General features: G+C 70.3%; 104 protein-coding genes and 4 pseudogenes (2 of these 108 running past the window's edge). 46 read left to right on the top strand and 62 right to left on the bottom strand.

The features are described 5' to 3' along the window. From BMY97_RS02590 to BMY97_RS02580, 3 genes are all read right to left on the bottom strand, one after another. Positions 1-154 carry the beginning of a TetR/AcrR family transcriptional regulator gene (locus BMY97_RS02590; protein WP_245787107.1) on the bottom strand. It extends 515 nt beyond the left edge of the window, so 154 of the gene's 669 nt are visible here — the first part of the coding sequence; the start codon lies at positions 152-154; its stop codon lies beyond the left edge, outside the window. A gap of 77 nt (positions 155-231) precedes the next feature. Further along, positions 232-666 carry a nuclear transport factor 2 family protein gene (locus BMY97_RS02585; protein ID WP_091611827.1) on the bottom strand — a complete coding sequence of 145 codons (435 nt, stop codon included), beginning with the start codon at positions 664-666 and terminating at the stop codon, positions 232-234. Between the two features lie 39 nt (positions 667-705). After that, entirely contained in the window at positions 706-1,821 is a 1,116-nt protein-coding gene (locus BMY97_RS02580; RefSeq protein WP_091611824.1) for an FAD-dependent monooxygenase, read from the bottom strand. A gap of 143 nt (positions 1,822-1,964) precedes the next feature. On the opposite strand from BMY97_RS02580, the gene BMY97_RS02575 reads away from it, so the two are divergent. Both BMY97_RS02575 and BMY97_RS02570 read left to right on the top strand, forming a co-directional pair. Next, positions 1,965-2,906, top strand: a complete 942-nt coding sequence (locus BMY97_RS02575; protein ID WP_091611822.1) for a zinc-binding dehydrogenase — start codon at positions 1,965-1,967, stop codon at positions 2,904-2,906. Further along, positions 2,903-3,343 carry a pyridoxamine 5'-phosphate oxidase family protein gene (locus BMY97_RS02570; RefSeq protein ID WP_091611819.1) on the top strand — a complete coding sequence of 147 codons (441 nt, stop codon included), beginning with the start codon at positions 2,903-2,905 and terminating at the stop codon, positions 3,341-3,343. Before BMY97_RS02575 ends, BMY97_RS02570 begins: the two co-directional genes overlap by 4 nt. A 22-nt stretch (positions 3,344-3,365) precedes the next feature. On the opposite strand, the gene BMY97_RS02565 is transcribed toward BMY97_RS02570, so the two are convergent. Next, positions 3,366-4,934, bottom strand: coding sequence for a PucR family transcriptional regulator (locus BMY97_RS02565; RefSeq protein WP_091612864.1), 1,569 nt, complete (start codon positions 4,932-4,934; stop codon positions 3,366-3,368). 54 nt (positions 4,935-4,988) lie between these two features. Here BMY97_RS02565 and BMY97_RS02560 point away from each other — a divergent pair, with 54 nt between their 5' ends. Beyond that, positions 4,989-5,744 (top strand): class I SAM-dependent methyltransferase, encoded by a 756-nt coding sequence (locus BMY97_RS02560; RefSeq protein WP_091611816.1) that lies wholly within the window; start codon positions 4,989-4,991, stop codon positions 5,742-5,744. 4 nt (positions 5,745-5,748) lie between these two features. On the opposite strand, the gene BMY97_RS02555 is transcribed toward BMY97_RS02560, so the two are convergent. Beyond that, a complete protein-coding gene (locus BMY97_RS02555) occupies positions 5,749-6,474 on the bottom strand; it encodes a helix-turn-helix domain-containing protein (RefSeq protein ID WP_091611813.1) in 726 nt (241 codons plus the stop codon). Between the two features lie 257 nt (positions 6,475-6,731). Between BMY97_RS02555 and BMY97_RS02550 the strand changes: the two genes are divergently transcribed. Continuing rightward, a complete protein-coding gene (locus BMY97_RS02550; RefSeq protein ID WP_091611810.1) occupies positions 6,732-8,039 on the top strand; it encodes a bifunctional o-acetylhomoserine/o-acetylserine sulfhydrylase in 1,308 nt (435 codons plus the stop codon). Continuing rightward, positions 8,036-9,169 carry a homoserine O-acetyltransferase MetX gene (gene metX, locus BMY97_RS02545; RefSeq protein ID WP_091611807.1) on the top strand — a complete coding sequence of 378 codons (1,134 nt, stop codon included), beginning with the start codon at positions 8,036-8,038 and terminating at the stop codon, positions 9,167-9,169. The genes BMY97_RS02550 and metX overlap by 4 nt, the downstream gene beginning before the upstream one ends. Positions 9,170-9,183: 14 nt before the next feature. Here the strand turns inward: metX and BMY97_RS02540 are convergent, their stop codons facing one another. After that, positions 9,184-9,681: a hypothetical protein gene (locus BMY97_RS02540; protein WP_177231138.1), complete on the bottom strand. Its 498-nt coding sequence runs from the start codon at positions 9,679-9,681 to the stop codon at positions 9,184-9,186. 54 nt (positions 9,682-9,735) lie between these two features. Then, a complete protein-coding gene (locus tag BMY97_RS02535; RefSeq protein ID WP_177231137.1) occupies positions 9,736-10,326 on the bottom strand; it encodes an SACE_7040 family transcriptional regulator in 591 nt (196 codons plus the stop codon). A 196-nt stretch (positions 10,327-10,522) separates the two neighbouring features. On the opposite strand from BMY97_RS02535, the gene BMY97_RS02530 reads away from it, so the two are divergent. The 4 genes from BMY97_RS02530 (at position 10,523) to BMY97_RS02515 (ending at position 16,217) form a co-directional block, all read left to right on the top strand. Next, positions 10,523-11,290 carry an SGNH/GDSL hydrolase family protein gene (locus tag BMY97_RS02530; RefSeq protein WP_177231136.1) on the top strand — a complete coding sequence of 256 codons (768 nt, stop codon included), beginning with the start codon at positions 10,523-10,525 and terminating at the stop codon, positions 11,288-11,290. Between the two features lie 171 nt (positions 11,291-11,461). Next, the gene (locus BMY97_RS02525; protein ID WP_091611800.1) at positions 11,462-13,075 is read left to right on the top strand and encodes a carboxyl transferase domain-containing protein; all 1,614 of its coding nucleotides are present in this window, start codon (positions 11,462-11,464) and stop codon (positions 13,073-13,075) included. Positions 13,076-13,080: 5 nt separating this feature from the next. Continuing rightward, positions 13,081-15,066 (top strand): acetyl/propionyl/methylcrotonyl-CoA carboxylase subunit alpha, encoded by a 1,986-nt coding sequence (locus BMY97_RS02520; RefSeq protein WP_091612858.1) that lies wholly within the window; start codon positions 13,081-13,083, stop codon positions 15,064-15,066. Further along, entirely contained in the window at positions 15,063-16,217 is a 1,155-nt protein-coding gene (locus BMY97_RS02515) for an acyl-CoA dehydrogenase family protein (RefSeq protein ID WP_091611798.1), read from the top strand. The genes BMY97_RS02520 and BMY97_RS02515 overlap by 4 nt, the downstream gene beginning before the upstream one ends. A gap of 10 nt (positions 16,218-16,227) precedes the next feature. Here BMY97_RS02515 and BMY97_RS02510 read toward each other — a convergent pair whose 3' ends face one another. Further along, positions 16,228-16,995 carry a phosphotransferase gene (locus BMY97_RS02510; RefSeq protein ID WP_091611795.1) on the bottom strand — a complete coding sequence of 256 codons (768 nt, stop codon included), beginning with the start codon at positions 16,993-16,995 and terminating at the stop codon, positions 16,228-16,230. Then, a complete protein-coding gene (locus tag BMY97_RS02505) occupies positions 16,992-17,504 on the bottom strand; it encodes a phosphoribosyltransferase (RefSeq protein ID WP_091611793.1) in 513 nt (170 codons plus the stop codon). The genes BMY97_RS02510 and BMY97_RS02505 overlap by 4 nt, the downstream gene beginning before the upstream one ends. 84 nt (positions 17,505-17,588) lie before the next feature. Here BMY97_RS02505 and BMY97_RS02500 point away from each other — a divergent pair, with 84 nt between their 5' ends. From BMY97_RS02500 to BMY97_RS02490, 3 genes are all read left to right on the top strand, one after another. Further along, positions 17,589-18,101, top strand: coding sequence for a GNAT family N-acetyltransferase (locus tag BMY97_RS02500; protein WP_091611790.1), 513 nt, complete (start codon positions 17,589-17,591; stop codon positions 18,099-18,101). A gap of 90 nt (positions 18,102-18,191) precedes the next feature. Further along, the gene (locus BMY97_RS02495; RefSeq protein ID WP_091611787.1) at positions 18,192-19,055 is read left to right on the top strand and encodes an SDR family oxidoreductase; all 864 of its coding nucleotides are present in this window, start codon (positions 18,192-18,194) and stop codon (positions 19,053-19,055) included. Between the two features lie 115 nt (positions 19,056-19,170). After that, positions 19,171-20,244 carry an alpha/beta fold hydrolase gene (locus tag BMY97_RS02490; protein WP_091611784.1) on the top strand — a complete coding sequence of 358 codons (1,074 nt, stop codon included), beginning with the start codon at positions 19,171-19,173 and terminating at the stop codon, positions 20,242-20,244. On the opposite strand, the gene BMY97_RS02485 is transcribed toward BMY97_RS02490, so the two are convergent. The 3 genes from BMY97_RS02485 to BMY97_RS02475 form a co-directional block, all read right to left on the bottom strand. Beyond that, on the bottom strand, positions 20,237-21,445 hold the full coding sequence (locus tag BMY97_RS02485) for an acyl-CoA dehydrogenase family protein (protein ID WP_091611782.1): 1,209 nt from the start codon (positions 21,443-21,445) through the stop codon (positions 20,237-20,239). The two genes, BMY97_RS02490 and BMY97_RS02485, sit on opposite strands and share 8 nt — an antisense overlap. 20 nt (positions 21,446-21,465) lie before the next feature. Then, complete coding sequence (locus BMY97_RS02480; protein ID WP_091611779.1) at positions 21,466-22,761, bottom strand: acyl-CoA dehydrogenase family protein; 1,296 nt, start codon at positions 22,759-22,761, stop codon at positions 21,466-21,468. A gap of 99 nt (positions 22,762-22,860) precedes the next feature. Further along, complete coding sequence (locus tag BMY97_RS02475; RefSeq protein ID WP_091611777.1) at positions 22,861-23,730, bottom strand: oxidoreductase; 870 nt, start codon at positions 23,728-23,730, stop codon at positions 22,861-22,863. Positions 23,731-23,830: 100 nt separating this feature from the next. Here BMY97_RS02475 and BMY97_RS02470 point away from each other — a divergent pair, with 100 nt between their 5' ends. Beyond that, entirely contained in the window at positions 23,831-24,667 is an 837-nt protein-coding gene (locus BMY97_RS02470; protein ID WP_091612856.1) for a helix-turn-helix transcriptional regulator, read from the top strand. On the opposite strand, the gene BMY97_RS02465 is transcribed toward BMY97_RS02470, so the two are convergent. Together BMY97_RS02465 and BMY97_RS02460 are read right to left on the bottom strand one after the other, a co-directional pair. Further along, positions 24,642-25,850: a low temperature requirement protein A gene (locus BMY97_RS02465; RefSeq protein WP_091611774.1), complete on the bottom strand. Its 1,209-nt coding sequence runs from the start codon at positions 25,848-25,850 to the stop codon at positions 24,642-24,644. The genes BMY97_RS02470 and BMY97_RS02465 overlap by 26 nt on opposite strands. A 47-nt stretch (positions 25,851-25,897) precedes the next feature. Then, positions 25,898-27,079, bottom strand: a complete 1,182-nt coding sequence (locus BMY97_RS02460; RefSeq protein ID WP_091611772.1) for a TetR/AcrR family transcriptional regulator — start codon at positions 27,077-27,079, stop codon at positions 25,898-25,900. A gap of 174 nt (positions 27,080-27,253) precedes the next feature. Here BMY97_RS02460 and BMY97_RS02455 point away from each other — a divergent pair, with 174 nt between their 5' ends. From BMY97_RS02455 to BMY97_RS49480, 4 genes and pseudogenes are all read left to right on the top strand, one after another. Then, positions 27,254-28,465, top strand: a complete 1,212-nt coding sequence (locus tag BMY97_RS02455) for an acetyl-CoA C-acetyltransferase (RefSeq protein WP_091611770.1) — start codon at positions 27,254-27,256, stop codon at positions 28,463-28,465. Positions 28,466-28,474: 9 nt separating this feature from the next. Next, positions 28,475-30,646, top strand: coding sequence for a 3-hydroxyacyl-CoA dehydrogenase NAD-binding domain-containing protein (locus tag BMY97_RS02450; RefSeq protein WP_091611767.1), 2,172 nt, complete (start codon positions 28,475-28,477; stop codon positions 30,644-30,646). Positions 30,647-30,788: 142 nt separating this feature from the next. After that, positions 30,789-33,614 carry a type 1 periplasmic-binding domain-containing protein gene (locus BMY97_RS02445; protein WP_091611764.1) on the top strand — a complete coding sequence of 942 codons (2,826 nt, stop codon included), beginning with the start codon at positions 30,789-30,791 and terminating at the stop codon, positions 33,612-33,614. A 59-nt stretch (positions 33,615-33,673) separates the two neighbouring features. Further along, positions 33,674-36,006, top strand: a pseudogene (locus BMY97_RS49480) (GH92 family glycosyl hydrolase). Here the strand turns inward: BMY97_RS49480 and BMY97_RS02435 are convergent. The 3 genes from BMY97_RS02435 to BMY97_RS02425 form a co-directional block, all read right to left on the bottom strand. After that, positions 36,003-37,109, bottom strand: a complete 1,107-nt coding sequence (locus tag BMY97_RS02435) for an FAD-dependent oxidoreductase (protein ID WP_245787106.1) — start codon at positions 37,107-37,109, stop codon at positions 36,003-36,005. The pseudogene BMY97_RS49480 and the gene BMY97_RS02435 sit on opposite strands and share 4 nt — an antisense overlap. A 527-nt stretch (positions 37,110-37,636) precedes the next feature. Then, positions 37,637-38,311, bottom strand: a complete 675-nt coding sequence (locus BMY97_RS02430; protein ID WP_091611759.1) for a response regulator — start codon at positions 38,309-38,311, stop codon at positions 37,637-37,639. Continuing rightward, positions 38,308-39,534 (bottom strand): sensor histidine kinase, encoded by a 1,227-nt coding sequence (locus BMY97_RS02425; protein WP_218156655.1) that lies wholly within the window; start codon positions 39,532-39,534, stop codon positions 38,308-38,310. The genes BMY97_RS02430 and BMY97_RS02425 overlap by 4 nt, the downstream gene beginning before the upstream one ends. A 110-nt stretch (positions 39,535-39,644) precedes the next feature. Between BMY97_RS02425 and BMY97_RS02420 the strand changes: the two genes are divergently transcribed. After that, the gene (locus tag BMY97_RS02420; protein WP_143086102.1) at positions 39,645-40,625 is read left to right on the top strand and encodes a hypothetical protein; all 981 of its coding nucleotides are present in this window, start codon (positions 39,645-39,647) and stop codon (positions 40,623-40,625) included. A 36-nt stretch (positions 40,626-40,661) separates the two neighbouring features. On the opposite strand, the gene BMY97_RS48125 is transcribed toward BMY97_RS02420, so the two are convergent. After that, positions 40,662-40,868: a hypothetical protein gene (locus BMY97_RS48125; protein ID WP_245787148.1), complete on the bottom strand. Its 207-nt coding sequence runs from the start codon at positions 40,866-40,868 to the stop codon at positions 40,662-40,664. On the opposite strand from BMY97_RS48125, the pseudogene BMY97_RS02415 reads away from it, so the two are divergent. Continuing rightward, positions 40,804-41,881 (top strand): annotated as a pseudogene (locus tag BMY97_RS02415) (MFS transporter); the annotation flags it as partial. The gene BMY97_RS48125 and the pseudogene BMY97_RS02415 overlap by 65 nt on opposite strands. A 13-nt stretch (positions 41,882-41,894) precedes the next feature. Here the strand turns inward: BMY97_RS02415 and BMY97_RS02410 are convergent. The 4 genes from BMY97_RS02410 to BMY97_RS02395 all read right to left on the bottom strand — a co-directional run bounded on the left by BMY97_RS02410 (position 41,895) and on the right by BMY97_RS02395 (position 47,492). After that, positions 41,895-43,448 carry an acetolactate synthase large subunit gene (locus tag BMY97_RS02410; RefSeq protein ID WP_091611754.1) on the bottom strand — a complete coding sequence of 518 codons (1,554 nt, stop codon included), beginning with the start codon at positions 43,446-43,448 and terminating at the stop codon, positions 41,895-41,897. Between the two features lie 31 nt (positions 43,449-43,479). Then, the gene (locus BMY97_RS02405) at positions 43,480-44,853 is read right to left on the bottom strand and encodes an FAD-binding oxidoreductase (RefSeq protein WP_091611750.1); all 1,374 of its coding nucleotides are present in this window, start codon (positions 44,851-44,853) and stop codon (positions 43,480-43,482) included. Between the two features lie 878 nt (positions 44,854-45,731). Then, positions 45,732-46,232 carry a DUF3830 family protein gene (locus BMY97_RS02400; protein WP_091611747.1) on the bottom strand — a complete coding sequence of 167 codons (501 nt, stop codon included), beginning with the start codon at positions 46,230-46,232 and terminating at the stop codon, positions 45,732-45,734. Positions 46,233-46,235: 3 nt separating this feature from the next. Continuing rightward, positions 46,236-47,492, bottom strand: coding sequence for an aspartate aminotransferase family protein (locus BMY97_RS02395; RefSeq protein WP_091611745.1), 1,257 nt, complete (start codon positions 47,490-47,492; stop codon positions 46,236-46,238). Positions 47,493-47,586: 94 nt separating this feature from the next. Between BMY97_RS02395 and BMY97_RS02390 the strand changes: the two genes are divergently transcribed. The 3 genes from BMY97_RS02390 to BMY97_RS02380 all read left to right on the top strand — a co-directional run bounded on the left by BMY97_RS02390 (position 47,587) and on the right by BMY97_RS02380 (position 50,724). Continuing rightward, positions 47,587-49,050, top strand: a complete 1,464-nt coding sequence (locus BMY97_RS02390; RefSeq protein ID WP_091611742.1) for an NAD-dependent succinate-semialdehyde dehydrogenase — start codon at positions 47,587-47,589, stop codon at positions 49,048-49,050. Further along, positions 49,047-50,105, top strand: coding sequence for a tartrate dehydrogenase (locus BMY97_RS02385; protein WP_091611739.1), 1,059 nt, complete (start codon positions 49,047-49,049; stop codon positions 50,103-50,105). The genes BMY97_RS02390 and BMY97_RS02385 overlap by 4 nt, the downstream gene beginning before the upstream one ends. A gap of 76 nt (positions 50,106-50,181) precedes the next feature. Continuing rightward, positions 50,182-50,724, top strand: coding sequence for a DUF4262 domain-containing protein (locus BMY97_RS02380; protein ID WP_091611737.1), 543 nt, complete (start codon positions 50,182-50,184; stop codon positions 50,722-50,724). Positions 50,725-50,794: 70 nt separating this feature from the next. On the opposite strand, the gene BMY97_RS02375 is transcribed toward BMY97_RS02380, so the two are convergent. Genes BMY97_RS02375 through BMY97_RS02365 form a run of 3 tightly spaced genes read right to left on the bottom strand, consistent with a single transcriptional unit; the run spans position 50,795 to position 53,015 of the window. Continuing rightward, positions 50,795-51,490: a GntR family transcriptional regulator gene (locus tag BMY97_RS02375; RefSeq protein ID WP_091611735.1), complete on the bottom strand. Its 696-nt coding sequence runs from the start codon at positions 51,488-51,490 to the stop codon at positions 50,795-50,797. Positions 51,491-51,493: 3 nt separating this feature from the next. After that, on the bottom strand, positions 51,494-52,228 hold the full coding sequence (locus BMY97_RS02370) for a maleate cis-trans isomerase family protein (RefSeq protein ID WP_091611732.1): 735 nt from the start codon (positions 52,226-52,228) through the stop codon (positions 51,494-51,496). A 46-nt stretch (positions 52,229-52,274) separates the two neighbouring features. Continuing rightward, positions 52,275-53,015: a maleate cis-trans isomerase family protein gene (locus BMY97_RS02365; RefSeq protein WP_091611730.1), complete on the bottom strand. Its 741-nt coding sequence runs from the start codon at positions 53,013-53,015 to the stop codon at positions 52,275-52,277. 162 nt (positions 53,016-53,177) lie between these two features. Here BMY97_RS02365 and BMY97_RS02360 point away from each other — a divergent pair, with 162 nt between their 5' ends. The 3 genes from BMY97_RS02360 to BMY97_RS02350 are packed head-to-tail and all read left to right on the top strand — an operon-like array spanning position 53,178 to position 55,806. Further along, positions 53,178-54,110, top strand: a complete 933-nt coding sequence (locus BMY97_RS02360) for a D-2-hydroxyacid dehydrogenase (RefSeq protein WP_425425214.1) — start codon at positions 53,178-53,180, stop codon at positions 54,108-54,110. Beyond that, positions 54,107-55,489 carry an amidase gene (locus BMY97_RS02355; protein WP_091611726.1) on the top strand — a complete coding sequence of 461 codons (1,383 nt, stop codon included), beginning with the start codon at positions 54,107-54,109 and terminating at the stop codon, positions 55,487-55,489. The genes BMY97_RS02360 and BMY97_RS02355 overlap by 4 nt, the downstream gene beginning before the upstream one ends. Positions 55,490-55,545: 56 nt before the next feature. Next, a complete protein-coding gene (locus BMY97_RS02350; RefSeq protein ID WP_091611723.1) occupies positions 55,546-55,806 on the top strand; it encodes a hypothetical protein in 261 nt (86 codons plus the stop codon). Between the two features lie 288 nt (positions 55,807-56,094). Here BMY97_RS02350 and BMY97_RS46810 read toward each other — a convergent pair whose 3' ends face one another. After that, complete coding sequence (locus BMY97_RS46810; RefSeq protein ID WP_177231134.1) at positions 56,095-56,250, bottom strand: hypothetical protein; 156 nt, start codon at positions 56,248-56,250, stop codon at positions 56,095-56,097. On the opposite strand from BMY97_RS46810, the gene BMY97_RS02345 reads away from it, so the two are divergent. Continuing rightward, positions 56,237-56,707 (top strand): MaoC family dehydratase, encoded by a 471-nt coding sequence (locus BMY97_RS02345; RefSeq protein WP_091611721.1) that lies wholly within the window; start codon positions 56,237-56,239, stop codon positions 56,705-56,707. The two genes, BMY97_RS46810 and BMY97_RS02345, sit on opposite strands and share 14 nt — an antisense overlap. On the opposite strand, the gene BMY97_RS02340 is transcribed toward BMY97_RS02345, so the two are convergent. After that, positions 56,679-57,911: an MFS transporter gene (locus BMY97_RS02340; protein WP_091611718.1), complete on the bottom strand. Its 1,233-nt coding sequence runs from the start codon at positions 57,909-57,911 to the stop codon at positions 56,679-56,681. The genes BMY97_RS02345 and BMY97_RS02340 overlap by 29 nt on opposite strands. Before the next feature lie 121 nt (positions 57,912-58,032). Between BMY97_RS02340 and BMY97_RS02335 the strand changes: the two genes are divergently transcribed. Further along, positions 58,033-59,007: an aldo/keto reductase gene (locus BMY97_RS02335; RefSeq protein WP_091611716.1), complete on the top strand. Its 975-nt coding sequence runs from the start codon at positions 58,033-58,035 to the stop codon at positions 59,005-59,007. Positions 59,008-59,196: 189 nt separating this feature from the next. Here the strand turns inward: BMY97_RS02335 and BMY97_RS02330 are convergent, their stop codons facing one another. Next, entirely contained in the window at positions 59,197-60,567 is a 1,371-nt protein-coding gene (locus BMY97_RS02330) for a WS/DGAT/MGAT family O-acyltransferase (RefSeq protein ID WP_091611713.1), read from the bottom strand. Between the two features lie 1,342 nt (positions 60,568-61,909). Between BMY97_RS02330 and BMY97_RS02320 the strand changes: the two genes are divergently transcribed. From BMY97_RS02320 to BMY97_RS02305, 4 genes are read left to right on the top strand one after another with little or no spacing between them, the layout of a single operon-like run. After that, positions 61,910-63,544, top strand: a complete 1,635-nt coding sequence (locus BMY97_RS02320; protein WP_177231133.1) for a thiamine pyrophosphate-binding protein — start codon at positions 61,910-61,912, stop codon at positions 63,542-63,544. Continuing rightward, positions 63,541-65,586, top strand: coding sequence for a hydantoinase/oxoprolinase family protein (locus BMY97_RS02315; protein WP_091611709.1), 2,046 nt, complete (start codon positions 63,541-63,543; stop codon positions 65,584-65,586). The genes BMY97_RS02320 and BMY97_RS02315 overlap by 4 nt, the downstream gene beginning before the upstream one ends. Beyond that, positions 65,583-67,283 carry a hydantoinase B/oxoprolinase family protein gene (locus tag BMY97_RS02310; RefSeq protein WP_091611706.1) on the top strand — a complete coding sequence of 567 codons (1,701 nt, stop codon included), beginning with the start codon at positions 65,583-65,585 and terminating at the stop codon, positions 67,281-67,283. The genes BMY97_RS02315 and BMY97_RS02310 overlap by 4 nt, the downstream gene beginning before the upstream one ends. A 5-nt stretch (positions 67,284-67,288) precedes the next feature. After that, complete coding sequence (locus BMY97_RS02305) at positions 67,289-68,074, top strand: SDR family NAD(P)-dependent oxidoreductase (RefSeq protein WP_177231132.1); 786 nt, start codon at positions 67,289-67,291, stop codon at positions 68,072-68,074. A 137-nt stretch (positions 68,075-68,211) separates the two neighbouring features. Here the strand turns inward: BMY97_RS02305 and BMY97_RS49315 are convergent, their stop codons facing one another. The 15 genes and pseudogenes from BMY97_RS49315 to BMY97_RS02235 form a co-directional block, all read right to left on the bottom strand. After that, complete coding sequence (locus BMY97_RS49315) at positions 68,212-69,018, bottom strand: NPCBM/NEW2 domain-containing protein (RefSeq protein WP_342743997.1); 807 nt, start codon at positions 69,016-69,018, stop codon at positions 68,212-68,214. Continuing rightward, positions 69,019-69,696, bottom strand: a pseudogene (locus BMY97_RS49015) (alpha-amylase family protein); the annotation flags it as partial. Positions 69,697-69,782: 86 nt separating this feature from the next. Continuing rightward, positions 69,783-71,048: a tyrosine-type recombinase/integrase gene (locus tag BMY97_RS02295; RefSeq protein ID WP_091611700.1), complete on the bottom strand. Its 1,266-nt coding sequence runs from the start codon at positions 71,046-71,048 to the stop codon at positions 69,783-69,785. 34 nt (positions 71,049-71,082) lie between these two features. Next, the gene (locus tag BMY97_RS02290) at positions 71,083-71,298 is read right to left on the bottom strand and encodes a helix-turn-helix domain-containing protein (protein WP_091611697.1); all 216 of its coding nucleotides are present in this window, start codon (positions 71,296-71,298) and stop codon (positions 71,083-71,085) included. A 23-nt stretch (positions 71,299-71,321) separates the two neighbouring features. Continuing rightward, complete coding sequence (locus BMY97_RS02285) at positions 71,322-72,938, bottom strand: replication initiator (RefSeq protein ID WP_091612848.1); 1,617 nt, start codon at positions 72,936-72,938, stop codon at positions 71,322-71,324. Between the two features lie 32 nt (positions 72,939-72,970). Next, positions 72,971-73,357, bottom strand: a complete 387-nt coding sequence (locus tag BMY97_RS02280) for a hypothetical protein (protein WP_091611695.1) — start codon at positions 73,355-73,357, stop codon at positions 72,971-72,973. Continuing rightward, a complete protein-coding gene (locus BMY97_RS02275; RefSeq protein ID WP_091611692.1) occupies positions 73,354-74,937 on the bottom strand; it encodes an FtsK/SpoIIIE domain-containing protein in 1,584 nt (527 codons plus the stop codon). The genes BMY97_RS02280 and BMY97_RS02275 overlap by 4 nt, the downstream gene beginning before the upstream one ends. Positions 74,938-75,315: 378 nt before the next feature. Continuing rightward, positions 75,316-75,594, bottom strand: a complete 279-nt coding sequence (locus BMY97_RS49475) for a helix-turn-helix domain-containing protein (RefSeq protein ID WP_091611690.1) — start codon at positions 75,592-75,594, stop codon at positions 75,316-75,318. Next, positions 75,591-76,448: a transcriptional regulator gene (locus BMY97_RS02265; RefSeq protein ID WP_091611687.1), complete on the bottom strand. Its 858-nt coding sequence runs from the start codon at positions 76,446-76,448 to the stop codon at positions 75,591-75,593. Before BMY97_RS02265 ends, BMY97_RS49475 begins: the two co-directional genes overlap by 4 nt. Next, positions 76,441-77,040, bottom strand: a complete 600-nt coding sequence (locus BMY97_RS02260) for a helix-turn-helix domain-containing protein (RefSeq protein ID WP_091611684.1) — start codon at positions 77,038-77,040, stop codon at positions 76,441-76,443. Before BMY97_RS02260 ends, BMY97_RS02265 begins: the two co-directional genes overlap by 8 nt. After that, positions 77,033-77,284, bottom strand: a complete 252-nt coding sequence (locus BMY97_RS02255) for an AMED_5909 family protein (protein ID WP_245787104.1) — start codon at positions 77,282-77,284, stop codon at positions 77,033-77,035. The genes BMY97_RS02260 and BMY97_RS02255 overlap by 8 nt, the downstream gene beginning before the upstream one ends. 92 nt (positions 77,285-77,376) lie before the next feature. Further along, positions 77,377-77,676: a helix-turn-helix domain-containing protein gene (locus BMY97_RS02250; RefSeq protein ID WP_143086101.1), complete on the bottom strand. Its 300-nt coding sequence runs from the start codon at positions 77,674-77,676 to the stop codon at positions 77,377-77,379. Continuing rightward, positions 77,676-78,074, bottom strand: a complete 399-nt coding sequence (locus tag BMY97_RS02245; protein WP_091611679.1) for a hypothetical protein — start codon at positions 78,072-78,074, stop codon at positions 77,676-77,678. The genes BMY97_RS02250 and BMY97_RS02245 overlap by 1 nt, the downstream gene beginning before the upstream one ends. Then, on the bottom strand, positions 78,074-78,553 hold the full coding sequence (locus BMY97_RS02240) for a hypothetical protein (RefSeq protein WP_091611676.1): 480 nt from the start codon (positions 78,551-78,553) through the stop codon (positions 78,074-78,076). Before BMY97_RS02240 ends, BMY97_RS02245 begins: the two co-directional genes overlap by 1 nt. Positions 78,554-78,594: 41 nt before the next feature. After that, positions 78,595-78,867 carry a hypothetical protein gene (locus tag BMY97_RS02235; RefSeq protein WP_245787103.1) on the bottom strand — a complete coding sequence of 91 codons (273 nt, stop codon included), beginning with the start codon at positions 78,865-78,867 and terminating at the stop codon, positions 78,595-78,597. Positions 78,868-78,924: 57 nt separating this feature from the next. On the opposite strand from BMY97_RS02235, the gene BMY97_RS02230 reads away from it, so the two are divergent. Next, positions 78,925-80,181 carry a helix-turn-helix domain-containing protein gene (locus tag BMY97_RS02230; RefSeq protein WP_177231129.1) on the top strand — a complete coding sequence of 419 codons (1,257 nt, stop codon included), beginning with the start codon at positions 78,925-78,927 and terminating at the stop codon, positions 80,179-80,181. A 96-nt stretch (positions 80,182-80,277) separates the two neighbouring features. Here BMY97_RS02230 and BMY97_RS02225 read toward each other — a convergent pair whose 3' ends face one another. The 6 genes and pseudogenes from BMY97_RS02225 to BMY97_RS02195 all read right to left on the bottom strand — a co-directional run. Beyond that, positions 80,278-81,024: an ESX secretion-associated protein EspG gene (locus BMY97_RS02225; protein WP_091611671.1), complete on the bottom strand. Its 747-nt coding sequence runs from the start codon at positions 81,022-81,024 to the stop codon at positions 80,278-80,280. Positions 81,025-81,055: 31 nt separating this feature from the next. Further along, positions 81,056-82,303, bottom strand: a complete 1,248-nt coding sequence (locus BMY97_RS02220) for a hypothetical protein (protein ID WP_091611669.1) — start codon at positions 82,301-82,303, stop codon at positions 81,056-81,058. Beyond that, positions 82,304-82,903, bottom strand: coding sequence for a DUF3558 domain-containing protein (locus tag BMY97_RS02215; RefSeq protein WP_091611666.1), 600 nt, complete (start codon positions 82,901-82,903; stop codon positions 82,304-82,306). Positions 82,904-82,909: 6 nt separating this feature from the next. After that, the gene (locus BMY97_RS02210) at positions 82,910-83,431 is read right to left on the bottom strand and encodes a PE domain-containing protein (RefSeq protein ID WP_091611663.1); all 522 of its coding nucleotides are present in this window, start codon (positions 83,429-83,431) and stop codon (positions 82,910-82,912) included. A gap of 474 nt (positions 83,432-83,905) precedes the next feature. Then, positions 83,906-84,745, bottom strand: a complete 840-nt coding sequence (locus BMY97_RS48120; RefSeq protein ID WP_245787101.1) for a hypothetical protein — start codon at positions 84,743-84,745, stop codon at positions 83,906-83,908. Positions 84,746-85,467: 722 nt separating this feature from the next. Next, positions 85,468-85,971, bottom strand: a pseudogene (locus BMY97_RS02195) (glycoside hydrolase family 27 protein); the annotation flags it as partial. A 145-nt stretch (positions 85,972-86,116) separates the two neighbouring features. Between BMY97_RS02195 and BMY97_RS02190 the strand changes: the two are divergent. Then, the gene (locus BMY97_RS02190; RefSeq protein WP_091611658.1) at positions 86,117-87,295 is read left to right on the top strand and encodes a CaiB/BaiF CoA transferase family protein; all 1,179 of its coding nucleotides are present in this window, start codon (positions 86,117-86,119) and stop codon (positions 87,293-87,295) included. A gap of 28 nt (positions 87,296-87,323) precedes the next feature. Then, the gene (locus BMY97_RS02185; protein WP_091611654.1) at positions 87,324-88,607 is read left to right on the top strand and encodes an aminotransferase family protein; all 1,284 of its coding nucleotides are present in this window, start codon (positions 87,324-87,326) and stop codon (positions 88,605-88,607) included. A 40-nt stretch (positions 88,608-88,647) separates the two neighbouring features. Here the strand turns inward: BMY97_RS02185 and BMY97_RS02180 are convergent, their stop codons facing one another. From BMY97_RS02180 to BMY97_RS02165, 4 genes are all read right to left on the bottom strand, one after another. Continuing rightward, the gene (locus tag BMY97_RS02180; RefSeq protein WP_091611652.1) at positions 88,648-88,845 is read right to left on the bottom strand and encodes a hypothetical protein; all 198 of its coding nucleotides are present in this window, start codon (positions 88,843-88,845) and stop codon (positions 88,648-88,650) included. Positions 88,846-88,988: 143 nt separating this feature from the next. Next, positions 88,989-89,489: a GNAT family N-acetyltransferase gene (locus BMY97_RS02175; protein ID WP_091611649.1), complete on the bottom strand. Its 501-nt coding sequence runs from the start codon at positions 89,487-89,489 to the stop codon at positions 88,989-88,991. A 4-nt stretch (positions 89,490-89,493) separates the two neighbouring features. Next, positions 89,494-90,951: a PH domain-containing protein gene (locus BMY97_RS02170; protein ID WP_091612838.1), complete on the bottom strand. Its 1,458-nt coding sequence runs from the start codon at positions 90,949-90,951 to the stop codon at positions 89,494-89,496. A gap of 83 nt (positions 90,952-91,034) precedes the next feature. Beyond that, positions 91,035-91,547 (bottom strand): PH domain-containing protein, encoded by a 513-nt coding sequence (locus BMY97_RS02165; RefSeq protein ID WP_091611646.1) that lies wholly within the window; start codon positions 91,545-91,547, stop codon positions 91,035-91,037. Between the two features lie 181 nt (positions 91,548-91,728). On the opposite strand from BMY97_RS02165, the gene BMY97_RS02160 reads away from it, so the two are divergent. Both BMY97_RS02160 and BMY97_RS02155 read left to right on the top strand, forming a co-directional pair. Then, a complete protein-coding gene (locus tag BMY97_RS02160) occupies positions 91,729-92,652 on the top strand; it encodes a proteasome assembly chaperone family protein (RefSeq protein WP_091611643.1) in 924 nt (307 codons plus the stop codon). 7 nt (positions 92,653-92,659) lie between these two features. Further along, a complete protein-coding gene (locus tag BMY97_RS02155; RefSeq protein ID WP_245787100.1) occupies positions 92,660-93,394 on the top strand; it encodes a class I SAM-dependent methyltransferase in 735 nt (244 codons plus the stop codon). Positions 93,395-93,832: 438 nt separating this feature from the next. On the opposite strand, the gene BMY97_RS02150 is transcribed toward BMY97_RS02155, so the two are convergent. Next, positions 93,833-94,255, bottom strand: a complete 423-nt coding sequence (locus BMY97_RS02150) for a MarR family winged helix-turn-helix transcriptional regulator (RefSeq protein WP_091611640.1) — start codon at positions 94,253-94,255, stop codon at positions 93,833-93,835. Between the two features lie 67 nt (positions 94,256-94,322). On the opposite strand from BMY97_RS02150, the gene BMY97_RS02145 reads away from it, so the two are divergent. Both BMY97_RS02145 and BMY97_RS02140 read left to right on the top strand, forming a co-directional pair. Beyond that, complete coding sequence (locus BMY97_RS02145) at positions 94,323-94,730, top strand: PaaI family thioesterase (protein WP_177231128.1); 408 nt, start codon at positions 94,323-94,325, stop codon at positions 94,728-94,730. A 47-nt stretch (positions 94,731-94,777) separates the two neighbouring features. Then, complete coding sequence (locus BMY97_RS02140) at positions 94,778-95,686, top strand: class I SAM-dependent methyltransferase (protein ID WP_091611634.1); 909 nt, start codon at positions 94,778-94,780, stop codon at positions 95,684-95,686. Here the strand turns inward: BMY97_RS02140 and BMY97_RS02135 are convergent. After that, a complete protein-coding gene (locus BMY97_RS02135; protein WP_091611632.1) occupies positions 95,661-96,638 on the bottom strand; it encodes an MCE family protein in 978 nt (325 codons plus the stop codon). The genes BMY97_RS02140 and BMY97_RS02135 overlap by 26 nt on opposite strands. 246 nt (positions 96,639-96,884) lie before the next feature. On the opposite strand from BMY97_RS02135, the gene BMY97_RS47690 reads away from it, so the two are divergent. Both BMY97_RS47690 and BMY97_RS02130 read left to right on the top strand, forming a co-directional pair. After that, the gene (locus tag BMY97_RS47690; protein ID WP_218156654.1) at positions 96,885-97,034 is read left to right on the top strand and encodes a hypothetical protein; all 150 of its coding nucleotides are present in this window, start codon (positions 96,885-96,887) and stop codon (positions 97,032-97,034) included. A 314-nt stretch (positions 97,035-97,348) separates the two neighbouring features. Continuing rightward, positions 97,349-98,320 (top strand): magnesium transporter CorA family protein, encoded by a 972-nt coding sequence (locus tag BMY97_RS02130; protein WP_091611629.1) that lies wholly within the window; start codon positions 97,349-97,351, stop codon positions 98,318-98,320. 27 nt (positions 98,321-98,347) lie between these two features. On the opposite strand, the gene BMY97_RS02125 is transcribed toward BMY97_RS02130, so the two are convergent. The 3 genes from BMY97_RS02125 to BMY97_RS02115 form a co-directional block, all read right to left on the bottom strand. After that, positions 98,348-100,006, bottom strand: coding sequence for an amidohydrolase (locus BMY97_RS02125; protein WP_091612833.1), 1,659 nt, complete (start codon positions 100,004-100,006; stop codon positions 98,348-98,350). Further along, positions 100,003-101,097, bottom strand: coding sequence for a N5-glutamine methyltransferase family protein (locus BMY97_RS02120; RefSeq protein WP_091611626.1), 1,095 nt, complete (start codon positions 101,095-101,097; stop codon positions 100,003-100,005). Before BMY97_RS02120 ends, BMY97_RS02125 begins: the two co-directional genes overlap by 4 nt. A gap of 117 nt (positions 101,098-101,214) precedes the next feature. After that, entirely contained in the window at positions 101,215-101,742 is a 528-nt protein-coding gene (locus BMY97_RS02115) for a DUF7010 family protein (protein ID WP_245787099.1), read from the bottom strand. A 253-nt stretch (positions 101,743-101,995) separates the two neighbouring features. Between BMY97_RS02115 and BMY97_RS02110 the strand changes: the two genes are divergently transcribed. After that, a complete protein-coding gene (locus BMY97_RS02110; RefSeq protein WP_091611621.1) occupies positions 101,996-102,466 on the top strand; it encodes a hypothetical protein in 471 nt (156 codons plus the stop codon). A 14-nt stretch (positions 102,467-102,480) separates the two neighbouring features. Here BMY97_RS02110 and BMY97_RS02105 read toward each other — a convergent pair whose 3' ends face one another. Both BMY97_RS02105 and BMY97_RS02100 read right to left on the bottom strand, forming a co-directional pair. Beyond that, positions 102,481-102,897 (bottom strand): cupin domain-containing protein, encoded by a 417-nt coding sequence (locus tag BMY97_RS02105; protein WP_091611618.1) that lies wholly within the window; start codon positions 102,895-102,897, stop codon positions 102,481-102,483. Between the two features lie 4 nt (positions 102,898-102,901). Continuing rightward, positions 102,902-103,990 (bottom strand): reverse transcriptase family protein, encoded by a 1,089-nt coding sequence (locus tag BMY97_RS02100; RefSeq protein WP_091611616.1) that lies wholly within the window; start codon positions 103,988-103,990, stop codon positions 102,902-102,904. Positions 103,991-104,251: 261 nt separating this feature from the next. On the opposite strand from BMY97_RS02100, the gene BMY97_RS02095 reads away from it, so the two are divergent. Both BMY97_RS02095 and BMY97_RS02090 read left to right on the top strand, forming a co-directional pair. Beyond that, positions 104,252-104,620 (top strand): GNAT family N-acetyltransferase, encoded by a 369-nt coding sequence (locus BMY97_RS02095; protein ID WP_218156652.1) that lies wholly within the window; start codon positions 104,252-104,254, stop codon positions 104,618-104,620. Positions 104,621-104,729: 109 nt separating this feature from the next. After that, a complete protein-coding gene (locus BMY97_RS02090) occupies positions 104,730-106,124 on the top strand; it encodes a hypothetical protein (protein WP_091611611.1) in 1,395 nt (464 codons plus the stop codon). A 52-nt stretch (positions 106,125-106,176) separates the two neighbouring features. Here BMY97_RS02090 and BMY97_RS02085 read toward each other — a convergent pair whose 3' ends face one another. Next, complete coding sequence (locus BMY97_RS02085; RefSeq protein WP_091612830.1) at positions 106,177-107,562, bottom strand: class I adenylate-forming enzyme family protein; 1,386 nt, start codon at positions 107,560-107,562, stop codon at positions 106,177-106,179. Between the two features lie 67 nt (positions 107,563-107,629). Here BMY97_RS02085 and wzm point away from each other — a divergent pair, with 67 nt between their 5' ends. From wzm to BMY97_RS48115, 3 genes are all read left to right on the top strand, one after another. Then, positions 107,630-108,541: a galactan export ABC transporter permease subunit Wzm/RfbD gene (gene wzm / locus BMY97_RS02080; RefSeq protein ID WP_091611608.1), complete on the top strand. Its 912-nt coding sequence runs from the start codon at positions 107,630-107,632 to the stop codon at positions 108,539-108,541. A gap of 139 nt (positions 108,542-108,680) precedes the next feature. Further along, a complete protein-coding gene (locus BMY97_RS02075) occupies positions 108,681-109,778 on the top strand; it encodes a glycoside hydrolase family 3 N-terminal domain-containing protein (protein WP_091611605.1) in 1,098 nt (365 codons plus the stop codon). A 41-nt stretch (positions 109,779-109,819) separates the two neighbouring features. Then, a complete protein-coding gene (locus BMY97_RS48115; protein WP_245787098.1) occupies positions 109,820-112,258 on the top strand; it encodes a S9 family peptidase in 2,439 nt (812 codons plus the stop codon). Between the two features lie 720 nt (positions 112,259-112,978). Here BMY97_RS48115 and BMY97_RS02065 read toward each other — a convergent pair. After that, a protein-coding gene (locus tag BMY97_RS02065) for a MarR family winged helix-turn-helix transcriptional regulator (RefSeq protein WP_091611603.1) crosses the window boundary here: on the bottom strand, positions 112,979-113,224 show its end. Its footprint extends 267 nt past the window's final position; only the last 246 of its 513 coding nucleotides appear in the window; the start codon falls outside the window, past its right edge; the stop codon is at positions 112,979-112,981.

Raw genomic sequence — 113,224 nt, 5'->3', positions numbered from 1 at the left:
CCCCGGCGAGCTCGGCGACCTGGTCGTAGCGCAGGCCGCCGATCCCGTCGCGGGCGATCAGCTGGGCGGCGGCCTCGAGAATCCGGCGCCGCACCCGGGCGGTGCGCCCGCCCGGGCGGCGGACCGGTTCTGGCGCTGGTCCGTCGTCGGTCACGGTGGGCAGCCTACCGCCGCGCGCCTCGATGGCTTCCCCGGTGGCGGGCTCCTTCCCGGTTGTCATCTCGAGCGGGGTTACCTGGTCAGCGCGTCGGCCAGCTCCGGGGTCCGGCCCAGCATCCGCGCCATCGCGATCGCGTCGATGTAGTCCTCGTAGCTCACGATCCGGCCGTCCCGCACCCGGACCACGGCCAGCGCCCGGAACCGGTACGGCGCTCGGGTCGCGTGTGACCAGCCGTGGTGGCTGAACTCGGCCAGCACCACCTCCGGGTCGTCGGTCCGGTGCACCACCACCGCCACCTCGGCCAGGTCGAGCAGCCCCTTGCTCGGCTCGCCGGCCGCGTAGAACTCCCGGATCGCGTCGCGCCCGCGCAGTTCGGCGGGGGTGCCGGGCGGGGCGAAGGGGTACCGGAGCACCCCGTCGGGGGCGAACAGGCTGGAGAACTCGGGCCCGTCGCCGGCGATCATCCGGCGGACCTCTTCGATCATTTCGCTGGGCGTACGTTGCATGATCAACTCCTTGGCAGGAAAGGGAACCAGACGTTTTTCCTACACCGGCCGGGCCGCGCGCAGCCGGGCGTTGCGCGCCTCGATGGCCTCCCAGGTGGCGGGAACCATGAGGTCGGCGCCGCTGCGCGCGAACTCCTGGGCGGCCGCCGCGCGCGGGCGCTGGCGCTGTTCGTAGGCGCTGAAGGCCGCCGCGAGGTCGTCGCCGTGGCGACCGAGCTCCTCGGTGAGCGTCCACGCTCCGAGCAGGGCCAGCGAGACGCCGCGCCCGGCCATCGGGGTCGCGCAGTGCGCGGCGTCCCCGATCAGCACGACCCGTCCCCGATGCCAGCTCGGCATGAGGATCTGGGCGATCGCGTCGAAGTAGAGGCCGGGGTCGTCCTGGGCGGTCTTGAGCAGCTCGGGGACCTTCCAGTCCTCGATCCCGGCGAAGGCTTCGGCCAGGATGCGCTTCTGCGCGCCCAGGTCGTGGTAGTCGTAGTCGATCGGGTCGGACCGGAACTCGAAGATGCCCAGCGCCCGGTCTCGGTAGCGGGCCACGCCGGCGAAGCGCCCCGGCAGGTTGAGGACTTCGGTCACGCGGGTGGCGCCGGGAGCCGTCTGACCGGGTGCGTCTCCGATCGCGACGTACACGCCGAGGTGCTCCGTGAACTCCTGCTCCGGGCCGAAGACCATCCGGCGCACCGCCGAGTGCACTCCGTCGGCGCCGACGACGAGGTCGTAGGCGGCGTTACGGCCCGAGGCGAAGGTGACCGCGACCCGGTCCCCGTCGTCGGCCAGCGTCGCGATGGACTCCTCGAAGCGCAGGCCGGCCTGCTCGGGCAGGGCGTGGCGCAGGATGTTCACGAGGTCCTCGCGAGGCAGCTCGATGTCCTCGGCGGACTCGCTGATCTCCTGCCCCGCCAACGGGGCGACGGCCGCTCCGGACCGGTCGACGAACATCGTCTGCTCGGTCATCGTGATCCGGTGTTCGCGCACCGCGTCCAGGATGCCCATGCTGCGCGCGGTCTCGAGCGCTTCGCCGCGCACGTCGATGGGCGAGCCGTTGACGCGCAGGTGGTTCGCCCGCTCCACGATCTCCACCGTGTGCCCGGCCCGCGCGAGGTTGATGCCCGCGCACAGGCCGGCCGTCCCGGCCCCGCTGATCAGGATCTTCATGATGTCTCCCCTTGAGTCCCTGTCTCGTCACTTCGACTATAGCAACAATATGTTGCTTTAGCACCGCGCACAAAATCCTTGACCTCGAGCGCGGTCGAGGTTGTTGGCTGGGGCACGGCGGATGTCGGTGAGGAAGGGCGTTCATGCGTGCGGTCTGGCTAGGCGAGTTCGGCGGTCCCGGGGTGCTGGTCGCGGGGGAGGCGCCGGACCCGGTCGCGGGGCCGGGGCAGGTGCTGGTGGAGGTGGCCTTCTCGAACGTGACGTTCGTGGAGACCCAGTTCCGGGCGTCGGGCTCCGGCCCGTTCACCCCGGAGCTGCCGATGATCCCCGGCAACGGCGTCGGCGGCGTGATCAGCCGCGTGGGCGAAGGCGTCGGGCTCGGCCTGGTCGGCAAGCGCGTGGTGACGTCGACCGGCGGGGCGGGCGGTTACGCGCAGCGGGTGGCCGTGGACGCGTCGCTGGTGTTCCCGGTGCCGGACGCGCTCAGCCTGGACGTCGCGGTGGCGCTGCTCGCCGACGGCCGGACGGCGACCGGTCTGGTGCACGCGGCGTCGGTCGCGCCGGGTGAGCGGGTGCTGGTCGAGGCGGCGGCCGGCGGGGTCGGCAGCCTGCTGGTGCAGCTGGCGAAGGCCGCGGGTGCCGAGGTGGTCGCCGCGGCCGGCGGGGCGGAGAAGGTCGCGCGCGCCCGCGAGCTGGGCGCGGACCTCGCGGTCGACTACACCGAACCCGGCTGGCCGGAGAAGGCCGGCGAGGTCGATGTGGTCTTCGACGGCGTCGGCGGCGAGATCGGCACCACGGCGTTCTCCCTGCTACGCCCGGGCGGCCGCATGGCGAGGTACGGCCTGGCGAGCGGCACCTGGGCGGAAGTGTCCGAAGAGGACGCTCGCGCCCGCGGCGTCACGCTGGTCGGTTCGATCGGCGACGCGGCCGCCCTGCGCGGCTTCACGGAGTCCGCCCTCGCCGCGGCCGCCGCCGGCCGCCTCGCCCCGGTGATCGGCCAGCGCTTCCCGCTCGCCGACGCCGCCGAGGCCCACGCGGCGATCGAGGCCCGCGCGACGTTCGGCAAGACCCTGCTCGTCGCATGACGGGTTTCGACAGTCCCGTCGACAGCCCTTTTGATGTCGACGAGTTCCTGGCCCAGCCCCTCACCGCGAGGGTCGCGACGGCCGGGCCGACGGTGCGCCCCACCTGGTACCTGTGGGAGGACAACGCGTTCTGGATCCTCAGCGGCGCGTGGTCGCGGCTGCCCGGCCGGATCCTCGCCACCCCGCGCATCGCGCTGACGGTGGACGTCTGCGACGTGACCACCGGGCTCGTCCGCCAGGTCGGCGCGAGCGGCGACGCGGAGATCCGGCCGTTCGACGTCCCGCGCGGCCGCCGCAAGCTGGCGCGGTACCTCGGCCCGGACGAGCGGCGCTGGGACCCGCGCTTCCGCGGCTACCTGCACGAGGACGACCGCACCGTCTGGGTACGGCTGGCGCCGGCGTCGCTGCGGGGCCACGACCTCAGTTACCGGGTCTGAAAGCGTTGCGGTGGAACGGAAATCAGCTCCATCGCAACGCGACCAGCTGGGTGGTCAGTGCCAGCCGGACGTCGGGGTCGTCCAGGTCGAGGGGGACCAGTGCCAGCAGGCGTTTCATCCGGTAGCGCAAGGTGTTCGGGTGGATCCGCAGCTCCTGGGCCGCCGCGCGGGGGTCGCCGGGGTGGCGGAGCCAGGCGTACAGGGTGTCGACGTAGCCGGCGCTGTTGGTCTCGTCGTGGGCGCGCAGCCGGCCGAGCGGGCCCAGCTCCGCGACTTTCGCCGCGGCCGCGCCGGTCGCGCCGCGGTGCAGGACCAGCGCCGTCCATTGCTGGTCGTACGCGACGACGCGGCCGTCCACGATTCCCGCGCGCAGCAGGCCGAGTGCTTCGTCGGCCTGGGCCCGTGACGTCGGCAGCGCGGTGACGTCGCCCGGTGCTCCCGCGGCCGCCCGGGGGACGCCGCCGCGCCGTGACGCGGTCTGGCTCGCGATCGCGTCGCGCAGCTCGGCCCAGCCGCCGGGGCCGGGGACGTCCGGGACGACCGCGTACAGCAGCCCGCCCAGCTCCGTCGCCACCGGACGGCGGCCGACGCCCTGCGAAATCCGTTCCAGCAGCGCCAGTCGCAGGCCTTCGGCGTCGCGCCCGTCGCCGCCGGTCACCTCGATGACGACGACGCGGTGCGGTTCGTCGGAGAGGTCCAGCTCGCCGATCGCGCGTCGGGGCCCGGCTCGTCCTTCGAGGACGGCGCGCAGCAGCTCGGCCGAAGCGCGTCGCTGCGTGTCCGTGTGCGCGCGCCGCCGAAGCAGGTGAAGGGCGACAACGGGCGCGGCGTCGGCGAAGGCGGCCGCGCGCTCCTCCGAGACCGGCCCGGCGACCACCGCCCACATCGAACCCAGCAGCTCACCGCCCATCCGGATGGGCACGATCAGCCGCGGCAGCGTGCCGTCGCGCTGGGCCGGCACGAAAATCGTCTGGCGCCCACGGGAAAGCTCACGGAAGACGCCGCGGGAACGGAACCGCGCGAGCACGTCGTCGGGGATCCGGCGACCCATGATCGTGGCGACGCGCGCGGGGTCGGTGAGGTCCTGGCGCGCGGAGTAGGCGAGCACGCGCGAGTTGGTGTCCTCGATGGTCACCGGGGCGTCCACCACGGACGCCACGGCGTCGGCCAGCCGGAACAGGTCGCCGGACCCGGGATCGCCGCCCTCCTCCGGCGATTCCGACTCGTCGCCGAGCGCGTCGAGCACCGTGCGCAGCAGCCAGACGAGCTGGGCCCACGACGTCGCCGCGTGTACCTGGACCAGCGCGATCCCCGCGGTCTTGGCCGCCCGTTTCACCGTGGGCTTCGTCGCCAGCGGCGGCTTCAGCAGCACCGCCGCCGCGCCCTGGCTCGCGCTCAGCCGCACCAGCTCCGCCGCGTCGGCCGCCTCCGCCGTCGCCACGCCCAGCACGAGGTCGCCCGCCGCGACTCCGGCGGGCGTGCCCGGCTCGGCGATCACCACATCGCCGACCGCCGGACCGTCCTCGGGCAGCTGTAACGCGTGCAGCAGCGTCGGCCCCACTCGGTCGACAACGCTGCGTACGGAGACCACGAGGTACATCTTCGCCGAGCCGTCACCGGCGCGCGAAACGGTAGCCTTCAGGCCATGCGCGAACGGCTGCGGGCGACCTTCGGCGAGGACGCCGAGCGGTACGACCGGGCGCGTCCCGGTTATCCGGCGGCGGTGTTCGAGGACTTCGCCGCGGGCACGCGAGTGCTGGAGATCGGCTGCGGGACGGGTCAGGCGACGGTCCCGCTGGCCGGGCGCGGGTGCGCGGTCACCGCGGTGGAGCTGAGCGCGGACCTGGCCGCCGTCGCGTCCGGGAAGCTGGCGGATTTCCCTTCCGCGACAGTCGAAATCGGCGCTTTCGAGGACTGGCCGCTGCCACCCGGGCCGTTCGACGTCGTGCTCGCCGCGACGGCCTTCCACTGGCTCGACCCGGCGACCCGCATGGTGAAGGCCGCCGAAGCCCTGCGTGTCGGCGGCACGCTCGCCCTGATCACGACCCACCACGTGGCGGGCGGCAGCGAGCGTTTCTTCGCCGACGTCCAGCGCTGCTACGAGCGCTTCGACCCGGCCACCCCGCCCGGCCTGCGCCTGTCCGCGGCTGCGGACGTGCCCACCACCTTCGACGAGTCCGATCGCTTCGGCCCGCCGCGCTTCCGCCGCTGGGAATGGGAGCTGGACTACTCGACCGCGGAGTACCTCGACCTGCTGCTGACCTACTCCGGCCACCGCGCCCTGCCGCCGGAGCGCCGCGAGGGCCTGCTCGCCGCCATCTCCCGCCTGATCGACGAGGAGCACGGCGGCCGGATCACCAAGCGTTATCTGACCGAACTGGCGACGGCCGTGCGCCGCTGAGGGGTCAGCCGGGTCCGACGGGCGGTTCGATCAGGTTTCCGACCCGGGCGAGGACTTCGACCTGGGCCGGGTTGTAGAGGTCCACGAGCGCGTCATGGACCGCTCGGGCGGCGGTGCGCGCGTCGCCCTTCATCTGCTGCACCTCCGGGTTCCTGGTGTACAGCTCGCGGACGTACGGGGCCATCCGCCGCGCCAGGTCGATCCGGGCCCGCTCGTCGGCGTCGGCCGGCAGCCGGTCGAACTCGACCAGCGTGGGATCCGCCTCGGAGCGCTCCAGCATTTCCCGGTACGCGGTGATCGCCGAGGGGCTGAGCACCCGGCCCATCACGACCAGGAACGAGCGGTCGGCGTCGGACAGCCTCGGGTCCGACGCCGCCGGCGCGAGGTCGGGCGGCAGGTCGGTCGGTGCGGCCTCCCGCAGGATCAGGGCGAGCTCGGCGCGTACCCGCTTCAGCCGTTCGATGGTCGCGGCGAGGTCGGCGTCCAGCGTCCGGAACGCCTCCCCGGGATGCTCGTCCGCGGTCCCCATCCCGGCGATCTGCGCCAGCGAGAACCCGAGGTCGGTCAGCCGCTTGATCCGCAGCAGGCGCACCAGGTGCGCGACGCCGTAACGCTTGTAGCCGTTGGCCCGCCGTTCGGGCTCGGCCAGCAGCCCGACCTCGTGGTAGTGCCGCACCGTCCGCAGGCTCGTGCCGGCCAGCTCGGCGAGCCGGCGGGTGCTCCAGGCCACGGCCGTCCCCTTTCGGAAATCGGTTTCCCGCCTCCAGTACAAACTGTGCCGTTACGTCCGGGTCAACCGGATACCCGGACTGTGGTGACCCAGATCACAGTTCGGAGGAGCCGGCCCCGGTCAGTCCACAATGGAGTGACCGGCGCTGGCGTACGGTGGGACGGGTACTCCCACCCCGTGGGAGCCCTTGGGTGCTCCGTTCGGGGGAACTAGCTTCGACCGCGGAGCCGATCCCATTGAGCCGCAAGGAGAAGTCGATGCCGGAAGACACCTCGGCCTGGTCCTTCGAGACCAAGCAGATCCACGCGGGCGCGGCGCCGGATCCCACGACCGGGGCCCGCGCGACGCCGATCTACCAGACGACGTCGTACGTCTTCCGCGACAGCCAGCACGGCGCCGACCTGTTCAGCCTGGCCGAGCCGGGCAACATCTACACCCGCATCATGAACCCGACGCAGGACGTGCTGGAGCAGCGCCTCGCCGCGCTCGAAGGCGGGGTCGCGGCGCTCGCGTTCGCCTCCGGTTCCGCCGCCACGACCGCGGCGATCCTCAACCTGGCCGGCGCCGGTGACCACTTCGTCTCCAGCCCTTCGCTCTACGGCGGCACCTACAACCTGTTCCACTACACGCTGCCGAAGCTCGGCATCGAGGTCACGTTCGTCGACGACCAGGACGACCTCGAGCAGTGGCGCGCCGCGGTCCGGCCCAACACCAAGCTGTTCTTCGCCGAGACGCTGGCGAACCCGGGCAGCAACGTGCTGGACGTCCGCGCGGTCGCTGACGTCGCGCACGAGGCCGGGGTGCCGCTGGTCGTGGACAACACCGTGCCCACGCCGTACCTGCTGCGCCCGATCGAGCACGGCGCGGACGTCGTCGTGCACTCCGCGACCAAGTACCTGGGCGGCCACGGCACCACCGTCGCCGGGGTGCTGGTCGACGGCGGCACGTTCGACTTCGGCCAGGACCCGGCGAGGTTCCCGGGTTTCAACGAGGCGGACCCGAGCTACCACGGCCTCAAGTACTGGGAGGCGCTCGGCCCTGGTGCGTACGCGGCGAAGGCGCGAGTGCAGATCCTGCGCGACACCGGCGCGGCCATCTCGCCGTTGAACAGTTTCCTTATCCTGCAAGGCATCGAGACGCTTTCGCTGCGGCTGGAGCGGCACGTGTCCAACGCGCAGGCGCTGGCCGAGTGGCTGGAGCAGCGCGACGAGGTCGAGAAGGTCTACTACGCCGGCCTGCCGTCGAGCCCGTTCTACTCCGCCGCGCAGAAGTACCTGCCGCGTGGCGCGGGCGCGGTGCTGTCGTTCGACCTTCGCGGCGGTGTCGAGGCGGGCCGCAAGTTCGTCGACGGCACGGAGCTGCACAGCCAGCTGGTGAACATCGGCGACGTGCGCAGCCTGATCGTGCACCCGGCGTCCACCACGCACAGCCAGCTGAGCCCCGAGGAGCAGCTGACCAGCGGCGTCACGCCGGGCCTGGTGCGGCTGGCCGTGGGACTGGAAGGCCTCGAAGACCTGAAGGCGGACCTCGAGGCGGGCTTCCGGGCCGCCAAGGCGGCGCAGTGACGGATTCCGGCGCCGGTCTCCCGCCGGTCACCGGAGCATGGCGGCCGGGTGACCCACCCGGCCGGCGAAAGTGGTTCACCGGCCCCGGCGCGCTCGCGCTGGAGGCCGGTGGCTCGCTGCCGTCGTACACCCTCGCGTACGAGACGTGGGGGACGCTGAACTCCGACGGCTCCAACGCCGTCCTCGTCGAGCACGCCCTCACCGGCGACAGCCACGCGGCCGGCCCCGCCGAGCCGGGCCACCCCAGCGCGGGCTGGTGGGACGGGCTGATCGGGCCCGGCAAGGCCTTCGACACCGATGAACTGTTCGTGGTGGTCCCGAATGTGCTCGGTGGCTGCCAGGGCTCGACCGGCCCGGCTTCCGACGCTGAAGACGGGCGGCCGTACGGCAGCCGGTTCCCCGCCGTGACGGCGCGGGACCAGGTGCGCACCGAAGAAGCGCTCGCGGACGCGCTCGGCGTCTACCGCTGGGCGGCCGTCGCGGGCGGTTCGATGGGCGGGATGCGGGCGCTCGAATGGGCCGTTTCCGCGCCCGATCGGGTGGATTCGGTGCTGGTGCTGGCGTCCACGGCGCGGGCGTCGGCCGAGCAGATCGCCTGGGCCGCGCCGCAGCTGCACGCCATCCGCTCGGATTCGGGCTGGCACGGCGGGGACTACTACGGCCGTCCCGACGGCGAAGGCCCGCACCGCGGTCTCGGCGTCGCCCGGCGGATCGCGCACGTGACCTACCGCAGTGAGCCCGAGCTGGCCCAGCGCTTCGGCCGCCGCCATCAGGACGACGAAGACCCGTTGCGCGGCGGTCGGTTCGCCGTCGAGTCCTATTTGGACCACCACGCGGAGAAGCTGGCCGCGCGCTTCGACGCGGGTTCGTACGTGGTGCTCACGGAATCGATGAACACCCACGACATCGGCCGGGACCGCGGCGGGGTCGCGGCGGCGCTGGCGCAGGTCACCGCCCGGACCGTGGTCGCCGGCGTCGACAGCGACCGGCTCTACCCGCTGTACCAGTCCGCGGAGATCGCCGGCGCGGTCGGCGGCGAGTCCGCGGTGGTTTCGTCGCCGTACGGCCACGATTCGTTCCTGATCGAGAGCGGCCAGATCGGCGCGCTGGTGAAGTCGCTGCTGGGCTGACTCCGCCGGGGGCCTCAGCCGTCGACGGCGTCCGAGATCCAGTCCGCGACCGGCAGGTCCCGCTCCAGGCACTCGACCGAGAGCCGGATCGTCCAGCGCAGGGCCTGCAGGACCAGGCTGTCGACCTCGTTCGGCGCGGCGTTGGCGAGCGCGATCTCGACCTGTTCCTGCGCGGCGGCGGTGTTGCCGTGGACCTCGGCGAGCAGCGTGCGGACCGCGGTGCGCACCGGCGGGTCGGCCTGGTCGATGGAAACCTCTTCGCCGTCCTCGTCGAAGACCTGGACCTTCACCGGCGCCGTGCCGCCGTCACCCAGCGTGGACACCATCGTGCTGCACTCGCCGAACAGCAGCAGCATCAGCGCTTTCGTCTCGTCGGAGCGCTCCTTCGGCTCCTCGGAAGACGGCGTGACCTCGTCGAGCGCTTCGGCGTCTTCGCCGAGGCTGATGGCGACGAGCGCGCGTTGCGCCTTCTCGACGAGCCGCTGCTCGTCCTCGCTCCGGTCCGGGGTCACGTGCCTATCAAACACCAGCACCGGCATCCGTGGGGATACCCCGAATCCGGCCGATCAGCCGGCCGCCGAAAGTGCGCCCAGCGCGAGCCGGCAGAGCAGGTCGGCGAGCTCGCCGTCACCGAGATGGCGGTTGTACGGCGTCGAATTGATCAAGCCGAAAACCGCGTGCGCCGCTGACCGCGCCTCTCGCTCCTCGAGCCCCGGGACGGCGTCACGGATCGCCCGCACCCAGACCTCGACGTACTGGCGTTGCAGCGCCCGCACCTGTTTCCGGTCACTGTCGGTGAGATTTGCCAGGTTCCGCTCCTGGACCGTGATCAGCGCCGGGTGATCGAGCGCGAAGTCCACGTGGAACCGCACGAGCGCGGCCAGCAGCTCCCCGGCGGAGCCCCCGATCGCCGCGCGCTGGGTGCCGCCGTCGAGCAGGTAGTGGCTGATCGAGTTCAGCATCTCGCCGAGGATGGCGTCCTTGCTGCGGAAGTGGCGGTACAGCGCGGGGCCCGAGATGCCCACCGCGGCGCCGATGTCGTCGATGCCGACGCCGTGGAAGCCGTGGTGGGCGAACAGCTCGGCGGCGGCGGCCATGATCTGTTCACGCCTGTTCGCCTTCTCGCCAGTCACGAGTGGGGTGGGGTTCGCCGGCATCCGGCCATAGTAGGACCGCCGGTTAGCGAGCGCTAACCTCCGGTCCGACTTCCGGCCTGGGCCAAGTGGCGGCAAGGGCAATCTTAAGGGTGTCCAGTGGGGAAGCCACCTGGTATTGCTTTACGTCGTTGAGCCGTCACGACAGGAGTGACCCATGGCTGTTCCCGCCCGTTCCATCACTCGAAACCTCCAACGGATGTGCGCGGCCCTGGGGGTCGCTCTGCTCGTTTGCCTCGGCTTCACCGGCACCGCCGGCGCGGCCACCAGTTACGTGGCCCTCGGCGACTCCTACTCCTCGGGAGTCGGCGCCGGGGACTACGGCAGTTCCGGTGCCTGCAAGCGCAGCGCCAACGCGTACGGCCAGCTGTACGCCAACGCCCACAGCGGCACCACGTTCACCTTCCTCGCCTGCTCCGGTGCGAAGACGGGTGACGTGCTGACCCAGATCGGGTCGATGCCGTCCAGCGCCGGTCTGGTCACGGTGACCGTCGGCGGCAACGACGCCGGCTTCACCGACGTGATCACCACCTGCACCCTCAACAGCGACCAGACCTGCGTCGACCGGGTGAACACCGCGAAGGCCTACGTCCAGAACACCCTCCCGGGCCTGCTGGACAAGGTGTACGCGGCGGTCAAGGCGAAGGCGCCCAGCTCCAAGCTCGTGGTGCTGTCCTACCCGCGCTTCTACACGGTGCCGGGTTCCTGCAGCGTCGGCCTGAGCGACACCAAGCGGTCCGCGATCAACTCCGGCGCGGACACCATCGCCGGCGTGATCTCCGCTCGGGCCTCGGCGGCCGGTGCCCAGTTCGTGGACGTCCGGTCGGCGTTCGACGGGCACAACATCTGCTCCTCGGCCAGCGACTACCTGCACAGCCTCACCTTCCCGGTGGACGAGTCGTACCACCCGACGGCGGCCGGCCAGCGCGGCGGCTACTACACCCCGCTGACCTCCGCGATCGGCTGATCTCGGCGGGTAATTCCCAGGCCCGTGGGCGGTGGTGCCAACCGGCACCGCCGCCCACGGGCCTATTGCCGCCCGGGCCCGGATCACAGGGGGCCCCGCTGGACACCCCGGTTAGCGGTCGCTAACATCGACGGCGAAGTTAACGACCGCTAACCTCGCGACGGGGAGTCCATGGACACGCCGGTACTGAGCAGCTCCGCCGACCCGCACAGCGATCCGTTCGCCCGCAGCGTCACCTCGCACGCCGAGCTGGTGGAGGACCTGCGCAAGCGGCTCGCCACCGCCCGCCTCGGCGGGCCCGAGAAGTCGCGCGCGCGGCACGTCGAGCGGGGGAAGCTCCTGCCGCGCGACCGCGTGGACACGCTGCTCGACCCGGGTTCGCCGTTCCTCGAGCTTTCACCGCTGGCCGCGAACGGGCTGTACGACGACGAGGCCCCGTCCGCCGGCGTGATCACCGGCATCGGGCGGGTGTCCGGCCGCGAGTGCGTGATCGTGGCCAACGACGCCACCGTCAAGGGCGGCACCTACTACCCGCTGACGGTCAAGAAGCACCTGCGCGCCCAGGAAGTGGCGCTGCACAACAACCTGCCCTGCATCTACCTGGTCGACTCGGGCGGCGCGTTCCTGCCGCGCCAGGACGACGTGTTCCCCGACCGTGAGCACTTCGGCCGCATCTTCTACAACCAGGCCACCATGTCCGCGCGGGGCATCCCGCAGATCGCCGCCGTGCTCGGCTCGTGCACCGCGGGCGGCGCGTACGTGCCCGCCATGAGCGACGAAGCGGTGATCGTGCGCAACCAGGGCACGATCTTCCTCGGCGGCCCGCCGCTGGTGAAGGCCGCGACCGGCGAGGTCGTCACGGCCGAGGAGCTGGGCGGCGGCGACGTGCACTCGCGCCAGTCCGGCGTCACCGACCACCTGGCGGACGACGACGCGCACGCGCTGCGCATCGTCCGCTCCATCGTCTCCACTCTCGGCCCGCGCACGCCGCGGCCGTGGGACGTGCTGCCGACCGAGGAGCCGGCCGTCGACCCGCGCGAGCTGTACGGCGTGGTGCCGACCGACCCGCGCACGCCGTACGACGTCCGCGAGGTGATCGCCCGCATCACCGACGGCAGCCGGTTCGCTGAGTTCAAGAAGGAGTACGGCTCGACGCTGGTCACCGGCTTCGCGCACATCCACGGTCACCCGGTCGGCATCATCGCGAACAACGGCGTGCTGTTCGCCGAGTCGGCGATGAAGGGCGCGCACTTCATCGAGCTGTGCGACCGCCGTTCGATCCCGTTGGTGTTCCTGCAGAACATCACCGGCTTCATGGTCGGCAAGGCGTACGAGGCGGGCGGCATCGCCAAGCACGGCGCCAAGATGGTCACCGCCGTCGCCTGCGCGCGGGTGCCGAAGTTCACCGTGATCATCGGCGGCTCGTTCGGCGCCGGGAACTACTCGATGTGCGGCCGGGCGTACTCGCCGCGGTTCCTGTGGATGTGGCCCAACGCGCGGATCTCCGTGATGGGCGGGGAACAGGCGGCCTCGGTGCTCTCCACGGTCCGCCGTGACTCGATCGAGGCCCGCGGCGGCGAGTGGTCCACTGAGGACGAGGAGACCTTCAAGGACCCGATTCGCGAGCAGTACGAGGCACAGGGCAGCCCGTACTACTCGACCGCGAGGCTGTGGGACGACGGGGTGATCGACCCGGCGGACACCCGCACGGTGCTCGGGCTCGCGCTGTCGGCCGCGGCCAACGCGCCCCTGCCCGAGGTCAACTACGGCGTCTTCCGGATGTGATGAGCGTGTTCAGCACTGTTTTGGTCGCCAACCGCGGGGAGATCGCGGTCCGGGTCATCCGGTCGCTGCGTGCGCTCGGCGTCCGTTCGGTCGCGGTGTACAGCGACGCGGACGCCGACGCGAAGCACGTGCGTGAGGCGGACACCGCGGTCCGCATCGGCCCGGCCGAAGCGGCGAAAAGCTATTTGTCGATTCCGGCCATCGTGCGGGCGGCGCTGGACACCGGGGCGCAGGCCGTGCACCCGGGGTACGGCTTCCTGGCCGAGAACGCCGGGTTCGCCCGGGCCTGCGAGGAGGCCGGCCTGGTCTTCATCGGGCCGCCGCCGAGCGCGATCGACGCGATGGGCGACAAGATCCACGCCAAGGCGACGGTGTCCGCGGCCGGCGTCCCGGTCGTGCCGGGAGCGTCCGATTTGGACATTCCCGAGGGCGGCTTCGCCGAAGCGGCCGCGAAAGTCGGGTACCCGCTGCTGCTCAAGCCCTCTGCAGGCGGCGGCGGCAAGGGCATGCGGCTGGTGCACGAGGAGTCCGAACTGGACGCTGCGATCGAGTCCGCGCGGCGCGAGGCCAAGGGCTCGTTCGGCGACGACACGCTGTTGATGGAGCGTTTCGTCACCACCCCGCGGCACATCGAGATCCAGGTGCTGGCCGACGCGCACGGGACCGTGCTGCACCTCGGCGAGCGCGAGTGCAGCTTGCAGCGTCGGCACCAGAAGATCATCGAGGAGGCGCCTTCGGTGCTGCTCGACGAGGCTCAGCGCGCGAAGATGGGTTCGGCTGCCGCCGAGGCCGCGCGGTCCGTGGGCTACGTCGGCGCGGGCACCGTCGAGTTCATCCTGTCGGCGCACGATCCGGACGAGTTCTTCTTCATGGAGATGAACACCCGGCTGCAGGTCGAGCACCCGGTCACGGAGATGGTGACCGGACTCGACCTCGTCTCGTGGCAGGTCCGGATCGCCGCGGGCGAGCCGCTGACGCTGCGTCAGGAAGACGTTCACCTCGAAGGTCACGCCATCGAAGCCCGGGTGTACGCCGAGGATCCGGCGCGCGGGTTCATCCCGACCGGCGGCACGGTGCTGGCCGTCCACGAGCCCTCGGGTGAGGGCGTGCGCGTCGACTCGTGGATGACCGAAGGCGCCGTGATCGGCTCGAACTACGACCCGATGCTGGCCAAGGTCATCGCGTACGGCCCGGACCGCGCGTCGGCGCTGCGCAAGCTGGACCTCGCGCTGGCCGACACCGCGTTGCTGGGCGTGGGCACGAATGTGGCGTTCCTGCGCGGTCTGCTGGCCGACGAGGACGTCCGCGCGGGCCGGCTCGACACGGAGCTCGTGGACCGGCGGCTGGACGAGCTGGTCTCCGCCGACGTGCCGGCTGAATTCTTCGTGGCCGCGGCGATGGACCGGCTGCTGTCGCTGCAGCCTTCCGGGTCCACTGTGGACCCTTGGGACGTGCCGACTGGCTGGCGCCTCGGTGCCACCGGCGGCGTGACGTTCCGGCTGCGCTGTGGCGCGACGCAGGCGGTCGTCCGCGTCGAAGGCACTCCGGCCGACGCCACGGTGAAGGTGGACGACTCCGAGCCGGTGCGGGTCTCGGCCCGCCGCGACGGCGATCTGCTGGAAGTCCGCCAGACGCAGGGATTCCTGCGCTACCGTCACGCCTCAGGTCCGGAAAGGACAGTCTGGCTGGCCGGTGCGGGCCGCAGCTTCGCGTTCGCGGATCAGGAAGTGCGGCTTTCGGCGCGCGGGGAAGCCGCGGGCGCCGGGCCGGTCACCAGTCCGATGCCGGGCACCGTGCTCGTGGTGAAGGTCGCCGCCGGCGAGGAGGTCAGCGCGGGCACGCCGTTGCTGATCGTCGAGGCGATGAAGATGGAGCACACCGTGACCGCGCCGATCGACGGTGTGGTGAGTGAGCTTTCCGTCCGCGCGGGCCAGCAGGTCGCGCTGGACGAGACGCTGGCTGTGATCAGCCCGACCGAGGAGAAGCAGTGATCGACTTCCGCCTGGACGAAGAGTACGAATCACTCCGCAAGACGGTCGAGGACTTCGCCCACGCGGAGGTCGCGCCGGTGATCGGCCCGATGTACGAGAAGGAGGAGTTCCCGTACGAGATCGTGGCCAAGATGGGCGAGATGGGCCTGTTCGGCCTGCCCTTCGCCGAGGAGTTCGGCGGCATGGGCGGTGACTACTTCGCGCTCTGCCTGGCGCTGGAGGAGCTGGCCAGGGTCGACTCGTCGGTGGCCATCACGCTCGAGGCGGGCGTTTCGCTCGGGGCGATGCCGATCTACCGCTTCGGCACGCAGGAGCAGAAGGAAACCTGGCTGCCCGCGTTGTGCACGGGCGAGGCACTGGGCGGCTTCGGCCTGACCGAACCGGGCGGCGGCTCGGACGCCGGCGCTACGCGCACGCGCGCCAAGCTCGACGGCGAAGACTGGCTGATCAACGGCAGCAAGGCGTTCATCACCAACTCCGGCACCGACATCACCCGGCTGGTCACCGTCACGGCCGTCACCGACGTGATGGAGAACGGGCGCAAGGAGATCTCCGCGATCATCGTCCCGGCCGGCACCCCGGGCTTCGCGGTGGCGCGCAGGTACTCGAAGGTCGGCTGGAACTGCTCGGACACCCACGAACTGTCCTTTTCGGACGTCCGGGTCCCGGCCTCGAACCTGGTCGGCACGCGGGGTCGCGGGTACGCCCAGTTCCTGTCCATTTTGGACGAAGGCCGCGTCGCGATCGCCGCGGTGAGCGTGGGCCTGGCCCAGGGCTGCGTCGACGAGTGCCTGAAGTACGCCAAGGACCGCGTCGCGTTCGGCCACCGCATCGGCGAATACCAGGCGATCCAGTTCAAGATCGCGGACATGGAGGTCCGCGCCCACACCGCGCGCCTGGCGTACTACCAGGCGGCGTCGAAGATGCTGCGCGGCGAGCCGTTCAAGAAGGAAGCCTCGATCGCAAAACTCGTCGCCTCCAACGCAGCCATGGACAACGCCCGCGACGCCACCCAGATCTTCGGCGGCTACGGCTTCATGAACGAGTTCCCGGTCGGCCGCTTCTACCGTGACGCCAAGATCCTGGAGATCGGCGAGGGCACCAGTGAGGTGCAGCGGATGCTGATCGCGCGGCACCTCGGGGTGGCTTGAGCGCGGCTGATCAAGCCAGCAGCGCCGTCCGCCAGCCCTCGGCGCGCGCGTCGAGATATTCGGAGGCGGCCAGCCAGACGCGGCCGTGGCCCTCGTGCCACAGCCGCGTCCACGGCTGATTTCCTTGTGCGGCTTGGGTCTTGAGATGGGTGTACATCGATCGGGCCCGCGGTCCCATGAGCTGGGCGAGGTTTTCGCGCTGTGCTTGGTCGAGGCCGTACGCTTCGGCGAACAACCGCAGGCGGCGGGTCGCCTCGGCCTGCGGGGTCCCCGGTCGCAGTGGCGCGAAAGCGGGCACGGCGTAGGCCAGGTCCCAGATCCGGGTCCCGGGCGCGGCGGTGTCCCAGTCGATGAACACCCACTCCGCTCCGGCAACGAGGTTCCACGGCGCGAGGTCGTGGTGGGCGATGATCTCGGCCCCGTCACCCGGGATCACGACCTGCCACCGCGCGTCCGGCGGCGGCCGGAACCCCGCGACGGCGTCGTGGAACTCCCGGATCAGCCGGGCCACGCGGGTGAGCGCGGCGTCGGGCTCCATCGTTTCGTCGTGGTCCGGATGGACGACGGGTCCTTCGGCGTAGCTGAGTACCTCGCGGCCTCGACCGTCCAGCCCGAGTGGCCGTGGGGCCCCGCGAAAACCGGTGCCATGGAGATGTTCCAGCAGCGCGTGCACCGCGGGTGTCCACGGGCCGGCCGGTCGCCGCACCGTGTCGCCGACCCGCACGACCCCGGTGTTCATGTTGCCGCCGGGGAGCGGGACCTCCTCGAGTCCGGTCATGGCCCGGTCCCCAGCTCGTCCGCGGTGACGAGGCCCCGCACACCCGGGTCGCCGAGTTGGTCGACGATCACGCTGCCGCCCAGCCAGGTCGCGCCGCACTCTTCGACCATGGTCCGCACCGTGGTGGCCTGGCTGCCGGTCTCGATCCAGTCGTCGACGAACAGGACTCGATCGTCCGGGCGGAGAGCGGCGCGCTGCAAACGGAGGCGGTGCCGCTGCCCACGGTAGTCAGGGGTGGTCGAGCGGCTGATCTTCGAGCCGGGGAACAGGCCGCCTTTCCGCACGGCGACGAACCCGGCGCCGAGTTCCACCGCCACCGCGCCGCCCAGCAGGAAGCCGCGGGACTCGACTCCGCAGACCGCGGTGACACCCTCGGCGCGGTACGGGTCGGCGAGTGCCTTGACCACCGCCGCCAGCGTGGGCGGGTCGCGGAAGAGCGACCACACGTCAGCGTGGCCGTCGATCCAACGGAGCCGTTCGCGGACCAGATCGGCGGCGTGGTCGGTCATACCGCCCACCCAACCAGCGCCCGGGCCGCGCGGGCATCCGGTTTTCCGGCACATGGGTCCACACCGTGCGGTAGAACGTCTTCCATGGGGTACTACATCGTCCGATCGGGTGCGGACGCCGACGCGGACACCTTGCTCGGGTTCTTCGACGAGGCCGTCGAGTGGCTGGTGGCGCGGGGCAGCTCCGGGCAGTGGGGCGCCGAGCCGTGGTCCGCGCAGCCGAAGCGGATCGAGCAGGCGCGCGTCCTGGCCGCGGACCCCGGCCTGCGCATCGCCGAGGTCGACGGGGTGGCCGCGGGCGCGTTGATCGTGGCCGAGGAATGCCCGGAGCACGTGCCGAAGGCCGGTGAGCGCGAGCTGTACATCCGGCTGCTCATCACCTCGCGGCGGTTCGGCGGCCACGGCGTCGGCGCGCGGCTGATCGAGTATGCGCTGGACGAGGCGAAGCGGCGCGGCATCGAGCTGGTCCGCGTCGACTGCTGGGCCGGCGGCGACGGCGACCTCCAGCGCTACTACGAGGGGCAGGGCTTCAAACCGACCGTCCGGTTCGACGTCAACGGCTGGCTCGGGCAGGTGCTCGAACAGCGGCTGAACTGAGCCACGGCTGGCGTTATCGTCGAAGTGCGTGCACCATATTGACACGACGCCAATAGTGTTCCGTCTCCGAAGACGCAGGAGGAGCCCGCCATGGCCAGGCCGCCCCGCTCGCTCACCGGGAAAGTCATCGTGATCACGGGGGGTGCGCAGGGCATCGGCGCCAGTACCGCGTCGGCGCTGAGCCGGCTCGGCGCGCGCGTCGCGATCGGCGACCTCGACCAGGCCCGCGCGGAGAAGACGGCGGCCGAGCTGGACGCGGAAGCGCTCGCCCTGCCGCTCGACGTCACCGACACCGCGGCGTTCACCGGATTCCTCGACGAGGTCGAGCGCCGGCTGGGGCCGATCGACGTGCTGATCAACAACGCCGGCATCATGCCCCTCTCGCCGCTGGCCGAGGAGGACGACGCGACCACGCGGCGGACGTTGGAGATCAACCTGCACGCGGTGCTGCACGGCACGCGCGAGGCCGTGAAACGGATGCGGCCGCGGGGGACCGGGCACATCGTGAACGTCGCGTCACTGGCCGGAAAGTCCGGTTTTCCCGGCGCGGCCACGTATTGCGCGACCAAGCACGCCGTGGTCGGGCTGTCCGAGGCGGTGCACCTGGAGCTGCGCGGGACCGGGGTGCTGGTGTCCTGCGTGATGCCCGCGGTGGTGCGCACGGAGCTGGCCGCCGGGCTGGGCGAGGCGCGCTTCATCAAGTCCGTGGGGCCCGAGGACGTGGCGGCGGCGATCGCGCAGGCGCTGCGGTATCCGCGGTTCGACGTCTTCGTGCCGAAGTCGTTGGACCTCACGGGCCGCTTCACCCGGCTCTTTCCGCGGGCGTTCGGCGAGTGGTTCGTCCGCACCCTCGGGGGCGACCAGCTGCTGGCCTCGGCGGCCCACTCACCGGAACGCGCCGAGTACGAGGAGCGGGCCGCGCACAGCGCACCGGCGGCGGATTCGGGCCGGTGACCGGCGGCACTGTCCGAAATGGACGTGCTTGCCGGGTGCTTGCAACTGTGGCGGTTGAAGCCGCCCCGCCCGGCACGGCAAGATTGGCCTGGAGACGAGCTCCAGGAGGCACGATATGGCTTCACCATCGGCACGGCTGGCCGCCGCGGCTTCGAACGTCGTGGGCAAGGTCCTGCGTGGTGGTGTCGCCGACCTCCGCCCGATGCCCAGGGTGCTGATCGACCAGGGCCCCAACCGCTCGGTGTACCGGATGACGCACGGCGCGTCCGAGGTCTCCGGCCCGCCGATCCTGCTGGTGCCGCCGCTGGCCGCGCCCGCGCTGTGCTTCGACCTGCGCCGCGGTTGCAGCCTGATCGAGCACCTGGTGGAGGCCGGGCGGCCGACGTACCTGGTCGACTACGGCTCGGTCGCGTTCGCCGACCGGCGCCTGGGCATCGAGCACTGGATCGACGAGGTGCTGCCGCGCGCGATCCGCAAGGTGAGCGAGAACGCGGGCGGCCAGGGCGTGCACCTGGTTTCGTGGTCGCTGGGCGGGATCTTCTCGATGCTGGTGAACGCCGACCAGCCGGGCCTGCCGATCGAGTCGATCACCGCGATCGCCTCGCCGGTGGACTTCACGGCCATCCCGATCGTCGCGCCGTTCCGCCCGCTGGTGGACCTCACCGGCGGCCACCTGCTCACCCCGGTCTACCGCGCCTTCGGCGGCGCACCGTCCTATTTGGTCACGCGGGTGTTCCGCGCCACCGGCATCAGCAAGGAGATCACCAAGCCGCTGGCGATCCTGAAGAACCTGGACGACCGCGACTATTTGGCGCAGATCGAGGCCGTGGACCACTTCATGGACAACATGTACGCCTACCCCGGGCGCACCTTCGGTCAGCTGTACCACCGCCTGTTCCGCACGAACGACCTAGCCGAGGGCACCGTCGACCTGAACGGCCGCGTGATCAGCCTGTCCGACGTGAAGGCCCCGACCCTCGTCGTCGCGGGCGAAAACGACACGATCGCGCCGCAGGCTTCGGTGGAGCGGGTGGTGCAGCTGCTGGACAACGCGCCCGAGGTCCGGTTCAGGACTGCTCCGGGTGGGCATTTGGGGGTTTTGACGGGGCGGCGGGCGCGGGGGACTACTTGGAAGTATCTGGACGAGTTCTTGGATGACCGGATTTCCGGTACGCCAGAAACTACTTGAGCTGGGCGGACGTCTTCCCCAGCACCCGTCGAGCCACGATGAGCTGCTGGATCTGCTGCGTCCCCTCGAAAATGTCCAAGATCTTCGCATCCCGAGCCCACTTCTCGAGCAAAGACTCTTCCGTATAACCGAAAACCCCAGCCAGCTCGACGCACTTCAAAGTGATCTCCACGACCGACCGCCCCGCCTTGGCCTTCGCCATCGAGGCCTGCAGCGAGTTCGGCTGACGGTTGTCCGCCATCCACGCGGATTCGAGGGTCAGCAGATACGCGGCCTCGTAGTCAGCCTCCAGTTGCAAGAACGCCGCGGCCGCGGCGTGTTGCGTGACCGAAGGGCGGTCGTAGTCGATGGTGACCCCGGCGGAAGACAGGATCGTGCGCGTCTCCTCCAAAGCCGCGCGCGCGACGCCGATTGCCATGGCCGCGACCAAGGGGCGGGTGTTGTCGAAGGTCTGCATGACGCCCGCGAAGCCCTTCGCGGTGTCGATTTCCGGGGTGCCCAAAAGGTTTTCGCGCGGGACTCGGCAGTTTTCGAAGCGCAGGACGGCCGTGTCGGACGCGCGGATTCCGAGTTTGTGCTCCACGCGCACGACCTCGAAGCCCGGGGTGCCCTTCTCCACGACGAAACTCTTGATCGCCGCGCGGCCCTTCGACTTGTCCAAAGTGGCCCAGACGACCACGGCGTCGGCGCGCTGGCCGGACGTCACGAAGATCTTCTCGCCGTTCAGGATGTAGTCTTCGCCGTCCTCGACCGCGGTGGTGGTGATCGCGGCGGAGTCCGAGCCGCAGCCGGGCTCGGTGATCGCCATGGCCGCCCACAGGCCGGAGAAACGCTCCAGCTGCTCGTCCGTCGCCACCGAGCCGATGGCCGCGTTTCCCAAGCCCTGACGCGGCATCGACAGCAGCAGGCCGACGTCGCCCCAGCACATTTCGATCGTGCCGAGGACGACGTTCAGGTTGGCGCCGTTGCGGTTTCCCTTCGCAGTGTCTGCACCGGACCGTCGTACGCCCGCCGCGCCCGCGCCGCCCTCGCCGGAGGAGTTGAGGCCGTCGAGCAGCGCCGCGAACATGTCCAGCTCGGCCGGGTAGGTGTGCTCGGCGCGGTCGTACTTGCGCGAGATCGGCCGGAACACCTCGGCCGCGGCCTGGTACGCCTGGTTGATCAGCGCGCCGGCCTTCTTCGGAACCTCAAGGTTGATCATGAGCTGCCTTTCGAAAAGTCCTAGAGAAGGACGGCGCCTTCCATGACGCCGATCGCCCGCAGGTCGCGGTACCAGCGCTCCACCGGGTGCTCCTTGACGAAGCCGTGCCCGCCGAGCAGCTGCACCCCCGCGTTGCCGATCTGCATGCCCTTGTCCACGGCCAGCTTGCGCGCCAGCGCGGCCTCCCGCGCGTACGGCTTGCCCTGCTCGGCCCGCGCGGCCGCGCGCAACGTCACCAGCCGCAGGCCCTCCAGCTCGATCGCGATGTCCGCCACCGAGAACGCCACGGCCTGGCGATGGCTGATCGGCTCGCCGAACGCCGTGCGCTCGTTCACGTACGGCACCACGTAATCGAGCACGGCCTTCGCGGTCCCGGCAGCGAGCGCCGCCCAGCCCAGCCGCGACAGCCGCACGACCTCGGCGAAAACGTCCGCCTTGCCGCCGCCCAGCAGCGCGCCGGCGGACAGCGCGACCTTTTCCAGGCGCAGCTTCCCGGTCGCGGCGCCGCGCAGGCCCATGGCCGGTTCGGACTCGACCGACACGCCCGCGCTCGAAGACTCGACGATGAACAACGCCGGGCCACGGCCTTCGAGGTCGGCCGACACGATGAACAGCTCGGCCTGCGCGGCGCGCGGCACGAGCGACTTCACGCCGTCGAGCTGATAGCCCTTCGGCGTGCGCTTCGCCTTGGTGGCCGGCTTGAACGGGTCGAACAGCGGCGCGCGCTCCTGTAGCGCCAGCGCGGCCGCGGGCACCTGCTCGCCGGCGAACGCGGGCACGTAGTCGGCCTGCTGCTGCTCGTCGCCCCACGCCACCAGCGCGGTGCTGACCGCCGACGGCGCGAGCACGGCCACGGCCAGGCCCAGGTCGCCGTGCGCGAGGGCCTCGGCGACCAGTGCGTTGGTGACCACCGAACGCTCGGTGCCGACGCCGCCGAGTTCTTCGGGAATTCCGACGAGGCTGATGCCCAGCTCGGCCGCGCGCGTCAGCAGGCCTTCGGGGGCTTCGAGCTTAGCGTCGGCGTCCGCGGCGGCGGGCCGCAGCTGCTCGGCGGCGAACTCGGTCACCGTCTCGACGATGAGCTGTTGGTCTTCGCTCGGGGTCAGGTCGAACAAACCCGCGCCGGACGCGGGGGCGAGTCGCGCGGGCTTGCCCAGCCGCTGCACCGAGGTGAACGACCTCGTGGCCGCCCCCGCCGCCCGGAACCCCGTGCGGGTCCCGGCCTTGACCAGGTTCTGCACGGGTTCGCGGAGCCCCGCCTTGCCGATCACCCTGCTCCCGGCCAACCGGGTGAGCGCGGCCAGGCCGAAGCCCATCGCGTCTCGTTTCCTTGGCGCAGCCATATGGCCTCTCCCTCGCGTTACCTACTCACGAGTAGGTTAACGTGAGCTGCCCGGATGCGCCAGTGCCGTCCCTCACTCGTGCCGGTTGACGCCGGTCAGCCGCGCCGAGACGTCCCACAGCTGCTTCGCGAGGTCGGTGTCGCTGTCGGCCTTTCGCCTGCGTTCGAGCGAAGGCCGTGCGCCGGAACGGCCGGTGGGGCCCACGTACGAGTTGCCCGGCAGGTCTTCGGCTACCGCGTACAGCGTCGGCAGCGCGCCGTACTCGGCTTCACGCTGTGCGATGAACTGGTAGCTGAAGCGCGTGACGGCCTGCAGCGGTCCGCGAAGGTGCTGATCCAGCGAAGTCGCCGCGACACCGGGGTGCGCGGCGAGCGCCCGTACGGAGCTGCCCGCAGCAGCGAGACGGCGTTGCAGCTCCAGCGTGAACAGCAGGTTCGCGAGCTTCGAAGCGCCGTACGCGCGCATCGGCCGGTAGCGGCGGCGCTCCCAGTTCAGATCGTCAAGCCGGACAGTGCCGATCCGCGCGAGCCCGGACGAGACGGTGACCACGCGGTCGGTGATGCTCGGCAGCAGCAGGTTCGTCAGCGCGAACGGGCCGAGGTGGTTGGTGCCGAAGTGGTCCTCGAAGCCGTCGGCCGTTTTCCCGCGTGGCACGGCCATGATCCCGGCGTTGTTGACCAGCACGTCGAGCTTTCCGGTCCACGAGTCGGCGAAAGCGCGCACCGACGCGAGATCGGCGAGGTCGAGCGCGCGCACCTCGGTCTTGCCACGGATGCCCGCGGCGACGCGCTCGCCCTTCGCCACATCGCGTACGGCCAGCACCACGCGGGCGCCCGCCTGCGCCAGTTCGCGCGCGGTGACCGCGCCGAGCCCGCTCGACGCGCCCGTGACCACCATCGTCCGCCCGGTGAGATCGGGGAGTTTCCACTGTCCGGATGTCATGCCCTGAGTGTGACCCCGGGCCGGTGCGGCGGGCAGAGTCCGGGTAACCAGGGATCGGCGATCCCTGGTTACCCGCGGGCCGGCGCCGATAATGGACGGCATGGACCGTCCCGGAATGGCCGACTTCCTGCGCCGACGCCGCGAGGCGCTGCAGCCCGCCGACGTCGGCCTGCCGAAAGGGCCGCGCCGGCGCACCAGCGGCCTGCGCCGCGAGGAGATCGCGACGCTGTCCGGCATGTCGACCGACTACTACACCCGCCTGGAGCAGAAGCGCGGACCGCAGCCGTCGGAGCAGATGCTGGCCGCGATCGCGCGCGGGCTGCGGCTGACGGTCGACGAGCGCGACCACCTGTTCCGCCTGGCCGGCCACGGCACGCCGGCCCGGATGGCGCGGGCGGACCACGTGAGCCCGGCGCTGCTGCGCGTGCTCGACCGGCTCGAGGACACGCCCGCGATGGTGCTGTCCGACCTCGGCGAAACGCTCGCGCAGAACCGGCTCGCGGCCGCACTGCTCGGCGACCACAGCGGGTACACCGGGCTGACCCGCAGCACGGTCTACCGGTGGTTCACCGATCCCGGCGAGCGCGCGATCTATCCCGACAGCTACCACGAAAAGTTCGCTCGTGAAATCGTCTCGGGCCTGCGCGCGACGGCGTCCCGGGCCGGCCGCGACACCCGCGTCGCCGAGCTGGTGCAGCGGCTGTCGAAGGAGAGCAGCGAGTTCGCCGAGCTGTGGGAACGGCACGAGGTGGGCCTGAAACCCGCGCGGCGCAAGGTGATCGTCCACCCGGAGCTGGGCGGCATCGAGCTGGACTGCCAGTTCCTCTACACCGACGACCTCGCCCAGGCGCTGCTCGTCTTCACGGCCACCCCCGGTAGCGAGGACTACGAAAAGCTGGCGCTGCTCGGGGTCATCGGCCAGCTCGCGGGACGCTGACCGGACGGCGCGCCCACGGCGTGCGTTCGAAGGCGATCAGCGCGAGCACGGTGGCGGCCACGATCAGCACCAGCACGGCCGCGGGCACGTGTGCCAGCAGCGGTGTCAGCGCGAGCAGCACCACGGCCAGCACCAGTCGCTGGCGGTTCCAGCTGCCGAGGTTGCGGCGGCGCAGTGAGCTGACCGCCACGAGGTACAGCGCGAGGCCGCCGGTGAGCGCCCAGAGCGGCACGCCGTGCAGCGGCACACCCGGTCCATAGTGGACGGTGTCGGCCAGGTACAGGAACGACTTCTTCAGCCCCAGCGCGACGAGCACCACGCCGGCGATCAGCGGCAGGTGCAGGAAGGTGTAGGAGTCGGTGGCGATCTTCGCGCGTTCGAGCCCGGTCGCGCGCGTGAGCCGGTGCTCCGCCGCGTGGGCGACGACGTCGAAGTACGTCCACCACATCCCGGCCGCCAGCGCGATCCCGCAGATCGCCGACCCCGCGACGAGCCAGGTCATCGGCAGCTCGCCGATGCCGATCCCGATCGCCACGATCGACTCGCCCAGCGCGATGATCACGATCAGCCCGAACCGCTCGGCGAAGTGGGCCGGCGAGTTCAGCCGCCAGCCGGCCGGGCCGGACAGGTAGACGTTGAGGTAGTCGGCGAACAGCGCCACCGCCCAGACCACGAGCTGCCACGGCCCGTGCAGGAACGTCGCCACGGCCAGCAGCGCGATGCTCGGCACCAGGCCGCGCAGCATCCGCAGCAGCACCCGGCGCAGCTCCGGGTCGTGCCGCGCCGCGCCGAGATACGCGACTTCGTGCAGCAGCCGCACCACCGCGTAACAGCCGACGAACAGCAGCGGCGCGTCCAGCCCGCCCGGCGGGCCGGTGAACGCCTCGGGCACGGTGAGCGACACCAGGAACATCACGGCCATCGCGCCGAACATCGCGAGCCGCGCGACTCCCTGGTCCACGTGGATCGTCGTGCCGAGCCACGCGTAGCTGCACCAGCACCACCACAGCACCGCCAGCACCATCAGCCCCTGTGCGACGCCGAGCGGGCTCAGGTGGTCGGCCATCAGCTGGGTCGTCTGCGTGATCGCGTAGACGAACACGAGGTCGAAGAACAGCTCGAGGGTTGAGACGCGGTGGTCCTCGTCCGCGCCGACCAGGTGCAGTCGCTGTCGTGGGGGCACGCGGCATCGTTGCACGGAAAAACGGTGATCGGGAGCGGTTTCCGCGTTCAGGCGAGACCGAGGACGGCGTGCAGCAGCGCGGTCAGCTCGGCCTGCAGGTGGGGCCGCCCGGAGACGCGGCGGGTGCGGCTCAGGTCGTTGGCCACCGTGAGCGCCGCGTGGACGCGGACCCTCGCCTCGCGCGCCGGCAGGCCGGGGTGGACGGCGGTGAGCAGGCTGAGCCATTGGCCCACGTAGTCGCGCTGGACCCGCAGCAGGTCGGCCTTGTCGCGGTCGGGCATGGTGACGCGGTCGGCGGTGAAGGAGACCAGCAGCTCCGGCGTGTGCAGCAGCGTGTGGACGTACGACGCGGCCAGGCGGCGCAGGCCGGTCGCCTCGTCCGGGGCCTGGAGGGCCTGCTCGGCGGCCAGCGCGAGCCGGTCGGCGGCGCGGTGGCCGATGGCGACCATCAGCGCGGCCTTGCTCGGGAAGTGGCGGTAGACGCTCGGGCCGGCGATGCCCGCCGCCGCGCCGATGTCCTCCATGCTGACCGCGTGGAAGCCGCGTTCGGCGAACAGCGCGGTCGCGGCCGCCAGCACCTGCTCACGGCGTGACGGCGTGCCGAGGCTCGCGACGGTTGTGGGCGGGGCCGCGGCCCCCGACGGGAGTGTGGTTTCCACCACAGCCGTCGCCAGCTCCACGAGCAGCGCGATGAAGCGTTTCCTGGCCACGGTGGTGTGGTGCACGGACACACTGCCGAACACCGACAGCGCCGCCCAGCACAGCAGCTCGGCCTCTTCGGCGGGCAGCTCGGGCCGGGTCGTGAGCACCGCTTTCGTCCACGCGTCGAGCACGGCGCCGGAGCGGCGGCGGATCTCCCGGCGCTCCTCTCGCGCCAGGTGCGGGCCCTCCCAGCGCCACAGCGCGGCGATCTCCCGGCGTTCCACGGCCTGCGCCGCCAAGCCCGTGAGCAGGGTCTCGAGCTGCGCGGACGCCGGCACGGAGTCCGTCAGCGCGTCGGCGGTGACCGCCTCCATGTCGTCGATCCCGCTGAGCACGACGTAGGCCAGGATCGCCTGCTTGTCGCTGAAGTGCCGGTACAGCGCGGGCCCGGTGACACCCGCCGCGGCGGCGATGTCGTTGATCCCCACCCCGTGGAAGCCGCGGGCGCGGAACAGCCCGGCGGCGACCGCGGCGAGCTGGGCCTTGCGGTCGCGTGGCCGCGGCGCGCGGGCGGGTTGGGTACTCATGGTGAACCGACCATAGCGCGAACCGGAACACTGGCAACCCATTGACACCATCGGGTTCCGAGGGCATATGTTAATCAGCATTAGCACTACTGACAGGTATGCTGGCGGGTGCCGGTGCACGTCGGCTGATCCAAAGAAGTGTCCATCCAGACGCCCTGCGCGGAGGAGTGTTCAGTGAGTAGCGAGGCCTACATCTACGAGGCGATTCGCACGCCTCGGGGCAAGAACAAGGGCGGTGCGCTGCACGGCACCAAGCCGGTCGACCTGGTGGCCGGCCTGATCGAAGAGCTCAAGGTCCGCCACCCGAACCTCGACCCCGCGGCGATCGACGACATCGTGCTCGGCGTCGTCTCCCCGGTGGGCGAGCAGGGCGCCGACATCGCGCGCACGGCGGCGCTGGTCTCCGGCCTGCCGCAGACGGTCGCGGGCGTCCAGCTCAACCGGTTCTGCGCGTCCGGCCTGGAGGCCACCAACACCGCGGCGCAGAAGGTGCGCTCGGGCTGGGACAACCTGATCATCGCCGGCGGTGTCGAGTCGATGTCGCGGGTGCCGATGGGCTCCGACGGCGGCGCGCTGTTCATGGACCCGGCCACCGCGTACGACCACTACATCGCCCCGCAGGGCATCGGCGCCGACCTGATCGCGACCATGGAGGGCTTCTCCCGCGAGGACGTCGACCGGTTCGCCGTGCGCTCGCAGGGGAAGGCCGAAGCGGCCTGGTCCGGCGGCTACTTCGCGAAGTCCGTGGTGCCGGTCAAGGACATCAACGGCGTCACGATCCTCGACCACGACGAGCACCGCCGCCCGGGCAGCACCGTCGAGGGCCTCGGCAAGCTCAAGCCCGCCTTCACCACGATCGGCGAGATGGGCGGCTTCGACGCCGTCGCGCTGCAGAAGTACCACCAGGTCGAGCGGATCGACCACGTCCACACGGGCGGCAACTCCTCCGGCATCGTCGACGGCGCCGCGCTGGTGCTCGTCGGCAGCGAGGCCGTGGGCAAGACCTTCGGCCTGACGCCGCGGGCGCGCATCGTGGCCACCGCGTCGATCGGCTCCGAGCCGACGATCATGCTGACCGGCCCGACGCCGGCCACCGAGAAGGTGCTCAAGACCGCGGGCCTGACCCCGGACGACATCGACCTGTGGGAGCTGAACGAGGCGTTCGCGTCCGTCGTCCTCAAGTGGCAGAAGGATCTGCACCTGCCGGACGAGAAGGTGAACGTCAACGGCGGCGCGATCGCCATGGGCCACCCGCTCGGCGCCACCGGCGCGATGCTGGTCGGCACGGTGGTCGACGAGCTGGAACGCCGCCAGGCGCGCCGCGCGCTGGTGACCCTGTGCATCGGCGGCGGCATGGGCGTCGCGACCATCATCGAGCGGGTGTGAGGACCACAAATGGCTGAGAGCAAGACCATCCGCTGGGACAAGGATGCCGACGGCATCGTCACGCTGACCCTCGACGACCCGAACCAGTCGGCGAACACGATGAACGCCGACTTCCGCGAGTCGCTCGGCGTGACCGTCGACCGGCTGGAGGCGGAGAAGGACGACATCGCCGGTGTGGTCATCACCTCGGCGAAGAAGACCTTCTTCGCCGGCGGCGACCTGAACGACCTGATCCAGGCGAAGCCGGAGCACGCGGCCGAGTTCACCGCGTCCAGCACGCAGATGAAGAGCCAGATGCGGCGCATCGAGCAGCTGGGCAAGCCGGTGGTCGCGGCCATCAACGGCGCCGCGCTCGGCGGCGGTCTCGAGATCGCGCTCGCCACGCACCACCGCATCGCGGCCGACGCCAAGGGCAGCCAGATCGGCCTGCCCGAGGTCACGCTGGGCCTGCTGCCCGGCGGTGGCGGCGTGGTCCGCACCGTGCGGCTGCTCGGCATCCAGAGCGCGCTGCTGAACGTGCTGCTGCAGGGCCAGCGCCACCGTCCGCGCAAGGCGCTGGAGCTGGGCCTGGTGCACGAGGTCGTGGACACCGTCGAGGAGCTGGTGCCCGCCGCCAAGGCGTGGATCAAGGCGAACCCCGAAGGCGGCGTGCAGCCGTGGGACGTCAAGGGGTACAAGATCCCGGGCGGCACCCCGTCGAACCCGAGCTTCGCGGCGAACCTGCCCGCGTTCCCGGCGAACCTGCGCAAGCAGCTCAAGGGCGCGCCGATGCCGGCGCCGCGGGCGATCCTGGCCGCGGCGATCGAGGGCGCGCAGGTCGACTTCGACACCGCGATCACGGTGGAGACGCGCTACTTCGTGCACCTGGCCACCGGGCAGGTCTCGAAGAACATGACCAAGGCGTTCTTCTTCGACCTGCAGACGATCAACTCGGGCGGCTCGCGTCCGGACGGCTTCGAGAAGTACACCACGCGCAAGGTCGGGGTGCTCGGCGCCGGGATGATGGGCGCCGCGATCGCTTACGTGTCAGCGAAAGCCGGGATCGACGTCGTGCTCAAGGACGTCAGCCAGGAAGCCGCGGACCGCGGCAAGGGCTACGCCGCCAAGATCGAGGAGAAGGCCCTCTCGCGCGGCAAGACCACGCAGGAGAAGTCCGACGCGCTGCTCGCCAAGATCAAGCCGACCGCCGACGCGGCCGACTTCGCGGGCGTCGACTTCGTGATCGAGGCCGTGTTCGAGAGCGTCGAGCTGAAGCACAAGGTGTTCGGCGAGATCGAGGGCATCGTCAACGCCGACGCGGTGCTGGGTTCCAACACCTCCACCCTGCCGATCACCACGCTCGCCGAGGGCGTGCAGCGGCAGGAGGACTTCATCGGGATCCACTTCTTCTCGCCGGTGGACAAGATGCCGCTGGTCGAGATCATCTGCGGGGAGAAGACCTCGCCGGCGACGCTGGCCAAGGCCTTCGACTACACCCTGCAGATCAAGAAGACCCCGATCGTCGTCAACGACAGCCGCGGTTTCTTCACCTCGCGCGTGATCGGCACGTTCATCAACGAGGCCGTGGCCGCGCTGGGCGAGGGCGTCGAGCCGGCCTCGATCGAGCAGGCGGGTTCGCAGGCCGGCTACCCGGCGCCGCCGCTGCAGCTGATGGACGAGCTGACCCTGACGCTGCCGCGCAAGATCCGGCTCGAGTCGAAGACCGCGGTCGAGGCCGCGGGCGGCAAGTGGCAGGGGCACGCCTCCGAGGCCGTCATCGACCGCATGGTCGAGGAGTACGACCGCAAGGGCCGCTCCACCGGCGCTGGCTTCTACGAGTACGACGAGAACGGCAAGCGCACCGGCCTCTGGCCCGGCCTGCGCGACGCGTTCAAGGCCGGCGCCGGCGACGTCCCGTTCGAGGACCTCAAGGAGCGCATGCTCTTCGCCGAAGCCCTCGAAACGGTGAAGTGCTTCGATGAGGGCGTGCTGACCTCCGTCGCCGACGCCAACATCGGCTCGATCTTCGGCATCGGCTTCCCGGCCTGGACCGGCGGGGTCATCCAGTACATCAACCAGTACGACGGTGGCCTGCAGGGTTTCGTCGACCGGTCCCGTGAGCTGGCCGCCCGCTACGGCGACCACTTCACGCCGCCGGAGTCGCTGGTGGCCAAGGCCGCCAAGGGCGAGATCTACGAATAAGCGCTGACGTCGAGGGGCCCTTTCCCGGATTCGGGAGAGGGCCCCTTTTCATCGTGCGGATTCCACGGCAGTGGCCCGCGATCTCTTGGCGGGACGGCAAAATTGCGGGACCCCGCCCCGTCCCGGTATGTGAAACTGGTTCATGGACCAGACCACCGCCACCCAGGAGCACCAGCACGATCCGCTCGCCTTCCGGGGCGGCGAGAAGCTGGTGAAGCTCATCGGCGCGCTGTACCAGCGGCCGCGGATGGGGGATCTGCCCCGGTCGCTGCATCAGGCGAACGTCGAGTGGGAGCCCGGGTACCAGCAGGAACGCGCGGGGCGGCGCGGGCTGCCGATGGTGTGCCTGGTCCGGTCGGACTCCTGCGAGGGGGTGCTGGAGGAGTTCAGCGCCCGGCTGCGCAGCGCCCGGCCCAGCGGCAGCGTCCGGTACGCCTACCTGCCGCTCGACCAGCGCAAGGCGACCGACACCGAGGGCGTCGCGACCGCCGCCAGCGTCGAGGCGGTGCGGGACATCCTGTGGGACGCGCGCAACGAACTGCTCCGCAGCCCGCGTTCCCGTGGCACCGGGCTGCGCTTCGGGCTGTTCACGCTCGTGGTCCAGCTGATGGGCGAGAAGCTGGCCGGGCACGACCCCGAGCCGGAGCGGACGCTGTTGCGGCGGCTGCAGGAGAACGGCCTGATGGTGCGGTTCCGCTCGGCCATCGAGAACGTCGGGCAGGAGCTGGTGCCGCAAAACGACGCGTGGCGGATTCCGTTGCTGCTGCTGCGGTTGCTGACCATGGCGACGTTCCGGCTCGCCGTCACCGGGCGGGTGCCGGGGCTGTCCGGCCGGTACCGCTGGTTCCTGCGCCAGCCGCACCTGGCGCCGGAGATGTCGGGCAGCTTCGTGCGGTTCGCGCTGCGGCTGACCGACGGCGAGTGGCAGCGCGAGTCACCCGAGTTCGTCGGGCGGCTGCTGGTGAACGCGTTCCTGGAAGACCTCCGCCGCGGGTACCGGCTGCGCCCCGCGGGGTTCTGGCGCCGCCGCCGGATGACCTACCCGGTGCTGCTGCTCGACCACGTGAGCACCGTGAACGGCGGCTACCGGCTGCTGAAGCTGATCAACGACGTGCGCAACCAGACCGGCCTGTTCGACCCGCTGCTCGTGGTCGCCACGAGTCACGCGCCGCCGCCGGACGCGGCGCCGAGCGAGCTGCGGCCCAAGCGCCGCGCGTCCGACGCGGGCGGCGCGTACCGGGCCTGGCAGCACGAACTGCTCAAGGACCGGCGTGCCCGGGACGCCGCCGCGTGGTACCTGCCGATCGGCCTCGACCACGTCGGCTCGCACGAGCAGCAACTCGAAGCACGCAAGGAACTGCAATCGCTCGGCGACACGTATGTGCTGCGCCGCCGTGAATCCCGCCCACCGTGGTGGGCGACGCGGTGGATGCGGATCGGCGTGCCGCTGGTGGTCCTCGCCCTCGCCGGGAGCCTGGTCGCGGTGCGGTACGAGGACTTCCGCGCGAGCCACTGCGGCACGAGCAGCGAGTGGCTCACCTGGACCGGCAGCGAGTGCGTCGGCATCTCCGACGGCACGTTCACCCTGTTCGACCCGGCCGACGACACGATCCGCCAGGTCGAGCAGGTGATCACCGACCAGAACCGGCGGGCCGAGCAGCTGCACGAGGAACACGGGGAACGGCCGTTCATCACGCTGGTCGACTTCGAGGCCCTGACCTCGTCCAACGGCACCGCCGAAGGTCTCACCGCCGAGCGCGAGTCGCTGGAGGGCTTCGCCGTCGCGCAGCTGCGCCAGCTCAACGCGACGGCGACGTCCGAGCCGATCGTGCGGATGCTGATCGCGAACGGCGGGACCGGGATGCGCGAGGGCGTGCGCGTCGCCGGGCAGCTGAAACAGATGGCGGAGCAGGACAAGAGCCTGGCCGGCGTGGTCGGGCTGGACATGAGCAGCGAGCCGACCCAGGCGACCATCCGCGCGCTGGGCAACGCCGGCCTCCCGGTGGTCGCGTCCACCCTGAGCGCCGACGGCCTCGCCGACCAGAACCCCATCTACTTCCAGGTGGCGCCCCAGAACCGGCGCGAGGCCGCCGTCGCCGCGGCGTTCGCGAGCCAGCGGCCGGGCCCGCGCACGCTGCGTGTGTACTACTCCGACGACGACTCCGACAGCTACAGCACCAACCTGCGCGACGACATGGTGAAGTCGTTCCAGGACAAGGGGTTCACGGTCGAGGCACGGGCATTCGCACCGGACGGCGGACAGGTCGCGCCGCCTTCGCACCAGCGTTACGGCGACCGTCTGGTGGGCAACGCCGCGGCGGCCGGGCGCGACACCTGTTCGTACGACGGCCTGGTCTTCTTCGCCGGTCGCGGAGTGCCGGACTTCGGCGACTTCGCCGGCGGCGCCGCGCAGTGCGGCAGCACCGCGACGATCATCGGTGACGACGACGTGAGCCGTTACGTCGCCGACCAGGTGGCGCGCGAGCAGAATCGGGCGCTGCCGTACTACTACCTCTCCTTCGCGACCGAGCCGGCGACCGACCCGCAAGGACTGGCGCGGGACTTCTACACGACGCTGAACACCACGCTGTTCCCCTTCGAACGGACCGTGCGCGGCAGCTCTTACGACGGCCACGCCGGGCTGTCCTACGACGCCGCGCTGGTGATGATCACGGCCACGGCGTACCTGCGCGAGACGTCGTCGAACATCCCGGTCACCCCCGGCGCGGTCTGGCGCGAGATCACCGCCATCCACACCTCGCGCGAGAACCCGCAGCAGACCAACAAGTACATCGAGGGCGTCACCGGGACCATCGACTACGGCGGCGACATCAGCCGGAACGTGCCGGAGGACAAGCCCGTCGCGGTCCTGCGCGTCGAGGGCGGTGAGGTGGTCCGGACCTTGCAGGGCTTCTGCGGGCTGTCCGTCGGCCGCACCCCGGACCCGTGGTGCCCGACGGACGGCTGACCTGTTTTCTGTCCACCGGAGTTCGCCGGGAAGTCACCGGACGCGGTTAGGGTCCGCTCATGCGCCGTCGTGTCACGGTGGTCCTCACCGCCGTCCTGCTGACCTCCGCCGTGGCACCGGCCGAGGCTTCGCCCGCTGATCTCGCCGCCTCCGTCGACCCATTGATCGGCTCTGCGGGCGACGGCAACACCTACCCGGGGGCGACGGCGCCGTTCGGCATGCTGGCCTGGAGCCCGACCAGCACCCGCGGCGACCAGACCAGCACCGGCGCGGCCAACGGCTACCAGTACGACACGACCCGGCTGCGCGGTTTCAGCCTGACCCACGTGAACGGCGCGGGCTGCAACCCGGGGGCGGCGGGTGACGTGCCGATCCTGCCGTTCACCGGCGACGTCACCTCTTCACCGAGCGCGGACACCACCGACGCCGTGTACGCGAGCGACTTCGCGCACGCCGACGAGTCCGCGACACCCGGGCGTTACCGGCTGGGCCTGGCGAACGGCGTCACCACCGATTTCGCCGCGACCGACCGCACGACCGCCGGCACGCTGTCCTTCCCCGCGGGCAAGCCCGCGAACCTGCTGTTCCGCACGTCGAACTCGTTGAACGGCAGCGAGGACGCCGAAACCCGGCTCGACCCGGCGCATCGGCAGGTCACCGGATCCGTGCTCACCGGCGCGTTCTGCGGACGCCGCGCGAACGGCGGCGTCAACAACCGCAAGAGCTACTACCGGCTGTACTTCACCGCGCAGTTCGACCGGCCGTTCACCGGCACCGGCACGTGGAAGGACGCGACGCTGCAGCCGGGCGGGCTGGCGCAGACCGGCGGCGAGGGTTACGCGACGGACAAGGACCGGGCCGGCCGCGGCTCGGGCGGGTACGTCGGCTTCGCGCCCGGCAGCCACGTCACCATGCGGCTCGCGATCTCGTACGTCTCGCTTGAGGGCGCGGAGCGGAACCTGCGGGCCGAACAGTCTCCGACGTCCACTGTGGACAGCGTGGCGGCCGCGACCCGGCGCTCGTGGAACGACGAGCTGGGCCGGGTGTCGATCGGCGGCGGCACGCCGGACCAGCGAAAAGTCTTCTACACCGCGCTCTACCACGGCTTGCAGCAGCCGAACCTGGTCAACGACGTCGACGGCCAGTACCTCGGCATGGACCAGGTGCCGCATCGGCTCGCGCCCGGGCAGCGCGCGCAGTACGGCAATTTCTCCGCTGGGACCAGTACCGCGCGCAGGTCCAGCTGCTCGCGCTGCTGGAGCCGCGCGTCGCCGGGGACTTCGCGCAGTCGTTGTTCAACTACGCCAAGCAGAACAACGGCGTCTGGGACCGCTGGGTGCACGTCAACGGCGCCACGCACGTGATGACCGGCGACCCGTCGGCGGCCACCCTCGCCACGTTCTACGCGATGGGCGTGCGGAACTTCGACTACCGCGGCGCCTTCGAGTCGTTGTACCGGCAGGCCACCGTGCCCCGCCCGGAAGGGCTGCAGGACGGCGGCTGTCCCGGCCAGTGCGTCGGGCAGCGGCCGAATTTGGCCCAGTACCTGGGTTCCCACTACGCCGCGAACGACGTCTGCCACTGCTGGGGCGGCGCGGCGGAAACACTCGAGGACTCGGTCGCGGACTACTCGCTTGGCCAGTGGGCGAAGGCGCTGGGACGCACCAAGGAGGCCGCGGAGCTGAGCGCGCGCGGCGAGTACTGGCGCAACGTCTTCAACCCGGCCACCGGTTACACGCAGGCGCGCAATGTCGACGGCAGCTGGGTCACGCCGTTCGACCCGGCCAGCGACCGCGGCTTCGCGCAGGGCAGCGCGGCGGCGTACACCTGGATGGTGCCGCAGGACGTCTCCGGCCTCGCCTCGGCGATGGGCGGCAAGGCCACGGCCGCCGCCCGGCTCGACGGCTTCTTCCACGACACAGGAGGAAACTGGCAGCTGGAAGGCGGCGGCCCGCTCAAGTACGACCCGACCAACGAGCCCGACATCCACGCGCCCTGGCTGTACAACGAGCTGGGGCAGCCGTGGAAGACGCAGGAGACCGTGCGGCAGCTGGCCGAAACCGTGTACACCACCGGCCCGTCCGGGCTGCCCGGCAACGACGACCTCGGCACCATGTCCGCCTGGTACGTCTTCGCGGCGCTCGGCGTCTACCCGCGTACACCCGGTTCCGGTGAGCTGCTGCTGTCCAGCCCGCTGTTCCCGAAGGCGGTCGTGCGCTCCGGCAGCGGCGCGGTGCTGACGATCACCGCTTCCGGTGCGGGGAAGTACATCCAGGACGTACGCCGTGGCGGACATCCGCAGCGGGACTGGAAACTCGACCCGTCCTTCGTCCGCTCCGGGGGCACGCTCGATTTCCGCCTGTCGCCGACGCCGACGGGCTGGGGCGGCTAGCCGAGCATCCACCGGATGAAGCCGAAGAACTCCTTGGCGAACTCGCGCGGCTCCACCGAGGCCTCGGCGACCTCGTCGACCCGGCGGTACGCCTCGGCGTAGCGCGGGAGCCGGCCGGCTTCGTACGCCTTGAGTGCGGCGGGCACGTCGGCGGACTGTCCTAAGTGGTCAGCCAGCACGGCGGCGTCCTCGATGCCCAGCGAGGCGCCCGAAGTGATGTGTGGCGAAAGCGCGTGCGCCGCGTCGCCGGCCAGCGCCACACGGCCCCCGACCCAGCGCGTTTGCCGTGGCACGGCCATCACACGATTGCGGACCACCTTGTCTTCCGGCGTCGCTTCGATCGCTTCGCGCAGCGGGAACGTCCAGTCGCCTTCGTGCAGATGGGGCACGAGCGCAAGGGCTTCCTGCTTCCCGGACGCGGCCGAGGACTGCGCGCCCAGCTGCGCGAGCACCCAGAACGCGAGCCCGCCGCCGCTGCGCACCACCCCGCCGCGGGTGCGCTCGCGCCCGACCACGAACCGTTCGCTGGTGATCTCCGGGATCGCGCTCTCCGGCACGATTCCGCGCCACGCCAGGTGTCCCGGGTATTCCTGCGCGGCGGAACCGGGTGAAAGCTGCTCGCGCACCTTCGAATAGACGCCGTCGGCGCCGACGAGCAGGTCGGCTTCCGTGGTGCTGCCGTCCTCGAACCGCACGGTGACGGCGTCGGCCCGGTCCTCATAACCGACCACGCGGGCGCTTGTGCGCAGGTGGTCCGGACCAATGGCCTCGGCGAGCAGTTCGTTGAGCCGCTGGCGGGTGACCATCAGGTAGTCGACGCCGGCGAGGTCGGCGTAGTGCTCGTCCAGCACCTGCCCGGTGGGGTCCTGGTAGCGGATCGCGCTCGGATGACCGGCGGCGCGGATCCCGGCGCCGACGCCGAGCCGGTCGAAGACCTCCAGCGCGTTGGCCCACAGCCCGAGCGCGGCGCCGATGCCGCGCACCTGCGGCTCCTGCTCGCACACCAGCACATCGAATCCGGCCTGGCGCAGGGCGAGCCCCGTGGTCAGACCCACGACCCCGCCGCCCGCGACCACTGCTCGTCGCTCAGAACTGTTCGGCACCGCGGTGATGCTGCTCCGTTCGGACGAGGACGGCATCGCACGGCCGCTTTTGTTGCCGAATCGTTCCCCGCGCGTCTGAGTCATCCAGTCAACGTCGAGCCCTCCCTCGCCGATGGGTCGTACTGCTCGGGTCGCCTTCAGGCGATACCGTGTTACGCCCGTTCGGCGGTGAACACCATCCCGAAGCTTGATCGTGACAATGGCCACCGGCCGTGTGCTGGCTTCGTGTCGTGATAGGGGAGGTGCGGGTGGTAGTGCGGAGATGCGCGAGCCAGTAGCGACGGCCGCGAAGGACGAATGATCATCTCCCAGGTTCCCCTGGGAAACGCGGCCGAACGATGAGAACTAGCGACCGAGCGTGATCGTTTGGCGCGCACGTCCATGTGGGTGTCGAATGGTGTCGACAGATAACGAGAAAAGTCGCTGGCCTGGGGCTATTCTAATCCATTAACCCGGAGTAGCGCTTTTCGGAACTCGTCTTCGATGTAGATATCGATTCTCGGCGGTCGACTCGAATCGTTTCGGCGTCACCCGCCCGGAGTGACCAGTCCGGCCTCGTAGGCGGTGATGACCAGCTGCGCGCGATCGCGTGCGTCCAGCTTGGACAGCAGGCGTCCGACGTGGGTTTTCACCGTGCCCAGAGCGATGTACAGACTCTCGGCGATCTCGGTGTTGGACAGGCCGCGTGCGATCAAGGTGAGGACTTCTCGTTCGCGTTCGGTGAGGCCCCGCAACGCCGCGGTGGTGGGCCCGGCCGGCGGCCCCTGGCGGGCGAACGTGGCGATGAGGCGGCGCGTGATACGCGGCGCCAGCAGTGCCTCGCCCGCGGCGACCACGCGGATGGCGGTGATCAGCTCGGCCGCGGTCGAGTCCTTGACCAGGAATCCGCCGGCCCCGGCCCGCAGCGCGGCGTAGACGTACTCGTCGAGGTCGAAGGTGGTGAGGATGAGGACGTGCGCCGACGCCGTCTCGGGGTCGGCGCAGATGCGCCGGGTGGCTTCGATCCCGTCCATGTCCGGCATCCGGACGTCCATCAGCACGACGTCCGGCCGGTGGACGCGGGCCAGCCGGACGGCCTCGGCGCCGGTGCCGGCCTCGCCGACCGGCCGGAGCCCGGGCTCGGCCTCGAGCAGAGCGCGGAAGCTCTCCCGGACGAGCGCGTGGTCGTCGGCGAGCAGCACCCGGGTGTCCGGGGCCGTCACGAGGCGGTCTCCGGCTCGGTGCGGGGGATCTCGGCCACGACCCGGAACCCGCCGCGGGCGACCGGGCCGGCAGCCAGCGTGCCGCCGAAGACGGCGATCCGTTCCCGCATCCCGATCAGGCCCTGCCCACCGCCCGGACGGCGGCGCGGGACCGCGCGGGCCGGTCCGTCGTCGGCGACCTCGACGTGGACCGCGCCGGCCAGCCCGCGCACGGCGATCCGGCAGTGCCGGGCCTCGGAGTGCTCGACCACGTTGGTGAGCGCCTCCTGCACGATGCGGAACACGGCCAGGTCGACACTCGGCGGGAGGCCGGCCGTTCCGGTCAGCGTGAGGTCGGCCGCCAGGCCCGGGCCGCAGAGCCGCTCGACCAAGGCGGGCAGGTCCGCGCTGCCGGGCAGCGGGCTCAAGGCGGGACCGTCAGGGTCGTCAGCGGCGGGGCGCAGCACCCCGAGCAGCCGGCGGATCTCGACCATCGCGGCCTGGCTGGTCTGCTCGATGGTGCTCAGCGCGGCCTTCGCGTGTTCGGGGTTCTCATCGGCGAGACGGCCCGCCACCGTGGCCTTGATCGCGATCAGGCTCATGCTGTGGCCGAGGATGTCGTGCAGCTCGCGGGCGATCCGGAGCCGCTCGTCGGCCACCGCCTCCACCGCCGAGTGACGCGCGAACGCGGTTCTGGCCGCGCGTCGCGAGTGCACCACCCGCCCGGCCGCCCAGGCCACGCTGAGCTGGACGGCCACGGTCCCGAGCTCGAACTGCCACCACAGCGGCACTTCGCTGTGCGACGCGCCCATCGGCAGGTGGGCACTGTAGAACCTGGGGATCGTCACAGCGGCAGCTGCGAGGCAGGCGACCAGCGCCGCGACGGCCGTGGTGGTCCGGTCGGTCAGGTTCGCCACTGTGTACGCGGCCACGGCGGCAGGCGCGTAGGCCACCCACAACGCCCCTGTGCCGCCGATGCCGAGGAAGGTCGCCACCGCGGCGACGAGCACGACCCAGGCCAGCACCGGAATGCTCCAACGGCGACGCAGCAGCAGCGGCAGCCCCACGGCTGCTCCTACCGTCCAGGCAACCCACACCGGGCCCGGGTACGCCGGACCGGGCGGGTCGAGCAGGGTGTAGGGCACCAGCAACGTCAAAGCCAGCGCCACCGCGACGTCGAGCACCACCGCGCGATGACGCCGGGGTTCCCGGAGCCGGTTCAGGCCGGCGAGCTGCTGCGCCACACCGGCACGCTACCGCCGGTTTCGCCGCGCCGCGTCCTACTCAGGTCAGACATCGAAGATCGGACTCCGGCCAGACTCGGCCGGGTGTCCCCGCGCGGGACCGTGTGCCGATGACGACATTGCTTGAGCCCGAGACCCCACCGAGGCGCCCCGCGGCCGATCTCCGGGCGATCGCCGTTTTCGCCGTGGCCGTGGTGCTGGGCGGAGTGGGCGGCTTCGCACTCACCGAACTGCTCGGAGTCGGTCAGCTGCGCTGGGGCGAAACCGAGCTTTCGGCCATCGCTTCGACGGTCGGTTCGCTGGTGGTGGGGCTTGTCGCCGGCCGGCTGCTGCTGGGTGCCGGTGCGGCCATGACAGTGCGCGCACCGGGCCCGGTCACCGGCTGGCCGGGATCCCGTTTCGGTGCGGCCTCGCTCATCCTGGCGCCCTCGCTGTTGCTGGCCGGGGAGGTGGTCCGAGCGGGATACGACTTCTTCTTCCCCGCGCAGCTGGCTGCCATGGCCGGCGCGCCGGGAACCATCCTCACCTCGTACGGCCTCTACACCGCCGGCCTGGTGCTGATGATTCCCGCTTTCCTTGCCCTGACCGGATTGATCGGCCGGGAACGGCCCGGGTGGGCCTTCTGGGGAGCGACCATCGCGATCGTGGGCAGCACGGTGCGCATCTTCCAGGACGGCATCAGCTTCCTGGCCCTGCAATTGGTGCCCGCGCAAGGGCTGGAGACCGCGACGAGGGCGGTGGGCGGCACCTACCAGGCCTGGTACGTACTGCAGACCCTCGACGGCAGCGACAACCTCGCGTGGGCGGTGCTCGCGATCGGCGCGTACCGGGCGAGGGTGCTCGGCTGGGTGCCCGCGCTCGGCGTGTCGTTCATGCTGACCCACTACAGCGGAGTGCTGAAGGGCGCCGACTTCAGCACCCTCACCGGTGCGGTGCTCCTCGCCGCCGTGTTCGTCCCGCTCGGCGTCAGCCTGTGGCGGCGCGCCGAACCCGTGTCCCGCAAGGCGTGGTGGGGCGGCGTCGCTTCGGTGGTGCTGCTGGCCGCGCAGTACCTGTTCACCGCACTGAACGGATTCCACAGCTGGGGATGACGCGTCCGGAATGACTGCTCCGTTCGGCTCAGTCCGCTAAGTCGGGTCGATCACGAAGCACGAAGATTGTCGGTGCTGCCCGGTACCGTGCGTTTTGGTAGTCGAAGCGCCGAGCAGCTGCGGAAACGCCGGGATGAGCGGCACGACCAGCGTTTGCATGAACGACGCGACCAGCTCGCACGACGCCACGGCGGACGCGTCGTGGGTCGTCACCGTCACGCTGCTCGCGGCGGCGGTGATCACGCCGGTGAGCGGCCGGCTCGGCGACCTCTACGGCAAGCGGCGGGTGCTGCTGGCGAGCCTCGCCGTGCTGGTGGCCGGCTCGGTGCTCTCGGCGCTGACCAGCTCGCTCGCGCTGATGGTGGCCGGCCGCGGGCTCCAGGGCTGCGCGATGGGCGTGATTCCCTTGGGTATCAGCATCATGCGGGACGAGCTGCCGGCCGCCCGCGTCAGCGGCGCGATCTCCCTGATGAGCGCGACGCTCGGGGTCGGCGGCGCGATCGGCCTGCCGCTGGCGGCGGTGGTCGCGCAGAACACCGACTGGCACGTGCTGTTCTGGGGCTCCGCCGCGCTCGGGCTGGCGTGCGCGCTGCTGATCCTGCGGTACGTGCCGGAGTCGCCGGTGCGCACGCCCGCGCCGTTCGACTACCTGGGCGCGCTCGGCCTCGTGGCCGGGCTGACCTGTCTGCTGCTCCCGATCGTCAAGGGCGCCACGTGGAGCTGGGGCAGCCCGCGCACGCTCGGATTCGCCGCCGCGGCCGGTGCTGTTCACCAACCTGGCGTCGATCATGGTCGGTTTTGCCATTTACGCGATGGCTTTGTCGTTCCCGCAGCTGCTGCAGGCGCCGTCGTCCACCGGCTACGGCCTCGGCCGCACGATGGTCGAGGCCGGTCTGTGCCTGGCGCCGAACGGGCTGGTGATGATGCTGCTGTCCCCGGTCTCGGCGCGGCTGACCAACCGTTACGGCGCGCGAACCACGCTGATGACCGGTGCCGTGGTGATCGCGCTGGGCTACGTTTTCGCGATCCTGCTGATGGACAACGCGCTGGAGATGATGCGCTCGGTCGGCACGTCCACCTCCAGCGCGGTGATGGCCACCATGCTCGCCCAGCTGACCATCACCGCCGGCGGCCTGACTTGGCCGTCCCTCACGGGTTTCCGGGCGACGTTCGCGGTCGCGGCGGTGGGGCTGGGCTTCACTGCCCTCGTCCCACGCGCCCGCGCCGCCACCGCTCGTGAACCCGTTGCGGCCTAAGGACTCGTGCGGCTCAGATCAGCGAAGGCACCGCGGCGTCGATCAGGTGCGGCCCGGGCTCGGCCAGCGCGCGGGCGAACTGCTCGGCCAGCTCGTCCGCCGTGGTCGCCCGGGTGGCCGGGACGCCGAGGCCCTCCGCGATCTTCGCGAAGTCCATGTCCGGACGGCTCAGGTCGAGCAGGTCGTTGGCCTTCGGGCCGTCCGGCGCGGCGCCGACGCGCTGCAGCTCGATCCGCAGGATCGCGTACGCGTGGTTGTTCAGGATCACCGTGGTGACGTTCAGGTTCTCCCGCGCCTGCGTCCACAGCGCCGAAATCGTGTACAGCGCGCTGCCGTCGGACTGGAGGTTCACCACCGGGCGGTCCGGGGCGGCGACCGCGGCGCCCGTCGCCACCGGGATGCCGTAGCCGATCGCGCCGCCGGTCAGGGTGAGCACGTCGTGGCGCGGGGCGCCGGCCGTCGCGGCCGGGATGAGCAGGCCGGACGTGTTGGCCTCGTCCGCGATGATCGCGCGCTCGGGCAGCAGCGCGCCGATCACGTCGGCCCAGTTCTGCGCCGTCAGCGGGCCGCTCGGCAGCGCCGGGCGCGAAGCCTCCTGCAGCACCGGCGCGGTGTCCGGGGCGACGAGGGCGGCGACGTCGTTCAGCGCGCCCGTCGCGTCCTGGCCCACCTCGGCGAGCACGTGCACCTGCGCGCCTTCCGGCACCAGGTCGCTCGGCTTGCTGGGGTAGGCGAAAAACGACACCGGCGGCTTGGTTCCGGCCACGATCACGTGCTTCACGCCGTCGAGCTGGTAGGCCACCTGCTCGGCCAGGTAGCCGAGCCGGTCGATCGAGGGCAGGCCGGCGCCGCGCTCCAGCCGCGCGGGGAACGTCTCCGCGAACGCCTTCACGCCCGTCACCGCCGCGATCCGGCTGGTGGCCAGCAATCCCGGCTCACGGCAGGCGGCGCCGCCGATGAGCAGCGCCACGGACTCGCCGCTGCGCAGCACTTCGGCGATCTTCTTGACCGTCGTCGCGTCGACGGATTGTGGCGCGCGCGGCGGAATCGGCGTACACGTCTCGCCGCCTTCGCCCCACGAAGCGTCCGCGGGCAGGATCAGCGTCGCGATCCGGCCGGGCGCGTCCTGCGCCGCCGCGACCGCCGCCGCCGCGTCCGCGCCGACGTCCTTGGTGTGCTCGGACCGCCGGACCCAGCCCTCCAGCGAGCTCGCGATCGCATCGATGTCCGACTCCAGCGGCGCGTCGTACTTCTTGTGGTACGTCGCATGATCGCCGACGATGTTGACGATCGGCGTGTGTGCGCGCCGCGCGTTGTGCAGGTTCGCCAGCCCGTTGCCCAGGCCCGGCCCGAGGTGCAGCAGCGTCGCGGCCGGCCTGCCCGCCATCCGCGCGTAGCCGTCCGCCGCGCCGGTCACGGCTCCTTCGAACAACCCGAGCACACCGCGCATCTCCGGCACGGAGTCGAGCGCCGCGACGAAGTGCATCTCCGACGTGCCGGGGTTCGAGAAACACACCTCCACCCCGGCGTCGACGAGCGTGCGGATCAGGGACTGGGCGCCGTTCATGGTGCTCGCTTTCTGGTCGGAGACCGGGTGCTCAGCCGAAGAGGACACCGGGGTTGAGGATGCCGGCGGGGTCGAAGCCGGACTTGATCCGGCGCAGCAGCTCGACTTTCGCCGGGTCCTCGAGTTTCAGGTAGTACTTGGCCTTGGTCCGGCCGAGGCCGTGCTCGCCGGAGATGGCGCCGCCCAGCTCCATGGCGTAGGCGAAGACGCCGGTCAGCAGGTTCGTCCGGGCTTCCGGGTCCTTGCAGAAGACCGCGAGGTGGACGTTGCCGTCGCCGGCGTGCCCGCAGCCGATCACGCCGCCGCCGGCCGCGAGCGCGAGTTCCCGGGCCTTGGCCAGGAAAACCGGCATCGCCGACCGTGGCACCACCACGTCGACCACGTCGTCGGCACCCGCCGCCTTGGCTGACCAGAACGCTTTCTCCCGCGCCTCGACCAGCTTGCGCGCCGAGCCGCCTTCGAGGACGTAGACCTCGAGCGCGCCCAGCTCGTCCAGCAGCCCGCCGAGCGTCTCGACGTCCTCGCCCAGCCGTCCGGTGTCGCTGTTTTCCAGCGCCACCAAGAGATAAGCCTGGGAACGCTCGCGGATCGCGTCCGGCACGCCCAGCTCGAGCTTCTCGTTGTAGACCATCGCGGCCATCGTCATGTTGTCGATGTACTCGAGGATGTGCGGCGCCAGCCCGCTCGCCACGATCTTCGGCACCACGGCCATCACCTGGTCGAGGTCGTCGAACGGGGCGAGCACCGTGGCGCCGTGCGGCAGCCGCGGGTGCAGCTTCACGATCACCTCGGTGGCGAGCGCCAGCGTGCCCTCGGAGCCGACGATCAGCTGCGTGAGGTCGTAACCGGTGGACACCTTCGACGTGCGCCCGCCGGTGCGGATGATCTCGCCCGTCGGCAGCACGGCCTGCAGGCCCAGCACATTGTTGCGCGTGACGCCGTACTTCACCGCGCGCATGCCGCCCGCGTTGGTGCCGACGGTGCCGCCGATGGTCGCGCTCAGCTCACCGGGGTAAACGGGATACGTGAGGCCCGCGGCGGCGGCCCGCTCGTCCAGCTCCGCCAGCGTGACGCCGGGCTGTACGACGGCGACGTGGTTCTCGACGTCGATCTCCAGCACCGCGTTCATCCGCTCGAACGAGATGACCAGGCCGTCGGCCAACGGGCGCGCGGCGGCCGACAGACCACTGCCGGACCCGCGCGCGGTGACGGGCACGCTCGCCGTCGAAGCGGCCTTCAGCAGCTCCGCGACTTCTTCGGCCGAAGCGGGCTTCGCGACGTACGCGGGCTTCTGCGGCGGAGAGCTGAGAGCTTCGTCGTGCGCGTAGTCGTCGGAGATGGCCTCGCCCGTGAGCAGGTTCGCCTCCCCGACGATCGCGGCCAGCTGTGCCGTCACGTCGCCCATCGGCAGCCTCTTCCTCACGCGCCTTCGCCTGTGCCCGAAGCGTAGTACGTCGTGTGGTGAGCTGGCCATGAAACCTGTTCACGTTTGCCCGGGGTGACCGCCGGTGAGCGTCACGGCGGCCCGCGGAAACGTGGCTGAAACAATTCCCAGAAATGCACAAAGGCCACCCTTGAATCGGGTGGTGTGGAAATTACGAAATGAAGGCCGAGAGACCGGCCCGCGCCAACAGGCCGGCCTCTCGGTTAATCCTGCTCAGGAGATCAGACAAGCCAGCCGAGCACGTGCGCCAGGTGGGCCAGCACACCCGTGATCAGGTCGTGGCAGTGGTGCGCGTGCTGGGTGAAAAGCTGCATTGAGGGGCTCCTTGTTCGGATTTTCGTGTTCAGTTGTGCCCTCGCGAGGAACGATTGAAGATTTTCACCACGCTGGCCCGTTGTCAAAAAGCCTTTGCCCGTACCGGTGGATGCCGAGAATCTTCCCACCGTAAACGCGTAAGGCTTTCGTGTTCTCCGGCGGGGGTGACTTGACTCGGCTGCGGCCACAGTGCGTAGCGAAACGCCCGATGATCACTCTGGGTAGCAGAAGTCGGCTAGGGCAAGTGGGCGGGGCGCTGACACGAACCGGTGAGAGGCCTGCCACGAATGGTGAGTCCGTCAGGTTCACACGGCCGGGTGATCAGCAAGCTGGACTGACGCGATTTTCCCGTGCTGCCACCGATTTCCTGGTCTCGTCGCATGATCACCGACGGTCATCCGGCCTTCACTGAACAGTGTGGACGGACCACCCTCGACGGGGTCTCGGCCCGAACGAGTGGCCAGGTTCGTGAAGGGCTCCTCACCCGCGAGACGCAGGCAAGGAGCCCTTCACGGCAGAACGAGTCAGTCGACGCGGGCGAACGACAGCGTCTCGCCTTCGACACCGCGCAGCCACAGGTCTTGCGCGGCCGCCGCCATCTCGGCCAGGCCCTCCTCGATGGTGGCGAACACGTTGCCGGGCACCCAGCCGGCGTCGCCGTTGATGAGGAGGTTGTTGCGGCCGTAGAAGATCGCGAGGTCGGTGGCGCCCTGGTCGCTGTGGGCCTCGCTGCCGTCGTCGTAGCCGTACGCGGGATTGCCGATCTCCCACGCTTCGAATCCGAAGTAGACGACGTCGCCGGGGATCGGGGTGATCGTCGGGTTTTCCCGGCCCGGCTTGGGCTCCGCGAAGGGCGGCACGAGGGTGTAGACCTCGTTGCGCGCGTACTTCGCGTGGTAGGCCGAGCCGCTCTGCGGCAGCGCGTCCCACACGGCCTTGCAGGTCCGCGGCGCCTCGGCGTCGAGCAGCCGCGCGCGGCAGGTGACGCCGCGCTTGTCCAGCGTGATGGTGATGTAGCGGGCCATGGCTCAGCTCCCCGTGACCGAAGCGACCACGTCGCCCCAGATGCGCAGGGCGTCGTCGACCTGCTCGGCGGTGACGACCAGCGGCGGCACCATGCGGACCACGTTCGAGTAAGCGCCGCAGCTCAGCAGCAGCAAGCCGCTCTTCGCCGCGGCCTGCTGGGCGGCGGCGGCCGTGGCCGGGTCCGGCTCGCCGCCGGCAGTGGTGAACTCGCTGCCGACCAGCAGGCCGAGGCCGCGCACGTCGCCGATCGCCGGCGTCTTGTCCGCGATCAGCCGCGCGCCCTCCAGCAGTTGGCGGCCGCGCTCGGCGGCGTTCTCGACCAGGCCCTCGTCCTGGATCACCGCCAGCGTTGCGATCGCGGCGGCGCACGAGACCGCGTTGCCGCCGTACGTGCCGCCCTGCGAGCCGGGCAGCGCCTTCTCCATCAGCTCCCGCGAGGCCGCGATGCCGGACAGCGGGAAGCCGCTGGCCAGGCCCTTCGCGATGAGCACGACGTCGGGGGAGACGTCGAAGTGGTCGTGGCCCCAGAACTTCCCGGTGCGGCCGAAACCGGTCTGGACCTCGTCCATCACCAGCAGGATCCCGTGGCGGTCGGCGCGCTCGCGCAGACCGGCGAAGAACTCGGTGTTGCCGGGCACGTAACCGCCCTCGCCGAGCACCGGCTCGATGAAGAACGCGGCCGTCTCGTTCGGCCCGGAGACCGTCTGGAACAGGTAGTCCAGCTCGCGCAGCGCGAACTTCGTCGCGGTCTCCTGATCCCAGCCGTAGTGGTAGGCGTACGGGAACGGGGCCACGTGCACCCCGGCCATCAGCGGCGAGATGCCGGCGCTGAACCGGGTGCCGGAGGTGGTCATCGACGCGGCGGCCACGGTGCGGCCGTGGAAGCCGCCCTGGAACACGATCACGTTGGGCCGCTTGGTGGCCTGACGGGCCAGGCGCAGCGCGGCCTCCACGGCCTCGCTGCCGGAGTTGGCGAAGAACAGCGAATCCAGTCCGGCGGGCAGCACGTCGCCGAGCCGCTCGGTGAGTTCGAGCAGCGGCTTGTGCATCACGGTCGTGTACTGGCCGTGCACGAGCTTGCCGATCTGCTCCCGGGCCGCTTCGACGACGCGCGGGTGACAGTGGCCGGTACTGGTCACGCCGATCCCCGCGGTGAAGTCGAGGTGACGTTTCCCGTCGACGTCGTAGAGGTACACCCCTTCGCCGTGGTCGACCACGACGGGCGTTGCCTGCTTGAGCAGCGGGGAAAGCTGGGCCATGCGGCGGCGCTCCTAAGCTGGGTTCGAACGGTTGTCGATTGTTGACAATATCCATAGCATGGCTTCGGGACAACCACGACAGGGAGTTGGCTGCATGAGCGCGATCAGTGAGGCAGGCGTCGTCGGCGCGGTCGACAAGGAGCTTTTCATCGGCGGCAAGTGGGTGCCCGCGACGGGCGGCCGGACGTTCGACGTCCAGGACCCCTCGACCGGGACCGTGCTGTGCCAGGTCGCGGACGCCACGCCGGAAGACGGCCTCGCCGCGCTGGACGCGGCCGTCGAGGCGCAGGCGGGCTGGGCCGCCGTCGCGCCCCGCGAGCGCGGCGAGATCCTGCGCCGGGCCTACGAAAAGCTGATCGAGCGCCGTGACCAGCTCGCGCTGCTCATGACGCTGGAGATGGGCAAGCCACTCGCCGAAGCCGCGGGTGAGATCACCTACGCCGCGGAGTTCTTCCGCTGGTTCGCCGAGGAGGCCGTGCGCGTCGACGGCGGTTACGCGGTCGCCCCGAACGGCGTCGGCCGCTTCCTGGTCACCCGCCAGCCGGTGGGCCCCGCGCTGCTGATCACGCCGTGGAACTTCCCGATGGCGATGGGCACCCGCAAGATCGGCCCGGCCGTCGCCGCCGGCTCCACGATGGTGATCAAGCCGGCCGCGCAGACACCGCTGTCGATGCTCGCGCTCGCCGCGATCCTGGCCGAGGCGGGGCTGCCCGACGGCGTGCTGAACATCGTCACGACCACCGACGCGGGCGGGGTGATGGAGCCGTTGATCCGCGACGGGCGGGCGCGCAAGCTGTCGTTCACCGGCTCGACCGCGGTCGGCCGCAAGTTGCTGGAGCAGTGCGCGGAGAAGGTGCTGCGCACGTCGATGGAGCTGGGCGGCAACGCCCCGTTCCTGGTGTTCGAGGACGCGGACCTGGACGCCGCCGTCGAGGGCGCGATGCAGGCGAAGATGCGCAACATCGGCGAGGCCTGCACTGCGGCGAACCGGTTCTACGTGCAGCGTGGCGTCGTCGAGGAGTTCTCACGGCGGCTCACCGAACGGATGCAGGCGCTGCCGATGGGCCGCGGCACCGAGGACGGCGTGGTCGTCGGCCCGCTGATCGACGAGGCCGCGGTGAAGAAGGTCACCGAGCTGGTCAAGGACGCCACCGAGCGCGGCGCGCGCGTGCTGACCGGCGGCGCGGCCATCGACGGCCCGGGCCACTTCTACCCGGCGACGGTGCTCACCGACGTGCCGGCCGAAGCGCGGCTGGCGGCCGAGGAGATCTTCGGGCCGGTCGCGCCGATCACCCCGTTCGACACCGAGGACGAGGCGGTCGCGAAGGCCAACAACACCGAGTACGGCCTGGTTTCCTACCTCTACACCAGCGACGTGAAGCGCGCGCTGCGCGTCTCGGAGCGGCTGGAGGCCGGCATGATCGGCCTGAACCAGGGCGTCGTTTCGAACCCGGCGGCGCCGTTCGGCGGCATCAAGCAGTCCGGGCTCGGCCGCGAGGGCGGCACGGTCGGCATCGACGAGTTCCTGGAGACCAAGTACATCGCGGTGAGCCTGTGAACGACTACCGGATCGCCAGCATCCCGGGCGACGGGATCGGCGTCGACGTCACGGTCGAGGCCCGCAAGGTGCTCGACGCGGCGGCCGCGAAACACGGTTTCTCCTTGGCGTGGAACGAATTCGACTGGAGCTGCGAGCGCTACACCAAGGCCGGCGCGATGATGCCGGACGACGGGGTGGACCAGCTGGCGGCCTTCGACGGGATCTTCCTCGGCGCCGTCGGCTTCCCCGGTGTGCCGGACCACGTTTCCCTGTGGGGCCTGCTGATCCCGCTGCGCCGGGCGTTCCAGCAGTACGTGAACCTGCGGCCGGTGCGGCTGCTGCCGGGCACCACCTCGGTGCTCGCGGGGCGCTCCGCCGAGGAACTGGAAATGGTGATCGTCCGGGAGAACTCCGAGGGTGAGTACTCGGCCATCGGCGGGCGGCACAACACCGGCCGCCCCGACGAGTTCGTGCTGCAGGAATCGGTGTTCACGCGGGTGGGTGTGGAGCGGATCATCCGCTACGCGTTCGAGCTGGCGCGCACCCGGTCCGGGCGCGTCACTTCGGCGACGAAGTCCAACGGGCTGATCCACTCGATGCCGTTCTGGGACGAGATCTTCGCCGAGGTCGCCGCCGGATACCCGGACGTGCGCGCCGAACAGTGCCATGTGGACGCACTGGCCGCGCGGATGGTCCAGGCGCCGGAGCGGCTCGACGTGGTCGTCGGGTCCAACCTGTTCGGCGACATCCTGAGCGACCTCGCGGCCGCCGTGACGGGCGGCCTGGGCATGGCACCGTCCGGAAACATCAACCCATCAGGTGAATACCCGTCGATGTTCGAGGCGGTCCACGGGAGTGCCCCGGACATCGCCGGCCAGGGCATCGCCAACCCGGTGGCGCAGATCCTGGCGGGCGCGATGATGCTCGAACACCTGGGCGAAACCGTTGCCGCACAAGCAATCCGCACGGCCGTTGACGAGGTCCTCACGGCCGGCACCGAGCTCACCCCCGACCTCGGCGGCACCGCTACCACAACCCGCCTCGGCACGGCGGTGACCAAAGCCCTCCACTGATTTTCTGTCGGTACCCCGCGCTTCAATTCCCTCGTCCCGGCGGAACCCCACCGGGACGAGGGGGAGGAGAGCTCGGATGTGCTGGTTCTGCGAAAACGGTGTACCGGACGGCGTTCTGGCAGAGGGCGTTCCGCTGGAAAGCCTTGCCCGGGAAAGAGCCCGGCCCGGATCCGGCCGGGCCGCGGCGGAGTACCTGAGCGGAATCCTCGGCCGGGTCGATGAGCTCGGCTGGGTCGTCCAGACCGTGCTCCCGCAGGATTCGCGGCCCGCTTGGGCCTATACCGCCGGTCTGACCGGGCGCGGGCTGCCCGAACTCGTGGTCACCGGCCTGGATCCGGCGCTCTCGGTGATGGTGCTGAACGCCGTTGCCGCGGAGTCGTTGTCGGCCGGTCCACCGGGGCCGGGAGACGTGCTCGCCCTGCGCGGCGGGCCGCCGATGGAGGTCGTGGCGCTGGCAGAGCCTTCGGTGCACCTCTCGCTCGCGATCACCTTGTACGGCCCCGATGTACGGGCTCTCCAGCTCGTCTACGCGGACGAGTCCGGCGCCTTTCCGTGGTCACCGTCCTATCGGGACGGACGCGGGGGCCAGCCGGTGCTGGGGGTGCGCGACAATGGGTGAGCACCTGCTGCCGTGGCCGCGCCGAACCCGGGCCGAAGCGGTCGTCCTGGCGCAGTTCTTGCGGCGGTGGCTAGGGAACCGCCGGCGCCGCGCCCTGCTTCAGGCTCGTGCCGGGCGCCAGGCGCTGCACCGCGTCCTCCATGTGGGCCTCGAGCAGGTGCAGCGCGGTCTCGTCGTCGCCGGCCCGCAGCGCGTCGATGATGCGGGTGTGCTCGTCCACGCGCTCCTCCACCCGCTGGTAGGTGTTCTGCAGCAGGCTCAGGCACATGCGCGTCTCGATGAGCAGGGTGCGGGCCATGCGCACCAGTCGCTTGCTGCCGGAGGCGTTGATCAGCGCCTCGTGGAACCGGAGGTCCGCTGTGGACAGTGCGGCGGGATCGTCGTCGTCCGCGGCGGCGGCCATGTCCGCCACGGTCTGCTCCAGGATGGCCGCCACCGCGTCGCGGTCGCCGCGGAGCGCGCGCAGGAGAGCGGCCCGCTCGACGGCCGAGCGGGCGAGGTAGATGTCGTAGACGTCGCCCGGTTCGAGGTCGATCACGAAGAGCCCGCGGTGGCGTTCGCTGCGCAGCAGACCTTCCGAGACGAGGTGCTGCATCGCCTCCCGCAGCGGGCCGCGCGAAACCTGGAAGCGGGCGGCCAGGTCGGTCTCGCCGAGCTGGGTGCCGGGCGGCAGCGCACCGGTCATGATCGCGTCGCGCAGCTGCCGCGCGATCACCGCGGCCGTCGACTCGCGGCTGACCGGCTCGATGTCGGGCAGGGTGACCATGGCTCAGCCCCTCACCCGGAACAGCCGGCCCATCGAACGAACCAGCCTCGTGGTGCCGGTGAGCCGCAGGCCCTCCCACACGGTCACCTGGTTCGCGGTCAGCACCGGCTTGCCGAGGGCGGCCTCGATGGCGTTGATCTCGGCCAGCGTGCGCATCGCGGTGTCCGGCACCAGCACGGCGTCGGCCTCGGCGTGGTCGTGCTGCACGGCCAGGCGCACCACGGCGTCGGGCGCGAGCCGGCCCACCTCGGCGGCGGTGGTGATGTCCGCGCTCGCCATCGCCACCACCTCGATGCCGCCCGCGGCGAGGAACTCCACGAACAGCTGCGCCACGTCGTCGGGATAGCTGGCGGCCACGGCCACCCGCTTCACCTCCAGCGCCTGCGCGGCGTGCACAAACGCGAAGGAGGTGCTCGAAGCCGGCACCCCGGCCACCCGGGCCAGCCCGTCGGCCTGGCCACGCGCCCCGTCCCAGCCGTAGACGAAGCTGCCGGAAGTGCAGGCCCAGATCACCGCGTCGGGCTCGTGCTTGGCCAGCAGCGCGGCGCCGTCGGCCAGCCGGGCCTCGCTGCCGAGGTCGAGCAGCTCCGGCACGGCGTGCAGATCGGTGCCGTAGATGTGCTCCACCGGCAGCCGGATGTCGCCCTGCTCGCTGTCGGCGCCGCCGAGCAGCTGCTGCGCGAGCAGGTAGTCGTCCTCGGCCGCGTGGTCGGGGTAGATGAAGCCGATGGTGGTCACGAAACCTCCGGGATACGCAGATTGTCGACAATGTTAACCGGCTGCCTCAGGACACCTCGCGCAGCCACCGGCCGGGGCCCACGATGGGCAGGCCCATCCGGCGCAGGCAGGCCCACATGGTCAGCTGGTTCGCGGTCAGCACCGGTTTGCCGAGCGCCGCCTCGAGCGGCTCGATCAGGTCGAACGTCGGCAGATTGGTGCAGCTGACGAAGATCGCCTCGGCGTCGCTGTGGTCGGCGGCCAGTATCCGCTCGGCGATGGTGCGGTAGCTGACCTTCCAGATGCCGCCGCCCAGGCCGAGGTGATCGCTCGACACGGTGTGCACGCCCAGCTCGCCGAGGAAGTCGTGCAGCTTCCCGGTGAGGTCGGCGTCGTACGGCGTCAGCACCGAAACCTTGTGCAGGTCGAGCTGCTGCAGCACCTCGGCGAGCGCGCCGGAGGTGGTCACGGCGTCGGGCGCGCCCGCGTCGCAGATCGCCTTGGTCAGGGAGCGTTCGTAGTCGATGCCGTTCACGAAGCTGCCGGAGCTGCAGAGGTAAGCGACCACCTCCGGCTCCACGTGCAGCACGTCCCGCGTCGCGGCGGCGAGGTGCCGGCTGTCGCTGACGAGCTGCGCCATCTCCATGCTCACCGGCACCGGTTCGTACGGCGTCCGGGCCAGATGAAGGGAGACATCCATGGGTACCCACCGCCAGAGCTCGCGCTCCAGCGCGAGGTCGAAGGGAGCGATGACGCCGATGCCTCGTTGCGCCAACGGGCCTTCAAACGCGAGGAAGTCCAGATCCAAGGTTCAGCCTCCGGAATCGCCGGTGCAGGTGACACGTCCGGTGCTCCGGGGGTCGTTCCTCGGATTGTTGACAATCATACGAGCCACTTTTACGGTGTCAATGTGATTGCCTCGGAAACCCCCGTCCTGGCGGTGCTCTGCGGGGCATCCCCACCACCGGACATGGCCGGTATCGAAGCGGCGGCGGTGGTTCGTTACACGGACGCGCGCGGGCTGGGCGAGGCGTTGGCCGGAGCCGATGCGCTGTTCGTGTACGACTTCCTCTCCACGGCCGTGCCCGGTGCCTGGCCTGCCGCGGACCGGCTGCGCTGGCTGCACATCGCCAGCGCGGGCGTGGACCCGGTGCTGTTCCCGGGCCTGCGGGCGAGCGACGTGGTGCTCACGAACTCGCGGGGCGTGTTCGACGACGCCATCGCGGAGTACGTGCTCGGTGTTGTGCTGTCGTTCGCGAAGGACTTCGCGCGGTCGCTCGACCTGCAGCGGGCGGGGAAGTGGGTGCACCGCGAGACCGAGCGGGTCGCCGGGCGCGAGGTGCTGGTCGTGGGCACCGGCCCCATCGGCCGCTCGATCGCCCGGCTGCTGCGCGCGGCCGGCCTGCGTGTGTCCGGCGCGGGGCGGCGGCCGCGGACCGGCGACCCGGACTTCGGCGAGGTCCACGACACCGCCGAGCTGGCCCGGCACCTGCCCGCCTACGACTACGTGGTGGCCGTCGCGCCGCTCACCGAGCAGACCAAGGGCTTGTTCGACGCGAGCGCGTTCGCGGCGATGAAGCCGGCCGCCCGGTTCGTGAACGTCGGGCGGGGCGAGCTGGTGGTGACGTCCGACCTGATCGATGCGCTGCGGGGCGGCGAGATCGCCGGCGCCGCGCTCGACGTGTTCGACACCGAGCCGCTGCCCGCCGACAGTCCACTCTGGACGATGCCGGACGTGCTGCTCTCGCCGCACATGTCGGGTGACTTCGTCGGCTGGCGGAACACACTGGTGGAGGTCTTCGCGGCGAACTTCCGCCGCTGGGTGGCCGGGGAGCCGCTGCAGAACGTCGTCGACAAACAGCTCGGGTACGTGCCGACCGAAACACAGGGAGCCACCGGATGACCGATCGGGAACTGACCGCGAGTGAGCTCGTCGCCGCGTATGCCACGGGGGAGCTGTCCCCGGTGGAGGCGACGCAGAACGCGTTGTCGGCCATCGAAGAACGTGATGGCGAGATCAACGCGTACTGCCTCGTGGACGCCGATCGCGCGCTGGAGCAGGCGAAGGCCGCGGAGATCCGGTGGCGCGACGGGAACCCGATCGGCTGGCTCGACGGTGTGCCCGCGTCGATCAAGGACATGTTCCTCACCCAGGGCTGGCCGACGCTGCGCGGGTCCACGAGCATCCCGAAGGACCAGCCCTGGGACGTCGACAGCCCGGTGATGGCGCGGATGCGCGAGGCGGGCCTGGTGGTGCTCGGCAAGACGACCACACCGGAGATCGCGTGGAAGGGCGTCACCGACAGCGCGCTGACCGGCATCACCCGCAACCCGGTGGACCCGTCGAAGACGGCGGGCGGTTCCAGCGGCGGCAGCGCGGCGGCCGTCGCGGCCGGCATGGGCGGGCTTTCCGTCGGCACGGACGGTGGCGGCTCGGTCCGGATTCCCGCGTCGTTCTGCGGCATCGTCGGCATGAAACCGACGCACGGCCGCATCCCGCTGTACCCGGCGAGCCCGTTCGGCCCGCTCTCGCACGCCGGCCCGATGGCCCGCAGCGTCGACGACACCGCACTGCTGCTCGACGTCATCGCGACGCCCGACCCCCGCGATCCGGCCGGGCTGGCGCCGCCGACCGGCACCTACCGCGAGGCGGTGCGGCGTGATGTGCGCGGGCTGATCGCCGCGTTCTCGCCGACGCTCGGCTACGTGGACGTCGACCCGGAGGTGGCCGCCATCGTCGCGGCCTCGGTCAAGGCGCTCAGCGACGCCGGTCTGCAGATCGAGGAAACGGATCCGGGCTTCGAAGACCCCAAGTCCGCCTTCGACGTGCTGTGGTCCACCGGTGCCGCGAAGATGCTCGACAGTTTCGGGCCGGGCACCCATGAACGTGTTGACCCCGGCCTGCGCAAGGTATGGGACTTCGGCAAGCAGTTCTCCGCGAGCGACTACCTCGGCGCCACCGCCGAGCGTGCCGCGCTCGGCATCCTGATGGGCGAGTTCCACACGCGTTACGACGTGCTGATCACCCCGACCACCCCGATCCCGGCGTTCGAGGCCGGCCACGAGGTGCCGCCGGGCAGCGGGCTGGGCGGGTGGCCGGAATGGACCCCTTTCACCTACCCGTTCAACATGACCCAGCAGCCGGCGATCAGCGTGCCGGCCGGCCGGACGGCGGCCGGTCTGCCGGTGGGCTTGCAGATCGTCGGCCCACGTCATTCGGACGACCTTGTGCTGGCGGTGGCGAAGCTGCTGGAGGAGGTCCAACCCTGGTCCCGGCACTGACGCACGTCCGGGTGAACTCCGCGGAAGGCGGCCGGAAACTGTGCCAATGTCTCGGCGTGCATTCCACCGGCTGGCGTTATGAACAGGCGATCCCCACCGTAGACATGACAGGTCGGCCCACCGAGGTCATCGTGGGCCTCATCGAGCAAGACGACCGTCTCTCGGCCGCCCTGCGCATCGACGGCGGCCCCACCGCCCTAGTCCCCCTGGAAACCGGCGGCGAGCTCCTCAAGGCCCTCCGCCAAACCCTCGAGAGCTGGTGGAAACTCGACGGCCACCGCGACACCGCCCCAGAACCCCGCACCGGCGGCCACTGACCACCCCACGGGAACTGGCCGCGCCCCCGGACACTGCGCAGGTTCGGGGGCAGCCGCGGCGGGGCGAGTGCGATCAGGGCCTCCACGAGCTGGGCGCCTTCCGGACCGGCGAGCCGATGCAACCGTTGCCGGCCGGATTCGGTGACGCGAACCAGGCCGGTATCGCACAGCCGGCGCAGGTGTGCGCTCGCCGTGGACGGGGAGGTGGCCGCGACCGTCGCCAGGCCGTGGACGGGGCGATGGCCCTGACAGTCGTCAGGCCGCGGGCGGTATGGGCGTGCCCGTCCATCAGCGCAGCAGCATCGCCGTCGGCGCCGGTTCGCTGATCGCCTGCGCGACCGTCGCGATGTCCGGTTCGGCCGTCATCGGGCGAAGATAACCTGCTAACAGTTCGCTGCGGGACGAAGTGTTGTTGTGGCAGGCTGCCGTCATGACGGAGTTCACGACGCCGATCGGCGACCGCTGGTTCGAGGACTACCCGCTCGGCGCGGTGTACGAGTTCGGCGAGGCCGTGGTGACCGAAGAGGAGATCCTCGAGTTCGCCGGGCGGTTCGACCCGCAGAGCTTCCACACCGATCCGGTCGCCGCGAAGAGCGGGCCTTTCGGCGGCCTGATCGCCAGCGGATGGCACACGGCGAGCCTGATGATGCGGATGTTCGCGGACCACTACCTGTCTTCGGTCGCCAGCCTCGGCAGCCCCGGGGCCGACGAGCTGCGCTGGGTGCGGCCCGTCCGGCCGGGGGACAAGCTGTGGATGCGCGCGACCGTCACGGAAACCCGGCTTTCGAAGTCGAAGCCGGACCGTGGCCTGGTCCGCACCAAGATGGAGGTCTTCGACGCCGACGGCGAGCTGAAGTTGAGCACCAGCGCGGTCAACTTCCTGCGAGTGCGCCCGAGCTGACCGGCTCCCGGCGCACCAGGCTGCGGATCTGCCGGCTGCACAGCGCGAGCAGAGTCGACACGACGATCAGCGCGCCGCAGGTCAGCAGCACGGGTTCCCGCCCGAAGGCCTCGACGAGCGGGCCCGCCGCGATCTGGCCGGCGGGCATCGCGATGATCGAGCCCACCATGTCGTAGGAGTACACACGGGCGAGCCGGTCCTCCGGCACGTTCTCCTGCAGCGAGACGTCCCACACCACGCTGAACTGCTCCATCGCCAGCCCCGCCAGCAGCATTGCCACCAGCAGGGGGACGAGCGCGGGCCACAGGCCGAGGGCCGTCACCGGCAACGCTTCCGCCGTCACCAGCACCACGCCGGCGAACAGCGCCCGGCGCGGCTGCCAGTGCGCGGCGATGAGCCCGCCGACGAGGGCGCCGGCCGTCGACATCGCGAGCGCCAGCCCCCAGCCGGAGCGGCCGAACGTCTCGTCCGCCACCACCGGCCCGATCACCACGAGAGTGCCGAGGCCGGCGGCGTTGACGAAGGCGAACTGCACCACGACGATCCACACCCACGAGCGCGAGCGGAACTCGTGCCAGCCGGCGATCAGGTCCGCGATCGGGTGACTGGCCTTGACCCGCTCGCCGCGGGGCAGCCGGATCCCGCGGTAGGCCGCCGCGGCCGCGAAGAACAACAGTGAGTTCACCGCCACCGCCCAGCCGGACCCCGCGGCCGCGACCACCACACCCGCCGCGCCCGCGCCCGCGATGCGGCCGGTGTTGGACAGCAGCCGCAGCAGCGCGTTCGCCTGGCTGAGCAGCGTGCGCGGCACGGTCTGCGACGTGATGGCCGCGGCGGCGGGCAGCGAGATCGCGGACACCGCGCCGTTGAGCAGGCTCAGCCCGACCAGCAGCGGGATCGACGCGAATCCACAAAGGACACTGACCGCGAGCAGGCCCTGCGTGACGCCCGCCGCGATCTCCGTGCCCTGCATGATCACCGACCGGGGCAGCCGGTCCGCGAGCACCCCGCCGAGTAGCAACAGCACCAGGTTCGCGATCGAGCGCGCGCCCACCACCAGGCCGAGGTCCGCCGCTGAACCAGTGAGGTCCAGTACCGCGAATGCGAGCGCGACAGGGGCCACGGAGTTGGCGAAGGTGGCGAGGGTGCGGCCGGTCACCAGAGCGCGGAAACCACGCTGCCGCAAGGGCTCCAGGAGGCTCATCGCATGCTCACCCGGCCGAGTATCCGATCATCGGGACAGGGGCGTCAATCGGGTATCCGATGGCCGGGATTCGCGGCCGGAGGGTGCTGCGACGACCGGGCGTCTGTGTTGTGCTGGAGGCATGCGTACGACGATCTTGGGCCGCAGCGGCCTTGAGGTTTCGAGGATCGCCTTCGGCACCTGGCAGCTCAGCGGGCAGTGGGGCGCCTTCGACGAGGAGACGGCGATCGCCGCCATCCGGCACGCGCGTTCGCTGGGCGTGACCCTCTTCGACACCGCGCAGGCCTACGGTTCCGGCCAGTCCGAGGCCCTGCTGGGCAAGGCCCTGCGCCACGAACTCGAGCACGACCGTGAAAGCGTGGTCATCGCGACGAAGGGCGGCACGAAGCCCCGCTCGGAACGTGCGCGGGACTCCCGTCGCGAATGGCTGACCAAGGGTGTGGACGACAGCCTGCGGCTGCTGGGCGTGGACTACATCGACCTCTACCAGATCCACTGGCCCGACTCGTTGACGCCGGCCGCCGAGGTCGCCGAAACGCTGCAGGGGTTCGTGGACGCGGGGAAGATCCGCCACGCCGGTGTCTCCAACTACAACGCCGCACAGCTCGCCGACTTCGACGAGACGCGCCCCGTGGAAACCCTGCAGCCGCCCTACCACCTCTTTCGCCGTGGCATCGAAACCGATCCGCTGCCCTACGCGCGCGAGCACAACATCGGCGTCCTCGCCTACAGCCCGCTGGCCAGCGGGCTGCTCAGCGGGACCATGACCACCAGCACGGTCTTCGAGGCGTCCGACTGGCGCTCCCGTTCCTCGGCGTTCCTGGGCGAGAATCTGCGCCACAACCTGGAGATCGTCGACAAGCTGGCCGCTTTCGCCGGGGAACGGGACCTCTCGGTGAGCCAGCTGGCCCTCGCCTGGACGCTCGCCCAGCCCGGCATCCACACCGCGATCGTCGGCGCCCGCAAACCGCACAACATCGAACAGAGCACCGCGGCCGCGGACGTCGACCTGACGTCCGAAGACCTGGCCGAGATCACGCGCATCGCCGCCGACGCGATCCAGGTTGGCGGCGCCAGCCCGGAAGGCATCGCCTGATCTTGTGCCGCGGCGGCGACGGACACTGTGCCGCGAGGAAACCGCCGTACCAGCCCTCGTCGAACGGGCCAGTCCGGCGCCGAGCAGGCAGGTCGCTTCCGCGCGTCGGCTGAAGGAGCCGTGCTTCACGCTGGTTTTCGCGGCCTCGTGGGCTTATTCGCCGGTTTTCCCGTGGCGGCGAGGGGCCGTTCACCTCACCCCGGAGGCCCCTTCCAGCTCCGCCAGCGCGGTGTCCAGGTGCGTCAGGATCCGCTGCAGGTGCGGCACACTCCGGCGGCATCCGGTGATCCCGAAGTCGAGGTTGTCGCCGTTGCTGGTCAGCGTGATGTTGAGGGCCTGCCCGTCGAGCAGCACCGACGCCGGGTAGATGCCGTCCAGGGTGGCGCCGTTCCAGTACATCTGCTTGCGCGGGCCGGGCACGTTGGAGATCACCAGGTTGAACGGCGGCCGGGTGTTGTTGACGACGCCGGGCAGGGGCGAGACGCCCAGCTGGGCGACGTTGACCCCGGACAGCAGCAACGTCTGCAGCGGGGTGAGCTCCGAGAACAGTTTCTTCCCGTTGCGCATGGACGTGTGCACCGCCGCCAGCCGCAGCGCCGGGTCGGTCAGGTCGGTGCCCAGGTTGCACAGCAGGGCGCCGATGTTGTTGCCCGAGGCCTCGCCGGCGTCGGCCTTCCGCCGCAGCGAAACCGGCACCATCGCGATCAGTGGCGCGTCCGGCAACGCGCTCTGCTCGATCAGGTAATCGCGCAGGGCGCCGGAGCACATGGCGAGCACCACGTCGTTGCGCGAAACGCCGGCCGCCGTCGCGATCGCCTTGACCCGGTCCAGCGACCAGGACTGCGCCGCGAACCGCCGGGCGCCGCCGATCGGCACGTTCAGCATCGTTTTCGGTGCCTGCATCGGCAGCGTCAGCGTGTGCTCGCGGAACGCCTCCCGCGCGACTTTCGCCGCTGCCGGCGCGATTCCGGCGACCTGGCCGAACGTCTTGCCCGCGGTCTCCAGGAACGACGACGGCGCCTTGCCGTTGTGCGTGCTCGTGGCCTGGCGGGTGCCCCACGGGGGCGGGCAGTCGAGGTCGTCCGGGTCGTCGGACAGGGTGCCCTGGAGGTGGCGCAGTGCGGAGACGCCGTCCATCAGCGCGTGGTGGACCTTGGTGTAGACGGCGAATCGCCCGTCCTGCAGGCCCTCGATGAGGTGGGTCTCCCACAGCGGCCGGTGCCGGTCGAGCAGGGTGCTGTGCCAGCGCGACGTGAGTTCCAGCAGCTCGCGGATGCGGCCCGGCTGGGGCAGCGCGGAGTGCCGGAAGTGGTAATCGAGTTCCAGCTCCGCGTCGGTGGACCACGAGACGTGCCCGAGGGTGTTCACCGGACGGCTCGGCCGCCGCCGGAAGACACTGCGCATGTTGTCCGAGTCGAGCATGCTGCGGCGCAGGTCGCGCAGGTAGTTGCCGTCCGCGCCTTCGGGTTTGCGGAAGAGCTGGAGGCCGCCGACGTGCATCGGGTGCTCGCGGGTCTCGACCAGGAGGAACATCGAGTCGGTCACAGGCATCAACGGCATTCGGCCCACCTTCCGCGCGCCAAGGCGCTTCGTCGCGCCCCGGAGCACGAAGTCTACGCACGATCTCCCGGTTGTTACCGGCCTCGCACCGGCGATTATGGCCCTCCCGGCCCCACACGAACCGCCCGGCGCCGCTCTTGTCCACAGCCACCCCGCGATGTGGACAACTCCCCTTGCCGGGTACTTACGAGGCCGGTTCCGTGGGCGGGCGACGGTACGCTGGGCATGGGACGCCCCCCGAGGAGGGCGGGGGTTTGTCCGGCAAGGGGAGTTGTCCGGCAAGGGCGTGTCGTTGCAGGCCGGGACGGCTCTTGTTGCTGGTCATGTGGTTGTCGAAGCCCATGATCTGTGAAAGGGCTGTGTCATCGTCTCGTATTCCTGCTGTGCTGGCCGATCTGGCTCTTGGCGATCGCGGCGTTGGCCGTGGCAGTGTGGTTGTTCACCGTGATCGGGGGGTGGGTCCGGGACGCTCCGCAGCGGGTGCTCGCGTCGCTCAGAGTGTGTCGCTGCCGCCGGACAGGGTGGTATCTGGCGCCGGATGAGGCCACCGTACGACGGGTGCTGGCGATGGTGGACGGTGACTGCCTGGACACCGCGGTCAGCGCGTGGATCCATCAGCGGGTGAGCGGGCCGGGCGCACCGGAGGCGATCGCGGTGGGCGGCAAGTCCGTGCGTGGCACCTTCGTCCGCGGGGGTTTGTCCGGCTGGGGTTTGGTTGTGGCTTGCCGCGTTGTTCTGCCTGGTGCTTGGGGGCGGGTGGGGGGACTGGGCAGAGGGTATCGGTGAGTGAAGACGGCGGGTGTGGAGCTGGGTGGCGGCGGCCGGGGCCGAATGGTGGGTGCGGTGGTGAGGTCCAGTGCGCGTTGGGAGTGGAGAGGCGAGCGTCGCGGAAGCCGTGAAAAGGCGGCGGCCACGGAGGTCGTGGAGAAGGTGAGTGCTGCGGGCGCGGTGAAGGTGTGCGGCGCGGAGGTCGCGTAGGAGGCGAGCGGCGCGGGGGCGGTGAGGCCCTCGGTGAGGCGAGTGGCGCGGAGGTCGTGGAGGAGGCGAGCGGCACGTAGGCGGTGAAGAAGGTGCGCGGCGCGGAGGTCGCGTAGGAGGTGAGCAGCGCGGAGGCCGTGAAGCCCACAGAAAAGCCAGGAGCCGCGGAGGCTGCAGCGGCCAGAGCGGCGTCAGTGGGCCGCACGAGCTAGAAGAACCCACCAAAGCGCATCATCAAACCCGGGCCGGCCGTCGAGAGCGGGTGTGTGGCCGAGGTGAGCTGCGGTGCACGTTTTCGCCGGTGACAAACAGTGTCCGGTGACGTCTGTGCGGCACGCGCGGCGGGGCGGATACCATCGCGGCCGTGGCAGGACGGACTGGTGCTCAGCATCTGGGCGACGCGCTGAAGGCACTCGGGACCGACGTCGTCTTCGGACTTCCCGGGGTGCACAACCTGCCGTTGTGGGAGGCGTTGGCGGAGACCGGGATCCGGATCGTCAATGTCCGGCACGAACAGACCGCGGGGTACGCGGCGGACGGTTATGCCCGCGCCACCGGGAAACTGGGCGTCGCGCTGGTGACGACCGGGCCGGGGGCGGCGAACACGCTCGGGGCGGTCGGGGAGGCGATGGCCTCGGCCGCGCCGGTGCTGGTGGTGGCGACCGACATTCCCTCCATGCTCAAGCGGCCCGGGGTCGTGCGCGGGGTGCTGCACGAGACGTCCGATCAGCAGGCGATGTTCGCGCCCGTCACCAAGGGCGGCTTCACCGTGCACCGCGCCGACCAGATCGGCACCACCGTGCACCGGGCGGCGCGGCTGGCCCTTCAGCCGCAGACCGGGCCTGTTTACCTCGGCATTCCGACGGACTACCTGCGGGAGAAATCGGAGTCACGCGAGCCGCCTGCGACGCCGGCCGAAGGGGTGCTCGACCTTCCTGACCTCGCGCGCGCCGCGGATCTGCTGTCGGGCGCCCGACGGCCGCTGATCTGGGCCGGCGGCGGGGCGCTGCGGGCCGAGGCGGGCGAGGCGATCGGCCGATTGGCCGAGCGGCTGGCCGCGCCGGTGATCACGACGTTCGCCGCGCGCGGGCTGCTGCCGCTCGATCATCCTTGCCTGGCCCCGAATCCCGTGCACTCGCCCGAGGTCGGCGAGCTGTGGGACGAGGCCGACGTGGTGCTCGCCATCGGCACCGACTTCGACGGCCTGATGACGCAGAACTGGCTCATGCCGCAGCCGCCGAAGCTGATCGCGGTGAACGTCGACGCCGAGGACGCCGCCAAGAACTACCGGCCGGACATCACGCTCGTCGGCGACGCCCGCCGGGTGGTCGAGTCGCTGCGCCCGGCGAGCCGGCCCGGCCTGCCCGAGCTGACCGCGCGCCTCGGCTCGATCAGCCGACGGGTGCGCCAGCGCATCCGCGACGAGGACCCGCAGGCCGCCGACTTCCTGTCCACTTTGGAGGAAGTACTCCCCGAAGACGCCGTGCTGGTGTCCGACATGTGCGTCGCCGGCTACTGGGTCGGCGGCTTCCACCGGGTCCGCGGCCCGCGCAAACTCGCTTACCCGATGGGCTGGGGAACGCTCGGCTACGGCTTCCCGTCCTCGCTCGGCGCCGCCGCGGCGGAGACCGGCCGCGTCATCTGCGTGACCGGCGACGGCGGTTTCCTCTACGCCGTGGGCGACCTCGCCACGCTGGCCGAGGAGCAGCTGCCGGTGACGGTGGTGGTCGTCGACGACGGCGGTTACGGCATGCTCCGCTACGACCAGGAGCAGGAGGGCCTGCCGCACCGCGGCGTCGACTGGGACAGCCCGGACTTCGTCGGCCTGGCGCGCTCGTTCGGCGTGCACGCGGACCGGGTGGCCGGCTTCGGCCGCGCGTTCCGGCGGCTGCTGAGCGAGTTCATCGAGTCCGGCGAGCCGAACGTCCTGGTGGTGCGGGCGAAGCTGAAGCCCCCTCTGAACACGTCCCCGCGGTGGTACCGCAGGCAGGGCCGGTGACCGGCGTCGGTGTCGGCGTCGACATCGGCGGTACCTTCACGGATCTCTGCGTGCTCGACGCGACCGGCGTGGTCGCCGTCGGCAAGGTGCTCACCACCCACGACGAGCCCGCCCGCGCGGTCGCGGAGGGGCTGGCCGAGACGTTCGCCAAGGCCGGTCTGGACCTCGGCGACGTCGACCAGCTCGTGCACGGCACCACCCTGGTCACCAACGCGCTGATCGAACGCAAGGGCTCACGCACCGCGCTGCTGGCCACGGCCGGCTTCCGCGACGTGCTCGAGATGCGCCGCGAGCACCGCTACGAGCTGTACGACCTCGGCATCGAGCTGCCCGAGCCGCTGGTGCCGCGATACCTGCGCTTCGACGTGCCGGAGCGGATTCTCGCCGACGGCACCGTCCACACCGGACTCGACGAGGAGTACGTCGCCCGGCTCGGCCGGGAGCTGGACGCGCGCGGCGTCGAGGCCGTCGCCGTCTGCTTCCTGCACGCGTTCACCAATCCGGAGCACGAACGGCGGGCCGGCGCCATCCTGACCCGCGTCGCGCCGCGGCTGCGCGTCGCGCTGTCGTCCGAGGTGGTGCCGGAGATCCGGGAGTTCGAGCGGACTTCCACCACCGTCGCGAACGTCTACGTGCAGGACCTCGCCGAGCGGTACCTGGCCGACCTGGAACGCCGCCTGCACGGCCTCGGCGTGCGGCCGTCCCCGCACATCATGCTTTCGCACGGGGGGATCGCGACGGTGGCCACGGCGGCGAAGTACCCGATCCGCATCCTCGAGTCGGGTCCGGCCGGCGGCGCGCTCGCGGCGTCCGCCTTCGGCACAAACGCGGGGCAAAAGGATCTGCTGGCGTTCGACATGGGCGGCACCACGGCGAAGCTCTGCCTGGTCGCGGACGGCGCCCCGCTGGTGACGCACGAGTTCGAAGTGGACCGCAAGTACCGTCTGCTGCCCGGTTCCGGCCTGCCGGTGAAGGTGCCGGTGACGGACATGATCGAGATCGGCGTCGGCGGCGGCTCGATCGCGCGGATCAACCGGCTGGGCCTGCTCACCGTCGGCCCGGATTCGGCGGGCTCCGAACCGGGCCCGGCCTGTTACGGCCGCGGTGGCACCGAGCCGACCGTCACCGATGCCGACCTGCTGCTCGGTTACCTCGACCCGGCCTACTTCCTCGGCGGGGGCATGGTCCTCGACGTCGCGGCCGCCCGTGAAGCCGTGCGCATGCGGATCGCGGAACCGCTCGGCGTCAGCGTCGAGGACGCGGCCTGGGGCATTCACACCAGCGTCAACGAGGACATGGCGAACGCCGCGCGCGTGCATGCCGTCGAGCGTGGCAAGGACCCGGCGAAGCTGCCGATGTACACCTTCGGCGGAGCCGGGCCGGTGCACGGCGCGGGAGTCGCGCGGGCCTTGGGCGCGCCGACGGTCGTGGCGCCGCCCGCGGCCGGCGTGCTGAGCGCGCTGGGCTTCCTGACCGCGCCGCTCGCGTTCGACTTCGTGCGTTCGGCCCGCGCCGCCGTGCTGGACCTTTCGTGGGACGAGGTCGACGCGCTGTTCGCCGAGATGGAGGCCGAGGGCACCGCGCTGCTCCAGGGCTCGGCCGGGGTGACGCACCGCCGGATCGCCGAAATGCGTTACGCCGGACAGGGTTACGAGGTCCGCGTGCCGGTCCGCGGTGGCTCCTGGCCGGAGACGCTGGTGTCGGACTTCACGGACGTCTACCGCTCGCTGTATCGGCGGACCGGGCCCGCGGTGGCGGTCGAGGTGCTGAACTGGCGGGTGGTCTCGTCCACTCCCGCGCCCGAGGTTTCGTTGCGGCCAAAGGAAATCTCGGCCGGGGACGCGCTCAAGGGCAGCCGTCCGGCCTACTTCCCGACCGAAGGTGGATTTGTCGACACGGCGGTGTTCGACCGCTACCGGCTGCCACCGGGAGCACGGCTCGAAGGACCGGCGATCGTCGAGGAACGGGAGTCCACTGTGGTCGTTCCGCCCGGCGCCCGGTGCGAGGTGCGGGCGGACGCGAGCCTGGCGGTGATCGTGTGACGGTGGACCCGATCCTCGTCGGCGTGCTCGGCAACCGGCTGCACTCGATCCTCGCCGAGCAGCAGAACGCGCTGGTCAACACCGCGTTCTCCGCTGTGGTCCGCGAATCGCTCGACCTCGCCTGCGCGGTGTTCGACTCGCGCGGCGAGATGATCGGCCAGTCCGTCGGCGGCACCCCCGGCCACATCAACGCGATGGCGACGGGCATGCACCACTTCGTCGCCGCGTACCCGCCGGACACGCTGGAGCCCGGCGACGTCCTGCTCACCAACGACCCCTGGCTGACCGCCGGGCAGATCAACGACATCACCGTGGCCACGCCGGTGTTCGCGGGCGGGCGGCTGGTCGCGTGGTTCGCCTCCTGCTGTCATGCGCCGGACATCGGCGGGCGGCTCGTTTCGGCCGAGGCGACCGAGGTCTTCGAAGAGGGACTCCGGCTGCCGATCCTGAAGTTCCTGCGCGCCGGCGAGGTGAACGCGGATCTGGAACGGCTCATCCGAGCGAACGTGCGCACGCCGGAGGAGACCATCGGCGACCTGTACGCGCAGGTCACCGGCAACGAGGTCGGGGCCGCGAGCCTGGTGCGGCTGCTCGCGGAGTTCGGGCTGGAGACGCTTGACGACATCGCCGCGGAGATCATGGACCGCTCCGAGCGCGCGCTGCGCGAGGCGATCACGAACCTGCCGGACGGCGTCCACCACAACGAACTCGTCACCGACGGCTTCGACGACGAGGAAGTCGTGCTGCGGGTGGCCGTCACGGTCGCGGGCGACGAGATCCACGTCGACTTCGACGGGTCTTCGCCGCAGAGCCGTCGCGGGATCAACGTGGTGCTGAACTACACACGGGCGTACGCGTCGTTCGCGGTGAAGGCGGCGATCTCGCCGGAAGTGCCGCACAACGCCGGCTCGTTCCGTCCCGTGCACGTGACCGCGCCGGAAGGCTCGGTGCTGAACTGCGTGGAGCCCGCGCCCGTCGCGTCACGGCATCTGATCGGGCATTTCCTGCCGTCCCTGCTGATCGGCGCGCTGCCGGGCCACGCGGTCGCGCCGAGCGCCGACGCGTTGTGGATGACGATCTGGCGCGGCGAGGGCTTCATGCTCAACGTGTTCCAGACCGGGGGCATGGGCGCGCGCCGGGCCAAGGACGGCCTGAACACCACCGGGTTCCCGAGCGGCCTGCGCTCGACGCCGACCGAGGTGATCGAGACGATGGCGCCGCTCGTGCAGCGAGAACGGGCGTTGCGCGTGGATTCCGGCGGCGCCGGGGAGTTCCGCGGCGGCCTCGGCCAGCGGACCACGATGGCGGCTCTTGGTGAAATCTCCTGGAGTGTCAACGGGAACGTCGACCGGGTGCGGCAGGCAGCGTCCGGTGTGGACGGTGGGCAGGCCGGGGCCGTCGGGCGGTTCGGCCTGGTCGGCGGCCCGGACCTGCCGTCGAAGAGCCGCGTCGCGCTCGGGCCCGGCGACGAGGTCGACGTGGTGCTGCCCGGTGGTGGCGGCAATGGCGATCCACACCGGCGGGCACCCGAGGACGTGTTCGACGACGTCGTCGCCAGGTACGTCTCGGCTGAGGCCGCGCGTGCCGTCTACGGTGTGGTGATCCGGTACACCGGCGCGCCGGACGCGCTGGTCCGGCTGCCCGAGGACTACGAGCTCGACGCGGCCGGGACCGCACAGCTGAGAGCGAGGGACTGAACGTCATGGGTCGGTTGGCCGGCAAGGTCGCGGTGGTTTTCGGTGGGGCGCGGGGAATCGGGCTCGCCACGGTGCGGGAGTTCGTCGCCGAGGGCGCGACGGTGTTCGCGAGCGACATCCGCGAGCCCGAGTCGCCGGTCGAGGGCGCGCAGTACTCCCTCGCGGACGCGACGGACGAAGAGCAGGTCGCGACCTTCGTGGCCGGCGCGCTGGCCGCGGCCGGGCGGATCGACGTGCTGGTCAACAACGTCGGCATCCACCTGGCGAAGCCGCTCGCCGAAACCACGCTGGCGGAGTTCGACAACATCTTCGCGCTGAACGTGCGCGCGGCCTTCCTCGGCACCCGCGCGGTGCTGCCGCACATGATCGAGCAGCGCGCGGGCAGCATCGTCACGACATCGTCGAACGGCGGGATGATGGGCCGCCCCGCCGATCCGGTTTACAACGCCACGAAGCACGCGCTCGTCGGCCTGACCAAGTCGATCGCGGTCGCGCACGCGCACCAGGGCATCCGCGCGAACACCGTCAACCCGGGCGCCATCGACACCGACATGCTGCGCTCCACGCTCGCCTCGCCGGACGACTTCGAGGCCAGGCAGCACCAGCTCGTGGCCAGCACCCCGGCTGCCCGCGTCGGCGAGGCGTGGGAGGTGGCGAAGGCCATCGTTTTCCTGGCCAGCGACGAATCCCGGTTCATCAGCGGCGCGGTGCTCCCGGTGGACGGCGCCAAAGCCGCCGGGGCGATGCCGTCGAACCGCTACAGCCTGGACTTCGACCTCGGCGTCCGCTGAACGGCGCTCGGCCGTCTCCCGCCACCCCTCCGCCGTGCGGTCGCGGGGAATGCGCCCCAATGTGGCGTTCGGTGCGTTGAGCGCAACCAACGCCACATTGGGGCGGATCGGGGGCAGCGGTGCCCGGGCGGGGTTGCTCAGCAGGTGACCGCCGCGTTGGCCCAGTCGGCGTGGTCGGTGTTGTTGCCGTCGCCGCCGTCGGTGACGATCAGGTCCAGCACCTGGACGCCCTTGAGCGGCACGTTCAGCGTCTGCGCCGGGGCGCCGTGCCGGAGGACGTCGGTCGAGGCCAGCGTCTTGCCGTCCCCGTGGACCTCGAAGGTGATGCTGCCCGTGGCGAACTCGTCGTCCAGGCCGACCACCGAGCTGAACGAGGTGCACCCGCCGCCGAGGTAGACGCGGACCAGCGACGGCGCGTGCGCCCCGAGGCCGTCCGGGTAGACCTGGCCGTTGATGGTGATCGGGTTGCCGTCACCGGCCTTGTTCTCGCCGTTGCTGGTGCCGCGCTCGACCGGGCCCCAGCCGTTTTCACTGACCACGAACGGCGCCTTCGACATCGGGGTCACGCCCGGCGGCAGCGGGGTGACGACCGGGCCGCCGGCATCGGCCGTCAGCTTCCGGGCGCCCCAGGCGGTGAAGTACGAGGCGTCCGCGGAGAGGGAAACCTTGTCACCACTGGGATTCACCGGCGCGATCCGGACGGATTCCTGCCAGGTCTTGCCGGGTAGCACCGCGGGCACGAACGCGTCGCCGCGGCCGTCGATCCGCCAGCCGGCCGGTGCGGTCAGCTTCACCCGCGCGGCGGCGACCGGGGTGCTGCCGTCGTTGGTCAGGCTCAGTTTCGCCGTGAACGGCTTGCCGGCGGGGAAGTACTCGCCCGCGTCGAGGGAAAGCGTGGTCGACGGCGCGGCGCTGGGCGCCTTCGTCGGCCAGACGCGGAACACCGCGGAGCCGTGGCTGGGCACGAGGGCCCGCAGCGTGCCGGTGGTCTCGGTGTCGGCGCCGGTCCACAGGTCGCGGACGCGGAAGTCCTTGCCGGAGAGGCCGAGTTCGGCGGCGCTGCTGGTCATCGTGGCGCCGCTGAGCCCGCGGTTGAACAGCACCACCGCGGCCGAGCCGTCGGACATCGGCTTGGACCAGACCTCGGTGTCGCCGTCGTCGCGGACCTTGTGCCCCTGCGTCCCGGCGAAGTCCTGGTCGAGCGCGACGATGTCCTTGTTCTCCAGGATCTTCTTGGTGGCGTCCGGCATCGAGCGGATGTCGTTGCCCGCCAGCAGCGGCGCGTTCATCAGCGACCAGAGCGCGAAGTGCGAGCGGTACTCGGCGTCGGTCATGCCGCCGTTGCCGACCTCGAGCATGTCCGGGTCGTTCCAGCCGCCCGGGCCGGAGTACTTCTCGAGCCCGACCTGCTGGTCGAGGATGCCGGTCATGCTGGCCCAGTTGTCGCTGATGTCGCCGGTGGTGCGCCACAGCTGCGCGCCGGAGCCCTTGCCCCACAGCCACGGCTGGTTCTCGCCCCACTCGCACAGCGCGTAGACCATCGGGCGGCCCGTCTTCTTGATCGCGTCGCCCATCTTCGTGTAACGCTCGATCGCCGGGCGGCCCTGGTTGTTGCAGTTGTCGTACTTATGAAGGCGATATGCCCTCTGGCCTGGGGATGTCCGCCCGGTTTCAGGGGTGCTCGACCCCTCAGGCCGTCACCAGGCCGTCAGGCCGTCTCTTCGGCGCCCCGGGCCGTCCGGCGTGGCTTGAAGATGTCGTTCACGGCCTGGCGCGCACGGTGGTAGCTCGTCGGCATCAAGTGGACGTAGGTCTTGAGGGTGAAGCCCTCCGAGGCGTGGCCGAGGAATGCGGCGAGTTCCTTGATCGTCACTCCGCGCTCCAACATGAGCGATGCGAACAGGTGCCGCATGGCGTGCATCCCGTCGTTGTGGTCCTCATAGGACAGTCCGGCTTTCTTGAAGGTGGGACGCCAGATCACGTTATTGAACGCCTGCCGGGTGTAGAGATCTCCGGCACCGTTGACCATGAGCACCTTGACCGTCTCGAACTTGCGGCTGTCCCGCTCACCCCACGGCAACGTAATCGACACGGGCGGGTACAGCTCCGCGTAGGCGTCAAGGTCTTCCAGCACACCATCACCCAGGGGGATGTCACGCGTCTTGTGTCCCTTGGGAAGCTTGAACTTGCGCACTCCGCCCACGGTGACCATCTGCCGCGTGCAGTGGTAGACCATCGTGTCCCGGTCGACGTTGTCGAGGCTGAACGCGAAGATCTCCCCTTGCCGAAGCCCCAGCCCGGCCCCGAGCGGCACACAGGGCTTGAACCGGGCCGGGAGCGCCAGTTCGACCCGCCGTAAGCGCGCATCCGGCCACGGAGTCACTTGCCGTGCGACGAAGGTCGGCGCCTGAATCGACTTGTCCCGGCAGGGATTGGACTTGATCTTCCCGTCAGCGACCGCTGCATCAAGAATCGAGCACACCAAGTCGAACGCCTGTCGCTGGTAGTTCGCCGACGCGGGCTCGTCCTGCGCGTTCATCCACGCCAACCACTTACGGATCACGTCAGGCGTCGCGAACGACGACAGCAGTTTCCGACCCAGGAGCGGGTACACCTGACTTTCCAGCTTGGCACTCACACTCTCGACGGTGGACTCGTCTTGCGACCGTCCAGCAAGCACAGTTTTCGTATAGGTCTTGAACTCGACCTTTCCCGCATTCGGGTCCGTGTAGGTGCCCGCGTACAGGTCATTCTCCACCTTGGTCTTATATTTTTTAGCCTCCTCCAATTTCTTATCCGGAAAAGACCTCGATCGTTCAACTTTGTCCGGGTCAAGGTAGCGGACTTTGTACCGCAACCCCTTCCCGTGATCCGCAGTGGGTTCCTGAACAGGCTTCCCCTTGCTGTTCAGCACGATCTCACCGGTGTCAGGGTCTTTCTTGTCCTGATACCAGCGGTCCTGAATATGTGCCATGGTGTGGTCCTTTCTTGCCGGGTTGCCGAAGTTTTTAGGCGGCGGGCATGGTTTCGGGTCCGTCGAGCCAGGTTCGGACGGCGGCGGGGTCGTAGCGGACGTGTTTGCCGAGGCGGTGCCAGGGCGGGCCGTAGTTCTTCAGGCGCCAGTCCCGGAGCGTCTTCTCCGGGATGTCGAGGTAGACGGACAGCTCGTCGGGCGTCCAGAGCCCTTCGACGCTCACCAGCCGTACGCGCGGGTTTCTGCTCATTGCCTCCTTGTCTCCCTCCCCGTTCAGGCGGCCACCGCCGGAGTTGCCGAAGTTTCTGGCAGCCCGGGTGGTCCGGCGGCGGCGAGGAGGGCGCGTTCGTATTCGGCTTTCCAGGTGATGCGTTCGGCGATCGCGCGCATGACGAGCTGGTCCCGGGGCGGGACGTGGGTATCCCCGGGCTCGACCTTGCGCCACACGAACCGCCCGGGGTCGGGGCGCGGTTTCTCGATCCCGGCATCGGCCAGCATGCTCGTCACATACGCGAGGCGATCGGCCTTGTGGTCGGCGACGGTCTTGCCGGACCACTTGCGCGACACCAGCACCCGCCGCCCTGGCAGCCCGAGTGTGGTCCGGCGGTGAGCACGGCCCCGGCAGTGCCCCGGGGTCGTTTTGCGGCCCGCTCCCTTGGGCTGGACCCCGTACAGCAGCCACACCGCGCACCGAGGCGAGCACGGAGTCACGGCCAGCTCAGCATGCAGCCGGTCATGGTGATCCCGCTGCGCGGCCGTGTCAGCGTCCACAACCTCACCGGTCGACTTGGTCAGGTACTTCGTCAGATACCCGATGTGGCGTCCAGCTTCCTCCGTGCCGCCGAGAATGCCCTTGGAGTGCACCTGTTCCCCGAACCGCACGACGTGGGAGGGTTCGTCCACGGCCTCGACCGCGTCATCCCACGCCGTCAACGGTTCCCGCGTGTCTGGGTCCACAAAGGAACGAGAATCCGGGTCCCACAACGGTTTCCGGTCACCGCCGTACACGACCTCATCGTGGTTTGGCCACCACACTTGGTGGTAGGTGGCCTCGGTGACCAGGCGGATCACGTCGTGCGGAATCGCGCCACGGAGCGCGGTGTGCAGGTGTGGCGCGGCCCGCTTCTGGGGTTCGACGGTGGCGAAGTACTGCACGTCGAACCCGACGACGCGGCGGAGGTTCTGCCACCACCGGTCGACCAGGGCGGCGAAGTGGACCGCGTCCCGTGCCGCCCGCCGGTAGTCATAGCTTGCCGGGTCCACAGGGGACCCATCGGGCCGGACACGACCGTACGTGTCGCAGGTGAGGGTGACGAACATCGAGGGCCGGAACCGTCCCGCGTACTCCCGCCCGACCGTCGTCTTGGATACCTTGCGGCGCGGGAGGTTCGGCGCGTCCTGCCGCCGTTTCGTCGAGCGCTTCACCGGCCGCCGCACCGCACCGTCCACGGCGGGCAGCCGCCCCGTCATGCCGGAGTCCCGTAGCTCCGTGTCCACGCTGGAGATTTCACCGCGCAGGTTCTCGGCCTCTGCCTCGTCCCCGGCCGCGTGCACGTCCCGGTAGGCGGCGACCAGGTCGGCCCGGTAGGTCATCAGCTCCGTCTGAACCTCACTGGGGTCCTGGCGGGTGATGACGGGTTCGGCGGCGAGGTGCCAGCCTTCCCGGCATTGGGCCTGCCGCAACGCTTTCGCCTTTGTCGCGCACGGCAGGCACACCGATTCCACCGTGGAGCCGCAGGGCACCGGGACGTAGCGAACCTCTCCGGTCTCGGTGTCGCCGACCTCCATCGTGAACGGCCGCACGCACACCCCGTGCTGTTCCGCCGTCGCCTTCACCACGTCCGTAGCCAGTGCACCGCGGATTCGGCCCGGCCCGGATTCGGCCGGCATCGTCTGACCAGGGGTTTCCTTCGTGTTCGTGGTCATGCCGCCTCCTCTCCCGCGCGCGCCCACTGCCGCAGCAGCCACACCGGCATGTCCTGATCGGTCTCCACCGGCAGGTCGGGGAACGTCACCGGGTCGAACGGGACACCGCCGTACACCCGCACCAGGACACCGCACGGGGCCCGCCCGGTCAGCTCCAGCTGGACCCGACCGCCATCAGGCGTTCGCCACAAGCTCACCCGGGCACCGTCGAGGGTGGCCGCCCACGTCGCGAGTCCGGAGGCCACACCGGTCACGGTGTCCGTGTCGAGCTGGACACTGACCGGGGCGGCCCAGGTGGTGACCTCGACCGACGACGCCGGGGGCAGCGCATGGGAGTCGAGGTGATCCCGGATCGCGTCCAGGAAGATCATCAGCCTGTTCACGCGGTCCCCCTTGCGTTGCCCTCACGCCGTTTCCGCGCAAGGTCGATCACCTGGGCGCCGCCGTTGGTGACGTAGTTCTCCAGCGCCTTCACCGTCGCGTCCGACACCCACCCGGCCCGCACCCGCAACGGTTCGCGGATGCCCTCACCCCAGGCGTAGCCGACACCGGCCGCCGATTCGGGGATGCGGTTCGCCCAGGCCCCACGCTCATAGGCACCGTCGCCGAGGACCATGCCCACATGCGTCTTGCTGGTGACGCGCAGGCAGATGCGCCGGGGCAGTAGCTCCCGCACCGGAACGGTGTCCTTGGTCGGTTCCTGCACGTAGCCCCGCACGCCGAACCCCAGCGCCCGGCCTTGGGTGGTCAGGATCGCCAGACGTTCCACAATGGCTTCACGGGTCTTGCGGTCGGTGTACTTCGTCAGCGCCCCGATCTCGTCGAACTCCAGCAGCTCTAACGGGTTCTCCGCCGAGATCGGCACGTCACGGGTGATGCCCGCGAACTCCCGTTTACGCGCCTCCAGCACGTCAATCAGCGCGTCGAGCACATCGAGGGCTTCCTTACCGGACACGCCGTAGCGGGCGAAGATCCCGCGCCCGTAGGCCAGTTCCATGCCCTTGGGGTCGATCCCCGACACGCGCACCACCCCGGCCCGGATCGCCGACGCGGCCGACACCAGCGGGCACCACATCACCGAGTTTTTCCCCGCACCCGTGGCACCAGCTACCAGCGTGTGCGCGCCCGGACCGGTCAGCGGCAGCAGCCACGGCTTCCCGTACTCGGTTCGGCCGGCATAGACGCCACGCAGGTCAACCCCCGTGCCGTCGACCGCGACCAGGTCCGGCAGCGGCAGGCAGGACACCGGGGTGGCGAGCAGGTCACGGCGCATGAAGTCCAGCGACACCACATCCGGTGACACTTCCCGCACCTGGACCCGCGTGACCCGCCGGGCCGTGGCCAGCGCCCGGGCCGCGTCGTCGAAGTCCTCCGGCTTCTGCCCCGGTACCAGCCGCACCTGCACCTCATCCCACGACGGCCCGGAACGCACCCGCAGCAGTGCCGGGACGGCCACGCCGGACTGTTGCCGGGCCTGAGCGACCGCTTCCCGCTTGCGACGCCGGGACACCAGGTTCACGGTCACGTCCACCGGGACCGCCTCGTCCCGGATCGTCAGGCCACACGCGTGCAACCAGTCGGGGAGCTTGCGCCCGTAGACGGCCCAACGGAGCCACCACGCCCGCAGCCAGCGCCCGCACCACCGGTCGAAGCCCACCGCGTCCACGACATGCCAGACGAGCGTGGCGAGGGCGAGTGTGCCGCCGACCAGGGCGAGGGACAGCCAGCCCCACCAGTGCCACCAGGCGGTCACGGCCAGCACCGCCAGGCACGACCGCCACCGGGTGACGAGTTGCCGAACAATCCAACCCACCGCCCGCAGCAGCGCCCACAGGGCCACCCCGATCACCGCCAGGGCAGCCAGAGTCTCCGCGATCGCGGCGAACGCGCGGCCGAGCTTGGCCAGCACCCACAGCACCACCGCCAGGCCCCCGCACAGGGCCACCAGCCCGAACCCGTTCATCGGCGCTCACCGCCCACCGGCCGTGAACCCGTATCGCCGGGCACCACCAGGTCCAGCGGCAGCATCCCCATGCACGAGGCACACTTCATCTCACCCGGCAGCAACCGGGCGAACTTCTTACATTCAGCACAGCGCATCCGGGTGACCCCGGTTGACTGGCATCGGTTGTCATCATTTATCGTTGCCATTGTTCACCTCCAGTGAACAGGCGCAGAACCGGAACAGGTTGGTAGCCAGAAGGCCGGTTCTGCGCTTTTAAGGGTTGAATTTCGGCACGTAGGGACGCCTTTAATGAAACACGCGTCCCCACGTGCCTTTTCGTGATATTCGATTGTTGATTAGTCGGTCAGAATGTGGTGGTCGATTGCTGTGTCTCCTCTATCCGTTCGTATTCCGCCAGCGCCCGGAGCAGCGCAGCTCCCCACGTGGCACCTGCAAGGCGTCCGCGAGCCACACCAGCCGCCGCAACGGGCGTGTCACCGGCGGCGCCTCCCTGCCGCACTCGATCGCCGACAGGTACGACGGGCTGAGACCCGCGATCTCGGCCGTCACCGTCTGAGTCCGACCAGTCCGCTCCCGCGTGACCCGCAACCACTCACGCAACGGCTCACCCTCCTCTGCCGGTATCCTCTGACCAGCGGAAACACGCGCGGTCATGATCCACCGTCCACAGTGGCCGGTTGCATGGCACCGGGGAGTTCACTCTCGTGACCACGCAAGGCGGTCATCCACAGTTCCTCACGCGGCAGCCCCAGGGCATCCGCCAGGCCAACCACCAGCCTGACCACGTCTCCCACCGGGTCGGACCGGCCCAGCTCCAGCGAACACAGGTAGCCGGAGCTGATACCGGCCTGGCGGGCCGTCTCTTCCTGGCTCCGTCCGTGCCCCTTCCGCACCTCGCGTATCTGCCGCGCCCACGCCGGAACCGTCAGCGACCCGGGCGACTTACTGACCGTGCCAGGCGGACGCCATACCTTGCCCTGCTCCCGCTCCCGCTGTTCCCACGCCTCGAAATCCCGCATAGCCAGCACCAGCAGCCGCGTCATACTGGTCTGCAAACCATGGGCGATCTTCAGCAGCAGCGGAACCGACGGCAGGTACTTGCCCGCCTCCAGACCTCGCAGCGTCCCGATACCCACCCCGACCCGCCGGGCCGCCTCCTCCACATGCCACCCCGTCACCGACCGCGCCAGCCCGATCCGATCACCCAGGGATCCCTGTGCCTTCGGGCCGCCCTCCTTCATCGGATCGACGTCCTGGCCCCGGACCGTCTTGACCACCAGCTCATACGGCGACATGCACAGCGCCCGAGCCAGACCCGATACCACGGCCAGGGACGTCAGCTGAGTCTCACCGTTCTCCAGCTTCCGCAACGTCGTAGCGCCCATCCGCGCGCGGTCCGCGACCGTCGGAACAGTCAGCCGCAGCGCATCCCGCCGACCCCGCAAGAACACACCCAGTTCCGCGCCCGCCAACTCCGCCACGCACCGTGGACTGTCCTTGTCAGACATCGCGTGTCACCCCCAGTCCTGACTCGACCATGCGCGCAGACTCCCGCCGTACCCGCCAAACCGGAGCGAACACCTCACCCGAACGCAGAGCCTCCCGCCGCTTCTGGTCCCGCACCGCCAGGAGCACCAGCAGCCACCGGCCCACATCCACGCCGTCCGCGAGTTTCACCAGCGCGGGAATCGTGGGCCGACGACTGCCGTTCTCGATCCCCCCGACGTGGCCCTCTGACATCCCGCACGCCCGCGCGAGCTGTGCCAGCGTCATCCGCAGTTCCACGCGCCGCAGGTACATTTCCTCGCCCAGACACACCGACCGGGGCCACGCCGCCGTAGCCGCCAGCCCCGGCACCGAGTCATATCCTTTCCCGTCCCCAGTGCCCGCAGCCAGCAACGGCAATACAAACGGCGACAGGCCCAGGCCCCGCGCCAGCGTCGACGCCTTCGTCAGTGACACCAACTCCGTATAGTCACGCTCGATCAGGCTCAGAGTGGACTTAGCAATGCCACACCGCCGCGCGGCCGCCGTGAGCGTCAAGCCCATCTCCTGCCGCCGTGACCGCACAACCGTGCCCACCGACACCACATCACCCATGACGCTCCTCCTTCCTTTCCTTGCCTGGTACGGCAAGCGTCGCCGCCGCCTCTACCTCATCCACGTTCCGCCGCTCACGGTCCGCCCAATACAGCGCCTCATGGTGGTGACCACGATCGATGTCAGCCACCCGCTCATACATCCGCGCATTCGCGCGATGAAAAGCGATCCACTTCGACGGCATCGCGGTCTGTTCCGGACGACGCCTCTCCGCGTCATCATGTGCGTCCGCCAGCTTCTCCACCGGGCGCACCTCGCCGTCGCACACCGTGCACACCGCCTTCCCATCCCGGAAACCCATAAACCGCTGACAGCTCGGACAACGCGTAGTCGCATTCATCGGCCGCCCTCCTGCCAGCCCGGCTGGTCGTGCTGGACCTCCGCGACCACCCAGCCGAACAACTGATCACGCGGGATCTCCAGCGCATGAGCCAGCCGCATCACCGTTTCCACCCGCCGCAACCGCCGCGAACCCCCATCGATCCCCCCGACATACGACATGGACAGCCCCGCCCGGTTCGCCACCGTCCACTGAGTCAGGCCCCGCTCGTGCCGCACCCGCTGAAGCAACGCAGCCACCGGCACGAACAAACCCCGATCCACATCGTCGAACCGGACCCACTCCGTTTCCGCCATCACTCGCCACCCCCGCCATCACTTCGGCCGGCATAGCCAGAACCACCCGACGACCGGCGAAGCCTCTGCGGACGACCCACCGGGCGGCGCGCCACCGGGGACGGCGCCGCGTCCAGCGGCGGCGGGGGCTCCGTGTACCCGAGTTCCACCGCGCGTTCTGCGAACTCCGTCGCCGCCAGCTCCACCGCCGCCGCGACCCACCAGGCAACCGGTTGTGTGCGCGACAGCTCCCGCCAGGCCAGCGCCACCCGGGCCGCCGCGTGCCCGAGCTGGTGACGCACCGGTTCCGTGCTCTCCCGCGCCTCCAGCTCGAACAACCGCGAATAGTCCTGGTACGCCGCCGTCCACGTGTCCGCCAGCTCACCGGGACCCTGCCCCCGTTGCGCGTGCCCCACCACTACGCCGCCTTACTCGCGTCATCCGCCGCCGAGGAACCAGAACCCGACGACCGCGACGCCTTTGAGCCCGTGCCCGTGCCCGACACGGCAGCCTTGAAGCCCGACGCGCGGAACACGTACGTCTGGTACTTGAACTCGCCCTGCCCGCCGACACGCGGTTCAGCCGTCAAACCCTCCAGCTCAATCGGCCGCATCCCCGGCAGCACCTCCGACGTCGTCGGCACCGGCTGCACATCCGCCAAGAACGTCACCTCAAACGAGGCCCGCTTCGCCTTCTCCTCATCCGGGTCCGTCACCGTGCACTTCCACTGGCGCTTCCCCGTCACCTCGTCCACACGCTGCCGAACCGGACGACCCGCCGCCCGATCCTCACGCGACTGAAACTCGTTATCCGGCACCACCTCACCCACCATCACAAGCCCCTGCGGGAACGCGTCACCGAACGGAATATCAAAACGAACACCACGAGAAATAGCCATATTGATCACCAATTCATTAGACAGAAGAAGGTTTTAGTCGATTACTCGGAGAACGTCTGTGTCCTTGTGTAGTCGTCACACTCCTGTGCGTAGCGCAGTGCTGCGCCTGCCAGCTCCCGAGCGAACTGTGCGGCCAGTTCAGCACTGCCCGGCTCGTCATCGACCGCGATCGAAAGCACAGTGTCGGGACCTACCTCCGCGACAAGCCTCGGACCAGGAAGGCCGCCCTTGACCACACGGACCGAGTCCCCGAACCTCGGTGTCACGCGGATGTGAGTTGGCATGTTCGTACCTCTCTTGACCTGCACCGACACGAGGTGATCACCTCGCTCCACCCACCATGCGGGGTACGATGGGTCCGAGGCCACGAGATGCAGGCAGACTGCATACGATGCGCATATACGGAGGTGAATACGGCGGTGGAAACGTTCGGTGACGTGCTGAAACGCATCCGGGCAGAGGCTGGCATGAACCAGGCCGAACTTGGCCGCGCGGCCAACGTCAGTCAGAGCTGGGTGAGCCGCGTCGAGGCTGGCCAGGGGGTGGACGAGTCGAGCGTGCGCCACCTCGAAGACCTCTTGCATGCAGATGGGCAGCTCATGGCCGCCTACCTTCGTGCACAGGAGAAGGGTTCAGCGGGCTCCTTGGTGGTGCCCGGTCGGGACACCTGGGCATTCAGCGACCTGCTGCGCAAGATCCACCGCACCGACGTGGGCTCCGAGACGATCGACCAGCTCAAGATCATCACCGAACAACTTTGCTGCGAGTATGTCTCGCGGCCTGCCGAGGACCTACGCGCGGACGCTCACCGGCAGCTCGAATACGTCGAGCGACTTATTTCCGGTCCCACCACACTCGCCGAACATCGCGAACTATTGGTGATCGCAGGCTGGCTCTCGCTGCTCATCGGGTGCGTGAATTACGACCTTGGATTGGCGCGCGATGCCGAATCTGCCCGGTCGGCAGCATTTCAGCTTGGGCGTGAAGCTGGGCATGGTGAAATCATCGCTTGGGCATTTGAAATGAGCGCCTGGTTTGCCATCACGCAAGGTCGATTCAAGTCTGTTCTGGATTACGCTGGCGCTGGGCATGATGCTGCGCCGCACGCTTCCGTCGCTGTGCAATTGGCAGCACAAGGAGCCAAGGCGCAAGCGCGTATAGGGGATAAAAGTGCGGTGCGGAAAGAGCTTGACAAGGGTGCGCGGCTCTTAGAGGCTCACGAGCACCCGACGCGACCGGAAAACCACTTCGTCATCGACCCGGCGAAATGGGATTTCTACGCCATGGACTGCTACCGGCTCGTTGGCGAAAACGAGCGGGCCGCCGAGCATGCCCGGGAGATCGTCAGGTTTTCCGAACGGCCGGATGGAAGCGACCGCAGCCCCATGCGCGCCAGCGAGGCGCGGCTGACACTGGCGACAGTGGCCCTGCGTGAACGTGACTTGGACGGTGCCACCGAGTGGGCGCGAAAAGCGTTCAGCGCCGATCGTAAGTCGGTACGCAGCTTGTCCTTGGTCGCCGATGAGCTGTACCGCGAAGTCCGCCAGAATTTCGAGACCGACTCTGCCGCCGGTGCACTGCGTGAGGTCATTGCGGACTTTTACTCCAGCGTCAGCGGAAAGGTGTAGACGCCCTTTCCGTGCGCTCAACGGACTGAGCCCCGCTGCCGATCGGTTATCGGTGGCGGGGCTCAGCCTGTAAGTGTGTCTCAGCGGTCGGCTCGGTCATCCGCGGTTGCGTAGGTCATATGCCAGACGTTGCACCTTGCTCGCGATCTCCTGCGGTCCGGCACCTGACAGACTGACCCAGCCAGACCCGTCCACGCCGAACAGGATGCGCCCCTGGTCGGTGTCGGCCCAGCCAGGCGGGTCTTCGTTGCGACGGCGCCTCCCTCGGCTGTCTCGGATCGCGACATACAGCCGGCCGAAATGGGTGTGCTGTGCGTTCAGCCAGCGCAGCACTTGTTTGGCGTCACGAATGCTCGGGCTGGTCGTGTTCGGAATTGCCCCGCCCTTGATGGCCTTCAGGTCGGTGTCCGAGCACGTCAGCGAGGCCAACCGCGCGGCAGGCGCATCCGGCAAGAGCGCGGTGAACTCCTGCGCCAGGGAATCAGCCGAACACGCGGCGAGGTACAACTTCTGGCCTGTTGCGACGACCGTCACCGCGTCCCGCCCGCTCGCGGCAGCCCGCACCGTACGTTCACCGCGCCCGGACTTGACCCACGAGTAATAGTCGACTCTCGGGCGTTGCAGGACGTGCAGCGTCTCCACGAAATCGTCGTCGAGACGCCCGCCCCGCAACAGCCCACACTCAGCCAACTCGCGGTCAGCATCGGCCGCCAGCTGACGCCGCTCGTCCAGCGAGTACCACAGCGCACCACGCACGAGCGTCGGGTGGACATCTCCGAGATTGAGCCGTTCCCACAGCACCTCGAAGGTCTGCAAGCTCAGCTCCACAGGCTTGCGCAGCACTGTTAGTTCTCCCTCTCCTGGGGCGCCGCCCCTACGCCCCGATCACCGGCGGCGTGGGCCGATCACCGTCGTAGCCGCCAAACAGTGAGTCCGGGTCCTCTTCCGGCAGCAGGATCTTGCGCTGATGCTCTTCGTCCTCGCCGCCTTTGCCCTTACCGGCCCCGCCCGCGCCCATGCCGCCCATTCCGGACTGCCCCTTCGCACCGGCAGCCCCGGCCGTACCCATGCCAGGCCGCCCGGCGCCCTCGCCCGGAGTACCGGAACCGGTGCCAACGCCCGCGCCGAGACCACGACCGGCCGCGCCCGACCCGCCAGAACCGAAACCCCCACCTGCGCTACGGCCGCCAGCGCTGCCACCGGATGCACCACCAAACCCACCTGGCAGCCCGACACCTCCGACCCCTGCTCCGCCACCCAGAGCAGACCCGTTGCCGCCGCTCGGGTTGCTGGAGCTGCCCGGCCCGTTCTGCCAGGGGGCAACGCCGCCCGGGTTCTGGCCGGAAACTGGATCCGCCCACGACGAGCTTGTCCGGGTCCCGTCGTTCGGAGCAGGCACAGACGGTGGAGTAGCACCGTGGGAACTACCCGGCGGAGGCGGCGCCGGAACGTTCTCCGCCCCCGGCGGTACGGTATACGTGCTGGGGCCGCCACCGGAGTAGCTGTGCGATCCACCAGACGAATGCGCCGATGAGTGACCACCAGAACCGGACACATGCGGCCCACTCGACAAGCCCGATCCAGGAACCTGCGGATCGGGGGTAAACCCGCCCGAAGACACCGACGGATCATGTGCCGCCGGATAGTCCATCGGCATCGTCTGTGTGCGTGGCGCGCTATTCTGATCGTAATCCTGATATACAGCGACGTTCTTCTTTGTTTTGTCGTCGAACTCTGCCGCCGCTTTTTCGTCGTCACTCGCGCCAAGTGAAAGGTAGTCCGTTAGCTTATCGTCATCCGGACGCGAAGTGGAAACCTCAACAACATTGTTCTTCGCGTAATTAAAAGCGGCCGACTGCTCGCTCAGATGCTGCTGCATCATCGTCATATTCTGGGCCGCAGTACGCGAAGTGGCAACCATGGGCCCCAGGCCTGCGCTGCCGGCATCGGCAGCCTGACCTTTCCAAAACGAATTCAAAGCCGTCTGGCCATCTGTCAGCTTATCCGCCACGGTATTGTGAATGTTACTTAGCTTGCCGCAACTTTGCCCAGCACTGTCAATGCTGCTCGAATCTCCCGGCGACCGGAGCAAGTTGTAGATATCATACCCCGAGTAGGCCATCTATTTGCCCTTCATGTGCTCAACGGCGGTTGTGGCAATTTGCTCGGCTATGCCGCACGCATTGGACTGGGCAGGGCCACTGCGGAGCAACATGACGACCGTATACGCCAAGTCATCGCGAACGCCGACAGCAAGATTGCAATTGCCCTCCGATTCGCCACCTCGGGCGTAAATAACCGCCGGATATCCCGCTATTGGAGCATGCGGCGTAAAAGTAGTCAGATAACCTTTCTGGTGATCTATGTATAGCCCGTTAATTCCCGATGTTTGCTTGGTTAGGAGGCCGCCGCTAGCGCTGCCGTGAAGGTCGGTAAATGTCCAAACGCAGAGATTTCCACTATCCGAGTTGTCGGTTTTAGTTTGTTTTATTGGTCCCCCCAGGCTTTCGACCTCACTGGAAGGTACGGCCGAACAGGGATCACTTGCGTACGATTCAGTGTTCGCAATTGGATCGGTGACCTTCGGGGCAAGTATGGGGTCACCGGCGGCTGAGCTCGACGGAGCAGGTGTTGCCTGCCCGTTGCTAGTCGATCCGCATCCAGCAACCGCGATTGCGGCAATTGTCGTGCACAGCAGTGCCGTCAAGTGTCGTGAGTGCATGGAACTTCAATCAGCCTTTCCGCTCCCGCGAAGCGCATCGATTGCCGCATGATCCTGCTTTTCATATGCAGTCTTTACCTGCTTTAGAACATCAACGTAGGACATAAGAAAATTGACTGCACCCTGAAGGAAGCCGTTATACTGATTTGCGGATTGAATTGCAGCGTTGGCGAAAGAATTACTAACATTCTCGCCGCCGGGTGGCCTAATTTGCATGATGACCTGCGCATGTCGTTGCGCTTCGTCCAGGTCGTCGTCAAGTAGTCCCTCTAGCTTTTGAATTACCTTGTCCATTGCGTCGGGGTCGAATTCCCATCCGCCGCTGTTGGCTGCCGCTGCAAAGTCGGCCTTGGCCTGTGCGGTGCCGAGTGCTTTGTAGTCAGGTGGCTGTCCGGTTGTGGTGACCGGGCCACCGCTGGACAGCGGCAGCGGTGGCGATCCCGGTGGCGGCGGTGGTGGTGGCGGTGTGACGTTCTGCTGGTAGACACCGTTAAGGCCGCCTGCCTGCCCTCCCTGCCCGTCCGGCATGATGTTCCCCTCCTCGTAGCCACCCGCTCCGTCCGGGTGGCCTACCCTCTGCTCGTGGCTGGTTTCGCCACGTGACGATAGCAGGGACGAACCGACCAAGAACCCGGTTCCGCGAAGATCGCCACGCCCGTGCGGCCCTGGCCAGCGCCCGTGTGATGCGCCGGGGGTGATGTGCAGTGTCATCCGTCGGGTGATGTGCAGATGCTGCCGAATTTGGCTCTATGGGATCAAGGCGCGCCGCCTACGGCGGCGCGCAACCGGTCACCTCGCGTACGGCGGGTCGTCGCCTTTAGCGGATCGGCCTCCGCTCCGCTCTGGCCGACCGCCCGGCGCGCCCGCCGCAGCTCGCTGCGGGTGCGCACGCCCCCGCAGGCGGCACGAAGAGCCCCACGGCCACGGCAGCCACGACGCCCCTACCGCACCTCATGCACCCGCCGATCACCTCCAGCTGAGCCGTCATCCTCGCCGCCTCGACTACCGACACGGCTGGTAAACGACGATCAAGTGGCCTTGGCCCTGCTGCTGTTGCAAGGTCAGCAGGCCGAGCTGAGGACCGGGGTTCGGGTGCGGCGTGTCATCGGTCAGCCGATCGAACGTCAGGTGGCAGGCGTCGACCAGCAACGTCCCACCAGGCCCGTCCTGAGTCGCCTGCCCCGGTAACCACAAGTTGTTGACGTAGTCGCCCGCCGCGCTCACCAGGGCCGCCAACGAGCGGATCGCGGCTGGGCAATCCGCCACACCACGGCTCCGCGCCAGCTGAGCCTGCGCAGGCGGGGCGAAGTAGAAACACGCCGTGGCCACCGCATCCGGCGTCGGGAAGGCGATCTTCTCCGCCAAGAGGTCAACCATGCTCGCAGGCGTGCGGGGCAAGATCCGCGCCACCGCGTTCTGATGTTCCTGGTCCAAGACCGCTTGAGCCTGCCGGTCCCGCTCCGCCGCGTTCACCGCCAGCATCACCACACTCAGCACCACCAGGACCACGCCCACCACCACGGCCGCCACCGTCTGCGCACGCCGTTCCCGCAGCCTCAGCCGCACTGCGGCCACCACCCCTGCGCCCAGCACCGCCACCCCGACCAGCAGCAGCCACCACCACGGTTCCACATAGGTCAGCAGCCACACATCAACCACCGCCAGGGTGACCGCCAGCGTCCACGCCAGCCCCACCCGCCGGGCCGTCCCCGTCAACCCCAGCAGCAGCACCGCACCCAGGCCACCCAGCCACGGCCACATCTGCCAGTCCGAGAGCCACCACGCCACCAGCCCGACCACCACGGCCACGCCGAGCACCGGCCACCGCAGCGCGCGAGCCACCAGCAACCACCGTCGCTCACGAGCCGCCGAGCGTTCCCCATACGCCGCCGCGCGGTCGAAAAACCCGCCTCCACCCATAACTCCAGCATGCGCCTCGGGTCCCCCATGATCAACCCGGGCGGGTTTCTCTGCTAATTCGGCCGGCATCGGCATTCACCCAGGTCACAGGCGGCAAAGAGCCCCCCGGAGCCACAAAGGGGGAGGGTGGACGCCGAGGGGCACGCTTCAGCGTTCACGGTTTCGAGGAATACGCAACGCGGGTCACCGGGGGTCCCTCGCATCGGAGCGTCTAACGGTGAGCCAACCGCGTCAAGGCGGGAAAGATGCCTTGACCCGGCCGACTCACCGCTAGGCGCAGCAGGGGCGAGGAAGACGGAGGCAACTAGCCACCACTCGCAACAGCCGACCCGGGAGGCCACCTTGCGCAAGCACACCGCCGGACCCAACCAACTCGCACTCTTCACCCGGCTCGAACTCCACCACGTCCCCCAGCCGACCCCCGTCAAGCGCGCCCCGGTACCGGCATGGGCTGTCACCGTCGAGGAACACATCCGCGCCGCAACCCTCCTCACACCGCCCAGCCCCGGCATCTCCAGGCCGTCCACAGGCCGTCAGACGTCCGGACCGGACCGGACCCAACCGGACCCAATCAGCCAGAAAAACGCAGGTCAGACACTATCTGTGATCAAATCCCGCAGCTCGGGAAACGCAAGGTGTCACAAGTCGTACTTGAGGTAGTCGACGCCCCAGTCCGCGAACGTCTGCGCGTCGACGTCCTCGTGGTCCAGCCCGCCGGGCATGGTCTGCGCGCAGGTCATCGTGCCCGCGCTGGTGTAGATGCCGAGCTTCAGTCCCTTCGCGTGCACGTAGTCGGCGAGGGCCTTGATACCGCCGGGGAAGCGCTGGTGGTTGGGCTCGAACTTCCCCTCGGCGTTGCGGTCGTGCTCGGCCCAGCAGTCGTCGATGTTGACGTACTGGTAGCCGGCGTCCTTCAGCCCGGAGCTGACGATGGCGTCCGCGGTCTCGCGGATCAGCTCCTCGTTGATGTTGCAGCCGAACTTGTTCCAGCTGTTCCAGCCCATCGGCGGCAGCGCGCCGACGGCCTGCTGGGTGGCGAACGGTGCCGGGGCGGCGGCCGGCACGGCCACGGCGGCCGGGGTGGTGAAAGCGGTGGTCAAGCCCGCGGCCAGCGCACTGGCGGCCAGCAGACCCACAAGACGACGCATAGATTCCTCCAGGAGTGCGCAACTCTGCACAAACTCACTCAACAATCAACATCACGCACAGGTTCGCCGTCAAGCGGCCGTTGGTAGGGAATCCGGGCTTCGCGAGGTAGAAAGGAGATCAAGCCCCGACCGCGAGGAGACGTGCATGCCCGAGGTCCGTCCACTCGACGGGATCAAGGTCGTCGACCTCTCCCGGATCCTCGCCGGGCCGTACTGCACGCAGTACCTCGGCGAGATGGGCGCGGACGTAGTCAAGGTCGAGCCGCCGGGGCACGGCGACGACACCCGGCTGTGGGGTCCGCCGTTCGTCGGCGAGGGGAACGAGGCGGTGTACTTCCTCGCGGCGAACCGGAACAAGCGCGGGATCGTGCTCGACCTCAAGAGCGAGCGCGGCCGTGAAGCCGTCCGCCGCCTGCTGGCGGACGCCGACGTGCTCGTGGAGAACTTCCGCCCGGGCACGCTCGAGAAGTGGGGCCTGTCCTACGCCGAGCTCTCGGCGCTGAACCCGCGGCTGATCCACGTGTCGATCACCGGGTTCGGCCAGACGGGGCCGTACCGCGACCGGCCGGGCTACGACCTCGTCGCCCAGGCGATGGGCGGCGTGATGGGGCTGACCGGCGAGCCGGACGGCGCGCCCGCGAAGGTGGGCCTGCCCGTCGCCGACCTCAACGCGGGCACCTGGGCGATCATCGCCGTGCTGATGGCGTTGCAGGCCCGGCACACCACCGGGCGCGGCCAGTACCTCGACGTCTCGCTGCTCGACGCCCAGCTCGCCTGGCACGTGTACGCCGCCGGCGCGCACTTCTACGACGCGCCGCGGCCGCGCCGGATGGGCTCGGCGCACCCGAGCATCGTCCCGTACCAGGCGTACCACGTGTCCGACGGCTGGCTGATCGTCGCGATCGGCAGCGAGAAGCTGTGGCGCGTGCTGTGCCGGGTGCTGGAGCTGGACATCGCCGAGGACCCGAAGTTCGCCAGCAACGCCGCGCGCGCGGCGAACCGCGACGAGCTGAACGCGCGGCTGGGCGAGGTGCTCGTGACGCGTACCGTCGAGGACTGGATGAAGACCTTCGACGCGGCCAGCATCCCGGCCGCGCCGATCAACGACATCGACGACGTGTACGCCGACCCGTGGGCGGCCGAGCGGGACCAGGTTGTGCGGCTGCCGCACCCGACCGTCGGGACCTACCTCGGCAACGGGTTCCCGATCAAGGCGTCGGACACCCGGCCTCGGCCGACGTCCGCGCCGCCGACGCTGGGCCAGCACACCGCCGAGGTGCTGGCCGAGCTGGGTTATTCCGCGGCGGAGATCGCGGAATTCTGACGTGGCCCCGATTTCGAGGAGGAACGAGATGGCCGACCAGCCGCAGAACCCCCAGGCACAGAACCCACTGTGGCACCCGTTCGCGGATATGGGTGCCGTGGACGGCGACCGCATGGTCGTCACCCGCGGCGAGGGCTCGTACGTCTGGGACGACGCGGACCGGCGGTACTTCGACGCGACCGCTTCGCTCTGGTACGCCAACTTCGGCCACGGACGGCCGGAAATCACCCGCGCCGTGACGGCTCAGCTGGAGAAGCTCGACTCGTACAACCTCTTCGGCTACTACGCGAACGAGCCGGCGCTGGAGCTGGCTTCGCGACTGTCCGAGCTGGCGCCGACGCCGGGGTCTAAGGTGTTCCTCGGTTCCGGTGGCGGCGACGTGGTGGACACGGCGGTGAAGATCGCCCGTGCGTACTTCGCGAACACCGGGCGGCCGGCGAAGACCCACGTGATCGGGCGGGTGCAGGGTTACCACGGCACGCACGGCTTCGGCACGGCCGTCGGCGGGATTTCCGTGAACGCCCAGGGGTTCGGGCCGCTGCTGGAGGGTTTCTCGCACATCGCGTACGACAGCGCGGCGGCACTGGAAGCCGAGATCGAGCGGCTCGGCGCCGACCGGGTGGCCGCGTTCTTCTGCGAGCCGGTGATCGGCGCGGGCGGGGTGCTGCTCCCGCCGGAGGGCTACATCGAGGAGGTCGCGGCGATCTGCCGCCGCCACGACGTGCTGTTCGTCGCGGACTGCGTGATCGCCGCGTTCGGCCGGCTGGGCACCTGGTTCGGCATCGACCGCTGGGCCGTGCAACCGGACCTGATCACCACCGCGAAGGGTCTCACCGGCGGGACCGTGCCGCTGGCCGCGCTGCTGGTCGCGCCACACGTCGCGGAGCCGTTCTTCACCGGTGAGCCCGGCGCCCCGGTCCTGCGCCACGGCCCGACGTACTCGGGCCACCCGGTCGCCTGCGCCGCCGCGAACGCGACGTTGGACATCTACGAGCGCGACAACCTGATCCCCCGGGGCCGGGAACTGGAGAAGCCGCTCGCCGACGCCCTCGCGGATGCCGCCGTCCACCCGTTGGTCGGTGAAGTCCGCGCCGGACTGGGCTTTCTCGCCGCGGTCGAGCTGAGCGCGGAAACCCTCGCGGCCGACCCGGGCGCGCCGGGCCGCCTCCAGCGCCTGGTCCGCGACGAGGGCGTGCTGGTCCGTCCGGTGGCCAAGGGCATCGTGGTGTCCCCGCCGCTGATCGCCGCGGAACCGGAGCTGGACCTGCTGGCCGCCGCGTTGCCGAAGGCCTTGGACCGGCTGAAGTCCTGACCTCCCAAGGGATTCGCTCCACCCGGGCGGTGGTGTCGCCTCACCGGGAAGTCATCCGCCACACCGGCACGTTGACAACCGCCCCCGGCAGCTTCGGCAGCCCGGCCTCACCGGGGACCACGGTGAAGTCCCATTTGTCGATGCCGCCGCCCATGATCTCGGCGTACCGGCGGGCGCCGTCCGCGTTGGCGAAGCGGACCTGCTGGCCGTTGGTGAGATGGGTGATCTTGACCGCCACGCTGCCTCCTCGTAGTGGGAGCCGGCCCGCGGAGCTTCCCCCTCCGGGACCGGCTCGACCAGTAGAACACGTGTTCGAATAGGCCCGCAAATCGGGTCCCCCGCCCGGGCGACCCAAGTCGCCCGGGCGGGTAGATCCGCAGGTCAGCGGTTGCGGATCATGGCCACGCGCGGCCATTCGTCGAGGCCGCGCGAGATCTCCGTGGCGCGGATTTCCCGCAGCTCGGGGCCGAGTTCCGCGCTCGGCAGGACGCGGAATCCGAGCCGCGCGTAGTAGGGCGCGTTCCACGGCACCTCGGTGTACGTGGTGAGGGTCAGCGCGGGCAGCCCGAGCCGGCCGGCCCACTCGTCCGCCGTCTCGATCAGCCCGCGGCCCAGGCCGCGGTGGGCGTGGCTCGGCCGCACCGAAACCTGCTCGATGTGCCCGCGGCCGTCCACCACCTCCGCGATGAGGTACGCGACCACGCGCCCGGCGTCCTCGGTGACCCAGCACCGCCCCTCCGTCTGGAACGGCGTCAGCTCCTCGATCGACCACGGCTCGTCGTCGGCGATCTTCGCCATGCCGACGTCCCGGAACAGCACCCCCGCGGCCCGTTCGAGTTCGCGGAGCACGGGCAGGTCGTCGGGACGGGCGGGGCGGGTCATGGCTTCAGCTCTCGGCTTCGGCGACCAGGAACGGGCTCAGCAGCCCCGGCACGGTGTGGTCGGCGAGCACCAGCCCGTCGCTCTCGTCGACGTCCACCACGTGGTAGTGCCCCTTGCCCGCGGCGATCGGCGTCACGATCGTGATCAGCCCGGCCCGCCGCTGGAAGAACGAGCGGTGCACGACGATTCCGGTCAGCTTGTCGCGGCGGACCGCGACCGTCGTGCGCGCCAGCGAGCCCGAGCGCGTGACCAGGTACCGGCCCGCCAGCGCGTGCCCCAGCGTCCGGTAGCGGTCCCAGCCCACGAGCACCGCCAACGGCAGCAGCACCAGCGCCGCCTGCCACGGCCACGCGGGCAGGAAATCGATCCACGCCAACAGGAACAGGGCGGCGGCGAACAGCAGCACCCCGGTCACGGCGCGGGTCAGCCGCCGCGTCAGCGCCCGGCGCGGGTGCCGCACGAGCGGGACGGTGGCGACGTCTTCGCCCAGCACGTCCGCCGCCACCTCGTGCACCCGCCCGAGCGGCGCCGGCGGCAGGAGCAGCCCGCCGCCCTTGTCCGCGCCCTTGCCCTCGCGCAGCCCGGCCGCCACGGCGACGCACTTCGCGCCGCCCACCATCCGCAGCGGCAACGGTTCCTTCACCTCGACGCCGCGCAGCCGTTCCTCCTCGATGGAGACCGACCGCGTGGTGACCAGGCCGCGCCGGATGTGCAGCGTGCCGCCGTCCTCACGGGTGAGCCGGAAGTTCCAGAACGACAGCACGTAGCCGCCGACCGACAGCACGGAAACGACCACCAGCAGCCCGACGGCCGCGGTGAGCACGACCAGCCACGTCGGCGCCGCGGTGTACTGCTGGGCCAGCTCGCGCAACGGCCCGTAGCGCACCGGGTCCAGGTGCAGCTCGTGCACGAAGTGGTACAGCGTGCCGACTGTCGCGCCGACCACGGCGATGCCGGACAGCGTGAACGGCGCGTACCGCAGCCAGCGCTTGTCGACGGCCGCGACCAGCCGCTCCGGCGGACCGGTTTCGACGCCGGCCGCTTCGACCGGTTTCCGGTGCAGCAGAAGGGTTCGCAGCCGCTGGGCCTCCGCGCCGGTGACGGCGTCGAGCACCAGTTCGTCCTTGCCCGGCCCCTTGCCGTGCGAGTGCCGTCCGGTGCCGATCCGCACGGCGGCGAGGGAGAACAGCCGGTGTTTCGGCTCCGACATCACGTCCACGGTGCGGATCCGGTCGCGCGGCACGGCGCGCTGTTTGCGCAGCAGCAGCCCGGTGTGCCACTCGACCTGCGTCGCGGTGACGCGGTAGCGCGAGGTGAGGCAGTGCGAGATGCCGACGAACACCGTCACGGCGGTCGCGACGAGCCCGATCCACTGCCAGTCGTTGCCGTGCCCGAGCACCAGCGTGCCGATCAGCAGGGGCAGCGACTTCGCCACGTCCAGCACCGGGCGGATGAGTAGCATGCGGCGGTCGAGCCGGTGCCACGGGGCTTCGGCCGTGCCCTCGTCCGGGATGGGCGGGAAGGTCTCGGCGGTGGTCACGCCGTTCACGTCGCGTCGCCGGGGGAGGCCTGCGTGGTGCGGGTCAGCTCGTCGGCCAGCTCCACCGCGCGCTCGTGGTCGAGGCCGGAGATGTGCAGCGGCCCGGCGGCCGAAGCCGTGGTCACGGTGAGCTTGGCCAGCCCGAACAGCTGCTCGATCGGCCCGCGCTCGAGGTCCACGGTCTGGATCCGCGAGATCGGCGCGATGCGCCACTCCTGCTTCAGCCAGCCGGCCTGCGTGTACACCGCTTCGCCGGTGACTTCCCAGCGGTGCACGCGGTAGCGCCACTGCGGCATCACGATCAGGTGCGCCGCGGCGAGCACACAGCAGATCGTCAGCGTCACCGACAGCCACGACGGCGGGTCGTCGCTGGTCGCCACCACCACCGCCTGTACGCCGATCACGACGATCCAGCCGATCGCCGCGGACACCGTCCACTGGCCGACGGCTTTGCGGCTCACCCGGTGCGCCGGTGGGCGCAGACGCAGGCGCAACGTGCTGGTGTTCTCTACGGTCACCTGCTCAGCGTGCCTGACTCCGTGAAGATATGGCCACGACAAGTGTCATCATGCCCCGATCCGGGGCCCGGGTGAGTGCGTGGCGTTACTATTTCGGCCACGTGGGTGGGATGGAATCGCGGTTGTGCCGCGTTGTACTCCGATACGTCCGTGTACGACAGCGAGCAGCAGGAGGATTCCGGTGGGGTTCGATCCCGAGGAACTGTACGAGGTGGATTCGGACGTCCCCGACCTGTCCGGAGCCGTGCTCCTGCACTTCTTCGAAGGCTTCATGGACGCGGGTTCCACCGGCCGGCTGGTCACCGAGCACCTGACGAACGAGGTCAAGGGCCGCGTGATCGCGCGGTTCGACGTCGACCGGCTGATCGACTACCGCTCCCGGCGCCCGCCGATGACCTACGCGGTGGACCACTGGGAGGACTACGAGGCACCCGAGCTGACGGTCCAGCTGATGCACGACACCGACGGCACGCCGTTCCTGCTGCTGTCCGGCCCGGAGCCGGACCACGACTGGGAGCGCTTCGCCACCGCGGTCAAGCAGCTGGTGGAACGCTGGGGCGTGCGGCTGACCGTCGGCTATCACGGCATTCCGATGGGCACCCCGCACACGCGCCCGCTCGGCGTCACGGCCCACGCCACGCGCGGTGAGCTGGTGGGCGACCACCAGCCGTTGCCCAACCGCATGCAGGTGCCCGGCAGCGTCGCGGCGCTGATCGAGTTCCGTCTCGGCGAGCTGGGCCACGACGCGATGGGCTTCGCCGCGCACGTGCCGCACTACCTGGCCCAGTCGGCCTACCCGTCGGCCGCGCTGAAGGCCTTCGAAGCGATCGGCCGCGCGACCGGCCTGAGCCTGCCCGACGGCGAGCTGCGCACGGCCGCCGACGTGGCCACCGCGGAGATCGACCGCCAGGTCTCGGAGTCCGACGAGGTCGCCGACGTGGTGCGCGCGCTCGAGCGCCAGTACGACACGTTCGTCGAGGCCGCCGCGCACGACAGCCTCCTGGCGGAGTCCAAGGAGCACATGCCCACGGCGGAGGAGCTGGGCTCGCAGTTCGAGCGCTTCCTCGCCGAGCAGCAGGGCGGCAGCGAGTCCCCGGACCGGTAGCGCCGGCGTGCTGTACGACCGGATCGGCGTCGGGTACGCCCACGGCCGCCGCACGGACCCGCGCTGGCTGGCGCCGATCGTCGCCGCGCTCGGGGACGCCCGCACGGTCCTGGACGTCGGCGCGGGCACCGGCTCGTACGAACCGCTCGACCGCACCGTGGTCGCAGTCGAACCGTCCGCGGAGATGATCCGGCAGCGCCCACCCGGTGCGGCGCCGGTGCTTCGCGCGGTCGCCGAAGCCCTGCCCGTGCGCTCCGGAGCCGTCGACGCCGTGCTCGCGCTTCTCACCGTCCACCATTGGCCTGACTGGCGTCTCGGGCTGGCCGAGCTGCGCCGCGTCGCGCCGTTACGCGTGGTGCTCGCGTACGACACCCGGCGGCACGCGGATTTCTGGCTGGTCCGCGAGTACGTCCCGGAGATCGCGCGGCTCGAGCTGTCGCGGCCGTCCGCGGAGCAGATCGCCGAGGAGCTTGGCGCCGACGAGGTCGTGCCGCTGCCCGTGCCGTGGGACTTCGCGGACGGTGTGTTTCCCGCGCACTGGCGCCGTCCGCGGGCTTATCTGGACGAGCGGGTCCGCCGCTCGTGCTCGGCGCTCGCGCAGGCGCCGCCCGCCGCCGTGGAACGCGGGATGGCCCGGCTCCGCGCCGACCTGGACAGCGGCCGCTGGGAGCGCGAGCACGCCGACCTGCTCGCCGCGCCCGAGTGGGACGCCGGGTTCCGCCTGCTCGTCTCTCGCCGCTGACTTGAATTACGTGCGGGCCCGCCGCCGTGTCCCGCGATACGCGATCGCGGCGGATCGCAGCGTTTGCCAGGCCCACCAGGCGCGTGCCGTCATGGTCACCACGGTGCCATGGTCGGGGCTGGAAGTTTCCGGGGAAGAACGAGCAGGGGTGCAGGGGGTGACGCCTGGGCCACACCCTGCTACCGGAACCATTTCGCCGAGCCTTGACCACGGCGGCGACCTTGCTTGCCCTGACCGCGGCAGCCACTCGCTGGGCGCGGGCCGCGGCAGCCACTCGCTGGGCGCGGGGCTGCGGCAGCGACTCGCTGGGCGCCGACTCGCTAGGTCTTAACCGCGGCGGCCACTCCGAGGGCACCCGCTGCGGCGGCTCCTCCATCGGTCTGCCGCGGCATCCAGCCACCCCCCCCACTCACCCGACCCCGCCACAGCGCCCAGCTCTCACAGCCCCCAGCCGGCCAGCTTCCGCAAGGCGGCCGCCGTCCGTGCGTAGTCCGAGTCGCCGACCAGTGCTCGCAGTTCGGCGTTGACGTGGTTGATCTCCGGCTGCGCCCGGGTCAGCGCGCGGGCGCCGGCGTCGGTCAGTTCCAGCACCACCGCGCGGTGCTGGCGGGGGTGCGGGCGCTTCGCGATCAGACCGCCGTCCACGAGCCGGCCGATCATCGCCGTCACCGCGGATTCTCGTTGGCCCAGTTCTGCCGCCAGTTCGCGTTGGGTGAGCCCGGGCCGGTCCCGGACGGTGAACAGGGCCCCGAGCTGGGCCGTCGTGATGCCGGCGGCGGCGAGGCAGCGCCGGTCGCCGGTCACCCGGAGCTGGTGGGCGGCCCGCTGCAACAGGAAGAACAGGCGCTGGTCGTCGGCCATGGCCCCGATCTTGACAGGGCGGCCCGCCGGGCGCCATCCTCACTTCACTACTGAAGTGAGGAGTCCGATGGATCTCGCCGCCGCCCGCGAAGGGCTCGCCTCCCAGCCGTTCTCCGTTTTGCTCGGCGCTCGGCTGACGGAGTTCGGCGACCGCCGCGCGACGATCGAGCTGGACATCCGCGAAGAGCTGCGCCAGCAGAATGGCTACGTCCACGGCGGCGTGCTCGCGTACGCCGCGGACAACACGCTCACGTTCGCCGCCGGTGCCGTCCTCGGCCCGGCGGTGCTGACCGCCGGCTTCACCATCGACTACCTCAGGCCCGCGGGCGGCCCGAAACTGCGGGCCGAAGCCGTGGTCGTCCAGTCCGGCCGCTCGCGCGCGACCTCCCGGTGCGATCTGTACACAGTGGACGAAGGCGGCGCTTCCGCACTGTGCGCCGTGGCGCAGGGGACGGTTGTCGTTACCCGCGGGTAGACGCCCCGCGCCGACGTGGCCGAATGCCCGTTGTGTACCGTCCGTGAATGGACCATCAGCGCGAAGATCGTTTGACCGCAAGGACTTTGGGCGGGGCCCTGCGCCGCAAGGCCGGCACGGTGCTGCGCCGCGCCGCCGCCCGGCTGCATGACCCGTACACCGATCAGCTGAACGGAATGCAGGACCAGCTGGGCCGGATGCGCGAAGAACTGCGCGCCGAGATCGTCCAGCAGGGTGACCGGCTCCTCGACCGGGTGGTGGAATTCGAGATCCGCAGCCGCCGCGACATCGTGTACGCCGGCGACCAGGACGCGGCGCTGGAGAGCAACATCTTCGCCCGCGAAAGCCTGGTCGGCGCCAAGCACTTCGGCAGCCCGCCGGAGACGCTGAAGTTCGCGCTTTCGCTCGCGCCGACCGGCGGCATGGCGCTGGAATTCGGGGTCGCTTCGGGGAACACCCTGCGCACCATCGCGGGCGCGCGCGGCGGCGTCGAGGTATACGGCTTCGATTCGTTCGAGGGCCTGCCCGAGGCGTGGCTCAACGGCATGCCCGCCGGCGCCTTCGCGCGTGACGACCTGCCGGACGTCCCCGGTGCCGAACTCGTCGTGGGCCTGTTCGCCGACAGCCTCCCGGGCTTCCTCGAAAAGCACCAGGGCCACGTCGATTTCCTGCACGTGGACGGCGATCTGTACAGCTCGGCCAAGACCGTGCTGGACCTCGTCGGACCGCGCCTGCGGCCGGGCAGCATCGTGCACTTCGACGAGTTCTTCAACTTCCCGGGCTGGAAGCGGCACGAGTACCGCGCCTGGATGGAGCACATCGAGAAGACCGGCGTCGAGTTCACCTACGAGGCCTACACGTACAACGACAACCAGGTGACCGTGCGCATCACCGGCGTGCCCGGCCTCGACCGGCCCGCGGCCGAAGACGTCAGCCGAAGCACCCCGGCTCGTTGAGCGGCCCGACCGAGGGCGGGAGCAGGCCGCACAGGTAACCGTCGATCCAGCGGCCGTTGCCGCTCAGGTTGGTGGCGAAGCGGATGAACGGCGCGAACGCCTTGATGCCCTCGGCGAGCGCGTCCTGGTTGCGTTGCAGCATCGACGTCAGCCGGTCGAGCTGGGTGAGCACGGGGTCCAGCGTGCGGTTGTCGTCCTCGATCAGGCCGGAGAGCTGCGTCGCGAGTTCACGTGAGCCGGCGAGCAGGGCGGAGATGGCGGACTCGCGGCGGCGGACCTCGTCGAGCAGCTGGTTGCCGTCGGTGAAAAGGCGCTGGACCTCGGCGTCGCGGTCGGCCAGCGTGGACGAGACCTGACGGGTGTTCGCGAGCAATCGCGTCAGCCCGCGATCGCGTGAGGCGATGGTGTCCGAAAGCCGGGAGAGCCCGCCGAGCGCGGTCCGGACGTCCGCGGGCGTGTTCGCGAACGTCGCGCTGATGGCGTCGAAACCGCGCGCCAGCTGCCCGGTGTCGATGTTGTCGACGGTCGCGGAAAGCTGCTGGAACGCCGGGAGCAGGTCGTAGGGCACGGTCGTGCGAGAACTGGGGATCGGCCGGTCCGGGTCGAGGTCGCCGCCGCCCTCGGGGTCCAGCGCGAGGTACTTCTGGCCGAGCACGGTCTTGAGCTTGATCGCGGCGGCGGTGGTGTCGCCGAGCCAGGCGCCCTTGACCTTGAACGAAACCCGCACGCGGTCGCCGTTCAGCCCGATCGACGACACCCGGCCGACCTTCACCCCGGCGATGCGCACGTCGTTCCCGGTCTGCAGGCCGGCGGCCTCGGTGAACTCCGCCGCGTACGTGGTGCCGTCGCCGATCACGGGCAGGTCCGGCGCGTTCAGCGCGGTGACGAAGGCCAGCGCCAGCACGACGAGCCCGATCAGCGCGGTCCGGACGGGGTTCTCGGCGGTTCTCATCGCCGGACATGGTCCCTTCGCCCGATGGGGTGACGCCAGTCACACCACTCGATCGGCGGAGACCGTTTTTGTCGGTGGGCGCCGCCACACTGGGGCCACGACGGCGGCTACCAGCTGGTCGAGGGCTACCGCACGCGGCTGACCGGCTCACCGCCGGCGAGGCGGAGGCGCTGTTCCTGGCCGGGCTGCCGGACGCGGCGGCCGACCTAGGTCCGGGCGACCGGGCGGCTCAAGCTGCTCGCCGCGTTGCCCGAGGGCCTGCGCGAGCGGGCTGGTCATGTCCAGGCGCGGTTCCACCTCGACACCGCGGGCTGGTACGCGCAGCGCGAGGCCGTGCCGCACCTGGCGGCGGTGGTCGAGGCGACGTGGCAGGGCCGGTTGCTGCGCCTGCCTTAACTGCGCTGGGCGGAGCCGCGCGAAGTCGTGCGCACGTACCGCGTCTCGCAGATCGAGGCCGCCGAAGTGCTTGATACCGGGTTCAGCCGTCCGGAAGGGTTTGAGCTGGCACGCCATTGGGCGGTCTATCTGGCCGATTTCGGGGCGCTTGGTTGCAGAGTGCGCCGAGGTCGTGTCGCCGCCCGAGCTGCGTGACCGGATCGCCGAGATCGTCGAAACGCTGGCCGAGGTGTACGGGAGGAGGCCGGCGCGGGTGTGACGGCTGCCGGGGTACGTTCGGGCGGAACTGAACTCCCCGGTGGAAGGCGGAAGTCGTGGCGTACACGCGGGTTTACCGCGAAGGCGTGCTGGCCGAGCGGGACTTCCCGGTCGAGCGGGTCTCGGACTACCTCCAGGACCCGTCGGCCACGGTCTGGGTCGACTTCTGCGAGCCGACCGAGGCCGACCTCGCCGCGATCAGCGAGGAACTGGGCCTGCACGCGCTGGCCGTCGAGGACGCGGTGCACGAGCACCAGCGGCCGAAGCTCGACCGGTACGAGACGCATGCCTTCCTGACCGCGTATTCGGCGCACTTCGATCCCGAGAGCGGGGAGGTCACGCGGTCCGAGCTGGCCGCGTTCATCACCCCGCACGCGCTGGTGACCGTGCGCAAGGACGACGGCTTCGACATCGAGGCCGTCGCCGAACGCTGGGATTCGTCGGCGGACCTGGCGAAGTCCGGCATTTCCTTTCTGCTGCACGGGTTGCTCGACTACGTCGTCGACGGGCACTTCGAGAGCGTGCAGGCGCTCGACGAGCAGATCGAGGCGCTGGAGGACCTGGTCTTCGACGAGCGGCCCGACCAGCGGGAGCTGCAGCGGCGCTCGTTCCGGCTGCGCAAGAGCCTCACCAGGCTGCGCCGGGTCGTGCTGCCGATGCGCGAGGTCGTGAACGCGCTGATGCGCCGCGACCAGCACCTGGTCGACGACGTGATGATGCCGTACTTCCAGGACGTCTACGACCACGTGCTGCGCGCGTCGGAGTGGACGGAGTCGTTGCGGGACCTGGTGGCGACCGTGCGCGAGACCCAGCTGAACCTGCAGGGCAACCGGCTGAACCTGATCATGAAGAAGGTCACCAGCTGGGCCGCGATCATCGCGGTGCCCACGGCGGTGACCGGGTTCTACGGGCAGAACGTGCCGTATCCGGGCTTCCAGACGATGTCCGGGTTCTGGGTGTCCACAGTGGTCATCGTGCTGCTTTCGGTGGCCCTGTACGCCTCGTTCAAGCGCCGGGACTGGCTGTGACCGCGTAAGTCCATAAAGGACGCGGTCTCAGGCCCGGTGGACCTCGGCCCCGTCCGCGTAGGTCCGTGCCACCCGTGCCGCCGCGATTTCGCCGGCCGGGCCGTCGAACGGGTCGCGGTCGAGCACCACCAGGTCGGCCGCCTTGCCGACGGCGATCGAGCCCGTGACGTCGTCGAGGTGGTTCACGGCAGCGGAGCCGGCGGTGTACGCGCGCAGGGCCGTCGCGAGCGGAAGTGCCTGCTCCGGCCCGAGCGCGGGGGTGCCCGCCGGGGCGTCGGGCGCGAGGCGGGTGACGGCGACGTGGACGGCGGCGAGCGGGTCCGGGCTGCTCACCGGCCAGTCGCTGCCCATCGCGAGCGCCGCGCCGGTGCGGAACAGGTCGCCGAACGGGTACTGCCAGCCGGCGCGAGGGTCGCCGAGGAACGGCAGCGTGAGCTCGTCCATCTGCGGTTCGTGGGCCGCCCACAGCGCCTGCAGGTTCGCGGTGACGCCCAGCCGGTGGAACCGCGGCACGTCGTCGGGATGCACGACCTGGAGGTGCGCCAGGTGGTGGCGCCGCGCCGAAGTGCCGTTGGCGGCGATCGCGCCTTCGAGCGCGTCGAGGACGTCGTGCACCGCCCGGTCGCCGATCGCGTGGTAGTGCACCTGGAAGCCGGCCGAGTCGAGCGCGATGGTGACTTCGCGGAGCAGATCGGGTTCGAGGAAGCTGATTCCGTGGTTGCCGGTCGCCCGGCCGCGGGAATCCAGGTACGGCTCGAGCATCGCGGCGGTGAACGTTTCGACGACGCCGTCCTGCATCACCTTGACCGTGCCGGCGCGGTAGTTCCGGCCTTCCGCGGCGGTGGCGGCGCGGACCGCGACAAGCCGCGAGACCTGTTCGCCCACCTGCGAACGCGGGCACGGGCGGTCCCACCACAACGCGCCGGCGACCTTCGCCGTGAGCCGGCCGCCGAGGTCGGCGCGGCGGTACGACTGGTGCGCGGACGGGCCCGTCTCGTGCACCGTCAGAAGGGCGTCCTGCCGGCTGGTGACGCCGTGGGCGTGCAGGTAGCGCTGGGCCTCGGCGAGCGCCGCGTCGAGATCCTCCTGGGTGTCCTCGGGCGCGGCCGCGCGGACGAGGTCGGCGGCCCCCTCGTGCAGCAGGCCGGTGGGCTCGCCATCGGCGTCGCGTTCGATGCGGCCGTCGGCGGGATCCGGGGTGTCACGGGTGATCCCGGCCCGCGCCAGCGCCGCCGAACTGGCCCAGCCGGAGTGGTGATCGCGGTTGGGCAGCAGCACGGGACGGTCCCCGGCGACGGCGTCCAGCACCTCGCGGTGCGGCCGTCCGCCGGGGAACGCCTCCATCGCCCAGCCGCCGCCGAGGATCCACTCACGCCCGGGGTGGCGGCGGGCGTACTCGCCGATGATCCGGACGTATGCGGCCGCCGTGTTCGCGCCGGAGAGATCGCAGCGGATGCGCTCGAGGCCGCCCATCACGGGATGCACGTGCGCGTCGCCGAAGCCGGGCAGCAGGAGCCGCCCGTCCAGCTCCACGACCTCCTCGGCCCCGCTCAGGTACGGCGCCACCGTGCGATCGCCGCCCACCGCGACGATCCGCCCGCCGGCCACCGCGACCGCGGACGCGACGGTCCCCGCGGCGTCCGCGGTGAAGACGCGGCCGCCGCGGAAGACCCTCGTCGTGCTCATCCCGCCATTGTGCTGGTGCGCAGCCGCCACAACGAGGTGACTTCGGCGGCCCGCAGGGCGTGCAGCGGGTCGGCCGGATCCAGCGCCCGGCGATGCCGCGGCGTGGTGTCGTGCCGTTCGACGACCTTCAGACCGGCCCGGTCGATCCGGCCCAGCAGCTCCTCGCGAGTGCGAAGACCGGCCAGTTCGGCGAAATCCGACATGATCAGCCAGGCCTCGCCGTCCGGCTCGAGGTGGCGTGGCAGCCGGTCGAGGAACGCCCGCAGCATCCGGCTTCCCGGGTCGCACACCGCGGCGTCGAGAGCCGACACCGCCCGGCCCGGCAGCCACGGCGGGTTGCACACCACCAGCGGCGCCCGGGCCCGCGCCGGGAAGACGTCGGCCTCGGTCACCGTGACCCGTCCGCTCAGCCCCAGCCGCGCCAGGTTGTCCTCGGCGCACGCGACCGCGCGAGCCGAGGAATCCGAGGCGAGCACCGACGGCACCCCGCGTCGGGCCAGCACCGCCGCGAGCACGCCGGTCCCGGTGCCGACGTCCGACGCGCTCCGCACTCCCGTGGGCAACGGAGCCCGCGCCACCAGGTCGACGTATTCACCGCGGACGGGCGAAAACACGCCGTGATGCGGATGGATCCGCGCGCCGAGCGCGGGCACGAGCACCCCTCGGCGCCGCCACTCGTGCGCCCCGATCAGGCCGAGCAGGTCGCGCAGCGAGCAGAGGAAAGCCCGCTCCGCCGACCATCCCGCCTCGGCACACGCCACCCGGACGTCCGGGGCCCGGCTCGCGGTCAGCCGGGCGCCCGGTTCCAGGCGGACCAGCAGTTTCCCGAGGATCCGCGCCCGCCGGGCCCGGGCTTCCCGGTGCCGCCGGAACGCCTGGGCGGGGTCCGCTGACCGTTCCGGAAGCCGCCGGTCCAGCGCGGTCAGCAGCCGCCGGGCGCCCGGGAAGCTGCCTGTCCAAAGGATGCTTGTCCCGGCCTTCGCCAGGCGATGGGCGCCGTCGGCCGGGAGGGTGTCGTCGGCCGTGACCACCCGCCGGGGTGGTGGGGCGCCGGTTTCCGAGTACCACGAACAGCCCGGAAAACCGGGCATGGATGTTTCCGGCAAAAGTCTCCACTTCCACGCGTCACTGAACAGTCGGCCAAGTCGCGCGCGGCGACTTAGCGGACTGTGTGCGCGTGGCTGGGTACGACCATGCGGCCCAGGATATCAGCGCCCGGCGCCCGGCCACGGCGCGTCGACGAAGCCCGCGGCCGCCGCGGCCCACAGGGCGAGCGCGCCGCCGAAGCCGGGCAGCCCGAGCCAGGCCCAGGTCTGCCCGGTGCCGCCGAGGACCACGGCGAGCGCGGCCAGCAGGCACAGGGCCGCGGCGAGCACGAGGAAGCGGCGTGAGCCGAAGATCCGGTAGAACGGGAGGAAATGCAGCCCGACACACAGCAGCACCCAGGCCGGCACCGCGTCGGGCCGGTCGACGACCGTGTCGAGCACCCGGGAGCCCGCGACGATGGCGGCCACCATGATCACCACGACCAAGCCGTAACGGCGGCCGAACGGGCCCCGGCCCTCGGAGCCGGACGGCAGCCCGGCCCCGCGCCGTCCGATCAGGAACGCCCAGACCGCGAAAGCGAGCACGATCGCCACGTCCAGTCCACGCAGGACCCCGGTGGCGTCGGGGATCGTCGTCGCCCCCGCGAACCACCACGCGGCGCCGAACAGGACGCCGATGGAAGAGCTCACCAAGAGCGTGATCAAATGGTCTCTGGTGAACGGTTTGTCCGACATGGTGCCCCCGGTGCCGACGATCTTGCCCGAACCTACTCCAGGAAACCGCCGGGTGGGGCCATTCGGGCCGACCCCGGAGCACACATCGTGACCGCTAGCCTTGAGGTAGGTGAACGCGTTAGGGCATTCGATGTATCTGCCGCGCCGCCCGAGGGACCTACTCAAGAGGAGCGACCGGGCGTTGTCCCGGCCGTAGGGGGAGGGTGTTGTGAAGGAACTCGATGACGCGGCGTCCCAGGGCGAAGACTATCTCACTCGCCAGCAGCGCGCGTTGGCCGAAGCGGTGATCGAGGGCGCCGGCGACCGTAGTTTCCGGCTGGCCGAGCACCTCGCCGCGGAGGGCGGGGTGCGCCGGTCCGACATCCTGGCCGCGACGTCGCTTTTCCTGGCGTACCGGGCATTCCGGGACGGAAAGGCCGAGGAGGCGAAGCGCTTCATGACCCGGCTTCGCGAGCAGGACCGGGACAGCGTCAAGCTGGTCCGGCACCTGGTGCGGCTGGAGGCCGCGCGGGCGAAGGGCTGGCTGCCGAAGTCCCAGTACGAAGAGCTGATCTCCTACGCCTGGCGCGAGAAGCGCTTCGACCTCGTCCTGCGCGCGGGCAAGATCGAATCCCGCGACGTCGCCTCCACCGGCGGCTGGGCCGAGCTGGAGCGCAAGTACTGCCCGCTGCTCACCTGAGGTCCACTGTGGCCTCAGCGGGTTTTGTTGCGGGCCATGAAGGAAGCGGCGTCGCCTTGCTCCGGATCGACGAAGACGATGTCGTCGGGGCGGCGGCGGGGCACGTCCACGGACAGCACGACCAGCGGGTGCTCGGTGATCCGCGGGAACCCGTGCACCTTGGTCTTCGCGAAGCTCAGGAAGATCCCCGGCCGCGCCTCGTGCTCCTCGCCGTCGAGGTGGAACGTGCCGCGGCCGCTCACCACGTACAGGTGCTCGTCGCATTCGGTGTGGTAGTGCAGCGGCACCTCCCGGTAGATCCGGAAGATCCGCGCGCTCGCCGACGGTTTGTCGACGAAGTACTTGTCCACCAGCATTGTTTCCGAGGTCTCAGGCAGCTGGGCCAGCTCGGCGAAGACGTCGAAGACGCTCTCGGTGTTGTCGATCTCCATGACTTCAGTCTCCTGCCGTTTCCGCGTGCCAGTCGATCCGGTCGAACAGCGCCTTGAGTTTCTCCCCGCGCGCCCGGCTGGTCGCCGCGATCCAGCCGATCCGGCCGAGCAGGTGGGCGCGGAAGTCCGGGTGCCCGGCGCGGTTCTGCGCGGCCGGGCCGGTGCGGGCGCAGTTGTGCAGCACGGCGCGCAGCTCGTCGTAACTCGCGCGGGTGGCGGCCGGCGCACTGTTGACGACGAGGCCCGCCACCCGCTGCTGTTGGTGCGCCGCGGCCACGGACGTCTTGTCCTCGCGCAGCCGGAAGCCCTCACCCGTGACGATCAGGCGGACACCGGGCAGCAGCCGGTGCAGCGGAAGCCCGGCGTCGCCGGAAAAGGCGAGGTCGTCGGCGTAACGGGTGTAGCGCGCGCCGAGGGTGCGGGCCAGCCCGGCGAGCCTGCGGTCGAGATGGTGCGTCACGGCGTTCGCGACACTCGGCGAAGACGGCGCGCCCTGCGGGAGGTGGGTGGCCGCGAGGCTGTTCAGCAACCGGGCGCGGACCGGGCCCCGTCGTCCGGCGGGGGCTTCGCGCAGGACGTCGGCGGGGGTCGCGGTGGTCAGGATCCCGGCCAGCGCGGCCGACACCGCGGCGGGGTAACCCGCCAGCTCCAGCAGCGCGCGGATCCGCCGCGCGGACACCGTCGGGAAGAAGGCTTCGAGGTCCATCCGCACCACGAGCTGCTGTCCGGCGTGCGGCTGCGCGCAGGTGAGAATCGAGCGTCCCGTCCGGAACCCGTGCGCCGCCTCGTGCACCGGCAGCGCGTCGAGCACGTGCCGCCGGACCCGGCGCTGCAGCTCGGCCAGCCGCGGCTTCGGCCGCTCGATCAGCCGGATCCCGCCGGAGGCCGTGGGAATCCAGCGGTACGAATAGTGCCGCAGAACGGGATTCGCCCGCCGGTTCCAGCTACGCGCGTCCGCGAACCAGCCCAGCTCCCCGGGCATCAGATCCAGCGCGCCGGCACACTCGTCGAACGACGCCCACCGGCTCACCGGCCAGCGCCACACCGGCCACGGCTGAAGAAGCGACGCGGAGGTGACTGATTCTCCGTTCATCCGCGCGGTCCTGTACGCGGAGCGTGCCGCGTTCGCGCGGGGCGCTGTGCCTGCGTGTCCTCGTGCACCCCGGGGTAACCCCGGAGAGGGTGGTTCTCCACCGGGCTCACCTCCGCGTCGCTGTGTCCACCATAGGTCAAGATCATCGGTCTGCCCGAACTCCGCGTCGCTTCGACCGCCGATCTTGATGGCGCCCGCCAGTGCTGGCAGCGCGCGAACGTCGCCCGCGGCAAGGCTCCCGGGGCGCAACGGTTCGAGCGGGTGGGCGCGAAGCTCGCGGACGCGGACGCGCTGGTGGTCGTGGCCATCGAGGGTGCCGATGTCGTCGGCATGGCCCAGGCCGAGCCGGGCCGCGCGGACGACGGGGCCCTCGATCCCGGTCTCTGCCACGTGTCAATGGTGTTCGTCGACCCCGGCCACTGGGTCCGCGGCATCGGCGGGCAGTTGCTCGACGTCGTCGCGGAGGCCGCGCGCACCCGTGGCCACCAGCGGCTCCAGCTGTGGACCGGCGCGGCGAACGACCGCGCGCTGCGGCTGTACCACCGCAACGGATTCCGGGAGACCGGCCGTACCCACCGCCTCGCCACGGGAGAGCCGATCGTGCAGCTGACCCGTGACCTCGACGTGTGATCGGCGTCACTAAACCGCTGTGAACCGTTTTCGGGATGGCATCCGTGTACCCGGCATCAAGGCTTCCGGAACTGCCGAAGCCCGGGCTCTTACAGGGGAGAATCCCGAAATGATCCGTATTCGAGTTGCGATGCTCGCTGCCCTCGTGGCGACGGGGGTGGCGGTGCTCAGCGCCTGCGGCTCCACCGCCGGCACGCCGACCGCCGCGCCCGCCGGGAACATCGCGCCGGTCGCTTTCCAGACCGGCACCGCGTCGGCCAACGGCGCGCCGCAGAACACCGGCGACTTCGCCGCCCCCGGGGACACCGACGCCGCCGAGCAGTGGGTCGAGCTGGACGCGGGCTCGGCCGGCAGCCTGAACCCGGTGGTGCTCAACGGAAAGGGCTTCACGCTCTACCGCTTCGACAAGGACACCCCGAAGCCCTCGAAGTCCGCGTGCAACGGTGACTGCGCCAAGACCTGGCCGCCGGTCACGCTGAAGCAGGGCGCCAAACTCTTCCTCAACGGCGTGGACCAGGCCGACGTCGGCTTCGTGACCCGCGACGACGGCACCATGCAGGTGACGCTCGGCGGCTGGCCGATCTACAAGTTCAGCGGCGACACCCAGGCGGGGCAGACCAACGGCCAGGGCGTGGGCGGCACCTGGTTCGGCGTCACGCCGGAGGGCGCGAAGGCCGGCAAGTCCCAGGAGGGCACCGACCAGGCGACGGGCGTCGGCTACAAGACCGGTACCGCCAAGGAAAACGGCGCCGATCTCACGGCCGGCGACGACTACAAGGGCCCGCGCACGGACGACGCCGCGATGAAGTGGGTCCAGCTCACCCGTGGCTCGGCCGGCGGCCTGAACCCGATCGTCCACGATGGCGCCGGCTTCACGCTGTACCGCTTCGACAAGGACAGCCCGAAGCCGCCGACGTCCAACTGCAACGGTGACTGCGCCAAGACCTGGCCGCCAGTGCTCGTGAAGCCGGGCTCGCGCATCTTCGTCAACGGCGTGGCCACCGCGAAGATCGGCATCCTGACCCGCGCCGACGGCAGCCGCCAGGTCTCCATCGGCGGCTGGCCGGTCTACCGCTTCAGCGGTGACAAGCAGGCCGGCGACACCAACGGCGAGGGCGTGGGCGGCACCTGGTTCGCGGTCTCGCCGACCGGCGGCAAGGTCCTGCCCAAGGGCGGCCAGGCCCCGGCTCCGCAGTCCTCGCAGCCGTCGACCCCGGCCGGCTCGGCCCCGGGCACGGTGACCCTCGGCAACGGCAGCGCGGTCCTGGACAGCGGCACGAACTTCAGTGAGCCCAACGGTTCCTCCGGTGTCTCCGGCCCGGGCTGCGTCGCGGTTCCGCGGCCGGCTCAGGTCTCCTCGATCAAGCTCGACGGCGGCCCGGTCAAGCTCTGGAAGGGCCCTGGCTGCACCGGTCAGTCGATGGTGATCACCAGCAGCGTCGCGGACCTCGCGACGATCGGCTTCGACAAGCAGGTCGTCTCGATCCGCTTCGGCGACAAGTAAAGCGACAACACGGAGGAGCCGGGGTGCGCACGCGCCCCGGCTCCTTGCCGTTTCAGGCGATGCCGCGGTCGTGCCCGGCCCAGAACGGCTCACGCAGGGACCGTTTGTCGACTTTGCCGACGGCGGTCAGCGGCAGCTCGGTGGTGAAGTCCACTTCGGACGGAACGAAGTGCTCGCCACCGAGCTCGGCCCGGACGTGGTCGCGCAGTTCTCCCGGCGTCAACGGGCCGCTCGCGACCACCACCGCGTGCACCAGCTCGCCCTCGCCGCCGGGGCCGGGGACGCCGAAGGCTGCCGCCGCGCTGACCAGGGGATGGGTGAGCAGTGCGTGTTCCACCGTGGTGGACGGGACTTTCGTGCCGTGCTCGCCGGTCACGATCACGTCGCCGATGCGGTCGGACAGGTAGAGGTAACCCTCGTCGTCGAACGAGCCGAGGTCGCCGGTGGGCAGCCAGCCGTCGCCGATGGGCGGCTCGCCTTGGTAGCCGTCCATCATGGACAGTCCGCGGACGAGGACCTGGCCGTCCTCGATCCGGGCCGCCATGCCCGGCACGATCCGGCCGACGGACCCGAGCCGTTCCGGCCGCCCGGCCAGCTCGGCGGCGGAGATGCTGGCGATCATCGGGGCTTCGGTGAGCCCGTACCCCTGCCCGACCACGGGGCCGAACACGGTCAGCGCGTCGGCCAGCCGTTGTGGCGAGAGTGGCGCGGCGCCCAGCGAAAGCGACCGCACGCTGCTGAGATCGGTGGTCACGAGCGCCTGGCTGTCCAGGACCGCGGAGAGCCGGGGCGGAGTCAGCGACAGCGAAGTGACGCGGTACCCGGCGATGTCGGAGAGCAGCTTCTCGGCCTGGAAACCGTTACGCAGCACTACAGTGTTGCCGCAGAGCAGGGCGCCGAGCACGGCGGCGTTTCCGGTCATGTGCGTCAGCGGCGCGGCGACCAGGATACGGCCCGGCCCGGCCGGGTCCGGCGCGAAGATGTGCGCCATGCCGTCGTAGATGCCGCTGTGGCGGATCAGCTTGGGCGTCCCGGTGGTGCCGCCGCTGGGGAAAACCGTGGTGACCCCGGACGGCAGTGAGTCCGGAGTGGACGGTCCGGCATCGGCGAGCCGGTCGAGATCGTGGTCGGTCAACAGGGTCGCGCCGGTCGACGCGAGGACCGCGGCCCGGGCGGGGCGGCTCGACGACGCGGCCACCAGCAGCACCTCGAGCCCCCGCAGCTGCGCGGCGAGCTGGGCCAGCACCGTTTCCGGCCGGTTGCGGGCATCGATCGCCACCACCCGGCCGCCGACGTCACCGAGCCCGGTGTGGAGTCGCAACAGGATTCGGTACGCCTCTTGATAGGTCGTCACGCCGTCTTCGTGGTGGAACAGCACTGCGGAGCCGCCCTGTTCGAGCGCGGCCAAGACGCGGGTGAGGAAAAAACTCGGTGCCACCAACGCACTCTAACCGGGGCGTCCGGGTGTGGTGGCCGCGGCGCGAGAACGTCGTTAGGTTGGGTTGATGACCGCCACCGCTTCCGCCGTCGATGCCCCGTCGAAGAGCTTCCGGCGGGCGTTCGCCGACCTCGGCGCCGGGCTGCGCGCGCGGGAGCTGTGGGCGATGCTGGCCTGGCAGGACATCCGGCAGCGCTACCGGCGTTCGTCACTCGGTCCATTCTGGATCACCGTCGGCATGGCCGTGACGGCGCTCGCGCTCGGCGTGGTGAACGCGGCGCTGTTCGGCACGTCGATCTCCACGCTCCTGCCGAGCATCACCACCGGGCTGATCCTGTGGAACTTCATGAACGGCTGCATCGTCGAGGGCTCCGAGGCGTTCATCGCGAACGAGGGGCTGATCAAACAGCTGCCGGCCCCGGTTTCGGTGTACGCGCTGCGCACGGTGTGGCGGCAGGCGCTGTACCTGGGGCACAACCTGATCGTGTACCTGGTGGTGCTGATCGTCTTCTTCGGCAAGCTGAACCACCCGTACCACCTGGTCGACCGGCCCGGCGCGCTGCTGCACCCGGGCCTGGGCTGGACGGGCCTGCTGGCGATCCCGGCGCTCGCGCTGGTCCTGCTCAACGGCGCGTGGGTGGTGCTGCTGCTCGGCGTGGTGTCCACCCGGTTCCGCGACATCCCGCCGGTGATCCAGAGCTTCATCACGATGCTCTTCTACGCCACGCCCATCATGTGGTCGATGGACCAGGTGCGGGCGATGAACCAGGGCGCCAAGAGCGGGTTCGGCTCGATCGCCGTCGACCTGCTGCAGCTGAACCCCGTGTACCACTTCGTGGAGCTCGTCCGGGCGCCGCTGGTCGGCCAGCAGCAGAGCTGGACGCACTGGCTGGTGGCCGGGGTCGTGACGATCGCCGGCTGGGCGCTGGCGCTGATCGTGCTGCGCAACTACCGCTCGCGGGTGGCCTACTGGGTCTGATGTCCACTTAGGACGTTGTGCGGCCGAATGGGGGACCCGTTCGGGCAGATTCCGGACATCCCGGCTGCATCGGCCGGAAAGTTTCCGTCAGCCGTCCGGAGGCGTTACCGTGAACGCCACCTGGAGGGAGCCCCACATCATGAGCCTTGTGACGCCCGGGAGGGCCGTGCTCGCGCTGGCCGCCGTCGCGGTGCTGGCCGGCACCGCGGCCGCCGCCCCCGGCCCGGCCGGACTGACCCCGCAACAGCTGGCCGGCCAGCGGGTGATCTATTCCTACCCCGGCCTCACCCCGCCGGACACGCTGCTGCAGCGCATCCGCGCCGGTGAGGCGGCGGGGGTCATCTTCTTCGGCGAGAACGTCCAGAGCAGCCAGCAGATCGCGGGCGTCGTGCAGCAGCTGCGCACGGCGGCCGCGCAGAGCCCGGTACACCGGCCGCTGCTGCTGATGACCGACCAGGAGGGCGGCAAGGTCCGGCGGCTGCCGGGCGAGCCGGTGCTGTCGGAGAAGCAGGTGGGCCAGGCGGCCGACCCCGAGGCCGCGGCCCGCGCCGCCGGCACCGGCGCGGGGGAGAACCTCAAGAGCGTCGGGATGAACGTGAACCTCTCGCCGGTGCTGGACGTTTACCGGCAGGAGGGCAACTTCATCGACCAGTTCGGCCGCTCGTACAGCAACGACCCCGGCACGGTGTCGAAGCTGGGGTACGACTTCATCACCTCGCAGCAGGCCGCGGGCGCCGCCGCCACCGCGAAGCACTTTCCCGGCCTCGGCGCGGTTCCGGCGGGCGCGAACACCGACGTGGGCCCGGTGACGTTGAACATGCCGCTCTCGGAGCTGCGCGCGAAGGACGAAGCGCCGTACCCGGCCGCTGTCGGCGCGTGGGTGAACCTCGTGATGCTGTCGTGGGCGGTGTACCCGGCGCTCGACGCCAGCCGTCCGGCGGGGTTGTCGCCGACCGTCGTCCAGCAGGAATTGCGGCAGCACAACAACTTCCATGGCGTCACGATCACCGATGCGCTGGAAGCCGGTGCGCTGAAGGATTACGGCGCCACCGGCAACCGCGCGACGCTCGCGGCGAAGGCGGGGATGGACCTGATCCTGGCGTCCGCCCGTGACGTGCAGCAAGGCGACGACGCGGTCGCCGCGCTCGCCGCCGGGCTGACCGACGGGAGCCTCCCGCGGGCCGACTTCACCGCTGCCGTCTACCGGATTTCCTCGCTACGGGGCCAATTGCACTGAAGTCGGCGAAAACTGTCGGTGGCTTGCGGTAGGAAGAACGGGTGCCTGCAGACGACGCCCCCAACGGGCCTTTCGCCGATCTCGAAGCCTATGTCGGCCTTCCCCGGCTGACCCCCGGGCTCTGGCTGTCTCCGGACGGCCGGCGCCTCGTCGTTCCCGTGTCTTCGCTCGACGAAGCGGGCAGCCGGGAGATCACGGCGTTGTGGGAGGTGGATCCCGAGGGCGGGCGTCCACCGCGCAGGCTCACGCTCGGTGCGGCCGGCGAGTCGGCGGCCGGGTTCACCCCGTCCGGCGATCTGCTGTTCGTGTCTTCGCGCTCCGGCGAGCCCGCGTTGTGGCTGCTGCCCGCCGAAGGTGGCGAAGCGCGGCTGCTGGTCTCGCCGTCCGGTGGTGTGCGGGGAGTTTCCGTCAGCGGCACGGGGACGGTGCTGCTCGGGTCGGGGATGCTGCCGTCCGCGACCGATGAGGCGAGCGACCGGGAACTGCGCGCGGGGCGGGCGGAGGCGGGGGTCACGGCGTTGCTGCACGAGGAGTTCCCCGTGCGGTTCTGGAACCACGACATCGGCCCGGCGCGCACCCGGCTGTTCACCGGGCAGCTGACCGAGGGGGAGCTGGAGCTGCGCGACCTGACCGGGCACGTCGGGCGCGCCCTGGACGACGTCTGCACCTGGGAGATCAGCCCGGACGGCGGCACCGTGGTCACCACCTGGGCAGTGGCCGAACCGGGCGGCTCGCAGCGCTACACGCTGGTCGCGATCGACGTGGCCACCGGCGCGCGCCGCACGCTCGCCGACGACGCCGCCCACGAGTACGCGGGACCGCGGATCTCGCCGGACGGCACGCAGGTGGCCGTGATCGTCAGCCGGCGGTTCACCCCGGAAGCCCCCAGCGACTGCTGGCTCGGCGTCCTCCCGCTAGCCGGCGGCGAGGTGCGGATCCTGGCCTCGGAGTGGGACCGCCGCCCGGATTCCGCATGCTGGACCCCGGACGGCTCCGCGTTGCTGACCGTCGCGGACGACCACGGCCGGGCCCCGCTCTGGCGCGTCGACGTAACGACGGGCGCAGTCACGCGGCTGACCGCGGACCACGGCGCGTACCCGGACGCGCAGGTCTCGCCGGACGGTCAGTGGGCATACGCATCACGCGCGGCCATGGACAGCCCCCGAATCCCAGTCCGCATCGACCTGCGAGCCGCCCCGGCCGCCCCCGGCGATCGTTCCGCCGAGCTCTCAGGCGGCCCCGCTGGCGTGTCCTCGGTCGGGCTCGCTGGCGGGTCCTCGGGCGGGCGCTCGGGTGGGCTTTCCGGCGGCCCCTCCGGTGAACCTGCTGGTGGGTCGTCCGGCGGGCGCATGGTCGGGCTTGCCCGCGGGTCCGCTGTCGAGCCTTCCGGTGAACCTGCTGGTGGGTCGTCCGGCGGGCGCATGGTCGGGCTTGCCCGCGGGTCCGCTGTCGAGCCCTCCGGCGAACCCGCTCGAGAGTCCTTGGTCGGGCTTGCTGGCGTGTCCTCGGGCGGGCTTTCCGGCGGCACCTCTGTCGAGCCCTCCGGCGAACCTGCAGGCGAGTCCTCCGCCGGGCACACGGTCGGGCTTGCCCGCGGAGTGTCGGGCGGGCGCTCTGGCGGGCGGTCGGGCGGGTTCGAGGAGCTACCGAGCCCGGTGGCGCCCCTGGAGCTGCCCGGCCGGCTGGAGGAGGTCGTCACCACGGCGTCGGACGGCACGGAGATCCGAGGCTGGCTGGTGCTGCCCGAGCACCCGGCCGAAGGCGGACCCGCGCCGCTGGTGGTGCTGATCCACGGCGGCCCGGTCAGCTCGGCGAAAGCCTGGTCGTGGCGCTGGAGCCCGTGGCTGTTCGCCGCGCGCGGTTACGCCGTGCTGCTGCCGGACTTCGCGCTCTCGACCGGCTACGGCGTCGAGTTCATCCGGCGTGGCTGGGGCCAGTGGGGCGGCAAGCCGTACACCGACCTGCTGACGCTCACCGACGCCGCCCAGTCACGGCCCGACATCGACCCCCACCGGGCGGCAGCCATGGGCGCGTCCTTCGGCGGTTTCATGGCCAACTGGATCGCGACCCAGACCGGCCGGTTCTCCGCGATCATCAGCCACGCCTCGATGTGGAACCTGGAGCAGCAGAGCCAGACCGCCGACCTCGCGCACTTCTTCCGCCGGGAAATGACCCCGGAGACGGCGGACGCGACGTCCCCGCACCAGTTCGCCGACGCCATCACCACCCCCATGCTCATCACCCACGGCGTGCGCGACTACCGCTGCCCCATCGGCGAGGCACTGTCCCTCTGGTGGGCCCTCCTGTCCCGCTCGAAGGCCGAGGACGGCAGCACCCCGCACAAATTCCTGTACTTCCCCGACGAAGACCACTTCACCCTCGCCCCCGCCCACGTCAAGCTCTGGTACGAAACGATCCTCGCCTTCACCGACCACCACGTCCGCGACCTCCCCTGGCGACGACCGGAGCTGCTGGGCTAGCCGCGCGGGCCTGCACCCGGGTCGCCGCTCCTGGCCAGCCTCGGCCTGCTGTTCTGGTCGCCGCTCTTGCTCACTCGCGGCCTGCTCTGGTCGCCGCTCTTGCTCACTCGCGGCCCGCTGCTCTGGTCGCCGCTCCTGCCCACTCTCGGCCTGCCGTGCTGTTCTTGACCCACCCTCGCGCTGCTGCGCTGTCCTGGCCTGGCTGCGCTGTTGTTCTGGGCCCAATCGCGGGCTGTTGTTCTGGTTGCCGCCCGTGCCCAGCCTCGACCTGCTGTGCGGGCCTGGCTTGGCTGCGGCTGTTGTTCTGGCTGTTCTGGCCCAGCCGTGGGCTGTTGGTCTGACTGTTGCTCCGTACCCAAGCCTCAGGCTGCTGCGCGGGCCTGGCCCCGAGCTGTAGTTCTGGCCGCGGCTCCTGCCCAGGTGCGGGCTGTAGTTCTGACTGCCGCGCGCTTGCCCGGCCTTGGGCTGTTGCGTTGGCCGCCGTTCGCGCTGGCGTTCGGGTCGCCGTTTCGTGCGGCTGCTCGGGCCGTCGTCCCGCCGTTTGTGCCGCCGTGGAGGCCGTCGTTCGAGCTGCTGCTTGGCCGAGGCGGGGGTCGGTGCCCTGTTGGAGTCTCGCGCCGCCGTCTGGCCCGCTGTTTGGCGCTGGCCCTTTGGTTACCGCGTGGGCCAATGCTCCGGTGACCTTGATCCCGACCCTCATGTCGCAACTCGTGCCGCCACTCAGGTGGCTGCCCTGGTCCAGGCGTCGTCCTCGGCCAGCTTCTCCGCGATTCGATCGTGGAAACTCTTGCGCCGCAACGCTTTCTCCAGATCAAGGACAACCTTGCCGAGCGCGTAAGGGATCTCGGCCTCGAGTTCGGCGATCGCGGCCTCGGTGGCGCGCCATTCTGCGGCCAGCCGGTCGACGATGGCCGCCGCCTTGGGGGTCAGGGTCACCTTCTTGCTGCGGGCGTCGTCGCCGGTGGC

This window comes from Amycolatopsis saalfeldensis (genome assembly GCF_900110575.1).
GTDB lineage: Bacteria > Actinomycetota > Actinomycetes > Mycobacteriales > Pseudonocardiaceae > Amycolatopsis > Amycolatopsis saalfeldensis.
The sequence above is the reverse complement of the archived record's forward strand: the minus strand, read 5'-3'. Positions and strand labels throughout refer to the sequence as shown.

Bases quoted from the DNA above. Each gene is read 5' to 3' on its own strand.
- BMY97_RS02585 (WP_091611827.1), bottom strand. From the start codon at position 666: ATGCAACGTACGCCCAGCGAAATGATCGAAGAGGTCCGCCGGATGATC.
- BMY97_RS02580 (WP_091611824.1), bottom strand. From the start codon at position 1,821: ATGAAGATCCTGATCAGCGGGGCCGGGACGGCCGGCCTGTGCGCGGGC.
- BMY97_RS02575 (WP_091611822.1), top strand. From the start codon at position 1,965: ATGCGTGCGGTCTGGCTAGGCGAGTTCGGCGGTCCCGGGGTGCTGGTC.
- BMY97_RS02570 (WP_091611819.1), top strand. From the start codon at position 2,903: ATGACGGGTTTCGACAGTCCCGTCGACAGCCCTTTTGATGTCGACGAG.
- BMY97_RS02560 (WP_091611816.1), top strand. From the start codon at position 4,989: ATGCGCGAACGGCTGCGGGCGACCTTCGGCGAGGACGCCGAGCGGTAC.
- BMY97_RS02550 (WP_091611810.1), top strand. From the start codon at position 6,732: ATGCCGGAAGACACCTCGGCCTGGTCCTTCGAGACCAAGCAGATCCAC.
- BMY97_RS02535 (WP_177231137.1), bottom strand. From the start codon at position 10,326: ATGCCGGCGAACCCCACCCCACTCGTGACTGGCGAGAAGGCGAACAGG.
- BMY97_RS02530 (WP_177231136.1), top strand. From the start codon at position 10,523: ATGTGCGCGGCCCTGGGGGTCGCTCTGCTCGTTTGCCTCGGCTTCACC.
- BMY97_RS02525 (WP_091611800.1), top strand. From the start codon at position 11,462: ATGGACACGCCGGTACTGAGCAGCTCCGCCGACCCGCACAGCGATCCG.
- BMY97_RS02510 (WP_091611795.1), bottom strand. From the start codon at position 16,995: ATGACCGGACTCGAGGAGGTCCCGCTCCCCGGCGGCAACATGAACACC.
- BMY97_RS02505 (WP_091611793.1), bottom strand. From the start codon at position 17,504: ATGACCGACCACGCCGCCGATCTGGTCCGCGAACGGCTCCGTTGGATC.
- BMY97_RS02500 (WP_091611790.1), top strand. From the start codon at position 17,589: ATGGGGTACTACATCGTCCGATCGGGTGCGGACGCCGACGCGGACACC.
- BMY97_RS02495 (WP_091611787.1), top strand. From the start codon at position 18,192: ATGGCCAGGCCGCCCCGCTCGCTCACCGGGAAAGTCATCGTGATCACG.
- BMY97_RS02490 (WP_091611784.1), top strand. From the start codon at position 19,171: ATGGCTTCACCATCGGCACGGCTGGCCGCCGCGGCTTCGAACGTCGTG.
- BMY97_RS02485 (WP_091611782.1), bottom strand. From the start codon at position 21,445: ATGATCAACCTTGAGGTTCCGAAGAAGGCCGGCGCGCTGATCAACCAG.
- BMY97_RS02480 (WP_091611779.1), bottom strand. From the start codon at position 22,761: ATGGGCTTCGGCCTGGCCGCGCTCACCCGGTTGGCCGGGAGCAGGGTG.
- BMY97_RS02475 (WP_091611777.1), bottom strand. From the start codon at position 23,730: ATGACATCCGGACAGTGGAAACTCCCCGATCTCACCGGGCGGACGATG.
- BMY97_RS02470 (WP_091612856.1), top strand. From the start codon at position 23,831: ATGGACCGTCCCGGAATGGCCGACTTCCTGCGCCGACGCCGCGAGGCG.
- BMY97_RS02460 (WP_091611772.1), bottom strand. From the start codon at position 27,079: ATGAGTACCCAACCCGCCCGCGCGCCGCGGCCACGCGACCGCAAGGCC.
- BMY97_RS02450 (WP_091611767.1), top strand. From the start codon at position 28,475: ATGGCTGAGAGCAAGACCATCCGCTGGGACAAGGATGCCGACGGCATC.
- BMY97_RS02445 (WP_091611764.1), top strand. From the start codon at position 30,789: ATGGACCAGACCACCGCCACCCAGGAGCACCAGCACGATCCGCTCGCC.
- BMY97_RS02420 (WP_143086102.1), top strand. From the start codon at position 39,645: ATGACGACATTGCTTGAGCCCGAGACCCCACCGAGGCGCCCCGCGGCC.
- BMY97_RS02410 (WP_091611754.1), bottom strand. From the start codon at position 43,448: ATGAACGGCGCCCAGTCCCTGATCCGCACGCTCGTCGACGCCGGGGTG.
- BMY97_RS02405 (WP_091611750.1), bottom strand. From the start codon at position 44,853: ATGGGCGACGTGACGGCACAGCTGGCCGCGATCGTCGGGGAGGCGAAC.
- BMY97_RS02400 (WP_091611747.1), bottom strand. From the start codon at position 46,232: ATGGCCCGCTACATCACCATCACGCTGGACAAGCGCGGCGTCACCTGC.
- BMY97_RS02395 (WP_091611745.1), bottom strand. From the start codon at position 47,492: ATGGCCCAGCTTTCCCCGCTGCTCAAGCAGGCAACGCCCGTCGTGGTC.
- BMY97_RS02390 (WP_091611742.1), top strand. From the start codon at position 47,587: ATGAGCGCGATCAGTGAGGCAGGCGTCGTCGGCGCGGTCGACAAGGAG.
- BMY97_RS02380 (WP_091611737.1), top strand. From the start codon at position 50,182: ATGTGCTGGTTCTGCGAAAACGGTGTACCGGACGGCGTTCTGGCAGAG.
- BMY97_RS02375 (WP_091611735.1), bottom strand. From the start codon at position 51,490: ATGGTCACCCTGCCCGACATCGAGCCGGTCAGCCGCGAGTCGACGGCC.
- BMY97_RS02360 (WP_425425214.1), top strand. From the start codon at position 53,178: ATGGCCGGTATCGAAGCGGCGGCGGTGGTTCGTTACACGGACGCGCGC.
- BMY97_RS02355 (WP_091611726.1), top strand. From the start codon at position 54,107: ATGACCGATCGGGAACTGACCGCGAGTGAGCTCGTCGCCGCGTATGCC.
- BMY97_RS02345 (WP_091611721.1), top strand. From the start codon at position 56,237: ATGACGGAGTTCACGACGCCGATCGGCGACCGCTGGTTCGAGGACTAC.
- BMY97_RS02340 (WP_091611718.1), bottom strand. From the start codon at position 57,911: ATGAGCCTCCTGGAGCCCTTGCGGCAGCGTGGTTTCCGCGCTCTGGTG.
- BMY97_RS02335 (WP_091611716.1), top strand. From the start codon at position 58,033: ATGCGTACGACGATCTTGGGCCGCAGCGGCCTTGAGGTTTCGAGGATC.
- BMY97_RS02330 (WP_091611713.1), bottom strand. From the start codon at position 60,567: ATGCCGTTGATGCCTGTGACCGACTCGATGTTCCTCCTGGTCGAGACC.
- BMY97_RS02305 (WP_177231132.1), top strand. From the start codon at position 67,289: ATGGGTCGGTTGGCCGGCAAGGTCGCGGTGGTTTTCGGTGGGGCGCGG.
- BMY97_RS02295 (WP_091611700.1), bottom strand. From the start codon at position 71,048: ATGGCACATATTCAGGACCGCTGGTATCAGGACAAGAAAGACCCTGAC.
- BMY97_RS02290 (WP_091611697.1), bottom strand. From the start codon at position 71,298: ATGAGCAGAAACCCGCGCGTACGGCTGGTGAGCGTCGAAGGGCTCTGG.
- BMY97_RS02285 (WP_091612848.1), bottom strand. From the start codon at position 72,938: ATGCCGGCCGAATCCGGGCCGGGCCGAATCCGCGGTGCACTGGCTACG.
- BMY97_RS02275 (WP_091611692.1), bottom strand. From the start codon at position 74,937: ATGAACGGGTTCGGGCTGGTGGCCCTGTGCGGGGGCCTGGCGGTGGTG.
- BMY97_RS49475 (WP_091611690.1), bottom strand. From the start codon at position 75,594: ATGACCGCGCGTGTTTCCGCTGGTCAGAGGATACCGGCAGAGGAGGGT.
- BMY97_RS02265 (WP_091611687.1), bottom strand. From the start codon at position 76,448: ATGTCTGACAAGGACAGTCCACGGTGCGTGGCGGAGTTGGCGGGCGCG.
- BMY97_RS02260 (WP_091611684.1), bottom strand. From the start codon at position 77,040: ATGGGTGATGTGGTGTCGGTGGGCACGGTTGTGCGGTCACGGCGGCAG.
- BMY97_RS02250 (WP_143086101.1), bottom strand. From the start codon at position 77,676: ATGGCGGAAACGGAGTGGGTCCGGTTCGACGATGTGGATCGGGGTTTG.
- BMY97_RS02240 (WP_091611676.1), bottom strand. From the start codon at position 78,553: ATGGCTATTTCTCGTGGTGTTCGTTTTGATATTCCGTTCGGTGACGCG.
- BMY97_RS02230 (WP_177231129.1), top strand. From the start codon at position 78,925: ATGCAGGCAGACTGCATACGATGCGCATATACGGAGGTGAATACGGCG.
- BMY97_RS02220 (WP_091611669.1), bottom strand. From the start codon at position 82,303: ATGGCCTACTCGGGGTATGATATCTACAACTTGCTCCGGTCGCCGGGA.
- BMY97_RS02215 (WP_091611666.1), bottom strand. From the start codon at position 82,903: ATGCACTCACGACACTTGACGGCACTGCTGTGCACGACAATTGCCGCA.
- BMY97_RS02210 (WP_091611663.1), bottom strand. From the start codon at position 83,431: ATGCCGGACGGGCAGGGAGGGCAGGCAGGCGGCCTTAACGGTGTCTAC.
- BMY97_RS02190 (WP_091611658.1), top strand. From the start codon at position 86,117: ATGCCCGAGGTCCGTCCACTCGACGGGATCAAGGTCGTCGACCTCTCC.
- BMY97_RS02185 (WP_091611654.1), top strand. From the start codon at position 87,324: ATGGCCGACCAGCCGCAGAACCCCCAGGCACAGAACCCACTGTGGCAC.
- BMY97_RS02175 (WP_091611649.1), bottom strand. From the start codon at position 89,489: ATGACCCGCCCCGCCCGTCCCGACGACCTGCCCGTGCTCCGCGAACTC.
- BMY97_RS02170 (WP_091612838.1), bottom strand. From the start codon at position 90,951: ATGCTACTCATCCGCCCGGTGCTGGACGTGGCGAAGTCGCTGCCCCTG.
- BMY97_RS02150 (WP_091611640.1), bottom strand. From the start codon at position 94,255: ATGGCCGACGACCAGCGCCTGTTCTTCCTGTTGCAGCGGGCCGCCCAC.
- BMY97_RS02145 (WP_177231128.1), top strand. From the start codon at position 94,323: ATGGATCTCGCCGCCGCCCGCGAAGGGCTCGCCTCCCAGCCGTTCTCC.
- BMY97_RS02140 (WP_091611634.1), top strand. From the start codon at position 94,778: ATGGACCATCAGCGCGAAGATCGTTTGACCGCAAGGACTTTGGGCGGG.
- BMY97_RS02135 (WP_091611632.1), bottom strand. From the start codon at position 96,638: ATGAGAACCGCCGAGAACCCCGTCCGGACCGCGCTGATCGGGCTCGTC.
- BMY97_RS02125 (WP_091612833.1), bottom strand. From the start codon at position 100,006: ATGAGCACGACGAGGGTCTTCCGCGGCGGCCGCGTCTTCACCGCGGAC.
- BMY97_RS02120 (WP_091611626.1), bottom strand. From the start codon at position 101,097: ATGCCCGGTTTTCCGGGCTGTTCGTGGTACTCGGAAACCGGCGCCCCA.
- BMY97_RS02105 (WP_091611618.1), bottom strand. From the start codon at position 102,897: ATGGAGATCGACAACACCGAGAGCGTCTTCGACGTCTTCGCCGAGCTG.
- BMY97_RS02100 (WP_091611616.1), bottom strand. From the start codon at position 103,990: ATGAACGGAGAATCAGTCACCTCCGCGTCGCTTCTTCAGCCGTGGCCG.
- BMY97_RS02090 (WP_091611611.1), top strand. From the start codon at position 104,730: ATGATCCGTATTCGAGTTGCGATGCTCGCTGCCCTCGTGGCGACGGGG.
- wzm (WP_091611608.1), top strand. From the start codon at position 107,630: ATGACCGCCACCGCTTCCGCCGTCGATGCCCCGTCGAAGAGCTTCCGG.
- BMY97_RS02075 (WP_091611605.1), top strand. From the start codon at position 108,681: ATGAGCCTTGTGACGCCCGGGAGGGCCGTGCTCGCGCTGGCCGCCGTC.